This is a genomic window from Shewanella sp. FeAMO, assembly GCF_053653955.1.
The window spans coordinates 4829298-4922500 of sequence record NZ_CM132201.1 but is presented as its reverse complement, the minus strand read 5'-3'; the positions used below and the strand labels follow the sequence as shown (position 1 = coordinate 4922500).

Here is a 93203-nt window from a genome sequence, read left to right as displayed (position 1 = left end):
TCTAGCCATGGGCAGGTTGAAGGTTGAGTAACATCAACTGGAGGACCGAACCGACTAATGTTGAAAAATTAGCGGATGACTTGTGGCTGGGGGTGAAAGGCCAATCAAACCGGGAGATATCTGGTTCTCCTCGAAAGCTATTTAGGTAGCGCCTCGGACGAACACCTTTGGGGGTAGAGCACTGTTAAGGCTAGGGGGTCATCCCGACTTACCAACCCTTTGCAAACTCCGAATACCAAAGAGTGCTATCCGGGAGACAGACGGCGGGTGCTAACGTCCGTCGTCAAAAGGGAAACAACCCAGACCGTCAGCTAAGGTCCCAAAGTAATTGCTAAGTGGGAAACGATGTGGGAAGGCTTAGACAGCTAGGATGTTGGCTTAGAAGCAGCCATCATTTAAAGAAAGCGTAATAGCTCACTAGTCGAGTCGGCCTGCGCGGAAGATGTAACGGGGCTAAGCAATTCACCGAAGCTACGGGTACTGATGCTTGCATCAGTGCGGTAGAGGAGCGTTCTGTAAGCCGTTGAAGGCGAAGGGGTAACCCACGCTGGAGGTATCAGAAGTGCGAATGCTGACATGAGTAACGATAAAGGGGGTGAAAAACCCCCTCGCCGAAAGACCAAGGGTTCCTGTCCAACGTTAATCGGGGCAGGGTGAGTCGACCCCTAAGGCGAGGCTGAAAGGCGTAGTCGATGGGAAACGGGTTAATATTCCCGTACTTCTGCTAACTGCGATGGAGAGACGGAGAAGGCTAGGCCGGCGCGGCGTTGGTTGTCCGCGTTTAAGGTAGTAGGTGGTGTGCTTAGGCAAATCCGGGCACACATACACTGAGAGCTGACGACGAGTCCCTACGGGGATGAAGTGGTTGATGCCATGCTTCCAGGAAAATCTTCTAAGCTTCAGGTTAGCAGGAATCGTACCCCAAACCGACACAGGTGGTCGGGTAGAGAATACCAAGGCGCTTGAGAGAACTCGGCTGAAGGAACTAGGCAAAATGGTACCGTAACTTCGGGAGAAGGTACGCTCCTGTTGGTGATGAGACTTGCTCTCTGAGCTGACGGGAGTCGCAGATACCAGGTGGCTGCAACTGTTTATCAAAAACACAGCACTGTGCAAAATCGCAAGATGACGTATACGGTGTGACGCCTGCCCGGTGCCGGAAGGTTAATTGATTGGGTTATCTTCGGAGAAGCTCATGATCGAAGCCCCGGTAAACGGCGGCCGTAACTATAACGGTCCTAAGGTAGCGAAATTCCTTGTCGGGTAAGTTCCGACCTGCACGAATGGCGTAATGATGGCCACGCTGTCTCCAGCCGAGACTCAGTGAAGTTGAAATTGCGGTGAAGATGCCGTATACCCGCGGCTAGACGGAAAGACCCCGTGAACCTTTACTATAGCTTGGCACTGAACATTGACCCTACATGTGTAGGATAGGTGGGAGACTATGAAGATGAGACGCCAGTCTTGTTGGAGTCAACCTTGAAATACCACCCTTGTAGTGTTGATGTTCTAACCTGGGCCCCTAATCGGGGTTAGGGACAGTGCCTGGTGGGTAGTTTGACTGGGGCGGTCTCCTCCCAAAGAGTAACGGAGGAGCACGAAGGTTGGCTAAGTACGGTCGGACATCGTACGGTTAGTGTAATGGCATAAGCCAGCTTAACTGCGAGACAGACACGTCGAGCAGGTGCGAAAGCAGGTCATAGTGATCCGGTGGTTCTGAATGGAAGGGCCATCGCTCAACGGATAAAAGGTACTCCGGGGATAACAGGCTGATACCGCCCAAGAGTTCATATCGACGGCGGTGTTTGGCACCTCGATGTCGGCTCATCACATCCTGGGGCTGAAGTCGGTCCCAAGGGTATGGCTGTTCGCCATTTAAAGTGGTACGCGAGCTGGGTTCAGAACGTCGTGAGACAGTTCGGTCCCTATCTGCCGTGGGCGTTGGATGATTGAGGGGAGCTGCTCCTAGTACGAGAGGACCGGAGTGGACGAACCGCTGGTGTTCGGGTTGTCATGCCAATGGCATTGCCCGGTAGCTACGTTCGGAATCGATAACCGCTGAAAGCATCTAAGCGGGAAGCGAGCCCCAAGATGAGTCATCCCTAGGGCCTGGAGCCCTCTGAAGAGCCGTTCGAGACCAGGACGTTGATAGGCAGGGTGTGTAAGCGTTGCGAGGCGTTGAGCTAACCTGTACTAATGACTCGAGAGGCTTAACCATACAACCCAGATGGGTTTTACGGACTTGAAGAAGTCGATACTTGATTGAAGTTTGAACTCAGGCTCTGAAAAGAGCACAGCCAAGAATACCGGTCGCTTAGCTCAGCCGGGAGAGCACCTCCCTTACAAGGAGGGGGTCACTGGTTCGATCCCAGTAGCGACCACCATATTTCAAAGCAACAGCTTTCTGAATTTAGGAATGAATTTATCAAATACATCCTTGTATTTGACCATAGCGGGCCGCGCTAAAGCGCGTTTAAAATTTGTTCCGTACAATTTTATGTCTGGTGACAATAGCATTGTGGTCCCACCTGATCCCATCCCGAACTCAGAAGTGAAACGCAATCGCGCCGATGGTAGTGTGGGGTCTCCCCATGTGAGAGTAGGTCATCGCCAGACGCCTAATAAAACGATGGATCCCCAGCACTTTGTGTTGGGGATTTTTCGTTTTAATTGCATTTTGAAATGTCCACTCTCACATGGGGAAGATAAAGAGTCCGAACGCAGTGAGGCACAATCCCATGTGGAGTAGGGTGAGGTTGTCGCGTTTATCAAACTCAGTTTGATGCGACAGACGAACGCGGAGAGCTTGCTCGAAGCTGGCCATCGCCAGACGCCTAACAAACGACTATGGCGTCAATCCTTTATTTTGGGCGATGTTTTGGTCCCACATGATGCCATCTCGAAGCATAGAGTTTAGGATGACCACCATCTTGCGAACGCAGGCAATAATCGCCACTTTCTTTGGTTTTCCAGCTTCGAGTAATCGAGCGTAAGTGTCCTTGAAAACAGGATTACATTGCATGGCTGACATCATGGCCATGTACAAAACGGTTCTCACCTGTGCGCGGCCTCCTTGGATGACTCGTTTCCCTTTGTAGCGTCCGCTTTCACGTGTAATAGGGGCGACGCCGATGAGTGAAGCCGCTTGCTTGTTGGTAATGTAGCCTAACTCAGGCACATTGCTGATGATAGACGCAGCGGCGATATTGCCGATACCAGGTACACTTTGTAAGAGGGTATTTTTAGTTTGGTATTCGGGGCAATCTTCGATGAGTTTGACAAGCTTATTTTCAATCTTTGAGACCTGATTTTTTATCGCAGTCAGGATGGGTGTCATTGTCGAATGTAGGTGCTTAGGCAAAATTTGAATACGATTTTTCTCCATGGTCTGCATCGCGAGCAGCTGATTGCGGCGAATTACTAAGTCACTCATTAAACGTATGTTCTTAGCCTTTATGACCGTCAAATCAGGTTTAATGGCTTCACCATAATGGGCGATAAGCTGTGCATCTAAGCGGTCATTTTTGGCTCTACGACCAATAGCACCGGCAAAGCGTTTGATATGAACAGGATTGGCACGAACAATAGGCAACTTGGCCTCGGTACACGCTAACACGAAGGGCATTTCTAGGCGCCCAGTCGCTTCGATAACGATACGCTGTGGGTTGTGTTTTTTGATAGTAGCTAAGGCTTGTTTGATACCCTTTTCGTTGTTTGGCACGGTAAAAAAGACATCGAATGGACGGATGTAAATGTCGAGCTGTGATTTGCCGGTATCAACACCAATATTAATGTTTTGAAGTGCGTTTGTATTCATAATAAGCTAACTCTTGCTTGCGAAATGCGGGTTCGAGACCCAGTCGACTATTCGAGGTTTATGCTTGGAGTCCTATGAGGCGTTCATGTTTGTTATCGGTCTCTCGACAGAGGAGCCAGCATTCAACCGAACTGCCACATAGAAAGCTTTAGTTGCCGCTAAAGCCTGGGTCTCACTTTACCCTTTTGGCTTGGTTATTATCCATACAAACAAAAAAGGTTCATCGCGGATCTCCGGGGAATGCCTCTCTGACTTTCAGAAAGAAGTATTCGGTATCCCGGTAGCCATAGCCCATTCGCTTCAGCAGTTTGATTTTGTTGTTCATCCCTTCCAGTCGGCAGGTGTGCAACGGATGAACCGCTGAAGCAACTATGCCATGAAGATAGTTTTTAAGACGCTGGCCAAATTGGAGTAGTGGCCTGATACCGCTCTCTCTGACTTGTTGCCACCAGAGGTTCCATTGAGCCGTGGCTTCGGCTTCATCTGTGCAGTACCACATCTCCTTGAGTTGCTCCCTGAGCAGGTAAACCGTCATTAAGCTTTTGTTCGACTCCAACAGCTCGTTGAGATACCCCGCCTGTTTGTCTGTCAAATTATCTCTGTTTTTGAGTAAGACCCAACGCCCCCGTTTCACCCGTTTGCGGGCCGGTTTGTCATGCTTGAGTTGATTAGCCTGGTCAACCCTGACTCGGTCGATGACTTCACGGCCATACTTGGCAACAACATGAAACAAGTCGTAGACCACTTTGGCTTGGGGACAGTGCATCTGTACCTCCAGGTCAAAGGCAGTATTCATATCCATAGCAACGGCTTCAATCTGTTGGCAGTACTGACCCAACTTAACGAAAAACGGCCGGATAGCTTCTCTACTGCGGCCTTCACCTATCCAAAGGACTTGATGGGTATCCGCATCGGCCACCACGGTGGCGTAACGATGGCCTTTGAACAGGGCAAACTCGTCCATGACCAGGCGTTTGACACGACTCCAATCAGGCTCTGTGACCTCTCTTGCCAGCCGACGTTTGTCGATAGTCTTGATGGTATGCCAGTGCAGGCCAAGGAGTTGCGAAATATGTTTAATCGGCAAGAGCTTGAGTAGCGCCTCGACATGCTCAATGAGCAGTGTGGTCTGGCGAGCATAGGGCTTTAACCAGCTGATATGCTCCCGAACGATACCGCAATCAGGGCAAAGAATACGGCGGACGGGTAGCCGTAACTGAACCTGAAACGCCAGTATAGTCCGTTCCGATACGCTGCGAAGTGAAGCGTCGTGAACAGCCTTAGCCGGTTTGCCGCAAGCACAGTGGCCGTTATCAATCGGCTTTAGGTGGATGATGAGGGTTTGTTGATTTTGCTCGGTATGGACGGCTTCAAAGCCTTCCCAGAGCGCAATGGGGAAGGTAATATTCGACATTGAGAACGGTTGGGGTTGGTCATTGTTTTTGTTTGGCGACTAAACAATAACTCTCCAACCGTTTTCATTTCCAGTCCACGCTAATCTGCGATGAACCACAGAAAAGCCCTAGCATTCAGCTAGGGCTTTTCTGTTTGTCTCGCTTCCAGCGAGAACGACTTAACATGCAGCCCAAAGCTGCTTACGCAGTGCGGGCCCCTCAGCTCGCAGCCAAGCTGCTTCGCGCTACAGCCATCCATCAAGCTGTGCTTGATGAGCAGATGTCTTTCGCCCCCATGTAAGATGGTGCTGTGGAGATATTGAGAATGGCTTGACTGGTTTGTCTGGTCAGATTTATCCAGTCTCTGGAGCACAGAGATTTCACCCAACCGGTATCCTCAATAAAGGTACTCGTGGCTTCTTTGGGTTTGGAACCTATGGATTTTGCTTAGCCCCACCCCATTCATCCTGCTCGTGATATCTACTACCCCTTATTCAGGCGAAAGCTGCTTTGGATTGTTTGCCCTTAGCATTCCCTGGTTGTTTAAGCTTCCTACCTGCATTACCTGGCAGCGTCTTTGAGCACGAAAACAATTTTGAAGTTAGACTCTTTGCCTGTAAGTTAATTTGCCGTTAGCATTAAGCGTTATGTGTGCCTTCTTGTCATGAGCATCAAGGATTTCATTTGTGAAGATGCCAAGGCCTGCCATGGCCTATGTTGTTCCTTTTTGTGTATTTTTTATTTATCTCTGTCTTGTTGCCGGGGAGTATTTCTATGAGCGTCAATCACTGGAGTCTGAGGCTGCTTCGGTTCAGATAGAACAGCTCAAGAAAGAGCTGTTCAGGATGCAGCATCTTGTTGAGAAGGCTGTAGGTAACCACAATCTGGATAGCGTGGCTGAAGAAATATCTCTGGCGGCAACCGACTTCAATATAATGGTGTATATCCTGCTTGATGACACCAGCCTTATTCGCCACGCCAATCATGTAGTCTGGCGCGACAGCCGGGCTTTGCAGGTTATCGATGGCTATTCTATGGAACTGCAGCGGCAAGTGGTCAACTCAGGTAAACCCTTGATATTTGCCAATCCGGATCGACTATCGATACAAGCCTATTACCCTATTGCAGGAGAAGCACCCGTGGGCTTTGGTGAAAAGGTCGAGCTAATCTACCTGGAATATGATTTGTCACCGGCAATGGCTAAGGTGACAGATGCTCTTAATGTACGGTTTATGCGGGTTTGGGGCTTGGGAGCCTTGTTCGTTTTGGGCTTTATGCTGGTGTTGCACTTTATGCTGATCCGCCCTTTAAGAAGCCTGGTTTGGCAGGCCCGGAAAGGTGAGAGCAGCTCTTTTCATATAGATAGTCCGTGGCTTTTCAGCGAAATACGGGTGCTGCAGGATTATTTACATCAGAGTCAACAGAAGTTGCAGCGAACCCTGAAACAATTGAGAGACAATGAACAACGCTGGTTATTTGCGGTGGAAGGAACCCGCAATGGGATCTGGGATTGGAACATCGCCAGCGGCGAAGTTTTTCTGTCGGACCGCTGGAAAGAGATGATAGGTTATGGCCCTCATGAGCTTGAAGGGCTTTATTCTACTTGGGAAAGTCGACTTCATCCCGATGATAGAGAGGCGGTGCTGTCGTCTCTACAGGCCTACCTCAATGGTGAAACCGAGGCGTTTGAGAGTGTTCACCGTCTGCGCCATAAAGAGGGGCACTATATCTGGGTGCTGGACAGGGGAATGCTGGTTGAATGGGATGAGCAGGGGCGCCCTTGCCGGATTATCGGTACCCATGCTGATGTGTCGGATGATGTACGTAATCAGCAAGCTCTGGCCCATTTAGCCAATCATGATGCATTGACTAACTTGGCTAACCGTCGCGCCTTGATGGACGCCTTGTATGAGCAGCAAAAGCACTGTCACAACAGCTTGCAGTGCGCAGCGCTGTTTCTTATCGACTTGGATAATTTCAAAACCATTAATGACACTCTAGGGCATCACTTGGGAGATCGGCTGTTGATACAGCTGGCCGCTCGTTTCTCGGGCTATTTTACTGCCAATACTTTGGTTGCCAGGTTAGGGGGAGATGAGTTCGTTATCCTGGCAAAAGACCTGACCCAAGACAAAACCACAGCGGCAAGGCGGGCCTTGGCGTTGGCCAGTGAGATCAGGCTGTTGGTTGCCAGACCCTTTAATATCAGTGACAAGCAGCTGCATGTGTCTGCCAGCATTGGTGTCTGCCTGTTCGATGAGCAGGATGATATTGATGCCGAGGAGCTTTTGAAGCGAGCCGATATGGCTATGTTCCAGGCCAAGGAAGGCGGAAGAGATAACTGCATGATCTACAACTCCGAGATGGAGGTTAAGGCTCACCAGAATCTGCTGATCCAGAATGAGTTGCGCTATGCCATCGAGCGGCAACAACTCTCTTTGGTTTATCAGCCAATAGTCGATTCCCAGGGGCAATTGACAGGGGCAGAGGCGTTATTACGCTGGCAACATCCGCAACAGGGGAATATTTCGCCGGCGGACTTCATTCCCATTGCGGAAGGCAGCGGCCTTATCAGTGAGATTGGCCATTGGGTCATTCTTGAAGTTTGTCGCTTCATTCGTGAGCAGCAGGCCAAAGGTATAAAGGTGCCCAAAATTGCCATTAACCTCAGTGCCAGGCAGTTTAACCAGCCTGAGTTTGTGGAGCGCCTGATCGCCTTGTTGAAGGCCCAGGGGATTGCTACGGATGCATTGGAGCTGGAGTTGACTGAGTACGCCCTGTTGACCAACTTGTGCATCATGAATACCCGAATCGATCTGTTGAAGAAGGCTGGGATATCTGTGGCGATAGATGACTTTGGCACAGGTTACAGCTCGTTGAGTTATTTACAGAACCTGCCTCTATCCAGATTGAAGATAGATGCCTCTTTTGTGCAGAAGATAGGCTCGGGGCGTAGTGCGGATGCTATAGTCAGGGCCATAGTCGAAATGGCCCACAGCCTGGAGCTGAAAGTGGTTGCAGAAGGGGTTGAAACGGCTCAGCAAAGAGCCTTTTTGAACCAGCTCGGCTGTGACAGCTTCCAGGGATATCTGTTCAGTCAGCCTCTGTCTGAGACTGAGTTCGCGACTCTGTTGCATGCGCCGAAGCATGAGTTACCGTGTGCTGCGCCAGGAAGTTGAAAATAATACTCAGCACCTGCTCACGTATTGCATCGATTTCAATAAAGAGTTCATGTCTGGCTCCCATGATCTTTTCCAGTATTACCTCTGGGCCAATTGCAGCGATTTGCGCCTGGTTATCGACGATAGTGTCCTGCTCAGCTTGTAGAATGAGGATCGGGACCTTGGACTCCCTGGCTGCTATGATGGTCTTCTCGCAAGCATCCAATGCTTCTATCAACCACTGATTGGTGGGCGAGCCCAGTTGGATCTCAGGACGTTGTCGGCATAAATCCAGTAAGGCCTGATACCGGCTTTCGCTGTGGGTCAATTGATTATCTTTAAACTCGAGTGGACGATAATCATGGCCGGATAACACGTAGTTGGGCTCGGTATGCGGGCCATAACTATTGAGTTTCCCCGCCAACCAACGTACAAAGTTGCGCGGCATTGGCAAACGGATCCCATACATGGGGGCAGAGAAGGCCGCGGCAGTAAATCTCTGGGGATATTGCTGCAAGTACAGAGTCCCTATTGCCCCTCCCATGGAGTGGCCTACCAGAAAATACTGTTCATATTGGTTTGAAACTACTACTTGCTCAACGAAACAGTGCAAGTGATCAACATAGTCCTGAAACTTATCTATGTGCCCTTGGTGAGGATTGGCGGTTAGCCTGCTGGATAGCCCTTGTCCAATATGATCCAAGGCGTAGACACTAAAACCTTGCTGATAGAAGTCATGGATCAGCTCCCGATACTTGAGATAACTCTCAACCCGGCCATTACTGATGACGACGGCCTGTTTCGCCTTTGGGTGGCAAATATAGCCGTAGGCCAGCTCTTTACCGAATCCCACTGCCAGCTTGGCATGGGTGACACCTTGCCAGAAAGTCTCCAATTGAGACTGGGTTGAAGCGGGTTCTGCGTTGCGGGCCTGGGTCGTTACCATCCAATATTTCCTGATCTAAAAAAGCCAGTGCTCAAAGGCACTGGCCGAGTGTATCAGAAACATGGCTTCATTGCTGTGAGGCGATAAAATCGGCTATCTGTTGTTCCAGCACAGACATGGGCACTGAGCCCTGTGCCAAAACTGCATCGTGGAATTGGCGGATGTCGAACTTTTCCCCCAGGGCATCTTCTGCTTGCTTTCGCAGACGTTTGATAGTCAGCTCGCCAATCTTGTAGGCCAGCGCCTGCCCAGGCCAGGAGATATATCTGTCTATCTCTGTGGTGACATTGTGCAGCGACAGAGCCGTATTGCCGGCCATAAAGTCTATTGCCTGCTGACGGCTCCAGCCTTGGGTGTGCATGCCTGTATCGACAACCAAGCGAGCGGCGCGCCACATCTCGTAAGTCAGGCGTCCAAAGTTGCTGTAGGGATCCTGATAAAAACCCCCTTCCAGCCCCAAATATTCACTGTATAGTCCCCATCCCTCGCCAAAGGCCGAGATATAGCTGTAGCGGCGAAAATCGGGCAGTTGCTCCAACTCCTGATTGAGGGAAATCTGCAGGTGGTGACCCGGAACAGCCTCATGCAGGGTGAGTGCTTCCAATTCATAGAGAGGTCGCTTATCCAAGGCATATGTGTTCACCCAATAAAAACCCGCCACAGTCTCCGAGTTGGAGCCGGAATAGCGCCCGGTTGTATATTTGGGGGCAATTTCTGCCGGTACAGGGGCTACGCCATAGGGTTTGCGTGGCAGCTTGCCAAAATAACGTGGCAACATGGCGTCGGCTTTTTTGGCAATATAGGAGGCCTCTTTGAGCAGTTGCTCCGGCGTGTTCACATAAAAGCGTTTGTCGGTGCGCATAAAATGCAGAAACTCGGCAAAGCTGCCTTTAAAACCGGTTTGTTTGATGATCTGTTCCATCTCGGCGCGGATCCGTTTTACTTCACTCAGACCCAGTTGATGGACTTGCTCAGGCGTCATATCCAGAGTGGTGTAGTACTTGACCCTGTTTTCATAAAAGGCCCGACCATTGGGCAGAGCTGATGCGGCAATGCTCTGACGGGCGCCAGGGATATATTCCTCGGTCATAAAGTCGTAGAAGGCTTGATAACTCGGTAACACATGCTGCTCGACACTGACGTACCCGGCATGGCTCAGTTCCTGTTTAAGATTGGCAGAAAAGTGTTCTGGAAACGTCTCAAACGGCTTGAAATAGCTGCTTTGCTGTACTGGTACCATATAGGCCTGAATACTCTGTTCAAACCCTCTCAGCACAGATTGCGGCTGAGTGATGCCCTCGGCAAGCCCTTGGCGCATCCAGTGTATCTGTTGCTGGAAATAGCGCGGCAGAGATCGCAGCTTCTGCAGGTAATGACGGTAATCGGCTTCTGTCTTGAATGGCCCGGAGGCCATAGAAGCAATGTAAGCGTGGAAGCCACTCTCTGAGGTAATCGGCAGGTAATGGGCCTTGAACCTGAAGCTATCCACGCTCTCCTGCAATTGGTATTCGAGAATACTGGCATTGATGGCGGCTTCTTTGCTCAGCTGTTCTTTGGGTATGGCCTTTAGCCGTTGCAAAAGTGCTGAATTGGCCGCAGCATCGGCCGCCAGAGCTTCAGCTGACAAGTCTGCTAACTTACCCGCGGCCGAGCCATCGCCAAACTGGAAGGCCATCTGTGGGCTTTCTGCCAGCCTTTGCTGCCAGGCATCGGCTATTAACTGCTGGAGTTGGCTATCGGCTTGGGATAGTTGCTTGCCTATTTCTGGCGTGTTGGCTTCATGAGTAGGGTGTTGGCAGGCGCCCAAGAGTCCGGTGAGCAATAGGGGTAGCAGGAGTTTTTTCATTTGATTTTGTTCCTTTTTTATCCTTGAGAACGGATTATGCCTCAAGCTTGGTGGCAGCCCCAGCCATTCGAGCTCACCTTTTGGTAACAAAGCCTGTCTGCAGACTAAGAGGTGTTAACAAAAGGCGTGTTACACTTAAGCGTCCCCAGACCAAAAAATAACTAAATTGGCGGGGTAGTTCATACAGGGGTTATTTTTATGATTGATACTTCAATTCCGTTGGTCGATTTACATCGCCATCTGGACGGTAATGTCAGGGTTGAGACCATATGGGAACTGGGTCACCAACATGGCATTGCCTTGCCGGCGGCCTCGCTTGAGGCCTTGGCACCTTATGTACAGATCCAGGGTAAAGAATCCAGCCTGGTGGCTTTCTTGAAAAAGCTGGACTGGATGGTTGCCGTGCTGGCCGATTTGGATGCGGTAAAGCGGGTGACCTATGAAAATGTCGCCGATGCGGCATTGTCCGGGTTGGACTATGCCGAATTAAGGTTCAGCCCTTACTACATGGCAATGAATCACAAGCTGCCGATAGAAGGCGTGGTGGAAGCCGTTGTTGATGGTGTAAAAGCCGGGCTCAAGGACTATCAGGTTAAGATAAAACTGATAGGTATTCTGTCTCGCTCGTTTGGTCAGCAGGCTTGTACTCAGGAGTTGGATGGCTTGCTCGCGCACAGGGAGTCTCTGGTCGCGGTTGATTTGGCCGGTGATGAATTGGGTTTCCCCGGTGAGTTGTTTAACGAGCATTTCAAGCGGGTGCGTGATGCCGGACTTCAGATAACGGCTCACGCCGGAGAAGCCGCCGGTGCCCAAAGCATGTGGCAAGCCATCAAGGAGTTGGGGGCGACTCGCATAGGCCATGGGGTCAATGCTATTCATGATCCCAAATTGATGGAGTATCTGGTGGAACACAAGATAGGTATCGAGTCATGTCCCACCAGTAATCTACATACTTCCACTGTGAGCAGCTATCAAGAGCATCCGCTGCGAACCTTTATGGAAGCCGGTGTGCTGGTTGGCTTGAATACCGATGATCCAGGCGTCAGTGCCATAGATATCAAGCATGAATATCGTGTGGTTAAGCAGGAGATGGGCTTCACCGACGCTGAGTTGGCCAAGCTGCAGCGTAATGGCGTGGAGATGGCCTTCCTCTCAGACAGCGAGCGCCGGGAACTTTACGCCGCTAAAGCATAAAAGTTTGGTTAAGACACAAAAAAAGCCGATGAATGATTCATCGGCTTTTTTATTCTAGTCAGGGTTAAATTACCCGGGAGAACTGTTGCTGACGTGCCTTTTCTCGGAAGTAGACATCGAAACAGATACAGATATTACGGATCAACAGGCGCCCGGTTGGGCTGATGCTGATCTGACGGTTTTCAATGTTAACCAGTTTATCGTCGATAAAGGTTTGCAACAGCTTGAGATCTTCGGCGAAGTACTCTTCAAACTGGATCCCCAGTTGTTGCTCCATCTTGGTCATATCAAGCTCAAAGTGGCAGATAAGCTGTTTGATCACCGCGCGACGGATTTCATCATCACGATTGAGTTTACAGCCTTTCCACAGAGCGTGGCCCTGCTCATCTATGGCTTCATAGTAAGGGCGAATATCTTTCTGGTTCTGCGCATAACAGTCACCAATCTGACTGATGGACGACACCCCTAGTCCAAGGAGGTCACACTCTTCCTGGGTGGTATAGCCCTGGAAGTTACGGTGCAATCGGCCTTCTCTTTGCAGCTTGGCCAGCTCATCATCGGGTTTGGCGAAGTGATCCATGCCTATGTATTGATAGCCGGCGCCGGTCAGGGTCTTAATAGTCTGATGCAGCATGTCCAGCTTCTGTTGTGGGCTGGGCAGGTGCTCATCTTTGATTTTTCGCTGGGCCGCGAAGCGGGCCGGCAGGTGAGCATAGTTGAATACAGACAGACGGTCTGGAGACAGATCCAGAATTCGCTGAATGGTTTCGGCAAAGGTTTCCGGTGTTTGATGAGGCAAGCCGTAAATCAAATCGACATTGGTAGAGACAAAGCCCATCTCTTTGGCCTTTTTGATCAGCGCAAAAATGAAGTCTTCATCCTGTTCACGGTTAACTGCTACCTGAACCTCTTTATTGAAGTCCTGCACCCCAATGGATATACGGTTGAACCCTGCCTCTTTGAGGGCATCCAGCATAGACAGTTCGATTTCTCTAGGGTCGACTTCGATAGAGTATTCACCCTGTTCGGCAAAGTTGAAGTGACTCTTCAATAGTGACGATAACTTGATGATTTGCTCTGGGTTAAGGAAAGTCGGTGTGCCGCCGCCCCAGTGCATCTGAGTCACAGTGTAGTGCTTGAACAGAGGCGCCCGCTTGACGATCTCGGCTGCCAGGTACTCTATGTACTGATCGGCTTTGTGCTGATGCCGGGTGATTACCTTGTTACAGCCGCAGTAGTAGCACAGCTTGGCGCAGAAAGGGATATGGATATACAGAGACAGTTTGTCGCTTTTGCTGCCGGCTATGGCCGACAATAGATCGCCTTCGGTGAATGAGTCGTCAAACTCCAGCGCCGTTGGGTAGGAAGTATAACGGGGACCGCTGTAGTTATATTTCTCGATCATTGATTGATCCCAGCTGATATGAGTGGGCTGCTTCAAGGCGTGTCCTCCGACAGTAAATTAGCAATGAGCGAAGTATGCAGGGTTATAGCTCAAATAACCTTGATCCAGGTTGTAAAAATTACATGTACACAACCGGACGTTAGGGAATATCCATGAAAACGCTTTCGATGTCTGTTGTCTTATTGAGGTTTTGTGCACCGACTCACGCCGGGGAAGGGATTCAGCGGGTGCGATAGCTACTCGGCTGAATAGATAGAGGGTTATTAACCCACTATCTATTCAACTGACATGTTTGGGCCAAGAAGGCCATATGGGCAGAAGGTTTGAAGAGCGTTAGTGTAGAAAGCGCTGCCGACTGCTGAGAAGCAAGCCGGCAGTTGAAACCTTAGTGGGTTGGCTTTAGCTGAAACTCGGAGAGTTTCTTGGCATCGGCCAATATGCCTTGTTCCAGCTCGGCTTCAGACTTCATTCTGGCCAGGTCGAGCCGCATCCGTTCTTGCTTGGGTAACTGAGCCCTGGCCTCCAGAATTGGATGATCCTTGATGCGCTCAAAATGCATAAACACATCCGGGTAATCACCACTGACTCTCTCTGTCAGCGACAGCAGATCGAACAGTTTAACGATTCTGACCACTCCTTCAGACAACTCACAACGCTCTTCTGTCATTGCGGCAGCAATATAGCGAATATCGGCAAGCAGGGATGCCTGTTTAGCTTCCATAACCGCCTTTTGCTCAGCCATCGCTTGTTCTCTGGCTTGAGTTTGTTTCCTCAGACGCAGCAGCAACACTGTGGCATAGGCGCTGAGGCCTATGATGATCAACATGGCTAAGGTGATAAGGATAAACTGCATCCCGGCCTCCGTTAGTTGTCTTGGTATTGTTTCAGAAGCTCAGCACCGGATTCGAATTTCTCCAGCAATTCGTCATCGCTATGACCCTTGCTTGGGGCTTCATCGGCCTGAGCCAAATCGGTAATGCCAAGTTTTTCCATCAACTTCTCTATCTTGGCCAATTGCCGCTCCAGCCATTGCTGGTCATCGGCGGCCAGTTCCCGTCCTTCTTCCAGCTGATCCAGCAGCTTATTCAGGCGCGGATCTTCCTCCAGTTGCAGCAGCAACTGTTCATCGGTCAGTTTGGGTTGTTTGGGCTGTGCAACCCTTTCTTTGACTATATCCAGAGCGACAGGCTTTTTACTGCCAAGGCGGATATCCTGTTTGTCAGAGCCAGCCCGCTTTTGCCCCTTTGGAGCAGCAGGGTTTTGGCGACTGCCCGCCTTATTGCCTGAATCCTGCTTCTTACGGGCCGGAGCGCGCTCAGATTTCTTGGTTCTGGGGGCTAGTTTGGGGTTGTTCTCGCCGACTTTACGGGTCTTTTTACTACGGGACATAATTCTCTCGATAAAAAGTAGTTGGTTGCGTCCGAACCGTGCCGGGTTCAGTCTACAAGCGGCGGTTCTGCATCAAGGTCGCGTGTTATAGCAGATCCTGATGTTTTTTGCATCAAGATGAAGTCCTGCGCTGCAAATATTAGCTTAAATTTACCCTGAGATGCCAAGTAAGCAAAAGTCTGCTGCTGGTAGAAGCTAACATGAGTCGGATTGTTCTTGTAATGCCATTTGGCAAACGCCGTCAAAGATGTCAGTAGCGGAGTGGATATGGCCAGCCAACCCCCTGGTTTCAGCAGCGTTTCGATTAAGCTCCACTCTTTGGCAGGGGTTCTGAAGTGCTCGAACACCCGAAAACAACAGATAAAGTCATATTGGTGGTGTAGTAGCTGGTGGTCTGCCGCAAAAAAGGGATCGAATTGTTGTAAATGGTGACCGGCGTTGCTGATCTGCTGCAGTCCTTCTTCGCTTAGCACCCGGCCGAAGTTGAGACCAAATAGCGGCGCGGGTTGCAAAGATTGAAGTTGTTCCAACAAGGGGTGGATAAAGCGTGCCAACTGCTTTTGCTTTCCTGCCTGGCGGGCTCTGCCGTAACGCTGTTTCTCGGCATCGGGTAACAAATAACTGCTGGAATCTGCAAACAACAGCCGACATTCGGGACAGAGATAAAAACCTCGTTTCTTATCCTGAAAGCTGAGTTCAGCATGATCGTTATGACACAGTGGGCAACGACGCATGGACTAATTAATATCTGCTCAACGGTGGTTAATAAATTATGCCATAAAAAAAGGCGGCAGTATGGCTGCCGCCTTATGATGGTGCTAACTAACACCCTATTCTGATTTCAAGTTTCCTTACTTGCTATGCGACTTTCCCGGTCGATATCCTTCTTTTTTTGACAGCTTTCCCTGCAGCTTTTCTCGTTATCGGTCTTCCAGACACTTTCTTGGGTTTCCTGCAAATAGCGATGGCCAAATTGGCTCATCATTATCCAGTCGTCTTCTGTGACGCCTAACAGACCATCCTTGTCTACTAAGTACCTTCCAGTGATAACAAGCTTCCAGCCAGTGCATCCAAAGCGCGTTGCTTCCTGTGCCAATGTTTGAGTCCTGCAAACATCTTCCTGTTGGAGCAAGTTCCCCTGTTAATTCGTAAGGACAATGCTAAAAAGCGGTTTGGCAAAATCGCCGGTTCCTTACTTTTATTGACCTGGATTTCAAACTGAAATCTCGACTCGTTATTATTATTTGCGAGTGGTCTTAGTAGTCTTATTGTTATTGGATTGCTTTATTCTTATATCTTGAATGTAAATTATACCGAAACCTGAATGTTGTTGGTAAAGTTTTTATACAAACAGATGGGTTTATCTCGGTACGGGCACATTAAACCTAAATCTGTGATCTGTGTCAAGCATTAATATTTTCAGTTTACGTAAACGTAAACTTTATAGCTTAAGAAAAGGGTGAAACGTCACCCCTTTCCAAGCTACAGCAAAAATTACTTCAAGCTGGAGATGTACTTGGCCAGCGCTTCAATGTCTGCATCATTCAGCTTTTTAGCTGTGTCCTGCATCATTCCGTTTAAGTCGTTATGACGGCTCTGATCACGGAACTTATTCAACTGGATCTTGATGTAGTTGGCGTGCTGCCCAGCAACTGCCGGGAAACCGGCCAGTTCGCTGCCTTTGCCTTCAGGACCGTGACAAGCGGAACAAGCGGCTATGCCACGAGACATATCACCACCCTTGAACAGCTTCTCGCCGGCATCAGGAACATCCTTAACTTCAGCAACCTGCAATGTTTGGCTGGCAAAATAAGCTGCAACATCGGCAATATCCTGATCGCTCAAGGCTACCGCCATGCCGCCCATGATAGGATCCATACGGCCATCTTTGCCACCGGTTTGGGCTGCACTACGAAACTCCCGCAGCTGTTTTTGCAGATAGGTTGTGTGCTGACCAGCCAACTTGGGATACATGTCGATCATGCTGTTGCCATCAAGGCCATGGCAGGCAGAGCAGACAATGGCTTTGGTTTTTCCCGCTTCAGCATTACCTTCAGCAATCGCAGGTGAAGATATGGCGGCGACTACAGACAGCGCAAGGGCTAACTTTTTCATGGCGTTCCAACTTCTTTCGTTAAATTATTGTCCTGAGCTTACTAGGGTGACCCGCAAGCGTGGTAAAATACAAATAATGTGATCGGGCTAATATTTTACACGAAAACGTGGAAAAGTAAGCAAGTCTTCAATATTTATGCTATCACCCAGCAAAATTCCGGAGTCAGAAGTGACAGCAACTCGTATCGATTTTCGCAAGACAAAATTCCTTATCAGTGCGCCTGATATTGCCCATTTGGACAAGCACTTACCGGGCGACACCGGCGTGGAAATCGCCTTTGCCGGTCGCTCAAATGCCGGTAAATCAAGCGCTTTGAATGCTTTGACCGAGCAGAAAAACCTTGCAAGAACCAGTAAAACTCCAGGTCGTACTCAACTGATCAACGTGTTTGAGCTCGATGAGCAGCGCCGTTTGGTGGATTTACCCGGCTATGGTTTTGCTCAGGTACCACTGGCCATGAAGCTCAAATGGCAAGAGTCGCTGGGTGAGTATTTACAAAAGCGTGCCTGCCTGAGTGGTGTGGTGGTGCTGATGGATATTCGCCATCCGTTGAAAGACTTGGACTTGCAGATGATTGAATGGGCTGTTGCCAGTGAGATCCCTGTGCTGGCACTGCTGACCAAGGCTGATAAGCTGCCACAGAGTGCCAAGATGAAGACGGTTAATGAGGTACGTAAAGCGCTGGCTGACTTTGGTGATTGGGTCAGAGTCGAGCCTTTCTCATCACTTAAGGGAACCGGGAAACCTAAGGTTCTGGCGATTCTGGATGAGTGGTGCCATCCAGCCTGGTTGGAGCAAGAAGAGAACGAACAAGAGTGATGGACTCAAACTATGCAAACGGCAGCCATATAGGCTGCCGTTTTTGTATCTGCTGTGTGTGCCGGGAGAATTCAGGACAAAAAAAACCGGCGACTCAGTCACCGGTTAAATTAGCTCTTTTGGGGAGAAGCTAAAATTTCAACAAGACTCAAGTACCATCAAACTTGGACTTCGATGGCTCTCAATGGCGGTAGCATAACGCGAACTGAATCAGTTTTAAAGTAATTACTCTAAAAAATATTGCAGACGAAAAAAAGCCCCAGCAAATGATTGCTGGGGCGCCAGAATTTGGCTGATCACTAAAAGTGAAATAAAGGTCTGAAAGATAGAACATCTTAACCTCTGTACCCTACGCCGAGAATAATACTGTATTTATCTCTAATGGGAAAACTGTTTTTTCAAAAAGACGACAATAATGTGGAGTCGATCACAAGAATCGTTGGCTAGAAAAGCGCCTTTTGATCTTTAAATTACAAAAATGAGCTTAAAAAGCAGGCTTTTAGCGCTGGTTTGTCGATTTTTTGCCAAAAATTGTTGTTTTTAGTTCAGGTAGGGTAGCTAATGACGGGAGCAGATGCGGATAATCATAGCCTTGTGTTCAAAACACAAAAAAGCCATCCCGAAGGATGGCTCTTGATGGAATAGATAGATTATCAGTGAGCCTGATCCCAGCTGTCACCCAAGCCGGCTTCGGCCAGCAAAGGTACATCCAGGGTAGCGGCTTCAGCCATGAGTTTGCAGATCTGTTGTTGCAGCTCTTCGGCTTTCGCTTCATTGACTTCAAACACCAATTCATCGTGAACCTGCATGATCATGGTGATTTCCCCCTTGGTATCAGAGGCTATCCAGTCGGCAACTTTGATCATCGCCTTCTTGATGATGTCGGCTGCTGTTCCCTGCATAGGAGCGTTGATTGCAGCCCGTTCTGCGGCTTGACGCCGCATGGCATTGCGATCACGGATTTCCGGCAGATACAGGCGCCGACCAAAGAGTGTGGAGACATAACCTTGCTCGGCAGCGAGTGCCCTGGTCTCTTCCATATACTTGAGCACGCCGGGATAACGCTTGAAGTAGGTATCCATATAGCTTTGTGCTTCAGTGCGGGGAATATCCAGTTGGCGTGCCAAGCCAAAGGCGGACATGCCATAGATAAGACCGAAGTTAACCGCCTTGGCCCGTCGGCGCTGCTCTGGAGTGACAGTTTCAAAAGCCACATCAAAGACTTCAGCCGCCGTTGCTCTGTGAATATCTTTACCCTCGGCGAATGCCGCCAGCAGGCCGGCATCCTGGGACAGGTGAGCCATGATCCTGAGTTCAATCTGTGAGTAGTCGGCGGCCAGAATCTTGCGCCCTGAAGGTGCGATAAAGGCCTGACGAATTCTGCGCCCCTCTTCGGTGCGGATAGGAATATTCTGCAGGTTAGGGTCGCTGGACGACAAGCGGCCGGTGGCAGCGTTGGCTTGATGATAGCTGGTATGCACCCGGCCGGTTTTGCCATTGATCATCAGCGGTAACTTATCTGTATAAGTGCTCTTGAGCTTGGTCAGGCTGCGATGCTCGAGAATGATCTTTGGCAATGGATAATCCAGCGCCAACTCTATCAATACCTCCTCGGCGGTTGATGGCGCGCCTTTTGGAGTTTTCTTGATCACCGGATAACCCAGCTTTTCAAAGAATAGTGCCTGCAGCTGTTTGGGAGAACCCAGATTGAACTTCTCTCCGGCTATCTCATAGGCTTTTTGCTCCAGCGCATCTATCTTTTGTGCCAGCTCATCACTCTGCTGCGACAGTTGCATACTGTCGATCAACACTCCGTCGCGTTCCATCTGTGAGAGCACCTGAATAAGCGGCAACTCAAGTTCGGTGAAAACGTTGGCTAACTCTTGCTCCCGCTCAAGCCTTGGCCACAGGTGTTGATGTAGCCTGAGTGTGATATCGGCATCTTCGGCGGCGTAAGGCGCCGCTGTTTCCAAAGGGATCTGGTTGAATGTCTGCTGCTTGGCGCCTTTACCGGCAATATCTTCGAAGCTGACACATTTGTGCCCCAGATACTTGAGCGCCAGGCCATCCATGTCGTGTCTGGATGCTACAGAATTGAATACATAGGATTCGAGCATGGTATCGAAGGCGACACCGGCCAGTTTGATACCGGCATTGGCCAGAATACTGATGTCATATTTCAGATTTTGACCGACTTTCTTTATCTCGGGATCTTCGAGAATAGGCTTGAGTTTGGCCAATACCCCTTCTCTAGACAGCTGCTCGGGGGCATCCAAGTAATCGTGTCCCAGTGGCAGATAGGCGGCTTCTCCAGCCTTGACGGCAAAGGACAAACCCACCAGTTTGGCGTCCATATAGTTGAGGCTGGTGGTTTCAGTATCTACCGCCATCAGTTCGGCATCGGCCAGCTTTTTCAGCCATTTTTCCAGTGCGGCTTCCGTCAGTATGGTTTCGTATTCTGTCTCTATGGTGACTTGAGATGGAGTTTCTTCCTGAGTCTCTGGCGCTGTTGTGTTGGCCGCCTTGGGGTGCGGCATCTTGTTGTCCAGAACTTCTGCCAACCAACGCTTGAACTCCATCTCGCCGTAAAGCTGTGTCAGTTGGTCTTTATTGGGCTCGGTAATATTGAGTTGATGCCAATCCAGATCCAGCTCGCAATCTGTTTTGATAGTTGCCAGATCGTAGGATAGTTGCAGCATCTCGGCATTGTCGGTGATTTTCTTGGCCATGGTCTTGGCACCACGGAAGCCAAGTTCCGTGACACAATCCGGTTGCTGCAGTAGCTTGGCGACACCACCGGCCCCTGTCAGCATGGCCAACGCGGTTTTCTCACCCACACCAGGCAATCCCGGGATGTTATCGGCCTTGTCGCCCATCAGGGCCAACAGGTCGATGATAAGCTCGGGGCCGACGCCAAATTTACTGGTGACCTCTTCCGGTCCCATTATGGTGTCTGTCATTGTGTTGATCAGGGTGACATTGTCATCCACCAGTTGCGCCATATCCTTATCGCCTGTGCTGATCAGAATAGCACGGCCTTCCTTACTGGCCCTGGAGGCAAGAGTGCCTATCACGTCATCGGCTTCCACCCCGGGAATACAAAGGAGTGGCAGGCCAAGAGCCTCTATGATGGCATGCAGGGGGGCTATCTGACTTCGCAGATCATCAGGCATTGGTGGCCTGTGGGCCTTATACTCGGCGTACATCTCGTTACGAAACGTGGGACCCTTGGCATCAAAAACAACCGCCATCTGTTGTGGCTTGTATTTGCCCAGCAAGCTGCGCAACATATTGACTACGCCGTAAACAGCCCCGGTAGCTTCACCCTTGGAGTTGGTCAGGTGAGGTGGTGCATAGTAGGCCCGATAGAGGTAGGAAGAACCATCCACAAGGACGAGGGGGTTTTCTGCTATTGTTGGCATAGTTTTGTTTCAATCTAAGCTGTCTTAAGTGCTGCTAAGCATGCCATATCAAGGCATTTTCGGCCATGACAAAATCACCCACAGCCTGTGGATAAGTCTGTGAGTGAAAAAATCAACATAGAGAAAGGCGGTAGAGAACAACATAAAGTTGTTTTTATAACTTGTTGATATTTATTTGTTATTTGTTTTTTTGTGAGTCAGGTAAAAGTTTTACTAAATCTTATCGGTTGTGGATTTTTTAAATTCCTTTTCCAGATTCGCACCTTGGTAGCGGTAAAAATCGCCTCTTAGCAAAGACGATGAATTAAGTTAGCATGATTTTTAATCAGATCAACCAGTTTGTAACTGGTTTGTTAAACCCAAATGACATAAGAGGGAATTTTTAATGAAAAAAATCGCAGTTCTTCTCAGTGGTTGCGGTGTCTTCGATGGCAGTGAAATCCATGAGGCGGTGTTGACCCTGCTGTCCCTGTCTCGTTCGGGCGCGGCTTACCAGTGTTTTGCCCCTGATATTCCTCAAATGCATGTGGTCAATCATCTCAAGGGTGAAGTCGTGGAGACTGAGCAGCGCAATGTGTTGGTGGAGGCTGCTCGAATTGCCAGGGGTGATATCAAGGCGACTTCTGAACTGAATGTGGCTGACTTCGACGGCCTGATCATTCCCGGAGGCTTCGGGGCCGCCAAAAACCTCTGTAACTTTGCCGTAAATGGCAGCAATAGTGAGATTGCCGCTCCGGTACGTGAATTTATCAGCCGTTTTATCAGTGCAGACAAGGTGGTGGGTTTTATCTGTATCGCGCCTGTGATGATCCCGAGCCTCTATGGTGAAGGGGCCAGAGGCACCATAGGGACGGACGCAGAAACCGCAGCGGCCTTTGTAGCCATGGGTGGTGAACATCAAAATGCCAAGGTAGATGAAATTGTGGTCGACAGTGAGCGCAAGATAGTCAGCACCCCGGCTTACATGCTGGCAGGTTCCATTGCCGAGGCCAATAGTGGCATTGAAAAGCTGGTGGCCAAGGTGTTGGAGCTGGCCTAAGCCCTGTCCAAGTTACTTTGAACCTATTCAAGAGGGAGCCTGAGCTCCCTCTTTTTAGTGTTGCCGGCTGTGCAGAGTAACTTTGGCGTGTACAAACCTGAGCCTCATGGGATTATTTTTTCCCGCGGTTGTCGAGCCAGCCTTGGGCCAGCCCGACCAAGAGTCCACCCAGATGCGCGCCGTTGGCTATCGAAAGGCCAAACACATCCATAAAGCCAAGTACCAGCCACAACAGCATAAAACCCATCAAGGCCGGTGGCAGACCTATGCCTTTCTCTGGGCTCATACGGCCGCTGACCCAGGTATAACCCACCAGGCCATACACAACCCCGGAAAGACCGCCGAAGTTGGGACCACTGAGATAGAACTGCACTATATTGGGCAATGTACCGGCGACCAACAGCAGAGTCAGTAAAGGAGCAAGACCGATACGGTTTTCTATTTTGCCACCCAAGACCCACCACCAGAGTAGGTTAAAGGTGATATGCAGCGCCGAGAAGTGCAGCAGGCTCGGGGTAAACAGGCGCCAGAATTGGCTGAAACCGGCATCCGAAGTGGCGCCGAAGAAGGCCAGGGCTTCGAATGCCTGATTGCCGTAGCCCAGGTTCATGGCTGCGAAGATAGCTATGCTGACCAGTAGAATGATCAGCGTCAGCGGTCCGGCGCCGGTAATAAATTGACTCAGCAGTTGCAGCGATGGCGCGCCATAGTCAAAGCGGATTCGGTTGTCGCCATGATCCCAAGAGGCCTGCAAGTACTTGGGGTTTAACGGATCTTGGACAAAGTCGAGAAATGCTTTGCGCCCCTTGGCTTGGTCTGTGTTCTCGATAACATGGATGGCCACTCCCTGTTCCAGATGTGTGATGCGACAGGGGATCCCTTCACCCTTGAGGTAGTCTACCAGCGCCTGGGCAGCACGTTCATTGGGGAGGCGGCCGATTTCCATGCCTCAGTCCCTCGGCCAGGCAGCGAAACCGCCATCCAGGCTGTAGACCTCATCGAATCCTTGATGTTGCAGATATTCCGCTGCGCTTTGGCTGCTGATGCCATGATAACAGCAGACAACCAAGGGCTTATCCATATCAGCGTCCCTGAGATAGTCGGCCAGATTATCATTGCCGAGGCGGACGGCACCTGGAATATGGGCAGTCTCAAAACTGGCGGGGTCGCGAATATCGACTATCTGCAACTCGGCATCTTCGGCCATCATTTGCTGGAGTTGAACGACAGAAAGGTGTTGGTAACTGGACATACTTTGCCTGTAAAAGAGGTGGTGCTTGTTAACAGTGTGCATCAGGGCGCTGCATGAGTACAGCGCCCTGTTTGAGGATCAATCCCAGCTGAGAATGACCTTGCCGGATTGACCCGAGCGCATGGCATCGAAGCCCTGCTGGAAGTCATCCACCTTGTAATGGTGGGTGATAATAGGCGCAATATCCAATCCGGACTGGATCAAACTGGCCATCTTGTACCAGGTTTCAAACATTTCCCGGCCATAGATGCCCTTTATCACCAACCCCTTGAAAATGACCTTGCTCCAGTCTATCGCCATATCGCCACCCGGGATCCCCAACATGGCAATTTTGCCACCGTGGTTCATGGTATCCAGCATGGAGTGGAAGGCCGATGGCACACCGGACATTTCCAGGCCGACATCGAAGCCCTCTGTCATGCCGAGCTCACTCATCACATCTTCGAGCTTTTCCTTGGCCACATTGACGGCTCGGGTCGCTCCCAGCTTGCGCGCCAGTTCCAGACGGTATTCGTTGACATCTGTGACAACTACGTGGCGGGCACCGACATGGCGACAAACCGCGGCGGCCATAATGCCTATGGGGCCGGCTCCGGTGATCAGCACATCTTCACCGACGAGATCAAACGACAGCGCAGTGTGTACCGCGTTGCCAAAGGGGTCGAAGATAGCGGCCAGATCGTCGCTGATATCATCGGGGATCTTGAAGGCGTTGAAGGCCGGGATCACCAGATATTCGGCGAAGGCGCCTTCGCGGTTAACTCCCACACCCACTGTGTTACGGCACAAATGAGTGCGGCCACCACGACAATTACGGCAGTGACCACAGGTGATATGACCTTCGCCTGACACTCGGTCACCAATATTAAAGCCACGAACTTCCTGACCCATATCTACCACTTCGCCGACATATTCATGGCCGACAACCATAGGAACCGGGATGGTCTTTTGTGACCACTCATCCCAGTTGTAGATATGCACATCGGTACCACAAATGGCGGTCTTGCGAATCTTGATCAGCAGATCGTTATGGCCCATTTCAGGTTTGGGTGCGTCTACCATCCAGATGCCTTGTTCAGGCTTGAGTTTACTCAGTGCTTTCATCATGTTACTCCATGGGATAGGTATCAGATGATACCCATCTCCTTACCGATTCGGGTGAAGGCTTCGATGGCCTTGTCCAGCTGTTCACGGCTGTGAGCCGCCGACATCTGGGTACGGATACGGGCCTGTCCCTTGGGTACTACCGGGAAGGAGAAGCCGATGACATAGATGTTTTCCTGCAGCAGGCGGTTGGCGAAGTCACTGGCCAACTTGGCATCACCCAGCATGACCGGCACTATGGCGTGATCGGCACCGGCCAGGGTGAATCCGGCTGCAGCCATTTTTTCACGGAAATAACGGCTGTTTTCCCATACCGCTTCGCGCAGTTCCTGGCCCTCTTTGAGCATCTCCAGCACCCGAATCGAAGCGCTGACGATGGAAGGCGCCAGTGAGTTGGAGAATAGGTAAGGGCGTGAACGCTGACGTAACCAATCGACAACTTCTTTGCGGGCCGCGGTGAAGCCGCCGGAAGCGCCACCCAGCGCCTTACCCAGGGTGCCTGTGATGATGTCGATACGCCCCATCACATCGCAATATTCGTGGGTGCCGCGGCCGTTCTGGCCGATAAAGCCAACGGCGTGGGAGTCATCGACCATGACCATAGCGCCGTATTGGTCGGCGAGATCACAGATACCCTTGAGGTTGGCAATAACCCCATCCATGGAAAACACCCCATCTGTCGCTATCAAGATATGGCGGGCACCGGCATCGCGGGCGGCGATCAGTTGGGTTTCCAGGTCGGTCATATCATTGTTGGCGTAGCGGAAACGCTTGGCCTTACACAGGCGGACACCGTCAATGATAGAAGCGTGGTTCAGGGCATCCGACACTATGGCATCTTCCGGGCCCAGTAAGGTTTCAAACAGGCCAGCGTTGGCATCGAAGCAGGAGGAGTAGAGGATGGTATCTTCCATGCCGAGAAACTCGGACAGATTGGCTTCCAGCTGCTTGTGAATGTCCTGGGTTCCGCAAATAAAACGTACCGAGGCCATGCCGAAGCCATGGTCTGCCAACCCGGCCTGCGCCGCCTTGATCAATTCAGGGTGATTGGCCAGCCCCAGGTAGTTGTTGGCGCAAAAGTTGATAACTTCTGCTTCATTGACGCGAATGGCCGGTTGCTGTGGAGAAACTATTACACGTTCGCTCTTGTACAGGCCTTCGGCCTTGACGTCAGCAAGCTGTTGGTTGATCTGATCGTAGAATGAGGTAGATGCCACCTTAAGTCTCCTTGATTGGATTATTCTGTTTATTGGAGTGGTGGCATTTTAACCCTAAAGCCAATGGCTCAACACTCTTTTTTGAGCTGGGTCGGCAGGGATAAATCAGATTAGGGCTAGTGCTTATTTCAGATGAGAAAAACTAGGGAATCCGAGAAGGAGAAAGGCATCTGAATGACAGATGCCAAAGACCAAAGACAGTAGGGTTAGTCTTGCTGGTGGGCTAAAGTTTGGTAGTGCTGCTCCAGACGCTCGAAGGTCGAGGTGGAACTGGGGGTGGCGTAGGATTTAAAGATCATCAGCACCCTGAGCAGGCCTTCATAGAGTGAAGACTTGGTGATATTGGCTATGCTGGATTGGGTCAGCTGATAGCTGATCCAGAAGCTGACTATCATCTTGATAGTATCGGCCAGGCTGGAGATCTTGTCTTGCTCCAGCTGCAGAAAGCCATCCTGACACAACTGTTGCAGTACGTGACTAGAGCGGGTCAACACCTTTTGCTGGGCTTCCAGATAGCGCTTTTTCAAGGCCTCATCGCGGCTGAGGATGTCGGCCAGGTTGGCGTACATAAAGCGAAATTGCCACAGGGTATAAAACATGGCATCGAAATAGCCAATCAATAACTCGACATCGACTTGCCTGTCTTCATAGGGTTGAAACCCCAGGTCCAGATGATTTTCATACTGGTCGAAAATACAACGAATAATGTCTTCCTTGTTGCGGAAGTGGTAATAGAGATTGCCTGGGCTTATTCCCAGATGGGCCGCGATATGATTGGTGGTGATGGAGCGCTCGCCGTGTTCGTTGAAGAGTTCCAGGCTGGCCTGGATGATTTTATCGCGGGTTTTCATCTGAGTCCTAAATGGTTGCGGCATCATCCGCAATCCGGCGAATGGCTCTTGGTTATGCTGCTTCGGGTATTATGCTAGCATTGTGACAATCCATCAGGCAAAACTCAATTATCCCGCCAATGAACCTTAGTCGTTACTCACTCTTGCTGTATCTGTTGTCGCCACTCTTACTGCTGTATCTGGCATTTAGGGCCTTGAAAAGCCCGGATTACCGTGGCCGGTGGGGTGAACGATTCGGCTTGTTCAAGGCCAAACCGACAGACCTGTTGATCCATACTGTTTCCATGGGGGAAACCTTGGCAGCTGTGCCGCTGATCAAGGCATTGATGCAAGCCAACCCTGATCTATCTGTCACGGTAACGACCACCAGTCCCACAGGTTCCCGTGAGGTGAATAAGGCATTTGGTGACACAGTGCAGCATTGTTATCTGCCGTTCGATCTTCCCTGGTGTGTGCGGCGTTTTCTAAACAGGCTCAAGCCTGCAAACCTGATTGTGATGGAAACTGAACTCTGGCCCAACTTACTGCATCAGGCCAAAAAACAGGGTGCCGGCATCATGCTGGCCAATGCCAGGTTGTCGGCCAAGTCGGCCGCCAAATACCAAAAGTGGGCCGGGCTTAGCCTGCCCATGTTGCAACTGCTGGATAAGGTGGCCGTGCAGACTCAAGCCGAGGCCGAACGCTTTATCGCTCTCGGCGTTGCCAGCGACAAGTTGAGTGTGTGCGGCAGCCTTAAGTTCGACCTGCAGCTGGATCAGCACAAGATAACTAAGGCCAGAGGCGAAAGGCAGTTGTGGGGGCGCGCCTCGTCCCCGTCCCCGGTATGGGTTGCCGGCAGTGTTCATCCTGGGGAGTTTGCCGCCATGCTGGAGTGCCATAAACGCTTGCTGGCGCTGTGGCCTGAGGCTTTGTTGATCATGGTACCGAGACACCCGGAGCAGTTCGATAATGCCGCCACGGCAATCAAGCAGGCTGGGTTTGCCTATGTGCGGCGCAGCAGTGGTCATGAGCTAGCTGCCGGGACTCAGGTGCTGCTCGGGGATACCATGGGGGAGTTACTGGGGTTATATGCCTGCGGCGATCTGGCCTTTGTCGGCGGCACCTTGATTACCAATGGCGGGCATAATCCGCTGGAGCCGGCGGCCTTGGGCTTGCCGGTCTTTGTCGGCCCCCATCATTGGGACTTTGCCGAGATAACCTGCATGTTGCAAGATGCCGGGGCCTTGCTGCAAGTTGAGGATGCCGCCTCGCTGGCGAGTGGCATAACGGCACTGTTGCAGGACAGCAACGCGAGACATCGTGCCGCCCAAGCCGGCTTGGAAGTGGTCAGCAGCAACAGAGGAGCACTGCAGAAGCAATTGCGGTTGGCTCAGGCTTTGTTGTCAGCTGAGCCGCGGTAGCCTTCCAGTAGCCACTGCCAGTTATCTTCGTTAAATTGCAGCTCGGGCTGTTTGCGTTTTTCTTTGTTGAAGGAACGCAACAGCCTACTGAGATTGGCCTGTTGCCAACCGTCGGCCGGGGTTCGCAGCTCTCCTCGGTCAAAATCAATCAGATAAAAGCCCTGGTCGCTGCTGAGAATATTCTTGGCGTTGAGATCGGCATGGTAGACACCACGCTGATGGAAACGGCCAATCAAGGCGCCGAGTTGTTGCCACTGAGGGCGCGACATGGCCTGTTTTTGCAGCAGAGCCACCAGATCCTCGGCACCATGAATGCGGCGGATCAGAATGTCGGCCCGATACCAGAGACCGAAGCGTTCCACTTTGGCGGCAATTGGCTCGGGCACAGGTAAACCTTCTTCAAAGAGTTGCTCCAAGAGCGCCAGTTCTGCTACAGCACGGGTCTTGGGGACGCCGGTGAACAGGTAGGCATCTTTGCTGAACTTTTCCATCAGGCCGCCGCGCCAATAGTGGCGCAATACCCACTGCTGTTTCCCATGCTCGACAAACCAGGTGGTGTAACGCCCCTTGGATGAGCCGACAATCGCTTGCTGTTGCCGCCAAAAAGACTCGTCAAACCAGGTTTCATTCAGGGCTTGTGGGGCGGCATGACTCAGCGCCAGGCAACCCTTGGCGGTATTTTTAATCTGCATCGGCTATTTGTTCGTTATAAGCTTGGAACCTGGGTCTATTCTACATTAAGATCTGGGGTTTGCACCCAAGAAGCCGATTCTGTCCATGAGTCTTGACCCAGCGAAAATTCAATCTCTCTGCTTGCTGCGCCTGTCGGCGATTGGTGATGTTTGCCATGCCGTCGCCATGGTGCAGGCGATTCAGCGTCAGTATCCGCAACTGGCCATCACCTGGGTGATAGGTAAGATAGAATATCAACTGCTCAAACACCTGCCCAGGGTGGAGTTTGTGGTGTTCGACAAAGGCCAAGGCTGGAAGAGTTACTTCAATCTGCGGCGGGCGCTCAAGGGGCGTCGTTTCGATGTGCTGTTGCACATGCAGGTGGCGCTGCGGGCTACCATAGCCTCATTGATGATCCCCGCCAAGGTGCGCATAGGGTTTGACCGGGCCAGGGCCAAAGAGGGACAATGGTTGGTGACCAATGAACAGGTGGCTCCGTTGGCCACACCCCATGTATTGGAAGGCTTTATGGGCTTCGCTAAGGCTTTGGGGGTGACAGATCTTCAGCCTAAGTGGAACATTCCTGTGCCCTCCGCCGATACTGAGTTTGCCCGTCGGTTGATCCCTGATGGGGATAAGGCACTGATTATTTGCGCTGCCGCCAGTAAGGCAGAGCGAAATTGGTTGCCAGAACGTTATGCTCAAGTAGCCAATCATGCGCTGGGAAAGGGGTATCGTGTGTTGCTTTGCGGCGGTCCCGCTCCTATGGAGTATCAGCTTGCCGAGGCCATTCTTGAACATGGCGATGCGCGCATCGAAAACCAGGTGGGTAAGACTTCGCTGACGCAGCTTTTGGCGCTTTTGAAACAGGCGAGCATAGTCCTGGCGCCGGATACCGGTCCTGCTCATATGGCTGTAACCCAAGGAACACTGGTGATCGGCCTATACGCCCACTCCAATCCTGGACGCACTGGGCCTTATACCTGTTTGGATAGCGTGGTCAGTGTCTATGATGAGGTAATTGCCTTGCAATATCCAGGTGAGGTTCCCTGGGGTACACGCGCCAAAGGCGCGCATCTGATGGAGATGATCCCGGTGGCTCCTGTAATTGCCCAATTGGATCGTCTGTTGCCAGCAAGCGAAAGCACTTAATCAAGCGATCCACAACAATACTCCGGTCAATAGTAAGGAGCTTCTGATTAATGGTAAGCTTCAGGCTTGATGGGCTCATCTGCTGACAAACATCAGTTGAGTGATGCAATGAGGGAGGATGGGGTTTTTCCATTTTATTTTAGGGATAATGTCGATGTCCGTGGCGCCAAAATTTCTGTTTGTACCTGTCTCCTGTGAAGAGGGAATAGGTGAATATATGCGTTCCACCATAGTGGCCGACGAGATCATGCAGCGTTGGCCCGGAGCACAGATTGAATTTGTGCTTAACAGTCGCGCCCCCTATGCCAAGTATTGCCCCTATCCAACGCATCTGGTTGACGACACTCCCACCAAGCGAGTGAAAGAGGTGAACCAGCTGATCTCAAAGTTAAAGCCTGATTTAGTGGTCTTCGATGCCGCAGGACGTAAGGCACAGCTGAAACATGCTTATCGCAGCGGTGCCAAGGTAGTTTTTATCAGCCAACACAAACGCAAACGTGCTCGTGGCATGAAGCTTGTGCGGGCATTGGTCACTGACAGTCATTGGGTGGTACAGCCTGAGTTTGTGATTGGCGATATTAGTCGTTTCGATCGCTTTAAGTTAAACCTGATTAAGCGGGCCGAGCCCATCTTTACCGGTCCTATCTTCGCTCGACCCGATAAAGTGTTGCAACAGCAGTTGCAGCAAGAATATAGCTTAAATCCCAAGGGCTATCTCCTCTATAGCGCAGGTTCTGGCGGTCATTATGTCGGCGCAACTCTGGCGGCTGAGCGTTTTGCCCAAGTGGCGCAGATCTGTTATCAAAAGATGGGAATACCCAGCGTCATGGTGTTTGGCCCTAATTATCCTAAACCTCTGCCTAGGTTAGAGGGTGTAGTGAGTATAGATCGGCTCTCCAGCGTGGAGTTTATCAACCTGCTTGATGGCGCAGTGGGCGCTGTGCTAAGCGGTGGCGATACCCTGCTGCAGGCGATAGCTCTTAAGGTGCCAACGTTGGCTGTGGCTGTTTCCAAGGATCAACCCAAGCGGATTGATAGCTGTGTGCAGCGGGGCTTAGCCATCAGCAGCGATATCGAGACCGATACCATGTGTACTCAGGTACAGCGCCTGTTGGAACCACAAACTGTAGCGCAGTTAGTTGCCAATATGGATAAAGAGGGGGAGGCCAAGGGGTTGGATATCTGCATAATGGAGATTGCGCGACTATTGGGGCTTGATTATGAGTAGTAAACGGATCGGCTTAGCTATAGACAGCCTCGCCGGTGGCGGTGCAGAGAAGATAGTCTTAACCCTGGCGACTGAACTGAAACGTTTGGGACATGAGCCGCATCTTTTGGTGCTGACCCCTCATTATGATTATGCAGTCCCTGAGGAAATTCCCTTGCATGTCTGCTTCGATGAAGGTGAGCGGCATATCATTGCCTGGTGGCGGTTGGGTCGCTCGGTTGCCAGGGTAAAGCAATGGTTCGATGAACTCGAACAGACTTATGGTGGTTTTGACCTTATTTTGTCTAATTTGGACAAGAGCAATTTATTGCTAACTCGTGCCGGCGTATCACCGCTCTATATTGTGGTGCATAACTCTATTGAAGAGGAGTTGAAGCGTGAGCGTAAACTCGGACTATTAGCTTACCTTGCAATGCTCAGAACCAAGCTGGCACTGAACGGCCAGGCGTTGATCACAGTCTCCAAGGGGATCGCTCAGGAAATTCGCCAGAGCGGGCGAATTTCTCCCCGCAGTATGCGTACTATATATAATCCATTCGATATAGAAGCGATAAGGGCAAAGGCTGCAGAGGAACACCCGGATATTCCCAAGGGGGACTATCTGATCCATGTTGGTCGTGTCGCACGGCAAAAACGTCATGACATACTATTTCAGGCTCTTGCCAAGATGCATAAGCCTTTGCCGCTGGTGCTGCTTTGTAACAATCCCAAGAAGGCGATGAAACTGGCCAGAAAATACGGCGTGGCCGATCGCATCATCTGTCCCGGGTTTCAGGCCAACCCCTTTCCCTGGATAAAGGCGGCGCGCCTATTAGTGCTAAGTTCCGATTATGAAGGCTTTGGTAATGTCCTGGTCGAGGGGTTATTGTGCGGCACACCTGTGATCAGTACCGACTGCCCCCATGGACCTGATGAGATTTTAACGGGTGAATTGGCTAAATATCTGGTGCCAAGACGGGATAGTAAGGCTTTAAGTCAGAAGTTGGAGCAAGCCTTGGAGTATTATCCGCCTTTTGCCGACAGTCAGATCCTTACGCAGGTGACTATCGACAAAATTGTTGCCGATTATCTGAGCCTCTGTGAGTCCTCTTAAGGGTTATGGAATAGAACTTTCACTACTTGTAGCCTACTTACTTAAGTTCTTGCTTGTTTAATCGTTTTACAAGCCCTGATATTACAGCCTCGTTGTTGGTGGGCTAAATATAAAGCATTAATAAATAATGCTTTATAAAGTTTTCCCTGCCTAGATTTATGTTCAACATATGCTCAATTGTTGATTAAAGGCTGAAATTTTTCTGTTTCACCATAGAAGTTTAGGATTTGCTTTTCCACTGCATTTGCGACTTGGTGTGGGGCAATAGAGCTTGCTTTACCTGTACCTTCAAGGATGATGCTATCCCCCAGTGGTTGCCAGAGCTTAAAGTCGCTGGCCATTAGAGTTACTTGAGGCTTAGACATACATACAGCGAGATGAGCAGTAGCTGTATCTACGCTTATAATTAGATCGCAAAGACCTATGATAGCAGGAAGCTCAAAGAAATTATTCAGTGCAGTAAAAGTCGTGATCTGTTTTGGATTTAAATCTCTATCTGCTCTTATCTCTGCAGTGACAGATTCAAGCTTATCTGGCGGTGTGTTGACTATGAATACCAGGTTGGCATATTTTGAATTCAGCAGCTGGATCAGTTGTTTCACTTGAGGCCAAGGGTAGTCTTTTTTCGTCGCCGTTGAGAGATGATTGATAAAAATAATGAGTTTATTTGAGTCACCCTGTGTGAGTGAGGTTATCACGGGTTGGACACTAGATTGATATTCTGGACTAATATTAATATCGAGTTGTTTGTTGCCGTTAATGAGATCTTTGGTATCTAATCCTAGAAATTGATTAAAGCAATGACCATAGAACTCTGTAACATGTGAGCTTTTTTTAGCTATATCACGGTAGTTGAGAATACCATCGAGTTTGCCAGCATGGATTTTACTGCTAAATAGATTTCTTAGGGTGTAGTTCATGGTGGCGACAACTACGGCTGTCGATGAGATTTGACGTGCAATCTTTGCAAATTGTTCGCTACGATTCTTCCCTACGAAAATGATGATATCGTAGTTTTTTTCTCGAGCGGCTTGGATTGCTGCTTGACGTTGATTCAAATTGCTCACTATGGGATAGACGTCGTCGAAATCCCCTATTGCATTTATCCATTCCGATAGAATTTTGTTGCGGCCTTTGGCCCAATCGTGGGGCTTACTGCGACAGTCATCAAACCAGATATCGATACTAAGATGAGGGTATTTTGCTTTAAAGGCGCGTAACCAAACACCTTGGTAGACAAAGTCACCAATGGCCAAGTGTGTCATGTACAAGACACGTTTAGCTTTCAGTATGCTTGAATGTTCAATTATGACAGACACAAGAATCTCTATTTTAGATAGTTGGTAAACTGTGTGAATTTTTTGTCAAGCTTAGGCGTTGCAAAAAGCCGCGCCAGGGCACGTTGCCAGTTAAGATATAGCTTGGTTAATTTACGTTGCTTCATCTTTTCAAGCCCCCCATGAGGGTTGATGTCCGATAGGCCCGTCAGATCGACTGAAACGCAGTATGGGATGAGTCCAAAAGGATAAATACCTAGCGTCCACCAGGATTTTAGGTGCCCATCAACTGGCTGTACCACATAAGGCATGTTTTTGATAAGTGCTTTCGCTCCTTTTTTACTCACTACCTGTGCTACAGCGCTAATTGGAAACTTATGATAGCTAATAAATTTGTGCTTATGGTAAGTATAAGCATTCCTAATATTACTCTGGCCACCTTTGCGGAGTGGATAAAGCTTAATGAAATCCCATTCTTTTGTGGGTAGGTTTCGCATTAAGTCGACCACTTCGGAGAAATTGTCTTCTAGGTAGATGTCATCCTCAAGGATGAAGGCAAAATCCAAGTCATCATCGATAATTTTTTGCCATGCTTTTTTGTGGCTAAGACTGCAACCGACCTCTCCTTTACTTAGCGCCCTGTAATAGTTTTTTTGCACTAATTTGGCAGGAGAAACCTGTTCAATTTCTTCATCTGTTAGTAGGTTGCCATCAACACCTTCTATGCGTTCGAAGGGGACTCCAACACGATTGAGTTGCTCGGAAATACGGGCCATCCGCTCAGTAGAGCGGGCTAGATTGATAACGAAAACCTTATACTTCATCATGAGTTTTAGCTATTTCCTTAAATGGTGACGAAGGCTTTAGCCAAGGCACTGATGATCGTTCTCGGTAGCTTATAACGCTTATGTGCTTTGTCGATAAACAAGTCCCAGCCGTCACTTTTTATTTCTTTTAAAATGTCAGCATCTATTTGGTTAGCAAATATGTCGCAGAAGTCGTTTACAAATCTGACTTCACGTTTTAAAGAAGAGTTAGTATAGCCTCTACCAGCATAATGGATGAAGCTGGCTTGTTTATAATTTTCTGCCCCTAAAACATCCATGCGGTTAAACCGTGAAGATATGCTTTTATTTTTGAGCTTATCACGTTGTATCAGGTAATTTACATAAGTTTGTTCATAGTACTTTATGTGATTACAAAGTTTCTGAAGATCAGATAATGAGGCAATATCAAATACCGGACATTGGCGTGAAATTAGCATGCAGCCTAGGTTATAGTAGACAGGGCGTCCATTTTCTTTTGGCCAGTCTTTTATTTCACCCATGATCGCAGAGATTTTGTCTATCACAGGTTGACGTTCTAGCAACTGTCCTTCATTAAATAGATAAATAGTATCTAGTTCATTATAAACTTCAAAAATGTTGTCAGCATCTGGAGTAATAATGATATCGGCATCCAGGTACAGTACCCTATCGTATTTTTTCAATAACTCCTTGATATATAACTTCTCTGTCCATGCAGGGCTGGCGGTATGTTTTGGATTTGTGATGGTGATTGGGTAATGGAGCTCCTTTGAAACGATAAGATCAGCACCGACTTTTTCGGCATATCTTTCGAAACTGAGTAACGCGGCACGGTACATGGGATTTTCATCACCAATAGCAAGCGTAAAAATAGCTGTTTTCAATTGATTGTCTTTCATTACAAATGGGCTCCTCAAGGCTTAATTACTGACCGATAAAGTGTTGCGCGGCCAGCCAGTCCAGATACTCGGGTACTCCTTGCTCGACTGTTTTAAAGGCCTGAGTATATCCAGCAGCCCTAAGCCGAGTGAGATCCGCCTGGGTATAGCTTTGATAGGCGCCTTTGAGCTTATCCGGGAAAGGAATATATTCGATTTCCCCCTTACCGTGATAAGCGATCACCGCATTGGCCACATCGTTGAAGCTCTGTGCTTGACCCGTACCACAGTTGTACACCCCTGAGACACTCGGATTTTGCCATAGCCAGAGGTTGACCTTGACTACATCTTCGACATACACGAAGTCTCTCAGTTGTTTACCATCTTCGAAGCCGTCGTGGCCCTGAAATAGGCGGCAGATGCCATTCGCCTTGATCTGATTGTTGAAGTGGAAGGCTACGCTAGCCATGCCGCCCTTATGTTGTTCTCTTGGTCCATAAACGTTGAAGTAACGTAGTCCGGCCACTTGAGTCGTGAAGCTATGTTGCCTGACATATTGATCGAAGAGGAACTTGGAGTAGGCATAGACGTTGAGCGGCTTTTCCAGCTCCCGCTGCTCGACAAACTTATCGCTGCCGCCGTAAACAGAGGCCGAAGATGCATAGATAAACTGGCTGCCGGTACGCTCACAAAAGTGGAGCAGGGTTTTGGAATACTCGTAGTTGTTAGCCATCATAAACTTGCCGTCCCACTCTGTGGTCGACGAACAGGCGCCTTGATGGAAGATCACTTCAACCTTGTTATCGAATTGTCCTTGGGTTATCTGTTCGATGAAGTCTGCTTTATCCAGATAATCGGCGATTTCACAGTCGGCGAGATTAAACATCTTGGTGCCGTCGGTCAGGTCATCTACGGCAATAATATCACTACGTCCTAAGTTATTGAGCGCTTTAACTAAGTTGCTTCCAATAAAGCCTGCGGCACCTGTGACTACTATCATAAGTATTTTCCAATTTTCGTGTGACTCATATCAATTTTGAGTCGCTAAATGTTATAAATCCGAGGTGAGTGGTTGGGGCTCACCATAAAAGGTATCTAGAAACTGTGCAATTTCCTGTGCCGCAGCGTCAAAATCGATTAGTGCCATATTTCGGCCAGTTTTTTTGCCTATCGGTGGAGTAAAGGCTAGACGCTTGTGGCTCTGGGTCAAAGTTTGCCAGCGAATCTTGGGCGCTGAACGCCTCCCAGCGTAAAACCCTACAGTTGGCACATCATGAAGCCCTGCGATATGTAAAGGGCCTGTTGAACCTGCGATAAACATGTCGGCAGCGACCAGTGATTCGGCAAAGTCGGCAAGGCCGGCTAAAGGTTTAGCCATTACCACTTTGACTCCATTAGCTTGTAAATCTTTATTGATTATTTGCGCTAATGCTTCTTCGTCACCGTTGAAGGTGAGTACAAACTTACAGTCGATTTTAGTATTGGCGTTTATCTGTGTTAATAGGTAGGCAAAGTCCTTTGGGGCGAGCGCACCGGATGACCCGCCTGTACCCGGATGAGCAAAGATTAACTTTTCACCTGCAGAATGTTCGTAATAGGCTTGCCATTTGTCTCGCACGGCTTGCTTATCCCAATATTGTTTGGGAAGTGCTGGGATACTGTATCCAAAGTGATTAAGGAAGTGCTCTACCAGTAGGCAAGCTCCACGCCAACAGGGCTCTCCCTTACGATACTGAACGTTGGCTCTATGTTTATAGAGATATTGGTACCAGTTATGCTTAGGAGCGAGTTTATAGGCAACATCTATGTGACGTAAGATTTTGTAGATACGGTATTCGGATTGAGAGATGAGAATTGCGTCATATTGCCTGGCGGTGATGGCTTCGCCAATCTCTTCGTCATTGCCGTTATCGACAATGACATGGTCAACATAAGGGCATACTTCAGCAAATGGCTTTACGGCTGGAGAGACAAACATTTCAATACTGGCTTGCGGTAAAGCATGCCTGAGTAAATACAGTGCAGGCCACATGAGGACAAAGTCGCCAATTTTATCGTGTTTGATGACCAATACTCTTTTTAACATATGAAAAAATCAACTCATTGTAAAAACTTAAGTGGTCCATTGATGTCTACATCCTCGCGAACATCAATGGATCACTCACGAAAAAAGGCGTGTCAGTATACCAATTTAAACTCCATAGATCTGTGTTTTCGTCTTTCATAATCAGGTTTCGTCTGAAAGATTTGCATGGGTCGCTAAATGCCTTGAACTCAGACTCTCCTGGGTACAACCGTTGTTAAGGATTAACCACACCGATTCGATGTCAATGGTTCAATCCTGGGAGAGAACTCGGTAAACTAGGCGCGATTACACCATCAACTTAGGGCAGAGAGTCATGTACACGAAAGCCATCTATCCCGGAACATTCGACCCTGTCACCAATGGGCATACGGATCTTATCCAACGTGCCGCTGCGCTATTTTCTCACTTGGTGATAGGTGTGGCGGCCAGTCCATCGAAGCAGCCTTGTTTTACTCTGGAAGAAAGGGTCGCCATGCTCAACAAGGTGACCTCACATCTGGACAATGTCGAGGTGGTTGGCTTTACCGGGCTACTGGTGGACTTTGCCAAAGAACAGAGTGCCAATGTGTTGGTTCGTGGGCTGCGCGCTGTGTCTGATTTCGAATATGAGTTCCAACTGGCCAATATGAATCGTCGGCTCCACCCTGAACTGGAGAGTGTCTTTTTGACTCCGGCAGAAGAAAACTCTTTTATTTCATCGACCTTGGTCAAGGAAGTCGCGCTGCACGGGGGCGATGTCAGTCAATTTGTTCATCCGGATGTTGCCAAGGCCTTGGTTACCCGAATCAAAAAGCAAGGAAGTTAATTTCAATGAGAAGTTTTTTGTACAAAAGCTTGGTACTGGGCATTGGCCTGGGAATGAGTACTATGAGTCAAGCGGCGCCTTGGGTTGATAGTTCTGACATTTATTTAAGAGCCGATATACAAGCGCTGGCCGATGCCGGGGTAATCACGGTTCCGGTCAATACCTATCCCTTGATGTGGGCAGGTATCGGTGCCGACTTGGCCAAAGTTGAGCCGGCCACCCTGACCCCGGCGTTGACCGACGCCTTTTCCAGGGTGAATTTTTACTATCGTCAGGCGATAGACAGTCGCGGTAATGCGGCCATCAAGGCAACGGCGGCAACCGATGCTGCCAGGTTTCAACATTTTGGTTCTGACTATCGTGAGGAGGGACAACTGAGTGCCTCCTATGAATATGTCGGAGAACGTTTTGCCTTCAAGGTTGCAGGAACCGGGGCATATGATGCTCAGGATGATGAGAACGCCCGTCTGGATGATTCCTACATGGCTGTGGTACTGGGCAATTGGATAGTGACCGCAGGCACTGTGCAGCAGTGGTGGGGCCCAGGGTTTGATTCGGCCTTGCATAAATCAAATAATGCCAGGCCCATGCCGTCTGTGATGCTCAGTCGCAACAATGCCGCTGGCTTTGAAACCCCTTGGTTATCCTGGATTGGCCCCTGGACCTTGACTACCGGCATCAGCTGGATGAACGACGACAGGGCCATTGAAGATACCCTGCTGTGGAATATGCGCGGCAGTGTCAGACCCTTCAAACAGTTGGAAATAGGCCTTTCCTGGACCACGCAATTTTGTGGTGAAGGCCAGGATTGTGATCTTAGTTCGTTCTGGGATGCTATTTCAGGGGGGACCGAGTGTGCCGATGGAGAAGCTAGCTGCGACCCTTCTATGAATTCCAAGGTGGGCAACCAGATGGCGGGCTTCGATATTCGTTATGCCGACACTCTGTTTAACGTGCCTTTCGGCCTTTATCTGGAGCGCACCTGTGAAGACTCCAGCGGTTCGGCGCCATGGCAGATTGCCGACTGTGCCATGCTGGTGGGTGCTGATACCCGCTTCAACCTGGCGCAGCAACAATATAAGCTGTTCTTCGAGTATACGGATACAATGGTAGCCTGTGGCAGCGACCCTAATGTGTTTAACTGTTTCTATGAACATAGCACTTACCTGAGTGGTTCACGTTACTATCAACGTTCTTTGGGCTCCACCTATGACAGCGATGCCAAGGTTTATGTGTTGGGCTTGGTGGGGCAATTTGCCGACAGCCACGGCATCAACGCTTACCTGCGCTATGCTCAACTCAATAAAGACGGCAAGTCTCCTGCTCATGGTTGGGCACCTCAGCCTGCCAAGGAAGACCTATTGATGTTGGAGCTCAGCTATCGAATGCCCTTGCTGAAGGGAATGATGACTTTTGGGGGAACCGCTTCCCGTTCGGAATTCGATACTGATAACGATACCGATGCCAGCCTATTTGGCAGTTACGAATACAGATTCTGAGCAATAACACCTTCCCCAAGCCGGCTTAGCCGGCTTTTTTTATGCCTGTAATCGGAATGTTATCAATGTTGGTTTTGATGGTTGCGTAAAAAGCAGCGTTGACATAATTTAGCCTTAAGAAACGACTTCTATGCTGCAGTTCAAGCCTATGTTTCATAGGCTTGAACTGTTTTTAGGTCAGTATCCCGGGAGCTTATTTTTGATTTCAGTCGTAATACCCGCCAAAGACGAAGCCGGCAATATAGGCCCTCTCATTAACGAAATCTGTCAGGCCTTGGCAAGTACAATTCCATTTGAAATTCTGGTTGTGGATGATGGCAGCAGCGATAACACTGCTGAAGAAGTGTTACAAACCGCAGAGCAAAATGGCTGTGATGCCAGAGTTATCCGTCATAAACGCAGTACAGGCCAGAGCACGGCTATCTGCACGGGAGTGCGCGAGGCCAAGGGGGAATATATAGTGACCCTGGACGCCGATGGGCAGAATGATCCTGCCGATATCCCCGCTATGATCCGGCTTATCCCGCAAATGAGCAGTGCTGATTTTTGTATCGCAGGTTATCGAAAACACCGTAAAGACACAGCTTGGAAACGCTTTCAATCCCGTTTTGCCAACCGGGTACGCGATGCTTTGTTGCACGATGGCGTTCCGGATACCGGCTGTGGCCTTAAACTGTTTCCACGAGCCAGTTTTCTGAAACTTCCCTATTTCAACCATATGCACAGGTATATTCCGGCGCTTATCCGCCGCATGGGGGGAGATGTGCGCATTTCCGTGGTTAATCACAGAGACAGACAAGCCGGTATTTCAAAATATACTGCCTGGAATCGACTCTGGGTGGGAATCGTCGACATCTTGGGGGTGATGTGGTTGATCCGCCGGGCCAAAATTGCCGAGATAGACAGCATTGAACACAGCCGCCGGGATTAAGTTGAAGCGTTTGCTAAAGACACTGTTGTTGCTCTCTGTCTTGCTTGGGCTGATGTTGGCCGTTCAGGCAGGCTGGTTTGAGCATCTCACCGACAGTAATTGGGTTGCCAACTATATTCAGCGCCAAGGGAGTGGTGGACTGGCGTTACTGTTTGCTGTGGGCACCCTGTTTACCGCAGTGGGCGGCCCGAGACAGATCATTGCCTTTGTCTTCGGTTTTGCTCTGGGGGGGGCTGTTGGCGCCCTGTTTTCTACTTTTGCCGCCTTGGCGGGTTGCCTTCTCAGCTTTTACTGCGCCCGCTTGACGGTACGCGAATTCTTGCAAAAACGTTTTGGTATACGGCTGCAACGTTTTGAACGGATGATCATCCATCGCACCTGGCTCAAAGTATTAATGATCAGGCTGTTACCTGTGGGCAGTAACCTGTTGACTAATCTTTTCGCCGGGGCAACCCGGGTTCCTGTCGGCGGTTTTTTGCTTGGCAGTTTCATTGGTTATTTACCGCAGATGCTGATCTTTGCCTATGCCGGGGCCGGTTTGGGTTTGTCTGATCAGTATCAACTTGGCATCAGTCTGGTGCTCTTGCTGCTTTCCAGCTTTATAGGAACTTACCTTTACCGTAATCGCCTGAGTCGTCAGGTGGATGATTTGGTCACAGATAAACAGGAGCTTTGATGAATTGGCTGCGTAGCTACTTTGACAGTGATAGTTACACCAGGGTGTTTTGGGCATTGTTCTGGCTGACCCTGTTTATTATGTTGCTGGGAATTGGATTCCGCTCTCCCTGGCCTGCTGACGAACCCAGATTTGTCGAAGTCGCCAGAGAAATGGTCAGTAGCGGTCAGTGGTTGTTTCCCAGTCGCGGCGGCGAATTTTATCCTGATAAACCGCCGGTTTTCATGTGGGCCATAGCACTTTGCTACGCCTTGATTGGTGATCTCAAGCTGGCTTTCTTGCTGCCCAATGCTCTGTGTGGTTTGTTGACAGTGATGCTGGTCTACGATCTGGGCGCCAGACTTTGGAATGTTCGCACCGGGCGCAATGCCGCTCTGCTGCTGCTATTGGTGCCGCAATTTTTGATGCAGGCCAAGAATGCCCAGATAGATGCCATGGTGATGTGCTGGGTTACTTTAGGGTGTTATGGTCTATTGCGCCATTTCCTCAAAGGGCCGAGTTGGGGCTGGTATTTCGCCGCCTGGGGCTTTATGGGGTTGGGGGTTATCACCAAGGGGGTTGGCTTTCTGCCTCTGCTGTTGCTGTTGCCGTTGGCATTTTACAGCTGGCAACGAGGCTTATGGCGAGAGAGCTGGCGCTGGCGGGCGCTATTGGGGCCGGTTGTTATGCTAGCCGTAATTGTGCTCTGGTTGGTTCCCATGATACTGACGGTTCAAGCATCCGCGAGCCCGGAGCACCTGGCTTACATGAACAATATTCTGTTTAAGCAGACGGGTGAGCGTTACGTTAATGCCTGGGATCATATCAAGCCTTGGTATTTCTTTGTTTTCAGTGTCATTCCCTGGCTCTGGTTCCCACTGCCTTTATTGGCATTGGCTTACGGAAAGCGACTCTGGGCAGCTATTAAGGCAGATCCAGGCATTGCCGTCTTGCTGTTATGGGTCTTGTTGGTGGTGGTATTTTTCAGTATCAGCCCCGGCAAGCGCAACCTCTATATTTTGCCGGCACTGCCTATGGCCGCGCTGGCCATTGCGGCTGCACTGCAGAAGGCACACTTGTGTCTGTGGTTTGAGCGCTTGGTTTCCGCCTTGCTGTGGTTGTTGGGGGGCTTGCTGCTGACTTTAGGCGTGCTGGCATTGCTGCACCATCCCAAATTGCTCGAGAGGTTGGCGGACTATACCGATGATCTCACAGGTATCGGCTATCTGTTTATGGTGCTCGGTTCCTCCTGGCTAATTTTGATTTGGTGGTTAAGGAAGCAGCCTTCGCTGTTCAGGGCTGGCGCTGTAACTATCCTGGGATGGCTTCTGGTCAGTACCTGGGGCTATCTTTTACTCGATGAAATACGTACTCCCAAGGCCTTGATGCAGCATACTGCCGAGGTGATAGGTGAGGAAGCCGAGCTTGGGCTGATCCGCTTCAAGGAGCAGTTTATTCTGTTTTCTCCCATAAGTATTACCCATTTTAGCTATTTGGCATCCACCGCCGAGCAGGAGCGCCGGGCCTGGCAGTGGCTGCAACAAGGTAAACAACGTTATCTCCTGGTTCCTGGGTGGGTAACCCTTGAATGCTTTGATTTGAGTAAGGGTCAGAACATGGGCTCGGCTCACAGGCAAGATTGGTATTTGCTGGCGGCATCGGCGAGTTTACCCGAGTGTCAGGCACCCAAGACCATGGTCAGTTACTACACGCCGCATCCGGGACAGTGGATGCGGGAATAGTCTTGAGTCAGCGCGTTTGGCACAGGCTGCAAAACACTGTGGTGCGCTGTCCCAGGCGTATTTCGGATAACATATGGCCACATTGGGTACAGGTTTCCCCACCGCGGCCATAGACGTGCAGCTTCTGGGCAAAGTAACCCGGTTTACCTTCGGCATTGGTGAAATCTTTCAGTGTGGTGCCGCCCTGTTTGATGGCCTGAGCCAGGATCAGCTTTATCTCGGCGACCAGCACTGTCAGCCGCTCTTTATCTACTTTACCGGCCTCGGCCTGCGGGTGGATCCCGGCGGCAAACAGGGCTTCGTTGGCATAGATATTACCGACACCCACCACAATGGCATTGTCCATCAGACAAAGTTTTATCGCCTTCTTTTTGCTCTTGAGTGCCGCTCGCAGTTGCTCGACATTGAAGGCATCCGTTAAAGGTTCGGGGCCCAGTTTGGCCAGCAGCGGATGTGCCGTTTCCGGCAACTCGCACCAGAGCCAGGCACCGAATCTGCGCGGATCGTTGAACCTCAGCACCCGGCCGTTTTCCAGCTCCAGATCTATATGATCGTGTTTCTCCGCCGGTGTGCTACGGGGCAAAATCCGCAGGCTGCCGGACATCCCCAGATGCACTATGCAGGTACCTGCATCTGTATCCAGCAGTAGGTATTTGGCGCGGCGGCGCACGGCTCTGATGGTCTGTCCTATGATATTGCGGGCCGTTTCGGGTACCGGCCAACGCAGTGAAGGATTACGAACGATAAGGTTACTGACAGTTTGATCAACAAGATACGGCGCAACCCCGAGGCGGGTCACTTCCACTTCCGGCAATTCTGGCATAAGGCTTTCTGCTCTATCAGCTTGTGGATACACTCAGCAGAGGTATAACACCACTTCTGAGGCTAGGGGGAATAAGATACCAGTTCCCGGCGGCAGATTTAAGCAGTCCCTGATGGGGGTAGAACAGCCAAAGTTGTGGCTCGGCAGCGCCGCTGACTTTCAACAGCAACTCTCGTGGCCGCTCATCTTGGGTGAGTTCAGGCTTACTGGCTAATGGTGATACCCGAATACTGAGCCAGGCTTGACTCCAGTCGGCGCAATTGAGCACCTTGGGATCACACTGCCATTGGCCATTGGCGGCCTGTGCCAACCAGATCCCGCCCAGTTGCAACTGCTGCAGTTCAGTATTGTTGTCAAACAGCTCGCGGGTATCGGGTACCGAGTTCATGCGTTTATCCAGCAAGGTCAGTACCGACACCATCAGAATGGAGGCCAGAATAATGATGTTATTCCACTGTTTGCGGGTCAGTGCCATGGGCAAGAATGTTTGGTTGAGGTCGAATCGCCAGTGTAGCACGGTGGCAGGTATCAGCCACCTGTGCTGTTCATAAACCTCAAGATCTGCACCTGATTGGGATCATCGAAGTGATGCTCTTTGGGCTTGCGCTGAATTGCCTCGAAGATAGCCTGCTTCAATACGTCTATATCACCAGGATGGCTGCGGATGATCTGCTTCAGATCCAGCGAGTGTTCATTTCCCAGGCACAGCAGCAAGCGGCCTTCGGCCGTGACTCTGACCCGGTTGCACTCATGGCAAAAGTTATGGCTGTGGGGTGAAATAAAACCTATATGGATAGGGCTGTCGGCCATGCTGTAGTAACGTGCCGGGCCGCCGGTACGCTTGGATGACAGGCTCAGTGGCCAGCGTTGATTGATAATTTCCCTGACATCACTGCTGCTCATGTGTCTTGGCAGAGAACGCTCTTCCATCACGCCCAGAGGCATCTCTTCGATAAAGGCGATGTCCAGCTGCTTTTTACGGCAATATTCCAGCAGATCGATGATTTCGTTTTCGTTGCGTCCCTTGAGGATCACGGCGTTGATCTTGATCCTGTCAAAGCCGGCTGCTTTGGCGACATCTATGCCCTTGAGCACCCGCTCCAGTTTGCCGTTACGGGTCAGGGTGGTGAAGAGTTCGCTCTTTAGAGTATCCAGGCTGATATTAAGGCGGTTCAAGCCGGCGGCTTTCAGCGCCGGAGCCAGCTTGGCCAGCCTGGAGCCGTTGCTGGTCATGGAAAGATCCTTCAGCCCGGGTAGCGCCGCCAGCTGCGCCACCAAGCGGTCGCAATCGCTGCGTACCAAGGGTTCGCCGCCGGTGAGGCGTACCTTGCTGACACCAAGCTCGGTAAAGGCGCGGCCGATAAAGGCCAGCTCCTCCAGACTCAATACCTGTTCCCGCTCCAGAAAACAGGGATCTTCACTCATGCAATAGATGCAGCGAAAATCACACCTGTCGGTAATAGAGAGGCGCAGATACTCTATTTTGCGGCCAAAGCCGTCACTCAGGCTGTTCAAGGGCAGGCTCAGAGCAGGTCTGCAAACGGGTGTACATAGACGGTTTCACCCGCCTCTATGCGTTCATCTGCCTCGCCGATAATCACCAAACAGTTGGCCTTGACCATGGAGCTGAGCATGCCTGAGCCCTGGGCACCGGTCGTACGTACGTGTAATTGGCCGTCATCTCCCAGGGTCATGATGCCGCGGCTGAATTCGGTGCGGCCGCTGCGGCTGCGCATGGCTTCATCGGCAATCGCCGGCAATAGTCTTGGTTGCCAGCTTGGTTCACCGGCCAGTTTACGCAATGCCGGTTGAACAAACATCAGGAAAGAGACCATCACGGCTACAGGGTTGCCGGGCAAGCCGAAGAACAATGTTTGGTCTATCTTACCGAACGCCAATGGGCGTCCCGGGCGCATATTGATGCGCCAGAAGTTGATTTCCCCCAGCTTGGCCAGCACTGTCTTGATATAGTCGGCATTGCCGACAGACACCCCGCCCGAGCTGATGATCACATCGGCCTGAGTCGCCGCCTGGCTCAATGTTTGGCTCAGAACCGCTTCCGAGTCTTCGATGATCCCCAAGTCCAGCACTTCACAGCCCAGACGTTTGGCCATCGCCTTGATGGTATAGCGGTTGGAGTCGTAGATGCAGTTGGCCTTGAGCTCAGTGCCGGGTTGGCTGACTTCATCGCCGGTGGAGAATACGGCAATTCTGGGGCGGCGCTTGAGGGGCATCTCAAACAGTCCCAGCGAAGCCAGCAGGCCTTGCTCGGCAGCGCCCAAACGAGTGCCACTGCCCAGGGCAACGGCGCCTTGGGCTATATCTTCACCCGCCAGACGAACGTGCTGGCCGCGGTAGATCTTGCCACTGAAGCTGACCTTGCCATCGGTTTCGGTGGCAAGCTCTCTGGGTTGAATGGTATCTGCACCCAGAGGAACCGGCGCACCTGTCATAATTCGTACCGCTTCACCCGGCTGCAGCTGGCCAGAATATTGATGACCGGCCAGCACTTCTCCTTTCAGTTCAAAGGATTGTGACATGTTGTCTTGAAACGCGAAGGCGTAACCATCCATTGCCGAGTTGGTCTGCTGCGGTACGTTCACCGGTGATATGGCGTCCTGGGCCAGAATACGATTGTCGGCTTCATCGAGCGTCAACAGCTCTGTCTCTGTGACGGGTTTGACTTGCTCCAGAATATGGTCGATGCCCTGACGTACCGACAGATTCCGTTCACTGCCGAGCTCACAGGCGCTCAAGGGCAGGGCTCTTGCTGAAGAGGGCTTGGATTCGGGGCGATAATCGCGAACATACTGCTGCACAAAGTCAGCAATTTGCGCCACATTGTTGAGATCCAGGCGGCGGATCTCTCCCGGCAGCTTGGTTTCATCACAGCAGGCAATTGCGAGGATATTGGGATCCTCGGTATGGATAAAGGGTTTGCCATGGGCGGCTCGGTGTAATTCAATTTTGGGCAGCGCCAGTTTCTTGAAGCCTTCCACCAACACCAGATCGGCCTTGTCCTGTTCCAACTGGCCGAGTAGATGCAGCAGGTCCGGATCTCTGTCCAGCGGATCTTCCGTCATCAAGGCCCAACGCACATGGGAGGCCACCAACATCTGTCTGGCGCCGGCCTTGCGCATTTCATAGCTATCTTTGCCCGGCTCATCAATATCAAAGTTGTGATGAGCGTGTTTGATCACTGCCAGTCTCAAACCACGACGATTCAGCTCAGGGATCAACTGCTTCAACAGTGTGGTCTTGCCTGTGCCGCTGTAGGCACAGAAGCCCAACACGGGAATGGACAGGGGATTGGTAAAGACAGTGCTCATAAAAACCTCTTAAGCTTGGGATATTTCCGCCGCGAGTTGTTGTTTTTGTTCGTTGGTATTGACGTTAATAAAGGCGCTGGGTTGATCGGCGAATGATTCAACCACTACCGGGTGTTCACTGTACCAGAGATCGATACGGCGCCTGCCGGAATCGAGAAAGGCCTGCATCGAATCCCTCACCGTCGGTTTGAGCAGCATAACCACCGGCTGCTCCCGCTCGCCGTCGGATGCCACGGCGAGATCCGCCTCTGACGCCTGCAGCTTTTGCGCCATACGCTCGACCAGGTCTTTGGGCAGCAAAGGGCAGTCGCAGGGCACCACCAACAGCAGATCGGCATCTGTCTTGTCCAGGGCGCTGATCATTCCCGCCAACGGCCCGGGATAACCCTGTTCCAGGTCGGCAATGACAGGAAAACCGAACTCAGCATAACGTGTTTGATTGCGGTTGGCGTTGATCAGGATCTGATTCACCTGAGGTTTTACCCTGTCGATAACATGGGCAATCATGGGGCGCCCCAGCAGGTCCACCAGGCCTTTGTCTTCTCCGCCCATACGCCTGGCCATGCCTCCGGCGAGTATCACCGCATCAATGCGCTGCGACATAGTTGTTCTCCTGCAGTTCTTCCGTGGCCAGAGTCAAATTGGCTGAGGTTGTCAGTTGTTGTGATTCGATATGCCAATGTTGATGACAAAGTGCCGTTAGTTCTGAGTGCTGGTGGCTACTGATAAGCAGTCCGGTACCTTGTTGCTTTAATTCGGCAATCATAGCAAAAACGGTTTGCTGCGATGCCCTGTCCATATTGGATATGGGTTCATCGAGCATGAGTAACTTGGGTTTCAACAGCCAGGCTCTGGCCAGTGCCAGCCGTTGCCGTTCACCGCCGGACAGAGTTGAGGCGTTGGTCTTGAGCAGTTGCCCCAACTGGGCATGTTCTATCGCGCTTTGCATCCTAGTGTGCTGTTCGGTCTTATCCAGGCTGCTGTATTTCTGCGCCAGTTGCAGATTGTAGCTGACATTGCCTTCAAACAGGTACGGGTGTTGATGCAGGTAAATAGCCTTGCCGAGCAAGGTATCGCGTCGCCACCAGGGCGCAGGCGGAAATCCTTGGGTATAGATGGTACCGGCACTGGGTTTGAGTAAACCGGCCAGCAGCTTCATCAGAGTGGTTTTGCCGCAGCCATTGTCACCTTGCAGATAGATGACCTCACCCTGGCAAAACTCCAGTTGCCGGGTGCGAAATAACAGGCGTTCACCAAAACGCATCTCAAGATCTTGGGCTATCAGCTTTATCATCAAGCGTCCTAATGACTTCTGGGGTTGGCCCTGCCACGCAGAGTACCCAGAGCAAAATTCAGTATCAGTGCCAGCACCAGTAGCACCAAGCCAAGGGCTATCGCCTGGGCAAAGTCGCCTTTACTGGTTTCCAGTGAAATCGCGGTGGGAATGTTACGGGTGACATGGGCTATGTTGCCACCAACCATCATGGAACAGCCGACTTCAGTAATGATACGGGAAAACGCGGCGATAATCGCCAGTAACAGAGGTACTCTCAGCTCGCGGCAAACCACCCAGATGGCCGAGGTCCAACTGGCGCCCAGAGTGCGGCTGGTTTCCCAGGCGCGGCGGTCGACACTGGTGAAGGCGGCATGGCTCATGGCTATCAGTACCGGGGCACAGATCATCATCTGCCCGAGGATCATCCCCTTCTGGGTAAAGAGCCAGCGAAGATCACCCAGAGCACCGTTACGGGTCAGCAGTAAATAGGCCAACAGGCCTACCACCACAGTGGGAATGGATTGCAGGGTCTGTACCAGATTGGTCACCAGCCAGCGGCCGGGGAATTGCACAAACGCCAGGGCGAACCCCAGTATCATGGACGGCAGCAAGGTGATCAGCAGCGCCGCGAAAGATACCGAGAAAGAGACGGAGATAATAGACCAGACTTCGGGGTCTCTGGAAAACAGCAGGCCTAGGGCCTGCTGTATAAGGGCTAACCAGCCTTCACTCATTTGCCGTAAGTTGCCTTGAACAGTTGTTCGCCTTGAACTTTATAGCTGTTGATCATGCTTTGTGCTTCTTTGCTAATCAACCAATCACTGAAGGCACGTGCACCTTTGTGATTCAGATCAGGGTATTTGGCAGGGTTGATCAGGATAACCTGGTAAGGGTTGGCCAAAGTGGCACCGCCGTCGAAGTCGATGCCCAGGTCCAGTTTGGCTTTGTAAGCCACGAAAGTACCACGGTCAGACAGGGTGTAACCTTGCAGTTCGTTGGCCATCAGCAGGGTTTTGCCCATACCTTGACCTACAGAAGTGTAACCTTTGAAGTCTGGAGTCACGTTGGCGGCTTTCCAGATGATCAGCTCTTTCTTGTGAGTACCTGAGTCATCACCACGGGATACGAAAGGTACACCTGACTTGGCGATTTTGGCGAAGGCTTCTTCGGCATTTTTGCTGTCACGGGCCTTGGCTGGGTCGTTCTTGGGGCCAAGGATAACAAAGTCGTTTTCCATGATGCCGCGAGGCTCAACACCGAAACCGTCGGCGACGAACTTGGCTTCTGCGCCAGGAGCGTGAGTCATCACCAGATCCACATCACCCTGAGAACCCAGTTTCAGAGCCTTACCTGTACCTGTGGCAATCACTTGTACCTTATAGCCTGATTCAGATTCAAATTTTGGCAGCAGGTAACCCAGCAGACCTGAGTTTTCAGTACTGGTGGTAGTGGCCAGCTTGATGGTTTCCTGAGCGGAAGCCGGGGCAGAGATCATCAGGCCTGCCGCAATGGCAAGACCCAGCAGTTGTTTCAAGTTCAACATTATTGCTCCTTGGCGTGATTTTAATAAGTGGGCCTAACCCATAAGCCTGCGGGCCACGGCCTTGTACTCGCACCCATTAAAGCAATTTGGGTGCCAAAAACGAATGTTTGCTATAAACCGATATTGAGGGATCCAATATGTGAACTGGATCCCAAGCTTGGTAAATAAGTATCAGACAAATTGTCCCAACCGGCTTTTTCTCTGGTTCATAGTGACCAATTTTTACCGTATCAATGATAGAATCTATTTCAATTGAGTCAAAATGTCCTGAAGCCGACAATATGAGCCAGATAGAAAAGCCACTTAAGTCTAAGCCAATGCCTTCTGCCGTGTCCGTGTTGATTGTCGACGACGAGCCCGGTATGCGCAGTTTCCTCAACAAAGCGCTGGCAAAGAAATTTGCCCTGGTAGAAACCGCCGCCAGCATAGAAGAAGCCGAACAATTGCGCAGCCGTTGTCACTTCGATCTGCTGATAGTGGATATACGTCTGCCTGGCCGCTCAGGTATTGAGTGGCGTGAGGCGCTGGATGATCAGGAGCGGCGCTCCGACATCATCTTTATGACTGGCTATGCCGATATGGAAGTGGCGATTCAGGCACTCAGGGCCGGCGCTTCCGACTTCATCATGAAGCCTTTCCATCTGGAGCAGATGATGAAGGCGGTCGACCGCTGCATCGAGCGGCGCTTGCTGAAGCGGGAAAACCTGATGCTGCGCCGGGAAGTGTCCAGTGGCTATTCCTCCACCATCATAGGCAACAGTGATGCCATGATGGAGGTCAAGCGGGTGATAGAGCGGGTGGCACCGACCAATGCGGTGGTGCTTATCGAAGGTGAGTCCGGCACGGGCAAGGAGCTGGTGGCCAGGCAACTTCACCTGCTCAGTGGTCGTCAGGGTCCCTTTGTGCCTGTTAACTGCGGCGCCATTGCCCCTGAGCTGCTGGAGAGTGAACTCTTTGGTCATACCGCTGGCTCTTTTACCGGTGCCAAAGGCAATCGCGAAGGTCTATTCAGCTTTGCCTCCGGAGGCACCATCTTCCTCGATGAGATTGGGGAGATGCCGCTGAAAATGCAGACGGCCTTGCTGCGGGTGTTGGAGCAAAAGGCGATTCGTCCGGTTGGCAGTGAAAAAGAAGTTAATATTGATGTCCGGGTGATAGCGGCAACCAACCGTAAGCTGGCCGATGAAGTGGAAGCCGGGCATTTCCGCCGCGACCTCTTCTACCGTCTCAATGTACTCGACATAGTGATCCCGCCATTACGGGAAAGACCGGATGATGTGGTGGAATTGACCCATCACTTTACCCGCCAGTTGGCCGCAGAGCTCGGGGTGAAAGAGGTGGTCTGGAGCCATGAGGACCTGCTCAAACTGCAGCAACATCAGTGGCCTGGGAATATTCGCGAATTGCGTAACATGATAGAGCGCTGCATTCTGCTGGGTAAACCACCGGCGGAATACTGGAAAGAACAGCCCAAGGCCGAACTGAATGCCCAGCCTGGCTATCCCCACGACTGGGCGCTCAAGGATGTGGAAAAAGACCATGTCACGGCCGTGGTTGACTCCCACGGCGGCAATAAGTCGGCGGCAGCCAGGGTGCTGGGAGTATCTCGCAAAACACTGGATCGTAAATATAAAGAGTGGTTTGACTGCGAGTCGGAGGTCTGAGCTTGTCACTGTTCAAACGGCTCTTTGGCCTGAGTTGGCAGCAGCTGCAGGCAAAGGTGCGTTATCGCATTCTGATCCTGACTCTGTTGCCTATCTTGCTGACGTTGGTGAGCTTGGTGTTTATCACCATATACTGGAATATCAGCTACACGGGCAAACAGCTGTTTATGAAGGTCAAGGCCGACCTGACAGTGGCCAACAACACGCTGGCCGCGGTGCAGGAGCGTCAGGAAAAGCAGCTGGAACATGTGATGCAGTCTTTCGATTTCCAGACCCATTTTCGTTCGATACTCGAAGGTGAACAGCAGAAGCAGAAAGATCTCAATGCTTTCCTGGATCAACAGCGCAAGGCGTTGGATCTCGATTTTCTGCGTCTGGTCAGAATTGCCGATGCTGCGGCCGATCCTGACTTGCGGCAGATGCTGCCCTTGGTTCAGGGGCAAAGCGCCTATTCAGGGCTGATGGTGCTCTCCTCCTCGCGGCTGGCACGAATCGATCCCGAGTTAGCCGAGCGTGCCAAGATCCCGGTAAAAATGACCTTAAGGGCACAAAATCCCGACAGAGAAGTGGAAGAGCGGGGCATGCTCAGTCGCAGCCTGCTGCCGGTAGCCGATGAAAACGGTAAGGTTGGCTGGTATCTGGATGGCGGGATCCTGTTTAATCGCAATACTCGCATCGTCGACCATATTCGCGATCTGGTCTATGACAAAGGCACACTGCCTGAGCGTTCCATAGGCACTGTGACCATCTTCCTCGACAATATCCGCATCAGCACCAATGTGCCTCTGCATTTCTTCCCCAAAGAGGATGAAAATCGCGGCCGGGCATTGGGCACCCTGGTGTCCGAGGAGGTGCGTCAGCAGGTGTTGGTCAAAGGGCAACTCTGGGTCGATAGAGCCTTTGTTTACAACGACTGGTTTATCTCGGCCTATGCGCCGCTGACTGATATTCGAGGCCAGCGGATAGGCATGATCTATTCCGGGTTTTCCGAGTCGCCTTTTATCCATAACTATCTGCTTAATATCATAGAGTTGGGCACCATTTTGATGTTGGTGTTGCTGGTTTCCGGGCTCTTGGTTTATCGCGGTGCTTACAGTTTGTTGCAGCCGATAGAGCGTATTCACCAAGTGGTTAAGGCGGTGCAGTCCGGGCGCAATCTGCGTATCGGCGAGCTGGGACTGGACAGAGACAATGAGCTGGCCAACCTGGCCGAGCAGTTCGACCGCATGCTCGATTTATTGCAGCGCCGCAATGCGCAAATTCAAGCGGCGGCCGAGCAACTGGAGATGAAGGTTGAGGAACGTACCCGTAGCCTGCAGGAAAAAACCGAAGAGCTGCAGCGCAACGTGCAATTACTGAACGAAACCCGTCAGCAGTTGGTGACCAATGAAAAGCTCACAGCCCTTGGGGAGCTGACCGCTGGGATTGCCCACGAGATCAACAACCCTACCGCCGTAATCCTTGGTAATATGGAACTGCTGCGGGTGGAGCTTGGGGATAACGCCGAGCTGGTCGAAGAGGAGATAGATCTCATCATCCAGCAGGTGGGGCGTATCAGCACTATTATCCGCAGCTTGCTGCAGTACAGCCGTCCCGGCGAGTTCAATGCGCCGCTGGAGATGCATCAAATCACACCTATTATCGAAGAGATGCAGCTGTTGGTACGTCACTCACTGGGTAAGCAGGAAGTGGTGTTGTTGCCTGAGCTGAACGCCAGTTATCCGGTGCAGGTGAATCGTCCGCAACTGCTGCAGGTGCTGATCAATTTGGTGGTCAACGCTGCTCATGCTATGGATGGCAAGGGGCGGATCTGGATCCGCACCTATGACTGGGTGGAACAGGACGAACCTGTGGGGATCAAGATAGAGATTGAAGATGAAGGTTCTGGGATCCCGCAGGAGCAGTTGAGCCGGATATTCGATCCCTTCTATACCACCCGTAAGGATGGTACCGGGCTGGGCTTGTCGCTGAGCTACGGTATTATCAAACGCATAGGCGGCACCATAGAGGTCAGTTCGACTGTGGGTAAGGGGACACTGTTTACTGTCAGTATTTACCATATGGCCAAAGAGGATCAGTCAGGCCCCTATGATGGTTTGCTGTTCGGGTAGGTTCTTGGCTTGGCGTGAAAAAACAAAAAAAGAGCCGGGTAATTAACCCGGCCACAAAGAGTGTGTGAGCAATGTCGTGCTTTGCAAACTCAGGAACACCATAACTCTCAGCGGGTACTGCGGGCCTAAAGCTAAGGATGAGTTTTGGAACGCAAGTTAACGATAATCGTTCTCATTTATGTTTGCAACTATTTTTTGACCTTCGGCGATAAAATTTTCCAGTGCTATTCCTCCTTTCTTGGATGTCCGACCAAAAAATCTACCTAAACTTATTAATTTTAAATTAGTTTAAATCTAAGGTGCAGACCGGTAGTCATTGGTAGTTTTGGGGCTAAATCCAGATGGATACACCTTCCTTAGTGCCTGATTCCCTCAATGTTGGTTTGTAGAGAGGGGCATCAAAATTTAAAAACAGCGGCGAGGGATGAAAATAGTTGGCGGAGAGGAGGAGCATAAAGCTCTGACAATAAGAATCAGCCAAAAAAAAGGGCCGGGTAATTAACCCGGCCTAAAAGAGTGTGTGAGCAATGTCGTGCTTTGCAAACTCAGGAACACCATAACTTCAAGCAAATCTCAGTCGACTAGCGGTTAACTGACTCTCAGTTAAGGATGAGTTTTGGAACGCAGAACAAATGATAATGGTTCTCATTTTCGATTGCAACTGTTTTTTGTCTATATTCAAGACAAATTTATCTCAGGCCTCAGATACGATTGTCCCCGGTGCTACAAGCCAGGATGCGGCTGATGGCGGCCATGCTCCTGCCGCTGCTCTGCTGCCAATGATTGAATACAGCTTGTACCTGGGCCAAGCCGCTCTTTGAGCTGAAGCCTGCGTCCACCAGTTTGTGACTCTTGAGATAGTTTTGAACATCAGCGGTCAACAGGAAGCTGTCTTTACCTATGCCACGCAAAAAATAGGGGCCGGTATTGCCACCCAAGCGTGCACCACGGCGTTTGAGTTCCTGCCACAGTGAGGTGATCTCCTCCACCGGCCAGAGGGCGATATATCGGGCCAGGCTGCCGTGTTCTCTGGCAATATCCTGCACCATGAGCGCGTTATCATAAATGGCCTGGGTCTTTTTCTGGTGGCGAATGAGGCGACTGTCCTCACCTCTGGCCTGCAACTGCTCGGGGGAGAGCATCAACACTTTCATGGGTTCAAAGCCAAAGAAGGCCTCTTCATAGGCCGGCCATTTGTGTTCCACTACTTTCCAGACAAAACCACTCTGAAATACCTGTTTGCTGAGTGCTGACAGTAACTCGGCATCTGTATATTCCAGCAATTCTTCCGTGGAACAGACTCTGGGTAACAGGCTCTCCAGTCGCTCGGCGCCGCCTTTGCGCTCGCAGGCTCTGGCATAGATGGTGGCAAAATCTTCCGGCTTGCTCATGTGCTTTCCCTTTTGATTCAATTACAGCTGCACCAGTGTAATACCAATCGGGATAAAGATGGGAGTGATCAATGATGATTAACAATCACAGTCCCTCCCAGGCAGAGGGAGGGACTGTGGCACGCGATATCGGGTATCAGGATTGAGTGAGGCTCTGTTCAAACAGGGCCTTAAGTGAACGCCCTGGGCGCCCCAGCAGACGTTCCAGATCTGCGCTTTGCTGCTGATATTCACCATCGGCTATCGCCTTGGAGTTGTTGGCAAACGCCTTGGCCATAAAACCGGGGAGGCCGATCCCGAGGAAAATCTGCTCCAGCTCTGCGACTGAAATGTTTTGCAGCCGAATGTTTTTGCCACTCACCTGCGACAGGTATTGTGCCACCTGGGCCTGGTTCAACAGTTCCGGGCCTGTCAGGGTATAGGTTTGCCCAAGATGGCTGCTTACAGGCGATTCCGATGAGAGAATGCCGGCGATGGCCTCTGCCAGATCGGCCTTCCACACAGGGGCAAACAAACCATTTTCACCGGCATTGAGCATGGTTTCTGTTGCCAGAGTGTGCTCCAACCCGGCCAACTGCAATTCGGCATAGGGACCGTTACGTACCAAGGTGTAAGGCACATCTGAGTGAACTATTGCTGCTTCTGTTGCTGCATGGGTGCGGGCAAAGTCGAATGCCGAGTCCAGGGTCGCCAATTGGAAACTGGTATAAACCAATTGTTCGACAGCGGCGGCCTTGGCGGCGCTGAGCACATTCATGTGCTGCTGCAGTCTCTGATCATTGGGTGTATCACCCGAGATCAATAACAGGCGTTTGACGCCCTGCATGGCTTTCGAGAGTGAAGCCGGGTCACTGTAATCGGCAAAGGCTTTCTCTACATCAGCAAACTCGTTCAATTGTTCAGGGTGGCGACTTGCCAATCTCAACTGTTTGGCAGGAACCTTTGCCAATAAGGCTTGGCTGACCAGACGGCCCAATTGGCCGGATGCACCTAAGATAAGGATCATGTTTTTTACTCCAGTAGGTTTATGGCATCAGTGTATCCCCGTGGCAAAAATTGATAATGAGTGCTTTACTTATCACTTTGGTTATTGAAATTAAACAAAGGTGAGAGATGGATGCGGCGCAACTCTATCGTATGTTGGTATTCGCCACTGTAGTGGAACAGGGATCGTTAACGGCGGCCGCAGAAGTGCTGGGAATCAGCCGCTCCATGGTGAGTCAACATTTGAAGAAACTGGAACAGCGTCTTGGCTGCCGTTTATTGCACAGAACCACGCGCAAGATAGGCTTGAGTGAAGATGGTCAGCAGTTCTATCACTATTGTGCCGAGTTGTTGCAGCTGGCCAAGCAAGCCGAGGCCGTGACTCGCCCCAGTGATGAACAGCTACATGGCAGTTTGCGGATCACGGCACCTGTGGGGGTAGGTGAACTGTCACTGCTGCCCTTGATGGGCGAGTTTCACCAGCGCTTCCCCCATATCCGGCTGACACTGTTGCTGGAGGACAATAAGCTCAATCTGCTGGAGCATAAGATAGATATTGCCATTCAGGCCGGCTGGCCGGAAGACTCTGAATTCAAGGCGATAAAATTGGGCGACTTCGAAGAGTATCTGGTTGCTTCGCCCGAGTATCTCAGTCGCCACGGCAAGCCGCTGCATCCGGATAACCTGCATCATCACCAATGGCTGATGCATGCATCGAGTCATTTGCCTCGCAGCTGTACTTTGCACAATAGTCAGGGCGAACAGTTTCGTATTCGGGTTACCCCCTTTATCAGCTGCAACAGTACCAATGCCATCGCGGCTCTGGCTGCTCAGGGGCTTGGCATTGCCACCTTGCCGGATCATCTGTTGCAAAGGCAATTGGACTCGGGAGCGCTGGAACGTCTGTTACCGGATTATCATCTGCGTGAGGGCGGTATCTATGCCATTCACCCTTACCGTGAGGGGATGCCGCCCAGGGTCCGGGTCATGTTGGACTTTCTCAAGCAGAAGTTGGGTCAAACAGAGGGTGGATAATTCCTTGCAGCACTCATGGTAACTGTTCACGCCTTCCCTAAGCGGTAGCCAGCAACTAAAGTTAAAGTTGGTAACCATGGGGATCCCTGTCTATGGAGCTTTACTACCATCCATTGTCGCGTTATTCGCAAAAGGTGCTGCTGGCACTTTATGAAAAGCAGGCAAACTTCTTTCCCCGGGTAACGGATCTGCAGGATCCATTGGAGCGCCAACACTATCTGCATTTCTATCCATCCGGTAAGCTGCCACTCTTGGTGTGTCAGGACGGCAGCCTGTTGCCTGAATCCAGTATTATCATAGAGTATCTGGACAATAAAATGGACGCCGGCACCCGGCTGTTGCCCAAGGAGCCCGAGCTCAATCTGCAAGTGCGTCTCTATGACAGAATTGCCGATAACGACCTCAACAACAGTCTCTATCAATTGGAGCAGCAATATAGCTTACCGGAAGAGCAGCAACTTCCTCTGGTGCAGCGTCAAATTGAAAACCGTCTCAGACTTTGCCTGCGGGCGTTGGACTTACGCCTGGTTGAGCATCATTGGCTTTGCGGAGATGGGTTCACTTTGGCCGATTGTGCCTTAATCCCTTGTCTTGGTTATCTGCAGCGCAGTTTCAACTTACTGGACTACCAGCATTTGGGGCGCTACTGGCTGCAGGCGCAATTGCGGGGTTCCTGGATGTTGGTGCAGGATGAAGTGACTCTGGCTCAGGAGGAGGCCAGCAGTGGGCTCAGGCCCATCCCCTGAGCAAGAATTCAGCTGTTGCGGGCCTTTTTGAGATCCAGGAACGACTTCCACTTGATGATCTCTGCCGGTAACTCGGGCGTGGTTTCATCGAACCCGGCTTCCGTCAACAGGTTTTCCGTGGGTACCGGCTTACGTTTGCAGACGAACAAACCTCTGACATGCACTATGGCATGCAGGCCTCTGTCCGACAGGAAACGCTGCTCTATGTAGAAATACTTTTCATCCCAGCCAACCACGCGAGAGGCAATTTCAAACTGCTGTAATGGCCTGATATCCCTTACATAGGTGAACTCGGCAGCATTGACTATCGGCATCCATTTCAGTTTTAGAAAGCGCTTCAGCAAGCCCATTTCGGCCATCATATAAGTGCGGGCCAGATCCATAAATGCCGGGTAGCGGGAGTTGGTCAGGTGTAGGTTGATGTCACAGTCACTCGGTAAAGCCCGATAACGGATGCGGCTGGTGCCGAGAAAACCGATATCGTTTGCCCGGCGCACTCGCCAGAGCAGCAGCCAAAACAGGCGAAAGTAGAGGTTCATCAAAGGGTCCAAGAGTTGAGAGGAATTAAAGGCTATCAAAGGTCATACCAGACGGCAAGCGAGAACTGGCTCACAAAAAAGGCGCCCGCAGGCGCCTAATCAATTGCTTCTGCCTCAGGCTTGGATCCCTGAGTGACGCAGCAGTGCGTCTATGCTGGGCTCGCGGCCACGGAAGCGGGTAAATAGCACCATAGGCTCTTCACTGCCGCCCATCTCAAGTATGTTGTGCAGGAAGTCGCGTCCTGTGCTCTCGTTGAAAATACCTTCCTCCTCGAAGCGTGAGAAGGCATCGGCAGACAACACTTCGGCCCACTTGTAGCTGTAGTAGCCGGCGGCATAACCTCCGGCAAAGATATGGGCGAAACCGTTCTGGAAGCGGTTGAATTCAGGCGGTGTGACCACGGCCACCTGGCGTCGAACCTCATCCAACATCTGTTGAATATGGGCGCCCTTGGCCGGATCAAACTCCTGATGCAGGCGGAAGTCGAACAGAGAAAACTCCAGTTGCCGCAGCATCATCATGCCGGACTGGAAGTTCTTGGCGGCCAGCATCTTGTCCAGCATCGCCTTGGGCAGCGGCTCCCCGGTCTGATAATGGCCGGAGATCTCCGCCAGCGCCTCTTCGGCCCAGCACCAGTTCTCCATAAACTGGCTTGGCAGCTCCACGGCATCCCAAGGTACGCCGTTGATGCCGGAAACCCCGCCGACATCGATGCGGGTCAGCATATGGTGAATACCATGACCAAATTCGTGGAACAGGGTAGTGACTTCGTCATGGGTAAACAGCGCCGGCTTGTCACCCACAGGGCGATTGAAGTTACAGGTGAGGTAGGCTACCGGCTTTTGCAGGCCTGTGGCCGTCATCCGCCGGGTTCGGCAATCATTCATCCAGGCACCGCCCCGCTTGCCTTCTCGGGCATAGAGGTCCAGATAGAAGCTGCCTCTGTGTTCGCCCTCGGCATCCAGGATGTGGAAAAAGCGCACATCTTTATGCCACTTGTCGAAATCCTGCTGCTCTTTGACCTCCATACCGAACAAGCGCTTGATGGTGTAGAACAGGCCGCTGAGCACCTTGTCTTCGGGGAAGAAGGGACGTAGCTCTTCCTGAGATATCTCATACTTGTGCTGCTTGAGCTTTTCGCCGTAGTAACCCAGATCCCAGGCCGCCAACTCGGTTACACCATAATGCTCCTTGGCAAACTCCTTGAGTTCGGCCAGCTCGGCCTTGGCCTGAGATTTGGAGCGCAGTGCCAGCTCATTGAGGAAGGCGATAACCTGCTCGGGCGATTGCGCCATCTTGGTGGCCAGGGACTTATCGGCATAGGTATCAAAGCCCAGTAACTGTGCCAACTCATGGCGTAGGCTCAGGATCTCGTCCATCAGCGGGCCATTGTCGAACTCACCGGCATTGGGGCCTTGATCCGAAGCGCGGGTAACAAAGGCGCGGTAGCACTCTTCACGCAGACTGCGGTTGTCGCTGTAGGTCATGACCGGCAGATAGGATGGAAAATCCAGGGTGAATAGCCAACCTTGCTGCTCTTTGGCCTCGGCCATCGCCTTGGCGGCGGCAATGGCAGACTCTGGCAGACCGGCCAATTCGGCTTCATCGGTAACCAGTTTGCTCCAGGCATGTGTGGCATCCAGCAGTTGGTTGGAATAGGTGCTGCTGAGTTCGGACAGGCGCTTTACAATCTCTCCATAGCGAGCTTTTTGTTCATCATTGAGGCCTATTCCCGACAGTTCGAAGTCTCTCAGGCTATGTTCTATCACAGTCTGTTGTGCCTGGCTGAGCAGGGCAAATTCCGCCGATGCCTTGAGCTCTTTATAGGCCTGATACAGGCCCTGATGTTGGCCGACAAAGGTGCTGTACTCAGACAACAATGGCAGGCAGGCATCGTGCGCGGCGCGCCACTCTTCATTGCTGAGTACAGAATTCATATGGGAAATCGGCGACCAGATCTGGCTCAACTCATCGTCCACCTGCTCCAGAGGGGCCACCAGGTTTTCCCAAGTGTAGGGGCCTCCGGCGGCCAGCACGGCTTCTATCTTATCGCGGCATTTGGCTATGGCCTGTTCGACCGCCGGTTGAATGTGCTCGGCCTTGATACTGGAAAAGGGCGGCAGCTCCTGTGCTGTCAGCAGCGGATTGGTCATTGTCTGTCCTCTCTTTGGGCGTGGGCCATAGGGCCTGCATTGGATGCCTGGTCTTGCCGCCATGGCGGCGAATATTCAGGGGCGTGGCTAATAGATAAGGGTTCCGCTGTGATTTATCAAGGTGATAAAAGCGATTGGTGCCATGGCTGTGGCATAGATGTGAAACATAGCAGTGAAACATAGCCGCCAAACTCGGCAGTGAAATACCCGTGGGTCACGAGTCACTGCTGCCGAGGAAGAGAGCCTACCGTCAATGCACAAAAAAATCATAAATGATAACTGGATCTAAAACACGATTCGTTATCATTTACATAATGGGGTGGTGGAATAAAATAAACTTTACTTTGTAAGTTTGGTACGTTTTATGCGCTATCCGCTCTTGTTGCTGACACTCCTGTGCTGCAATCCATTATTGGCCGATGAGGCCGCCGAAACCCAACTCATGCTGGGGTGGGACAGCCGCTATATTTCCGAGGGGCGTGACAACTTGTCTGCGGGCGGGATTGCCTGGAGTGGCATTCACCATAGCCGTGATGGCCTGGGGGCCTTCGTGTTGTTTGGCCGAGCCGACAGTGTGAACTACGCCGAGCTCAATGCCGGGGTGGAATACTGTTTCAACCCACTCGAATCAGTGGAAGCCGGTGTCGGCATGCAGCGACTGGAGTTTTACGGTGATGAGCGCACCCATGACAATGAGGTGTACGCCTATCTCGCCTATCAGGGGCTGAGCTGGCTGACACCATCGATTAACTATACCTATGCTACTGAAGCCTCTGGTTATTTTGTTGAGTTGAGCCTGCACAGCCATTGGCAAGTGAACGAGCAACTGACTCTTACCCCCTATGTGACCCAGGGATTCGACTTTGGCTATGCCAGCCAGACCCATGATGGCCCCAATCATCTGCAGTTTGGTGTAGAGGCATGCTACTCATTAACCTCTTCTTTGGTGGCTTCCTTGCATTTGAGTCACAGCATAGCGGAGGATGATATCAAGCAGCAGGCGCAAGAGGAGGATTGGCATGGTGACCTGGATCAGTCTTATGCCGGCTTGCATCTGGAGTGGCAGTTTTAAACTGGCTAACATTCACCGCAGCTTCTAGACTCTGATGTGAAGACAAACAGCGTCGAAGGATCGATGCGGGAGTACAGGGAATGTTAACCTACAGAATCGGCGGGCTTTGCTGCCTGCTCCTTTGGTTTGGAGTCACCCCATTGGCTGAATCCCAGGCCGAATCAAGCTCAGACCTGAATCCAGACCTGAAGCTAGTGTCGAGTTCAGAGCCCTCAATAGATAAGCAACTCAGCAACCCGGACAAAGAGCCTGGTTCGCTCCCTCTGGGGTTAGTGCTCGACAGCGAGGGCAATCCTATTGCCATTCCACAGCAGTTTGAAGCCGCACTTGAATATGAGTCTGCGCCCTTGCCTAAGGCCTCGCGCGACAGTAAACCAACGAAATCCAGAAAAAAGAAGGCATCCAAGCCTCGCCGCCAAGTCGCCGATGATCCCAGTTGTCGCTGGTTGGATAAGCGAATGACAGAGCTGGAGCGGCGCCTCAGGCAGAAAGATTCCCACACTGCCAGATTTTTGCAGGCTGAACTCGGCGAGCATCAACAGCAGTTTCGTTGCCTCAAGTGCTCGGGTTCAGGGCCTGAGACCCAGGATTATTCGCGCTGCACCTTGTATCACTGAAATTTTTACCGGCAGACTCTGGTCTGGTCACTTGATCTGAATCCCCCTACAATGGCTCACAAGTATCCCGCCAGACGGGAGGTCGCCCTGTTGGGCGAAAGAATCTGTATCAATCGACGGAGATAAACATGGCACAACATTTTGACTATATCTGCCTGGGTGCGGGCAGCGGTGGTATTGCGTCAGCCAACAGGGCCGCCATGCGTGGCGCCAAGGTGTTGCTGATTGAAGCCAAACACCTGGGTGGTACCTGCGTCAACGTCGGCTGTGTGCCCAAGAAGGTCATGTGGTATGGCGCCCAAGTGGCCGAAGCCATGCATCTCTATGCCAAAGATTATGGTTTTGATGTCAGCGTCAACCAGTTTGACTGGAACACCCTGGTGGCCAGTCGTGAAGCCTATATCGAACGGATCCATGGCTCCTATGAGCGCGGTCTGGCCAACAACAAGGTCACTGTGGTTAACGGCTATGGCCGCTTTGTTGATAACCACACCATTGAGGTCGACGGCGAACACTACAGTGCCGAGCATATTCTGATCGCGACCGGTGGCGCGCCCAGCATTCCCGACATTCCCGGGGCAGAACATGGCATAGACTCGGACGGTTTCTTTGCCCTGCGTGAACAGCCCAAGCGGGTAGCTGTCGTGGGTGCCGGTTATATCGCGGTGGAAATTGCCGGTGTATTGCATGCCCTGGGCAGTGAAACCCATCTGTTTGTACGCAAACATGCGCCGCTGCGTAACTTTGACCCCATGCTCTATGAAACACTGATGGAGTCCATGGCCAGCGAAGGGCCTTCGCTGCATACCCAGAGCATTCCCAAGGAAGTGCGTAAAAATGCCGATGGCAGCCTGACTCTGGTGCTGGAAAACGCTGACGAGTACACAGTGGACTGCCTGATCTGGGCCATAGGTCGGGCACCGGCCACAGGCAATATCGGCCTTGAAAATACCGATGTGCAGTTGGATCCCAAGGGATATGTGATAACCGATGCCCAGCAAAACACCAGCGCCAAAGGGGTTTACTGTGTCGGTGACATCATGGCGGGCGGAGTAGAGCTGACACCGGTTGCCGTCAAGGCGGGTCGCTTGCTGTCAGAGCGTCTCTTTGGCGCCATGCCGGATGCCAAGATGGACTATGACTGCATCCCGACTGTGGTCTTCAGCCACCCGCCAATTGGCACCATGGGGCTGACAGAGCCTGAGGCCAAAGAGCGCTTCGGTGAGGATCTGGTGAAGGTCTACACTTCATCCTTTACCTCCATGTACACTGCGGTTACTGCGCACCGTCAGGCTTGTAAGATGAAGCTGGTTTGTGCCGGCGCCGATGAAAAAGTCGTCGGGATCCATGGTATCGGCTTTGGCATGGATGAAATCCTTCAGGGCTTTGGCGTTGCCATCAAGATGGGCGCCACCAAGGCTGACTTTGATGCCGTAGTCGCTATCCATCCAACGGGCGCAGAAGAGTTTGTTACTATGCGTTAAGCTGTGACTCGTTGAGTCAAGCTTGTAAAAAAGCGCCCAAGGGCGCTTTTTTGTTGTCTGCGGCGGCTTCAATGTCATTGCCGAGGCGCCATTTTACTCAAGGCTAAAGGCTTTCCGCTTGTGTCGGTGCTTTCGAGTCCTGAGGTTCCAGGCAAGCCAGTAATTGCTGTTGGGCTTCATCGCGCTGCGATTTATCTATCATGCCATAAAGAATTCTCAGTTCATGACTGACCCCTTGCTCGTCTCTAACCTTGAACGTCAACTTGCTGCTGTCCTGATAACCCAGGGTGATTTTATCTAAGGGTAACAAGTAAAACTGTTTGCCACTGGAGTCGGGTGAGAAGGAGATCCCTTCATTGACTATGGCAAACAGGTAGCCGGATTTTTTGATCTGGTATTTGATCATGGCGAATAAAGCGGCGAAAGCCATAAAGCCCCCTACCGCCGACCCGAAGCCCATCATGAGTACGCCTATAGCCATCATGATTGCTGTGCCCCCGGTAATATCGGCATATTTAAACACTGTATGATGCTGCTTCACCTTCTCAGGGTCGCTCTTTTGCAGGTTACGGAAGCGATAACGCTTCATATCGTTCCCCAGGCCATCGAGGAAAAATATACTCCAGGGAATAAAGGGAAGGCTGGCAATGATTGCCATGGTCAGCGTCAGTTTTTGATAACGACGGAAAGTAAACAAACAGAGGCACAGTACGATAAAGGCACTCAGGAAGAGTAGCTGCAGCTTTTCAGCGCCGCTTTGGCTCATTCCCATTTCTCGAATAAGCACTTCATCTATTATCACGGGAGTTAGGCAGAGAAAGAGTAGCGTGACAGCTAACCCGATCCAGGTTGTGGTTGAAATCCATTTCATGGTTATTTCCTTTGTTAAGCCATCTTGGCTTGAGGTTTCTACAGTAGGTTGAACAGCTTCTCCACAATAAGCCAGAAATCCGCCTTTGCCTATCGCCTTTTGGGTGGGAATTACCTCAGACGCTTTTGAGGTTAAGGGGTGCGCAGGGGGCAATCTGCCTCATATCTTGTGACAGTTTTCTGCTTGGCCGCCAAGCGGTGAAATGAGATAGACTCGAAGATCAAACGCCTGAAACCCCATAAATAAGATCAAGGAAATTTGCATGTTCAAGCCCAATGCCATCGCGCTGTTTACCGCCGCGGCCCTGCTCGGCGGCCTGGCCGCTTGCCAGTCTCAAGATACAGCTTCAACCAAGGTGCCGTCTGTGGCTTCCAGTCAGGGAGAGGCCAATATAGGCATCAGTCTGGCGGCCATGGATACCAGTATTAAACCAGGAGATGACTTCTACAATTACGCCAATGGTCAATGGATGCGGGATACCAAGATACCTGCCGACCGAGCCTCCACTGGGTCTTTTCTGGTGGCTTTTGAATCGACCGAGCAGCACAAGGCCGAATTGATTGCTGAGCTGGTGGCCAAGCCCTATGCTGTCGGTAGTGATGAAGCGCGAATTGCCGATTTTTATCTGGCCTATACCAATACTGATGCCATCGAAAAAGCTGGCCTGCAGCCATTGGCGAATTACCAAAAGCAGATAGCAGCCCTGAAAACCAAACAGGCGCTATCGGCGGCCTTGGGAGCCAGTTTACGGGCCGATGTTGACCCGCTCAATGCCACCGACTATCACACTGAGAATCTGCTGGGGGTATTTGTCACCCAAGGGCTGGCGACTCCGGGAGAGGTATTGCCCTATCTGTTGCAGGGCGGGCTGGGATTGCCGGAGCGGGAATACTATCTGTCGGGCGATCCCAAGATGCAGCAACTGCGGCAGGCTTATCGCCACTATGTCGAGACCTTGTTGCAAACCGCCGGCATAGACAATGCCGGTGAACGGGCCGAGCGAATATTCGCGCTGGAGCTGAAAATAGCCGCCGCCCACGTCAGCCGTGAAGACAGTGAAGACTTTGCCAAATCATCCGCAGTTTGGAGCCGGGCTGACTTTGACACCAAGGCCCCGGGTATCGACTGGCAGGCATTCTTTGAGGCCGCGCAACTTGGCCAGCAGCCACGCTTTGCCGCTTATCATGGCCCCGCCATCCGCGCACTCTCGGCCTTGGTAGCTTCCGAGCCGCTGGCGAGTTGGCAAGATTGGTTGCTGTTCCACCAGATCAATAGCCACACAGATGTCTTGCCTTCGGCGCTGGATCAGGCGCACTTTGCCTTCTATGGCACGACCTTGTCAGGCACGCCTATGCAACGTAGCCGCGATAAGCGCGCCTTGGAGGCGTTGGATAATTATCTGGGAGATGCTGTTGGCCGCGCCTATGTGAGCCGTTATTTCCCGGCGTCGGCCAAGGCCAAGGTCAGCGAGTTGGTGGATAACATAGTCGATGCCTTCCATGGCCGGGTTGAGGCGATTGATTGGCTGGCACCGGCCACCAAACAGGAAGCTCTGGCCAAGGTCGATACTCTGGTGGTGAGTGTGGGCTATCCGGATAATTGGCGTGATTACAGCCATTATCAGGTGGGGCAGAGTGCTTATGCCAATGCCGTGGCCGGTGAACAGGCCGAATACGCTCATCAATTGGCCAAAATAGGCAAGCCCCAAGATAAAGGGGAATGGTGGATGAACGCCCAGATAGTCAATGCGGTAAACCTGCCGGTGCAAAATGCGCTCAACTTCCCGGCCGGGATACTGCAACCGCCGTTTTTTGATGCCACGGCCGACGATGCCTATAACTATGGTGCCATAGGGGCGGTCATCGGCCATGAGATCAGCCACAGCTTTGATAATAATGGTGCGGCTTTCGATTCCAGCGGCGCTATGCGCAATTGGTGGACTCAGGCGGACTTTGAGCATTTCGCCGCCCAAGGGGATGCCCTGGCCAAGCAGTTCGACAAATATGCGCCTTTCCCCGACTTGCATGTCAACGGCAAACTGACTCTGGGGGAGAATATCGCTGATGTAGCCGGATTGGCTGCCGCTTACGATGCTTACCGGGCGTCACTCAAGGGCAAAGAGGCGCCCGTTATTGCCGGTTTTAGCGGTGATCAACGTTTCTTTATCGGTTATGCCCAAACTTGGGCAACCAAGATGCGAGATCAGGCCATGCGCCAACGTATTGCCACCGATGGCCATGCTCCCGGCAACTACCGGGCCCTGACTGTGCGCAATCTGGATGCCTGGTATAGCGCCTTCGATGTAAAACCCACAGATGCGCTCTATCTGGCGCCAGAGGACAGAGTCAGGATCTGGTAAGCCTACCGATAAGAAGACCGCCATCAGGCGGTCTTCTTACATCCTGGCGGATCGCTTAAGCCCAATCCTGCGCTAATCCAAACTCAGAAAAAGAACTCCAGACCAAGAAAGACACCGTCTACCTGATTTCTGTCCAACATATAACGACGGTAATCGGCTCTGATCGCCCACTGTTCGGAGAGTTGATATTGGCCACCCAGACCCCAGTAGAAGTCGACGCCAGAGTCGTCATAACGCAACTCTTGCTGTTGCCACTGGCTGCTGAAGTCGCTCTCCCAGACAAATATCCCGCCGTTGAGGCTGAAAGACCAGTCGAGATATCGCCAAAAGCGGTATTCGGCTCCGGCAGTTACCCCGGAGGCCAGTTGCGGCCCAAGGTTGGCAAGTGATTGCTGCAAGGCCTGTGGGTCGAGAGTGCTGCCGGCCAGCATGAGTGAGGTTTCGCCCAAATCAAGATAGCCAAACTGCAGCGCCCAGGCATCACTAGCCTGGTAGTTCAGCGCCACAGACCAGGCGAAATCATCTTTGCCCAACTCCGTCAGTTTGATCTCTGCCGGTAAGGCCTGGTTGATATCCGACTCCGAGAGGCGGGCATGGCTGTAACCCAAGTTGAGGTTCACAGACCAGCGCGCCTGGGCATTGAAACTGACCCCAATTGCCAGTAGCAGCAACAGCGGCAGGCTTGCCAAACGCAGGCTTAAGCGCCTGAATCCCGCCATCACCAGCATTAGTGCCAAGGCCCAAGGGGCGACGGCCCCGCCGGAAGAGCGGTTTTCCACCACAACCTCTTGATAGGCCGTGACCGTCACCACTACCTGAGCGGTTGCCGAGGCGCCGTTGCCATCACTGACACTGAAGCTGATGATGTCTGTGCCCGCAAAGCCGGTCTTAGGTTGATAGCTCAGCGTCTGTGATGTTGTGATGCTAACGCTACCGGATTGAGCCACAGCGCTTTCCAGTGTCAGGCTGTCGCCATCCGGGTCACTGGCAGTGCTCAATACATCCAGCTCTATCGCCGTCCTGTCGTCCGTGCTGGCGCTGCTGTCATTCACCACTGGAGCCCTGTTGTAAAAGACAACCAGTTCGGCATGGCTCATTGCCGTACCACCCATGCCGTCGCTGACGGTATAACTCAGCTGTGCGTTGCCGATAAAGTCTTCCGGCGGCGTGTACATCAGGCTGAGCTTGTCGTCACTGACACTGATCTCACCGATAGAGACACTGGCCTGCACCAGATAGAGGCTGTCGTTATCGGCATCATTATCGTTGGCCAGTACGTCCAGCAGATGTTGCTGATTCCATGGCAAACTAAAGCTGTCAGCCTGGGCTATGGGGGCTTGGTTGGCTGACAGCTTCACGGCAACGCCGCCCGGGTCGACTATGGTGCCATTAGCTTGGCCGTCACCGTCGTTGGGGCCACCATCCTGAATAAGCAGTTGCACACACCAATGACCTTCAGTAAGGCCACTCTGCCAGCTGGCATCACCCATTGGTGGACAATATCCGGGTTCTCCCGCGCTGCTAAATATCTGGTTGTTGGCATCTGTTACAAACTCCTGCCAGCCGGAAGCGACATATTTACGGTATTGAGCTTGTGCCGGTATCGCCTGAACTTGCGGGATCACTATGCTGACACTGCCGCCATACTCGCTGCCCTCGAGTTCGAAGTCGAATAAACCTCCGACAATTTTCCCTTCACTGTCATCTGGCAACATTGAGCCATCTTCCAGCTCAATACCGTTATCCAGCCGCTGTAGACTTAGCAGCCCCTTACGGGAGCAGATGCCGGGTTGCGCCTCGGCCAGGTAGCTATTGGGGCGGCTGAGCTGTTCGGGGATTACATTACAAGGGTGATCGCCCTGCAGATAGGCCGGAATACCATTGCCGTCCGGATCGCCATAGCCTTCGGCACTATCCGGTAAACGGTTGTTGTTGGCGTCTGTTTCCCCAAGAGCCGGTAGCTGTGCCAGCAGCAATAGCTTGAGACTCTTGCTGCTTCCCAGTTGGGGGGAACCATCGTCCATGGCGTTCAATGTCAGAGTCATAATCCCTGGAGCCAGCGTTGCGGGGTCAAAGGTGAACTCGTTTGCAGAGGTCGAGAGGTTTGTCATAGCTGGCTCGCTGGACCAACTGAGGCTGATATTGTCTGCCGGGTTGGGGTCAGCGACTTCTGCCGTTACCGTTACCAAGCCATCCGAGCTGCTGACACTGGAGCGCATTTCACCCTGTTGACTGGCGCTCAAGCTGAGGTTGGGCGCCAGATTATTGTTACTGATGCGTATTTCAGTAGCGGCGTTGTGTCCGGGGTTTTGGCCGTCGTCCAGGGTGATTGTCAGCGATTTTTGTTGCCCGGTGGTCAAGTCGGCAAAAACATTGAACTCCAGGCTGGTGGACATTCCCTGATTCAAGAGCAGGCTTCCGCTTGCGAGATCATGGTCTTGACCCGCAATCGCATCGCCGCTGACACTGTAGCGGATTTCCATCGGATACTCGGGGACCGAGCCGTTGAGCAAAACCGGCACCTGCACCCGAGTGAAGTTGGCGACAGTTTTCGAGGCTCCCAGGTTAATCCTGGGGTACACGGTAACCAACTGCGAAGCTGTGGCACTTACCCCCTTACCATCTGTGGTTTTCCAGTAAGCCAAATGTTGGCCGGGAGCAAAAAACGGGAAGCCGTTCAACAAGGATACCGGAATGGGGTTGTCATCGCTGTCGATGGCGCCGACCCGACCCAAGTTTACCCGGGTAAACAGACCTGTGGCGTTGGCTGTGACATCGGCCGGGATATTGATGACGGGGGCTTCTGGATTACTGCCTTCTATGCTGAAGCTCACCTTGGCACTGACATAAAACTCTCCGTCCGTGATGCTGTAGCTGAGTCGCACCTGACCATTGAAGCTTTCCGGCACTGTCAGTTGCAGCTTATCTCCCAGTACAGTAGCAGTGCCCAGGCTGGTGCTGATATCCACAATCGTCAGTGGATCGTCATCTGGGTCACTGTCGTTGGCCAGTACATCGAGTAAATAGATATTTTCCTGGCTGAAGGCCTGGGTTATCCGGTCGTGGTTGGCCTGTGGCGCTTGATTGACAGCCTTTACTTCCACACTAAAGGGCGCCAAATCTGTACTGAGCGCACCATCTGACACTCGGATAATGATGTTGTTACTAACGCCTACATGCTCTCGCAGTGGAGTACCACTGAGCTCGCCGCTTGCCGTGTTGAAACTGGCCCAGGCCGGTTTGTTGCTGATGCTGAACGTCAGAGGATCTTGATCCGGATCTGTGGCCGTGGGGATAAAGCTGTAATAGCTATCCTGATCTACGCTGCCGGCTGGAGTACCTGAAATACTGGGGGCCTTGTTATCCGGCTCCGGGGTTACAGTATTGGAGGGGCTTGAGGCCGGGCCTATGCCTGCGATGTTGCTGGCGCTGACGGTAAAACTGTAGCCGGTGCCGTTGCTCAGACCGCTAACTGTCAGCGGTGAGGCGGTGCCGCTAGCGGTGAAACCACCCGGGGTTGAGGTGACTGTGTAACTGCTGATCGCCGCGCCGCCGGTACTTGCCGGGGCGCTGAAGCTGACCGTGGCGCTGGCATCGGCCGCGACAGCGCTGACAGACATCGGCGCGCCGGGCACCACAGCATTGACTGTAAAGCTCTGTGTCACAGTAGGCGCCGCATTGTAGCCGCTGTCCCCGGCTTGGTCGGCGTTAATGCTGCAACTGCCGGCGCTGATAAAGCTGAGAGTGCCGGTAGTTGTGATGGTACAGACTCCAGTGGTACTGGAGCTGAACACAGGCGCCAGCCCTGAACTGGCGGTGGCCGTAAGGGTTGGCGCGCTGCCAAAACTCTGCGCCCCCGGGTTGTTGAAGCTGATGCTCTGGTTCGCCTTGGGGGTCACAGTATTGGAGGGGCTCGAGGCCGGGCCCGTGCCTGCTGTGTTGCTGGCGCTGACAGTAAAGCTGTAGTCGGTGCCATTGCTCAGGCCGCTAACTGTCAGTGGCGATCCGGCGCCGCTGGCGGTGAGGCCTCCCGGGCTTGAGGTGACTGTGTAACTGCTGATCGCCGCGCCGCCGGTACTTGCCGGGGCGCTGAAACTGACCGTGGCGCTGGCATCAGAGGCAACAGCGTTGACCGACGTAGGCGCGCCGGGCACCACGGCATTGACCGTAAAGCTCTGGGTCACGGTTGGCGCCGCATTGTAGCTGCTGTCTCCGGCTTGGTCGGCATCAATACTGCAAATGCCAGTAGTGACAAAGGCTAATGTACCAGTGGATGTGATGGTACAGACCCCAGTGGTCGTGGAGCTGAACACAGGTGTTAGCCCTGAGCTGGTGGTGGCGGTAAGGATTGGCGTGGTGCCAAAGTCCTGCGCCCCCGGGTTGCTGAAGCTGATGCTCTGGTTGGCCTTGGGGGTCACAGTATTGGAGGGGCTTGAAGCCGGGCCCGTACCCGCTGTGTTGCTGGCGCTGACAATAAAGCTATAGTCGGTGCCATTGCTCAGGCCGCTAACTGTCAGTGGCGAACCGGCGCCGCTGGCGGTGAGGCCGCCCGGGCTTGAGGTGACGGTATAGCCGCTGATCGCCGCGCCGCCGGTACTTGCCGGGGCACTGAAACTGACTGTGGCGCTGGCATCAGAGGCAACGGCGTTGACCGATGTGGGCGCTCCGGGCACCACGGCATTGACCGTAAAGCTCTGGGTCTCTGTGGGCGCCGCATTGTAGCTGCCGTCTCCGGCTTGGTCGGCATCGATACTGCAATTACCCGTGGTGACAAAGGTTAAGGTGCCGGAGGCCGTGATGGTACAGACCCCAGTGGTCGTGGAGCTGAACACAGGCGTCAGCCCTGAGCTGGCGGTGGCCGCAAGGGTTGGCGTGGTGCCAAAGTCCTGCGCCCCCGGGTTGTTGAAGCTGATGGTCTGGTTTGCCTTTGGGACTACCGAGTTGGATGGTGCGGATGGTGAGCTTGTACCCACGGCATTGATGGCCTGCACAGTAAAGGTATAACTCGTGCCGTTGGTCAGGCCTGCAACCCCTATCGGCGAGTTGGCGCCACTGGCGGTGATCCCGCCTGGAGATGAAGTCACTTGGTATGAGGTAATCGCAGAACCACCATCATTTGCCGGCGCCGAGAAGTTGACCACGGCTTGGCCATCCAAGGCAGATGCCGTGCCTATGATGGGGGCGCCGGGAACAGTCGGGACGGCAACAGTATGAACATCGCCAGAGGTGTAGGCTGCCGGCCCACTGTTGGCCTGAGCATCGCTGATGTTGGTTGCTGCTTTCAGATCCAGGCGCAGCGAACCGTTACCGCTGATATTGTTGATAGTTACAGTAACGCTGGTGCCTGAGCTGGCGGATACCGACGCAATATTGCCTGCGGCAGAGCCAGTGTTGGTCAGGTTAAAGTCGTCGGTCGAGATATTATTGGCCAATTCATTGAAACTAACTGTGTAACTGATGCTGGTTGCGGTATCTGCGGGTGAGCCATCGATAGTCATGCCGGTCACTTCCGGAGCAAGGTCATCCACGACTGTGATGCTAAAGGCTTTTTCAAATGTGGCATTGCCTGAATCTGTCGTCTGCACCCGGATGCTATAACTACCGCCAACCAAGGTGGAGGCATTGTTGGCCCTGAGGGAATCACCACTGAGATTGAAGCTGCTATTGTTGGTGTCACCACTACCGGCAATCAAGGCATAACTGAAACTGTCACCAACATCGGCATCCGTGGTTGTCAGGGTGCCCACCACAGCATTGCTGCCGCCGCTTTGGCTGACTGAGTTGTTGGAAAGCGAGATATCTGTTGGGCTTTGATTACCGCTGAAGGCGCCAGTGACACCCAATGTAACACCACTGCTGCTTCCCTGGAGTATGGAACCATTGGTTTGGCTGTCATTGACAACTGTGCCGCTGGTTTCATTGAGTTTCCAGTAGCCAATCAAGCCGGTTTCATTGCCCGCCAGCTCGAGCTGGCGGTTATTTTGAATTTCGGTTTGAGTCCGCGCCGTGCTCCAAAGGCGGATGTCATCTATTTTGCCGGTAAAGTTGTTTACCGAACCATGATTTTGAAGACCGGCGACCAGGTTGTTGACGTTTGCCGCTTGATAATCCGGCACTGTGTTGTTGCCACCCATGTCGGCAACACCAATACCTGTGGCTTGGCCATCCAGATAAAAATCCCACTGGCCGTTGTTGAAGACAAAAGCAAAGTGATACCAGACATTGGTTGAAATAGTGATTGGATTACTTTGGGTCAAAGAGCTGAAGTCGCCGCTCAGATCAACCGTCATTGTATTGTTATATATGATAAAACCACCGGCATCGAGTGAGCCGGTAATATCCATCAGATTGATGATGCCTGAGGTGCTGGAAAAATTGGCCCACATTTCCAGGGTAAAGGTGCTGTCATTGGCGAGTGCTGAGGCGGCATTGGTGAGGGTAACCGCATCACCGTCGGAGAATTCGTAAGCTGTGTTGGACAATAGCGTATTAAATCCTCTCACGTCACCGGAAAACAATGTCCTGGCTGCAATGGCCGAGGATGTGGAGTATTCGAGTTGCCAATCACCGCCAAGACGCTTGTTGCCTGTGGCGTTGGTTGAGGCCAATACGGGCCGGGCTAAAATCGAGGCCAGATTATCGACAAAGGCTTGGCCCTTTGGATCCTGAGCCAAGTTGCAGGCGTACAGATAGAGGGGGGCACCCGGTAGTAGCAGTTGATCCAACTGGGTGGCCAGTTCCCGCGGCGCCAACTTGTGGCCTGCCAACAGTATTTCGCCGCTTTTACCGTGAGTGATCAAGTGTAAACCCGAGTACTTCTTGTCTTGGGCTATCAAGGCGTTGAGTTCGGTCAGTTCGGTAATGGGTCTAGAGGTGAGGGCCGTGGTAGATGCCTGTTCCAGCAAGGTTTGATATTGAGAGATTGTGGCATCGACCAAGATGAGCTCAGCCTTTGTCCCTGGTTCTGTGACGCTCTTTGCTTGTACAAATGGCAACAGCAACAATGTCACCAGGCTTAATATCCGTATTAAAGAGTTCATGGTTTTGGCAGCCCTGAATAGTCCGGTGTTAGCTTGAGCAATTCAACGGCAGCAGGAAAGCACACTTCCAACTGCCGTTGATTGTGATGCTTTATGTTCTGGGAGGGTAAATGCCTTGTAAGGCAATGATGAAGTTCACCACGGTTAACGGCTGGCGCAAGTCGACAGTGTCACTGTTGCCCGTTGTGTTTGTGTTGCCATCCAAGCTGACTGGTGACGGTTGCATACTGGTGTTCGCCGTGGTGCTGTATGCTTCCAGCGCATTGAGACCGCTGGCAATCTTTGCCGGTACCGTATTGGGACCAGGCTCATCAGTGGTGCCGCTGCCGGTGGATGCCAGTGGGCTGACACTGGCATTGATCTGGTTTGAGTCAATGGCGTGGTTATGGGCGGGCAACTGGGCTGTTGTCAGATTGGTATCCTCGGCTCCAAGCATCTGCCCTTGGTTGTATAAACTGGTGCCTGGACTCTGGCCAAAGCTGACGGGTACCCGGCCGCGAAGATCCGGCAGCTTAAAAGTGCTTACTCCATCACCGCCATACATAGTGCCCAATAAAGAGAATAAAGCCGTATTACTGGCAATGCTTATTGTCTGTCCGTCGCACAGTGCCCAACCTGGCGGAGCATAGTTGAAGCCCACCATACGAATTTCGCCGATAAAGTTGTCTGCCATGATATTCACTCCTTGAAAATGAAGGCTTGGCTTGAGCAAGCCCTCTTGATGATGTCCATTTACCTAGAGGTGTCGCTGCGAGGCAGTGACAGGTCTCCATAAACACTGGTACACAAGTCTGGAAATAACAAGTTGGTTACTGGATTTTAACTTTGATTGGGTGGTTGGCAGAGAATTGCGGAGGGAGGTAAGTTGTATCTTTGCAGGCCAGCAGCTGGTACTTAGTGGCAGTGCCAGTACATCAATTCGTGAGTCTCGGTAACATCCTGGGTAACAAAGCCTTTGTTCAAGTACAGTTTTTTCGCTTGCGGATTGTCCCTGGCGACCATCAGGGATACCGCCAGTTGCTTTAGCTGGGCCAGAGATTGAATGGCGTTCAGCAATTCGCTGCCCAGGCCTTGTCCCCGATACTCAGGTAACAAAGCCATATCCAGAATATGCAGTGCTTCAGTACCCGTGTTTAGGGTGAGTATTCCTGCCGCTTGCTCTTGCACCCGGAGTATTTGGGTAATGGCATTGGGATAGTGATTCTGGAACCAGGCTTGTTGCAGCTGAAACTGTTGTAACAACAGCACCTGAGCCATCTCCTCGGGTAGGCCCAGATGCAGAAAATAACTGCGGCAGGAGTTGAAGACTTTTTGGATAAAAGCTGTGTCTGCGGCCGTGGCCATTGAGGCCGACAATTGGGACTGAGGTGTGAATTCAAGCATCATAGAGTGCCCATCCTTGAGCCAAAAGATTGATTACCAGGGGATCGCGGGGGTAACAGGCGTTTACCCCGGTAGCCGGGCACGGCTGCGAAGCGGGGATCTTCGGCCAGCCATTGCGCTTGAGCCGCGGTAATTTCAGCCTTGCAGTGACCAACAAAATTCCACCAGATGGTGATGGCTTCTCCCAGCGGCGTACCGCCAAGCAGTAAAATCCGACTTTCGGGCGCCAATTCCAGACTAACCTCGGTGCGATTCAATCCAAGATAGGCCAAAGTGTCTTGGGCAAAGGGCTCACCATCAACTTGCATGCAGCCTTCGAGTGGCATCAGGCCATACTCGAAATTGGGATCCAAAGGCAGACTCAATAAGGCGGAATCATGGCTCAAGAGATCCAAACCTATGATGGGAGAGAAATGTACTGCCGGAGACTTGCGCTGTAACCACTGACCTATCAGCAGGGTGAAGTCGACCCCGGCTTCGGTCCAACGAGGCAAGTCGGCATAGTGATCGAATCTGGGCTGGGTATCTTTGTGGGCTTCGGGAAGGGCAATCCAGAGCTGGGCCGCATGTAACTCAGTATGCCCCGGCTGCGCTTCTTCGGTATGGGCAATGCCGTGGCCGGCGGTCATCAGGTTGACTTGTCCAGGGCGGATAAGTTGCTGACTTCCCAAGCTGTCGCGGTGCAGTATTTCGCCGGCCAGCATCCAGGTGAAGGTTTGCAAACCTATGTGCGGATGGGGGCCTACATCCATCAAGGGGCCTGAAGATGCCGGGCCAATATGGTCGAGAAAGCACCAAGGGCCTATCAGGCGCCTGGCTTTCTGGGGAATGGCCCTGGCAACCGGAATGCCGCCGACATCATCGAAACGCGGTTCCAGCTTCTGGATCCGTTGTCGGCCATCCTTACTGGAATATTCCCTCGAGCCGGCGTAAAACGGCGGTATTTGCCTGTCACTCATATAGCCTCCTTTGCGATAACCCGCTTCAGTTAGACTCGGGCATTTACTCGATTTTTGCAAATATCGGCGGCTTATTGCACATTAGGGGTTCTTCAATGGCATCTGAGTTGGAACGAGCATGCAGCTGTGGCAGATATTGGCGACATTCCTGTTGTTGGGCGCCCTGAGTGGCTGTTCCGGTCGTCCCGATCCTGTTTCCGCTCCGGCTACTGTGGCTAAGCCCCAAGACGGCACAGAGTCCGAAGCCAAGCGCTCTGAGCAAGCGCCCCTGTCACAGCAGCGGCTGCTGACGATGCAGCGAGAATGGCATGGGGTTCCCTATCGTTTGGGAGGCATGAGCAAGCGAGGTGTCGACTGTTCGGGCTTTGTCAGCCTGACTTACCGGCGTTTGAGCGAAATCATCCTGCCGCGCACCGTGGATGAACAGCGCAAGCTGGGGTTTGCGGTCAAGAAAAGTCAGCTCAAGGTCGGCGATCTCCTGTTCTTCAAGACTGGCTGGAGTAGCCGCCATGTGGGGATCTACGTAGGCAACAATGAGTTTATGCATGCCTCTACCAGTCAGGGGGTGATGATCTCATCGCTGGATAACAGCTACTGGAAGCAAAAGTATTGGCAGGCCAGGCGTCTGCTCTAGTGTCGGGAGAAGGGAGATGGATAGCCTGTTACTCGCCAAAATAGCTACCGCCATCATAGCCGTGGTGGGCCTGTCGCTGGTGGCTGAGCGGGTCAGCCCCAGAGTGGCTGGTATTTTGTCCGGCTATCCACTGGGTACAGCTATCGCGCTGTTTTTTATCGGCATTGAATTGGGTGAGCCCTTTGCCGCGGCCAGTGCCACCGCCGCCTTGTCCGGTTTTATCGCTTCGTTGCTGCTGATTTGTGGTTATGCCCTGGGTATTCGTCTCGGTGGCGAGCGGCCACTGCCTTTGGTGGCACTGCTGGGGTCAGGGCTGGGATTGCTGGCCTTTGGCCTCAGTGGCTATCTTCTGAGTCTGTTGAATCTTAATCTCCTCGGCGGAAGCCTGGCGCTGCTGCTGGCGATAGTGCTTGTGGGCTTGGTGCTTGCCAAAATACCGGACGCTACAGTAGCCAAGCCCGTTCGACTCAGCCCGCTGGTATTGCTGCTTAGGGCTGCGGCGGCCGCCATGATAGTGCTGTTGGTCACGGCAGCGGCCAAACTGTTGACGCCGGCTCAGGCCGGTATTCTGGCCGCTTTCCCCATTACGCTTTATCCTTTTCTGTTGATCATTCATCTGGCCTATGGCGCGCCGCAGGCGCAAACCATTATCAAGCATTATCCCAGAGGCCTGGGGTCGCTCATGTGTTATGTGATTGCGGTGAGCTGGCTCTATCCGCTGCTCGGCATTGCCTGGGGAACTGTGCTGGCGTTTGTGGTGGCAACCCTGTATCTGTTGGCGTTGAGCGCCTGGCACCGCTTGAGAACCAAGCCTCTTGAGACTCCTGCCCCCGAGACGACAAAATGCTCCCGCTGATGGGGGCTAATTGTGGTATGTTAGGCGCCACTGCAACACAAGCATTTTTGCCAAGGGGAACAGCATGGCCAAAGCCAAAATCGGGATAGTAACCGTCAGTGACCGTGCCAGCGCCGGAGTCTATGAAGACATTTCCGGTAAGGCGATCATAGAGACTCTCAATGCTTATCTCACCAGTGAGTGGGAAAGTGTTTATGAAGTGATCCCGGACGAGAGGGAGGTGATTGAAGCCACCCTCAAGCGGATGGCCGATGAAGACGGCTGTTGTCTGGTGGTGACCACAGGGGGCACAGGGCCGGCCAAGCGCGATGTTACGCCCGAGGCGACCGAAGCCGTGTGCGACCGTATGATGCCTGGCTTTGGCGAGCTGATGCGCGCCGAGTCGCTCAAGTTTGTTCCGACAGCGATTCTGTCACGGCAAACCGCCGGGCTGAGAGACGACACCCTGATAGTCAACTTGCCGGGTAAGCCCAAGTCGATTCGTGAGTGCCTGGATGCGGTATTCCCGGCGATTCCTTACTGCATCGATTTGATGGAAGGCCCCTTCCTAGAATGCGATGAGACAGTGATCAAGCCGTTTCGTCCCAAGGCGAAATAAGCCAACCCGGTTTTTATCCTGCCGATACCCTTGCGTTTCGGGGTTTCGGGGTTTCGGCAATCGAAAGGCAAGCCAACATTGAATCTCGGCTTGCCTTTTCTTTTGCGGACTTGGGGTTTGGATCAGAGGCCAAACACCACCTTTTCGCTCTTGAGGGAGCGCTCCAGCCCCAGCACCAGGGCGGCGGCTATGGCCAACGTCAGCAAGCTGGATACCAACAGCTGCAGCAGCGGCAACTCCTTACCCTTGATAAAAGCCATCAGCGCCTGTTGCTGCCCTGAGACCGGCAACCACTGCAAGGTGTCCGGCGCTATGTCGTAACTGGCGGTCATTGCCAGGGCCAAGGGCACGAACAGCACTATGGTCAGATAGGACTGGGCTTCCTTGAAGGTCTTGGCCAGGAAGGACACAAACAGTTGCATGCTGGCGGCCAGCAGGGCGACCGGCAAGCCTATCAACAGCATCAGGGCAATAAACTCGGCGCTGATGCTGATGCTGAAGCCGAGCTCCTGCCAAGGCACCATGGGATAGGCAAACTTGGAGATCAGCAAAATCAGGATCAAGCCCAACATGGCAAACACAGTTACCGCCAGCAGCTTGGAGATCACCAATTGCCTCGGGGTGACAGGGTGACTCAGCAGCAGCGCCAATGAGTTGCGTTCACGTTCGCCGGCACTGGTATCTATCGCCAGATTCATCCCGGAAATAAATACCGAGTAGATCATGGTGAAGATGGCGATTCCGAGGATCATTCCGCCCTTGGAGTCGGGCGTGGCCTGATCCTGCAATTGCACCTTAATCGGCTGCATTATCCTGGGATCTATACCGCGGGCCAGTAGGCGCAGGCTGCCCATTTCGGAGGAATAACCCTGCAGCGCCCGCTCCAGACGGCGAATCGATTTCTGCAGCTTTTCATCCGAGTTGTCGGCTATCAGGATCACCTCGGCCCTTTCGCCTTTGGCCATCTGCGTCCGGTATTGCTCGCTTATCTGCAGTATCAGAGCGCCTGCCTGCTCGCTGCTGTCCTGATTGATCCCCTTCTGACCGAGATAGCGCACCAGATCCGGCGCCTGTTCGGCGTTGTCTATGCGAATTTGCAGGTCATCCGGGCTGGAGAGCTGACCAATCAGCACCACAAACAGACCGCACATGATCAGCGGCGTGCCTATGGCATAGTAGAGACCGGCCATTACAGAACGCTTGTCGCGGGCGGCATCCAGCAGTTCCTTGCGAACCAGTGTCAAGAGTCGACTCATCATGCGGCTATCCCCTCATCCGTGCCTATCAATTGTATAAAGGCATCTTCCAATGACTCCTTACCGGTTTGACGGCATAGATCGGCCGGGCTGCCAACGGCCACCACGCGTCCCTGGGTCATGACAATCACCTTGTCACAGAGGGCGGCGACCTCCTGCATCACATGGCTGGAGAACAACACACAGTGGCCCTGGCGTTTGAGATCCAACAGCAGCTCCCGCAGTACCCGGGTGCTCATCACATCCAGCCCGCGGGTGGGTTCGTCGAGAATAATATTGGTAGGTTGATGCACTATGGCCTGAGCCAGTGCCGTCTTCATCCGCTGCCCCTGGGAAAAGCCCTTGCAGTGGCGGTCGGCAATATCGTCCATTTTGAGTTTGCCGAGCACATCGGCAGTCGCCTGCTTGGCGGCCTTACTCGGCATGCCGCTGAGTTCGGCGAAGAAACGAATATATTCCCTCGGGCTCAGGCGTTCATAGAGGCCGAAGGGATCCGGAAACAGCCCAAGTTGCTGCTTGGCCGCCAGCGGATTGCGGCCGACATCTATACCGTCGACTTCGGCTATGCCTTCGTCCGGTTTCAGCAGGCCAAACACAGTGCGCAGGCAGGTAGTCTTGCCGGCGCCATTGGGGCCGAGCAGGCCGGTAATCATGCCATCTTCGGCGCTGAAACTCAGGCCATCCAGGGCTTGAACCTTGCCGATGCGCTTACTCAGATTGGTCACCTTGATCATTTTGTTCCTCCTGGAATGGCTTCCACTGTGCTGGCGTTGAGATAGAAACTGCGACGCACATCTTTGTTGAGACACTCGCCATCCAACTTGTCCGGCGCCGTGCCCTTGACCAGCTCGGCGATCAGCTCATTGGCGCAGGACTGGGCGGCGACACCATGGGTGGCATAGGGGGAGATCAAGTGTCTGGCGTTGCTCAACTGGGCCATGGCCAGTTCGCCCCAGGAAGGCGGCGTGGCGGGGTCCTTGGCTCCGGAAAGCAGCAGGGTGGGGATATCGCTGGTTATCGGCTCGGCAAAGGTGGCCGCCGCGGCCGGGACATTCCAGATAGGGCAGCTTCTGTCCAGGCTACTGAGCATCTCTTTGCCTATGACGCTGGCCTCGGCCTGTTGGCGCTCGGCGGCGGTCAATCTGGGCCAGTCTTCACCGCAAACCACGGCGGCGTGCATGCCCATGGCGATACCTGTGCTATCGACACTGAGAGCCATTAATCCCAGCAGGGGTTGGTATTCCTCCATGGCCGCCCGGTGGATGGCGTAGGGCAGCAGAGCTCTGACCGAGGGGCTGTAGAGCGCCATTCTCAGGCTGCCGAGCAACTTGCTACGGGTCAGGGTCAGCATGGCGATATCGCCGGTTACCGGATGAGGCACCTTCTTCATCACCGCATGTTGCCCCAGGCGCTCGGCCAGCTGGTTCAGTTCCTGACGCAGCTGCGGGTAGGTTTGAGCGCACAAAGCGTCCTGCTCACAATCGCTCAGCAGCAGATCCTGGGCCCGGCCAATGGCGGCGCCTATGGCCAGCACACTCTGCTGCATAGGCACGACGCCATCCAGGGTCATTGTCTTGAGTGCCTCGGGATAGTGGCGCATATAGAGCTGAGCCATGCGGCTGCCGTAGGAGATGCCATAAAGGTGCAGCTTCTGATAACCCAGATGTTGGCGAACCGCTTCGAAGTCGTGCAATGCCTGCTCGCTGCCGTATTGGCTGATGTCGGCATCCAACTTACTCAGGCAGTTACGGGTTTCCTGTTCGACATCGAGTGCTTCGTCGTTATAGGCCAGGGTTTGTTCCAGATCCAACGCCGCACACTCAAGGGCGTTGGACTGGCCGGTACCGCGCTGATCTATCAGCAATATGTCCCGGTTTTGACGGACTTTGCTTAAGATCAGGTCGAAGGTGGCGGCATTTTCGATGGCCGACTGTCCCGGCCCGCCGGCGATGGCCAGTACGGCTTCATTAGGGGCGGTATTCTTGATTGCCGGCAAGACGGCATAGTGGATTGCCAACTGGCGGCCTTCGGGCTTTTGCGGATCCTCCGCGACTCGAATCGTGCCGCAACGCAGACGTTCAGACAGACCATCGACATAACAGCCCGTGCTTTCGGAAGCTGTCTGTGCCTGACTCAGCGGCGTCCAACAAAGCCCCAGAGCCAACAGCAGCATGCTGGTTACGGCAAGCCTGTGGTGCCGGCCAAAGTTCCTTTGCTTCATGCTTGTGTTCCTTTTTGGCATTCCTGCCGGAGTGTGTTAGTTTTATTGGTGTATCAATGTATTAATACAGTGTTTCAAGGCTAATGTTAGAACTATTGCATGTCAACCCCGGCAGCGGCGAACCCATCTACCGTCAATTGAGCGAGCAGATTATCCATCTGATCGTCGGCGGCCAGCTGCCCGAGGAAACCGTATTGCCCTCGGTGCGGCAGATGGCTGAGCATCTGGCTGTAAACCCCATGACAGTTTCCAGGGCGGTGAAACAGTTGGTGGAGCAGGGATGGCTGGAGCGGCGACGCGGCCAGGCAACCCGGGTAGCCCAGCGCCGGGCCCATCAGAATTTGTCGGCCGAGGCCATTATAATGCCGCAGCTTGAAGACTTGTTGGCAACGGCGCAGCAATTGGGGTTGTCGCAACAGGGGCTGCAACAGTTGATAGTCAAACATTGGCCCCGAACCAAGGAATAACAGGGAACAAGTATGAAGCAGCTGGCCGGTTATTGCATTTCGCCAAGATTGGACTGTGAGTCTTAGGGAAGGTGCGAATAAGTCCTCGTGGTCTTCTCTTTTGTAGAGAGTGGCTTGCACAGCAATTGGCGTTCAAGGCACCTTCCTTAGCTGCGGTGGCGCGGGTCAGGCTGCTCTTTACCAAGGGCGTTGTTTCATCTTGGCCGCAATAGATTATGGCGTACAGAAGTACTGGAACCCTGATATAACAACTGGTCTGATCTCTATGAGTGGAGCGTGATACTGTACGGAATTAGAGCAAAAGCTCTTATGTTTGCCTGAGCCTTGGGGTAGAATCTCAAAAGCGGAACAGCTGTAAGCTAAAAAGGTAAACCGAGTTATGTCTCTAGAGCAGTACAGAATCACCCATCTCTTGCGTCAGCAGCTTAAAGCGCGCGCAGAGCATATCGCCCTGGAAGGCTTCGAAATGGCTGCGCCTTGGGATAAGGTCAGCTGGAATGAATTTAACCGTATCAGTGCTGCCATTGCCGGAACTCTGATTGCCAACGGCTTTGAGGTTCAGGATCGCGCCGTGATCTTGTCCCACAACTGCCCGCAATGGACCTGTGTCGATGTCGGTGTGATCCGCGCCCGAGGTGTTGTGGTGCCGGTTTACCCTACCTCCACCCTGGAGCAAGCTGCTTATATCATCAATGATGCCGGTGCCAAGCTATTGTTTGTGGACAACAAAGCTCAGTATGAACTGGCTTGTGAGTTGGAGTCCTTGTGCCCGACACTGAATTGCGTGGTGGTGTTTGACAAGCAAGTCACCCTCAAGCAGCCCCATCATCAACACCTGGACACCCTGCTTGAGCAGACAGTGCCCGAAGACGCTCGTACTGAGCTGGCCGCCAGGGAACAGAGCGCCACTCTGGATGATCTGCTGACTCTTATCTATACCTCAGGTACGACCGGCGATCCAAAGGGGGTGATGCTGGATCAGCGTAACTTCGCCTCGGCCATGCGCCAGCATCAACAGAAGATCCCTTTCAGCAGTGACCAGGTGTCACTGGTTTTCCTGCCCCTGAGCCATGTTTACGAGCGGGGTTGGAGCTTCTATGTGCTCAGTCGTGGTGGTCGTAACGTTTATCTTGCGGACACTCAAAGAGTCAAAGAAGCCATCGCCGCCGTGCGTCCTCACACCCTGTGTGTGGTACCCAGATTCCTGGAGAAGGTATACAGCGCGGTGCAGGACAAAGTTGCCCGAGCCGGAAATGGTCGCCGCAAGTTATTTGCCTGGGCATTGTCAGTGGGCGAGCGCCAGTTTGAGGTGATGCAGGGCCGGGCCAAACCCAGTGCCTGGTTGTCGTTGCAATGGCGCCTGGCCGACAAGTTGGTTTACGGCAAACTCAGAGCCGCTCTCGGTGGTCGCCTGCAGCTGATGCCCTGTGGCGGCGCGGCTTTGGATGCCAAAGTGAGTGCGTTCTTTGCGGCCATTAACCTGCCGGTACTCTGTGGTTACGGTATGACAGAAACCACGGCAACCGTTACCTGCAATACATTGGACAACAGGGTTACAGGTTCCAACGGCCGCTGTATGCCTGAGGTGGAAGTTCGTCTCGGGGCCGAGAATGAGATTTTGGTTCGCGGTGATACCGTGATGCGCGGTTACTTCAACCGTCCCAAGGATACTGCCGAGGCCTTCGAAGATGGCTGGCTCAGGACTGGTGATGCCGGCTACCTGGATGAACAGGGCAACCTGTTTATCACCGACAGGATCAAAGAGCTGATGAAGACCTCCAACGGCAAGTACATTGCGCCGCAGCGGGTTGAAGGCAAGGTGGGTTGCTGTCCCTTTATCGAACAGGTGGCGGTGGTTGCCGATGCCCGTAACTATGTGACTGCGCTAATCGTTCCTGCCTTTGAAGCCCTGGAAGCCTGGGCCAAACAAAAGGGACTCAGTTATGAATCCCCGCTGGAGTTGATACGTCACAGTCATGTGGTGGAGCATTTTGAAGAAAGGCTCAAACACCTGCAACAGGAGCTGGCGGGTTTTGAACAGATCAAGAAGTTTACCCTGCTGCCGGAAGCCTTCTCTATGGAGGCGGGTTTGATTACCCCGACTCTCAAGCTCAGACGCAAGATGATCTATCACAAATATTCCCGCGAAATTAACGCCATGTATGGTGGTTAATTCTGAAAAAGGCTGCCTGGGCAGCCTTTTTTAATAGCATGATTCCTTTAGATTTAATACCGGCTGTTGTAGTATTGGCCCCCAATCTTGGCCGGGTTGCCAAGGTCATTTCTCAAGGAAGCAGTATATGGAACGACTATTCCAACCGGGCTTGCTCACAGGCTTATTTCTCCTTATTTTTTCCCCGCTTTCTTCAGCCTCTGAATTGGCTCACGGTCCGCTGACACTACCGGCAGGAGACAATGAGCAGTTGTCTTTCTACCGTGATTCCGAGCAGCTGCTGGCCCAGATAAAGGGCGACAATGACAGTGAAACACTGGACAGCTTCCCGGCAGCGACTCAGGTTGTCGCCGTCTTTTATCAGGATCTCGATGGTGATGAGCAGCGCGAAGTCCTGGTGATGCTCAAGAGCGACTCAGAACTTTCCATCAGGGGATATGGTCGGGACTACAGCAATTGGCAGTGGCTGCAGCGCCTGCAGCCCAGGCTTGACCGGCTGGCTCCTTCCCTCAAACACTTCACCGTGGCCGAAGTGCGTAAACAGTTGAAGCGCTGGCCGCCGCAACAATATTTGATGACTTACGATATTGACGCCACTGATGACGCCAACATCAGGGCCTTGCTGCAAGGTGCCCTGGAGAGTGACGGGCAGCTCTTGGGTTACCGGGATGAAGAGGGGCGGGCGGTGAAGCGCGCCGAGCAGGCGTACTCCTATCGGCTCAAGTATCCCGTCAGTATTAAAGAGGGACAGACAGCATTCTTCCTGACAGCCAGCTTCGAGCGGCTCAGCTTTGGTATTGGTGAAGCTGAAGGATTTATGGTGACCGAAGTGGCTTACCAGCGCGATGATATCGAGGGGGAGGCCGGTCGCAGTGGCCCGCTGCTGGGGTTTACTCCTACCGGTGGCACCTGGGGCGGTGTGACACTGAGTGCCTATTACCAGGGCGGTAAGTTGCATGGTAGTTGGGCCAGCTATAGCCCACGAAATGGCCGTATCAACGCCGCCGGTGACTATAAAAATGGCTTGCAGCAGGGCGAGTGGATAGAGGCTGACTTCGATGGTCGTTTTTGGCGGGGGCAGTACGTCGACGGTAAGCAACAGGGCCTGTGGAAGCTGGAATCCGACTATGACGAAACCTTGTCGCTGGGGTTTGCGAACTACAAAGATGGCTTATTGCATGGTGAATACGAGGAGCTTCTGGCCGATTTTGGCAGTGACGCCGAACCCACACCCACAAAAATCTGGCTCAAAGGCGTGTACCTTGACAACAAACGTCATGGCCCCTGGATTGAAGATGGCAACCGGGTGACTTATGACCACGGCTTGAAAGATGGCCTCTGGGTTGAGATGGATGGCGAATCTGAGCTGCGGACCCATTACCATCAAGGCAAGAAACAGGGACTGCGGCAGCGACTGGGTCGCAGCGGCAAACTGCTGCTGGAAGAAAATTATCTTGCCGATCAGCTTGATGGCCAGAGTCGTTACTTCTATGCCAGTGGCCAGCTGAAAAAGCTGGCGCAGTTCAAGCAGGGTAAGCAAGATGGCCAGCAGCTGTATTTCCATGAAAATGGTCAACTGAGCAGTTTGTATGATTATCAGGCGTACCAAGATAAAGAGGGTCGTTGGTATGAGATCCTTCAGGGACGGGTTCTTAGATACAGTGAGCAGGGGCAACTGCTGGAGGTGCAGCAGTATCGTGATGCTCGCGCCGAAGGCCGCTGGTATCGCTTCGATAAACAGGGGCAACTGGAGCGCCTGCAAAACTTCAGTCAAGGGCTGGATCAGGGAATGCAGGCCAGCTTCAGCCCTCATGGGATCTCCTCTTTTCGGACCGTAGAAAAAGGGATATCCATAGGCGATGGCTATCGTTTTCACCGCAACGGCCAGTTGCAGGAGATCAACTTCTATTGCGATTATGACGGCGCGGCAACCAGCAATAACCTGTGCGGTTGGCAACACAGCTTCTATGAAGATGGTCAGGATGCTTGCTTCAGACGCCTCAGCTACGGTTATGAACAGGAATATATCTGCTATGACCGTGAGGGACGGCTGCTCAAGAGCCAGGAGCTAACGGCGGCCAACAAGATGGTTGAACGCCGTTACATCAATGGCAAGCTCCATAAGGAGGAGCCGAGGATCTCTGTATACAACCGGATGATCAATGGCGAACAGGTTTACAACTTCAATGGTGCCCGTTTCGATGGCGTGGTCATAGGCATCTATCACGATGGCCGCTATGAAACCCTGTATCGGGACGGCAAGAAAATTTGCGGCAAACAGTTTGACCCTCAAGGTAAGCTGAAGGCCGGCAAAGACAAGTGCGAGTTTTAATCAACAATAATAACAATAGGATACCCTATGGAAGCGTTAAGCCTGGATATTCAACCCAGATTCAATGAAACCGATGGCCTGGGCCATATCAATAACACTGTGCTGCCCGTGTGGTTTGAAGCCGCCAGAGAGCCTGTGTTCGAAATCTTCAACCCAGGTCTGGATCTGACCAACTGGAACCTGATAGTGGCCGGATTCACCATCGCCTTTAAGGCGCCCACCTATTACGGTAAGACAGTCAGAGTATTGACCTCGGTCAGCCGCATAGGCAACAGCTCGTTCGAAGTATTGCAGCAGAGTTGGCAGGGAGAGCTGCTGACCGCCGAAGCCAAGACCACCCTGGTGCACTACGACTACAGCTGTGAGCAGAGTCGACCTATTCCGGATGAGATCCGTCAGCATCTGCAGCCTTTGCTGCGGGAGTGAACCAGCACTTTTCGAGCTCAGCCACTATTGCCATTAGGCCAGCGTCTTCTACGCTGGCTTATTCTGGCTGCGGTATTGGTGAGGTGTCTGGTCAAAGAGTTCTTTGAAGGCACAAGTAAGGCAGGGTCGGACTGATACCCCGGATGAGATCAGCCAGCGTCTGCTGCCTTTGCTGCGGGAGTGAGTCGGCGTTTTCCAAGTACAGATTAAGCCAGCGTCTTCTACGTTGGCCTATTCTGGCTACGGTATTGGTGAGGTGTCTGGTCAAAGAGTCCTTTGAAGGCACAGATAAAGGCAGAATCGGACTGATAGCCCGCCTGAAATGCCACCTGTTGCACTGTTTCACCTTGCTCCAACTGCGTCAGCGAACTCAACAAACGTAGGTGCTGGCGCCAGAGTGGATAGCTGCAACCCAGTTCCCGGGCAAACAGCCGGGAAAGAGTGCGCTCGGATGCGCCCACCCGCTCGGCCCATTGGGCCAGAGTCATTTCCAATGCCGGCCTGGCAACTTGTTCATCAAAAATCCGCAGCAGACGTTTGTCTTTTGGCAGCAGTAACCCCAAACGATAGGGCGCCGCCTGGATCACCTCATCCTTGAGAACCGCCAATAACCTCAACCTTGCGTCTGAGGCTTGCGGGCTGGGTGCTTGTGTCAGATGCAGCAGCAATTCCCTGAGAAAGGGAGATACTGCAAAGGGTTTGGCCTGAGTGGGAAAGCCCTGGCTATATGAGGGATCCAGGTAGAGACCAATGAACTGGGTATCCACCAGGACTCTGGACTCATGTTCCTGGGTTGCCGGAATAAACAGGGCGCCGTTATGGGGCAGTATAAAGCGGGTATCCCTGACCTGAGTCTGTAACAGGCCGCTTGCCGGAAACACCAACTGATGCCAGTTGTGGCAGTGCCAGCTATCGACATGCCCTCTGGGCATCCACAGCACTTTGCTGAGCACCCGGGCGTCGGGATAAGCCGCTATCAGCCCGTTGGCATCGAACCGTGCTTCTGAAGCTAGGGTATCTGTTGGGGAAATAGCTTGGCGGTTTGGCAATGTTATCTGTCTTTGTGTCGATATCTATCGGTCTGCTGTCAAGGCTAACATGACGGCCAATTGAACAACAAACGCGGGAGCGACAGGTGAAGGTACATTTTATTCAACATGAGTCTTTCGAAGGGCCAGGGGTTTTGGCGAACTGGTGTCGCGCGCGCGGCTATGAAGCCAGCTATACCCGCCTCTGGCTTGGTGAATCCTTGCCGCAGAGCCTCCAAGGCGTAGGTTTATTGGTTGTGCTCGGAGGCCCACAGTCACCGGCAACCGGCATTGCCGAGTGCCACTATTTTGATGCCCGGGCGGAACAGGCCTTGATAGCCAGAGCCATTGCCGGGCAGGTGGCTGTGTTGGGTATCTGTTTGGGAGCACAGCTGATTGGCGAGGTGCTCGGTGCTCCTTTCGAACCCAGCCCAGAGGTTGAGATAGGCTTCTTTTCCGTGACCTTGACCGCGGCCGGCAGGGCGCATCCAGGCCTGGAAAGCTTCGGCGACAGTGTCATACTGGGGCATTGGCACCATGATATGCCTGGGCTGACGGCCGATAGCAAGGTGTTGGCATTTAGTGAGGTATGTCCGAGGCAGATAGTGGAATATGGTGCCAGAGTGTACGGCTTTCAGTGCCATCTGGAATTTGACGCCGAGGCGATAGAGGCGCTTATCAGTCACGGTGCCGCCGAGTTTAGTCAGCCCCGTCCTTGGGTGCAGCCACCTGATGTACTGCGCCAGGCCGAGACTCAGGAGATGAATGTCTTGTTGTGGCAATTTCTGGACTGGCTGGTGCGCTGAAGCGGGCAGCATAGACAGCCTAAAAGGCGTGCCCATGCTGCCTGGCGTCTATGTGGCCCATAGCCTATGTAGTCCGCCAACCCCCTTGCCTCACCCAAATCGGCGGCGCTTAGGCAAGCTCTGCCATGGCGTCTCTTACCCGGCGGGAGTCATCTTTGGCCAGTGCCGAGAGCAACTCGGCCGCGTCGGGATAGTCGCCTTCCAGGCAATCGATCAGCTCGATTTTCTCATTGACAGTCAACTGAGTAACAAGGGGCGTCAGAGTGCCGTTTCTCAGTTGAGCGACTAGCCAGTCACAGGGAGCTTCATATTCCCCCTTGCCGAGGCAAAAACGCAGCAGTTTCATCGGCTCAAGCCGCAGCGGCTCCAAGGTTTGCAGCAGCCAGCTCAGCGCGGCTTCCTGCAGCTCATCGCTGTCCTGGTATCTCCTGTCTATGTATCGTGCCGCTGGCCAGTCACCGCGCTGCACCTTGTCGGCCATAAAGGCCCGCAATAGCTGCTCATCGAACAGTTCAAATCCCAATTGGTAGCCAAGCAGGAGCTGCAGCAGTCGCTGCCGGGTTGGGGTGGGAAGCAGCCACTGGAACTGCTTGAGATCATAACGCTCGAAGGATGAGTAGATACTCAGCTCATCAAGGGCGAACAGGCGTTGCAGGCAGGCTTGCATGGCTGCCAGCGGCAATTCACCACTCAGGTATGCTTGCAGTCGAGCATTGACCAAGGCAACCCTGGCATCGACTGAGTACAGGGCCTTGAATGCCGCCAAGATCTCCTCGGCGCTGACACTCTCGTCAAACAGCAGCACCTCGCCCGGAACACCTTGGGGCAAGCCCTCCGGCGGTATCGCTTGGGTCAGCAATAATGCCTGCAACTCTTCACCCTGACGCCGAAGCAGGCTGACATTGAGCCAGTCCCACCTGTCATCTTGGGCCTGCTCGCAAACCACAAGTTGTGGCGCGGCAACCACAGGCTGCTTTATGCCCCGCTCCAGCAACTGGCAGCGGCCATCAAAGTCTTGAGCCAGTACCCGCTGCCAACTCTTGAGGTTGTCACGAATAAAATACTCGAGGCAGAGTGACCATTCCCGCTGCAGCTCGGGGTGTTGGATAAAGCCTTGTCCGGGGTATTGCAGCTCCAGCAGTTCGAAGGCATTGAGCTTCTCTCTATCCGGCAGTCGTCTCAGTGCCTGCAGCAGTGAATCTGCCTGGCTCGATGAGGCCTGGGCCAACTGGCTCAGCTGCGCTAGCGCGCGCAGGGTGTTGGCGCCATCGGCATTGCTCAGCGACAGTTGGAAGTCAAACACTGTCAGCAGGGCTTCACTGACGCCGAGTGATCGCATGCTGCTGACAAAGCCCTGGCGCTCGGTATCAGAGTCAAACTCAGGGTCGAAATTATCGTCACTGTAAGGCATGGCGGCATAATGCAAGAGCTTGAGTGGCGCCAGTTCCAGAAGCCATTGCCACAGGCGCTGGGCCAGTATGAGAGCCGGTGCTTGCGGCTCATTTGGCTGAGTTGAGGAGTGAGTGAAAGCGTGCTGCGAGGCCAGCAGAAAATAGCACAGCATGGCACCGCGGCGAAAACCGTCTTGTTTGTCGAACAATAGGTATTTGGGCTGGAAGTCACTGATGGGCTCCAGGGTCAATTGGCGGCCAACATCATCACGCCCTCTTCGATAGAGCTGGTCTTGTGCCAGCTGCAGCGCCTCAAGCTCACAAAGAGAGGGTTCGGGCCGACAGATAAACGCCTTGAGAGGCTTGGCATCGTCTGCGGCCTGATTGAGTACTTGCCCGGCAAGCAGTTCCCAAGGACTATTAGCGTTTAATCTCTCGCTCAGCGCCCGGCTGATGGCGTCATGGCACCCGGCCAGACAGTCCTGTTGCCAAAGGAAGGCCAGCAAAACATAGTGGCCGAGCTCCATCTGGCTCAGTGGCCAGTTATCCGGGTTGGCAAGCTGCCGGTGTTGCCGGAACAAGGCCAGGGTCTTGTTCAACAAGGGGCGGTTGTAGACCTGGCGCTTGTCGTTCCATTGCTGCAACAGTTTAACCAGTTGCGCCTCAAGCAGCGCCTGCTCACTCGTGTCGCTGAGGTTGCCGTAGCGCTGCAGATATTGGACATCATCGAGCAGCCCTTCATCGTCGACCAGGTTTTCGCGGATCTCTTCCAGTTCGGGTTTGCCAAGCCAAGCGAACCAGATATCCAGCAGGCGTAAATACTGCTGTTGCCTTTGCTGCAGACTCTTTGATGGCAAAATATCGGCAAAAGCTTCGACATCTTCTTGATCACCATGGAGCAGTTCATAACGGCTATCGCTGAGAATACTGCTCAGCTCTTCGGCAATATGCCGATTGGATTCTGCCGTAATGCAGTAGTCGATTATGTAGTGATAGAGCCCCAGGGCTTTGGCCTTACAGGCGGGAACTAATGCTATTGGTTGCTGAGCCGCCAGCGCCTGGGATTGGCTGCCATCATGCAGATATTGCCACAGTGCCGCGCCTTGGGGTTGCGCCAGTGCCAATGGCTTTAACAGACGCAGCAGTCTGCCCGGCCGCTCATCGTCCTCATCCTGATAGCTGTCGTCTTGTTCATCTGCGTCGGTTTCGGCGCTCCCGGTTATGCCGCATCTGTAACAGGCCAGGGCGCCACCGGCCTGGCTCTCTATGGCGGCGCGCAGGTCGCTTATCTCCTCTTCGAGATTGGCGCAGATAAACTGGCTTTCAAGCAGGGTATCCAGCCCCTCGTCCTGTTCAACTTCAAACCAGGCAAACTCAAGCGGGTACATGCTGACAAAGAAATGCAGCACGGCATCGACTCTGCCGAGTGGGCGGTCTTCGGCGGCGAGCAGTTTGGGGCTATTAAGTAAACGCTCGCTCAACAGCTGTTTGAACAGAGGATATTGCTGTGGATTTTGCTTGAGGAAGTCGGCCAGTGGCTGATGACTCTGAATGCCGGTTTCGCCGCTGTAGAAGAAGCCCTGGCGCAGATGGTCACTGTCGCACCAGACAAAGGCCCGCAGCATATTCGGGCTCCAGCCATTGAGCTCGAGCAGCCGTGTCATATATTGCTCATAGCCATTGCTGTAGACATTGTCCCAGGCGGGGATAAGAAAGCGTGCCAATAGCCAGGCCAGTTCGGGTGTGCGCCGGGCCAGCAGAAACAGGGCCTCGACCCCGAAAATGCGGCTGTCGTCCAGCCACATGCGCTGCAGATCATTGTGCCTGCGGGCGAAGGCTATCATGGCCTCTGCGGTGGCCAGCAGTTCGGGTGCCAGGCGAGGGTGTTGCATGGCAATGGCGAACAGCAAGGGTTCAGAGAGGTAGCGGTCACACTCGTCGCTGATGAGTGGCGGCAGCATGAACCCTTCGCCATCCGGCCCCAGGCTCAGGGCTTCCTGCAGCAGAGCGCGCAGTGCTGAATCTTGCAGGTCATCGATTTGCAGGCGGCGGTTACCGCTGTCGGTCACTGCGACAAATTCGATATCGAACATGCCCTGGCGCAGAATAGTACCTTGCTGCAGTTGTTGCCGGTATTGCGCCAGTGCCAGGCTGATGGAGAGAGGATCCCGGGGATCCAGCGGGATAAGGGTGTGCTTTTTAAATGACTGCATCTTCCTGACTCAGTAACTGCGAAGGCCAAAGGCCTTTAAACGAGGCGGGATGATAACAAAAGTTGTTGTGGATGCGGCTACGCAAGCGTGAAAACCTGCGCTGAGTCACCGCTGTTTGCCGAATATTAACGGGTGGCGGCCAAGGCCTGACGTTCTGTTTGCTTTTGCTGTTTATAGTCCAGTGCTTCTTGGGGAACCGGACTGACTTTGCCGGTTTCCAGCCACT

General features: G+C 52.5%; 74 protein-coding genes, 1 tRNA gene and 2 rRNA genes (2 of these 77 cut by a window edge). 32 read left to right on the top strand and 45 right to left on the bottom strand.

The window, feature by feature from the left end:
- The 3 genes from ACWAU4_RS22055 to rrf all read left to right on the top strand — a co-directional run.
- Positions 1-2218, top strand: a 23S ribosomal RNA gene (locus tag ACWAU4_RS22055); it begins 675 nt to the left of the window's first position.
- A gap of 90 nt (positions 2219-2308) precedes the next feature.
- A tRNA-Val gene (locus tag ACWAU4_RS22050) sits at positions 2309-2384 on the top strand.
- Between the two features lie 116 nt (positions 2385-2500).
- Positions 2501-2616 (top strand): 5S ribosomal RNA (gene rrf / locus ACWAU4_RS22045).
- A 229-nt stretch (positions 2617-2845) separates the two neighbouring features.
- Here rrf and ACWAU4_RS22040 read toward each other — a convergent pair.
- Entirely contained in the window at positions 2846-3817 is a 972-nt protein-coding gene (locus tag ACWAU4_RS22040; RefSeq protein ID WP_208125326.1) for an IS110 family RNA-guided transposase, read from the bottom strand.
- A gap of 220 nt (positions 3818-4037) precedes the next feature.
- Positions 4038-5231: an ISL3 family transposase gene (locus ACWAU4_RS22035; protein WP_208125318.1), complete on the bottom strand. Its 1194-nt coding sequence runs from the start codon at positions 5229-5231 to the stop codon at positions 4038-4040.
- A gap of 672 nt (positions 5232-5903) precedes the next feature.
- Here ACWAU4_RS22035 and ACWAU4_RS22030 point away from each other — a divergent pair.
- Positions 5904-8390, top strand: coding sequence for a putative bifunctional diguanylate cyclase/phosphodiesterase (locus ACWAU4_RS22030; RefSeq protein ID WP_044736044.1), 2487 nt, complete (start codon positions 5904-5906; stop codon positions 8388-8390).
- On the opposite strand, the gene ACWAU4_RS22025 is transcribed toward ACWAU4_RS22030, so the two are convergent.
- Complete coding sequence (locus tag ACWAU4_RS22025) at positions 8305-9318, bottom strand: alpha/beta fold hydrolase (RefSeq protein WP_208125325.1); 1014 nt, start codon at positions 9316-9318, stop codon at positions 8305-8307. The two genes, ACWAU4_RS22030 and ACWAU4_RS22025, sit on opposite strands and share 86 nt — an antisense overlap.
- 67 nt (positions 9319-9385) lie before the next feature.
- Entirely contained in the window at positions 9386-11164 is a 1779-nt protein-coding gene (locus ACWAU4_RS22020; protein WP_208125324.1) for a DUF885 domain-containing protein, read from the bottom strand.
- A gap of 198 nt (positions 11165-11362) precedes the next feature.
- Between ACWAU4_RS22020 and add the strand changes: the two genes are divergently transcribed.
- A complete protein-coding gene (gene add / locus ACWAU4_RS22015) occupies positions 11363-12358 on the top strand; it encodes an adenosine deaminase (protein WP_208125323.1) in 996 nt (331 codons plus the stop codon).
- A 64-nt stretch (positions 12359-12422) separates the two neighbouring features.
- On the opposite strand, the gene hemN is transcribed toward add, so the two are convergent.
- The 6 genes from hemN to ACWAU4_RS21985 all read right to left on the bottom strand — a co-directional run bounded on the left by hemN (position 12423) and on the right by ACWAU4_RS21985 (position 17267).
- The gene (hemN, locus tag ACWAU4_RS22010; RefSeq protein WP_264920604.1) at positions 12423-13799 is read right to left on the bottom strand and encodes an oxygen-independent coproporphyrinogen III oxidase; all 1377 of its coding nucleotides are present in this window, start codon (positions 13797-13799) and stop codon (positions 12423-12425) included.
- A 349-nt stretch (positions 13800-14148) separates the two neighbouring features.
- Positions 14149-14616, bottom strand: a complete 468-nt coding sequence (locus tag ACWAU4_RS22005) for a DUF2489 domain-containing protein (protein WP_025009062.1) — start codon at positions 14614-14616, stop codon at positions 14149-14151.
- An 11-nt stretch (positions 14617-14627) separates the two neighbouring features.
- Complete coding sequence (gene yihI, locus ACWAU4_RS22000; protein ID WP_447078925.1) at positions 14628-15152, bottom strand: Der GTPase-activating protein YihI; 525 nt, start codon at positions 15150-15152, stop codon at positions 14628-14630.
- A 47-nt stretch (positions 15153-15199) separates the two neighbouring features.
- The gene (locus ACWAU4_RS21995; protein WP_071238779.1) at positions 15200-15886 is read right to left on the bottom strand and encodes a methyltransferase domain-containing protein; all 687 of its coding nucleotides are present in this window, start codon (positions 15884-15886) and stop codon (positions 15200-15202) included.
- Between the two features lie 107 nt (positions 15887-15993).
- Positions 15994-16248: a hypothetical protein gene (locus ACWAU4_RS21990; RefSeq protein ID WP_025009065.1), complete on the bottom strand. Its 255-nt coding sequence runs from the start codon at positions 16246-16248 to the stop codon at positions 15994-15996.
- Between the two features lie 398 nt (positions 16249-16646).
- Positions 16647-17267, bottom strand: coding sequence for a c-type cytochrome (locus ACWAU4_RS21985; RefSeq protein ID WP_025009066.1), 621 nt, complete (start codon positions 17265-17267; stop codon positions 16647-16649).
- A gap of 169 nt (positions 17268-17436) precedes the next feature.
- Between ACWAU4_RS21985 and yihA the strand changes: the two genes are divergently transcribed.
- A complete protein-coding gene (gene yihA, locus ACWAU4_RS21980; RefSeq protein WP_025009067.1) occupies positions 17437-18087 on the top strand; it encodes a ribosome biogenesis GTP-binding protein YihA/YsxC in 651 nt (216 codons plus the stop codon).
- A gap of 653 nt (positions 18088-18740) precedes the next feature.
- On the opposite strand, the gene polA is transcribed toward yihA, so the two are convergent.
- Positions 18741-21509: a DNA polymerase I gene (gene polA / locus ACWAU4_RS21975; RefSeq protein WP_208137678.1), complete on the bottom strand. Its 2769-nt coding sequence runs from the start codon at positions 21507-21509 to the stop codon at positions 18741-18743.
- Between the two features lie 385 nt (positions 21510-21894).
- Here polA and elbB point away from each other — a divergent pair, with 385 nt between their 5' ends.
- Entirely contained in the window at positions 21895-22548 is a 654-nt protein-coding gene (elbB, locus tag ACWAU4_RS21970) for an isoprenoid biosynthesis glyoxalase ElbB (RefSeq protein ID WP_025009069.1), read from the top strand.
- Between the two features lie 112 nt (positions 22549-22660).
- On the opposite strand, the gene glpG is transcribed toward elbB, so the two are convergent.
- From glpG to ACWAU4_RS21945, 5 genes are all read right to left on the bottom strand, one after another.
- Entirely contained in the window at positions 22661-23494 is an 834-nt protein-coding gene (gene glpG, locus ACWAU4_RS21965) for a rhomboid family intramembrane serine protease GlpG (protein WP_071238781.1), read from the bottom strand.
- A 3-nt stretch (positions 23495-23497) separates the two neighbouring features.
- Positions 23498-23800 carry a thiosulfate sulfurtransferase GlpE gene (glpE, locus tag ACWAU4_RS21960; protein WP_025888989.1) on the bottom strand — a complete coding sequence of 101 codons (303 nt, stop codon included), beginning with the start codon at positions 23798-23800 and terminating at the stop codon, positions 23498-23500.
- Between the two features lie 78 nt (positions 23801-23878).
- Entirely contained in the window at positions 23879-24904 is a 1026-nt protein-coding gene (gene tdh, locus ACWAU4_RS21955) for an L-threonine 3-dehydrogenase (RefSeq protein ID WP_025888990.1), read from the bottom strand.
- A 23-nt stretch (positions 24905-24927) separates the two neighbouring features.
- Complete coding sequence (locus tag ACWAU4_RS21950) at positions 24928-26121, bottom strand: glycine C-acetyltransferase (RefSeq protein ID WP_025888991.1); 1194 nt, start codon at positions 26119-26121, stop codon at positions 24928-24930.
- A gap of 206 nt (positions 26122-26327) precedes the next feature.
- Complete coding sequence (locus ACWAU4_RS21945) at positions 26328-26972, bottom strand: TetR/AcrR family transcriptional regulator (protein WP_454290390.1); 645 nt, start codon at positions 26970-26972, stop codon at positions 26328-26330.
- A gap of 119 nt (positions 26973-27091) precedes the next feature.
- Here ACWAU4_RS21945 and waaA point away from each other — a divergent pair, with 119 nt between their 5' ends.
- Complete coding sequence (gene waaA / locus ACWAU4_RS21940; protein WP_101053268.1) at positions 27092-28372, top strand: lipid IV(A) 3-deoxy-D-manno-octulosonic acid transferase; 1281 nt, start codon at positions 27092-27094, stop codon at positions 28370-28372.
- Here waaA and ACWAU4_RS21935 read toward each other — a convergent pair.
- Positions 28342-29064: a 3-deoxy-D-manno-octulosonic acid kinase gene (locus tag ACWAU4_RS21935; protein WP_454290389.1), complete on the bottom strand. Its 723-nt coding sequence runs from the start codon at positions 29062-29064 to the stop codon at positions 28342-28344. The two genes, waaA and ACWAU4_RS21935, sit on opposite strands and share 31 nt — an antisense overlap.
- 85 nt (positions 29065-29149) lie before the next feature.
- Here ACWAU4_RS21935 and ACWAU4_RS21930 point away from each other — a divergent pair, with 85 nt between their 5' ends.
- The 3 genes from ACWAU4_RS21930 to ACWAU4_RS21920 all read left to right on the top strand — a co-directional run bounded on the left by ACWAU4_RS21930 (position 29150) and on the right by ACWAU4_RS21920 (position 32517).
- Positions 29150-30196 carry a glycosyltransferase family 9 protein gene (locus tag ACWAU4_RS21930; protein ID WP_412486203.1) on the top strand — a complete coding sequence of 349 codons (1047 nt, stop codon included), beginning with the start codon at positions 29150-29152 and terminating at the stop codon, positions 30194-30196.
- A 154-nt stretch (positions 30197-30350) separates the two neighbouring features.
- A complete protein-coding gene (locus tag ACWAU4_RS21925) occupies positions 30351-31424 on the top strand; it encodes a glycosyltransferase family 9 protein (RefSeq protein WP_229839740.1) in 1074 nt (357 codons plus the stop codon).
- Entirely contained in the window at positions 31417-32517 is a 1101-nt protein-coding gene (locus ACWAU4_RS21920; protein WP_101053260.1) for a glycosyltransferase, read from the top strand. The genes ACWAU4_RS21925 and ACWAU4_RS21920 overlap by 8 nt, the downstream gene beginning before the upstream one ends.
- 173 nt (positions 32518-32690) lie before the next feature.
- Here ACWAU4_RS21920 and ACWAU4_RS21915 read toward each other — a convergent pair whose 3' ends face one another.
- Genes ACWAU4_RS21915 through ACWAU4_RS21895 form a run of 5 tightly spaced genes read right to left on the bottom strand, consistent with a single transcriptional unit; the run spans position 32691 to position 37564 of the window.
- Positions 32691-33836, bottom strand: coding sequence for a glycosyltransferase family 9 protein (locus tag ACWAU4_RS21915; protein ID WP_101053258.1), 1146 nt, complete (start codon positions 33834-33836; stop codon positions 32691-32693).
- An 8-nt stretch (positions 33837-33844) separates the two neighbouring features.
- Positions 33845-34621 (bottom strand): glycosyltransferase family 25 protein, encoded by a 777-nt coding sequence (locus tag ACWAU4_RS21910; RefSeq protein WP_101053256.1) that lies wholly within the window; start codon positions 34619-34621, stop codon positions 33845-33847.
- A 17-nt stretch (positions 34622-34638) separates the two neighbouring features.
- A complete protein-coding gene (locus ACWAU4_RS21905) occupies positions 34639-35499 on the bottom strand; it encodes a glycosyltransferase (protein ID WP_226565416.1) in 861 nt (286 codons plus the stop codon).
- 25 nt (positions 35500-35524) lie between these two features.
- Complete coding sequence (rfaD, locus tag ACWAU4_RS21900) at positions 35525-36478, bottom strand: ADP-glyceromanno-heptose 6-epimerase (protein ID WP_101053254.1); 954 nt, start codon at positions 36476-36478, stop codon at positions 35525-35527.
- A gap of 51 nt (positions 36479-36529) precedes the next feature.
- On the bottom strand, positions 36530-37564 hold the full coding sequence (locus ACWAU4_RS21895) for a glycosyltransferase family 9 protein (RefSeq protein WP_101053252.1): 1035 nt from the start codon (positions 37562-37564) through the stop codon (positions 36530-36532).
- 313 nt (positions 37565-37877) lie between these two features.
- On the opposite strand from ACWAU4_RS21895, the gene coaD reads away from it, so the two are divergent.
- The 5 genes from coaD to ACWAU4_RS21870 all read left to right on the top strand — a co-directional run bounded on the left by coaD (position 37878) and on the right by ACWAU4_RS21870 (position 43196).
- Positions 37878-38369, top strand: coding sequence for a pantetheine-phosphate adenylyltransferase (gene coaD, locus ACWAU4_RS21890; RefSeq protein ID WP_101053250.1), 492 nt, complete (start codon positions 37878-37880; stop codon positions 38367-38369).
- Between the two features lie 5 nt (positions 38370-38374).
- The gene (locus ACWAU4_RS21885) at positions 38375-39868 is read left to right on the top strand and encodes a capsule assembly Wzi family protein (protein WP_101053248.1); all 1494 of its coding nucleotides are present in this window, start codon (positions 38375-38377) and stop codon (positions 39866-39868) included.
- A gap of 199 nt (positions 39869-40067) precedes the next feature.
- Positions 40068-40799 (top strand): glycosyltransferase family 2 protein, encoded by a 732-nt coding sequence (locus ACWAU4_RS21880; protein ID WP_117200940.1) that lies wholly within the window; start codon positions 40068-40070, stop codon positions 40797-40799.
- Position 40800: 1 nt separating this feature from the next.
- Complete coding sequence (locus ACWAU4_RS21875) at positions 40801-41475, top strand: TVP38/TMEM64 family protein (protein ID WP_208143359.1); 675 nt, start codon at positions 40801-40803, stop codon at positions 41473-41475.
- The gene (locus tag ACWAU4_RS21870; protein ID WP_412486204.1) at positions 41475-43196 is read left to right on the top strand and encodes an ArnT family glycosyltransferase; all 1722 of its coding nucleotides are present in this window, start codon (positions 41475-41477) and stop codon (positions 43194-43196) included. Before ACWAU4_RS21875 ends, ACWAU4_RS21870 begins: the two co-directional genes overlap by 1 nt.
- A gap of 7 nt (positions 43197-43203) precedes the next feature.
- On the opposite strand, the gene mutM is transcribed toward ACWAU4_RS21870, so the two are convergent.
- Genes mutM through ACWAU4_RS21830 form a run of 8 tightly spaced genes read right to left on the bottom strand, consistent with a single transcriptional unit; the run spans position 43204 to position 50167 of the window.
- The gene (mutM, locus tag ACWAU4_RS21865) at positions 43204-44019 is read right to left on the bottom strand and encodes a bifunctional DNA-formamidopyrimidine glycosylase/DNA-(apurinic or apyrimidinic site) lyase (RefSeq protein ID WP_345851632.1); all 816 of its coding nucleotides are present in this window, start codon (positions 44017-44019) and stop codon (positions 43204-43206) included.
- Between the two features lie 16 nt (positions 44020-44035).
- The gene (locus ACWAU4_RS21860) at positions 44036-44494 is read right to left on the bottom strand and encodes a hypothetical protein (protein WP_454290388.1); all 459 of its coding nucleotides are present in this window, start codon (positions 44492-44494) and stop codon (positions 44036-44038) included.
- A gap of 53 nt (positions 44495-44547) precedes the next feature.
- Positions 44548-45534, bottom strand: coding sequence for a GTP 3',8-cyclase MoaA (gene moaA / locus ACWAU4_RS21855; protein ID WP_144164600.1), 987 nt, complete (start codon positions 45532-45534; stop codon positions 44548-44550).
- A gap of 8 nt (positions 45535-45542) precedes the next feature.
- Positions 45543-47348, bottom strand: a complete 1806-nt coding sequence (locus ACWAU4_RS21850) for a bifunctional molybdopterin-guanine dinucleotide biosynthesis adaptor protein MobB/molybdopterin molybdotransferase MoeA (RefSeq protein ID WP_107352592.1) — start codon at positions 47346-47348, stop codon at positions 45543-45545.
- 9 nt (positions 47349-47357) lie between these two features.
- Positions 47358-47951: a molybdenum cofactor guanylyltransferase MobA gene (mobA, locus tag ACWAU4_RS21845; protein WP_025009084.1), complete on the bottom strand. Its 594-nt coding sequence runs from the start codon at positions 47949-47951 to the stop codon at positions 47358-47360.
- Entirely contained in the window at positions 47935-48642 is a 708-nt protein-coding gene (locus ACWAU4_RS21840; RefSeq protein ID WP_107006324.1) for an ABC transporter ATP-binding protein, read from the bottom strand. The genes mobA and ACWAU4_RS21840 overlap by 17 nt, the downstream gene beginning before the upstream one ends.
- A gap of 8 nt (positions 48643-48650) precedes the next feature.
- Positions 48651-49358: an ABC transporter permease gene (locus tag ACWAU4_RS21835; protein WP_025009085.1), complete on the bottom strand. Its 708-nt coding sequence runs from the start codon at positions 49356-49358 to the stop codon at positions 48651-48653.
- Positions 49355-50167 (bottom strand): ABC transporter substrate-binding protein, encoded by an 813-nt coding sequence (locus tag ACWAU4_RS21830; protein ID WP_045283803.1) that lies wholly within the window; start codon positions 50165-50167, stop codon positions 49355-49357. Before ACWAU4_RS21830 ends, ACWAU4_RS21835 begins: the two co-directional genes overlap by 4 nt.
- 281 nt (positions 50168-50448) lie before the next feature.
- Between ACWAU4_RS21830 and ACWAU4_RS21825 the strand changes: the two genes are divergently transcribed.
- Both ACWAU4_RS21825 and ACWAU4_RS21820 read left to right on the top strand, forming a co-directional pair.
- Entirely contained in the window at positions 50449-51831 is a 1383-nt protein-coding gene (locus ACWAU4_RS21825; protein ID WP_025009087.1) for a sigma-54-dependent transcriptional regulator, read from the top strand.
- Positions 51832-51833: 2 nt separating this feature from the next.
- Positions 51834-53942, top strand: a complete 2109-nt coding sequence (locus ACWAU4_RS21820) for a sensor histidine kinase (RefSeq protein ID WP_028780388.1) — start codon at positions 51834-51836, stop codon at positions 53940-53942.
- A gap of 701 nt (positions 53943-54643) precedes the next feature.
- Here the strand turns inward: ACWAU4_RS21820 and ACWAU4_RS21815 are convergent.
- Positions 54644-55333 (bottom strand): DNA-3-methyladenine glycosylase I, encoded by a 690-nt coding sequence (locus ACWAU4_RS21815; protein ID WP_025889011.1) that lies wholly within the window; start codon positions 55331-55333, stop codon positions 54644-54646.
- 136 nt (positions 55334-55469) lie between these two features.
- Positions 55470-56339, bottom strand: a complete 870-nt coding sequence (locus ACWAU4_RS21810) for an NAD(P)H-binding protein (protein WP_208125311.1) — start codon at positions 56337-56339, stop codon at positions 55470-55472.
- 107 nt (positions 56340-56446) lie between these two features.
- Between ACWAU4_RS21810 and ACWAU4_RS21805 the strand changes: the two genes are divergently transcribed.
- Together ACWAU4_RS21805 and ACWAU4_RS21800 are read left to right on the top strand one after the other, a co-directional pair.
- A complete protein-coding gene (locus ACWAU4_RS21805) occupies positions 56447-57352 on the top strand; it encodes a LysR family transcriptional regulator (RefSeq protein WP_144224126.1) in 906 nt (301 codons plus the stop codon).
- A 92-nt stretch (positions 57353-57444) separates the two neighbouring features.
- Complete coding sequence (locus tag ACWAU4_RS21800) at positions 57445-58098, top strand: glutathione S-transferase family protein (RefSeq protein WP_025009091.1); 654 nt, start codon at positions 57445-57447, stop codon at positions 58096-58098.
- Positions 58099-58106: 8 nt separating this feature from the next.
- Here ACWAU4_RS21800 and ACWAU4_RS21795 read toward each other — a convergent pair whose 3' ends face one another.
- The gene (locus ACWAU4_RS21795; protein WP_025009092.1) at positions 58107-58637 is read right to left on the bottom strand and encodes a thioesterase family protein; all 531 of its coding nucleotides are present in this window, start codon (positions 58635-58637) and stop codon (positions 58107-58109) included.
- A gap of 114 nt (positions 58638-58751) precedes the next feature.
- Positions 58752-60791, bottom strand: coding sequence for an oligopeptidase A (gene prlC, locus ACWAU4_RS21790; RefSeq protein ID WP_208125310.1), 2040 nt, complete (start codon positions 60789-60791; stop codon positions 58752-58754).
- 364 nt (positions 60792-61155) lie between these two features.
- Between prlC and ACWAU4_RS21785 the strand changes: the two genes are divergently transcribed.
- From ACWAU4_RS21785 to gorA, 3 genes are all read left to right on the top strand, one after another.
- Positions 61156-61863 carry a hypothetical protein gene (locus tag ACWAU4_RS21785; protein ID WP_208125309.1) on the top strand — a complete coding sequence of 236 codons (708 nt, stop codon included), beginning with the start codon at positions 61156-61158 and terminating at the stop codon, positions 61861-61863.
- 80 nt (positions 61864-61943) lie between these two features.
- Positions 61944-62480: a hypothetical protein gene (locus ACWAU4_RS21780; protein WP_208125308.1), complete on the top strand. Its 537-nt coding sequence runs from the start codon at positions 61944-61946 to the stop codon at positions 62478-62480.
- Between the two features lie 128 nt (positions 62481-62608).
- Positions 62609-63964, top strand: coding sequence for a glutathione-disulfide reductase (gorA, locus tag ACWAU4_RS21775; RefSeq protein WP_208148044.1), 1356 nt, complete (start codon positions 62609-62611; stop codon positions 63962-63964).
- Positions 63965-64067: 103 nt separating this feature from the next.
- Here gorA and ACWAU4_RS21770 read toward each other — a convergent pair whose 3' ends face one another.
- Positions 64068-64835: a hypothetical protein gene (locus ACWAU4_RS21770; RefSeq protein ID WP_208125298.1), complete on the bottom strand. Its 768-nt coding sequence runs from the start codon at positions 64833-64835 to the stop codon at positions 64068-64070.
- A 262-nt stretch (positions 64836-65097) separates the two neighbouring features.
- Between ACWAU4_RS21770 and ACWAU4_RS21765 the strand changes: the two genes are divergently transcribed.
- Positions 65098-67194: a M13 family metallopeptidase gene (locus ACWAU4_RS21765; protein WP_208125297.1), complete on the top strand. Its 2097-nt coding sequence runs from the start codon at positions 65098-65100 to the stop codon at positions 67192-67194.
- Positions 67195-67277: 83 nt separating this feature from the next.
- On the opposite strand, the gene ACWAU4_RS21760 is transcribed toward ACWAU4_RS21765, so the two are convergent.
- The 4 genes from ACWAU4_RS21760 to ACWAU4_RS21745 all read right to left on the bottom strand — a co-directional run bounded on the left by ACWAU4_RS21760 (position 67278) and on the right by ACWAU4_RS21745 (position 76576).
- Entirely contained in the window at positions 67278-74234 is a 6957-nt protein-coding gene (locus ACWAU4_RS21760; RefSeq protein ID WP_208125296.1) for an Ig-like domain-containing protein, read from the bottom strand.
- A gap of 91 nt (positions 74235-74325) precedes the next feature.
- Complete coding sequence (locus ACWAU4_RS21755) at positions 74326-74907, bottom strand: phage tail protein (RefSeq protein WP_208125295.1); 582 nt, start codon at positions 74905-74907, stop codon at positions 74326-74328.
- Positions 74908-75128: 221 nt separating this feature from the next.
- Positions 75129-75620, bottom strand: coding sequence for a GNAT family N-acetyltransferase (locus ACWAU4_RS21750; protein ID WP_208123973.1), 492 nt, complete (start codon positions 75618-75620; stop codon positions 75129-75131).
- The gene (locus ACWAU4_RS21745; protein WP_025890132.1) at positions 75617-76576 is read right to left on the bottom strand and encodes a pirin family protein; all 960 of its coding nucleotides are present in this window, start codon (positions 76574-76576) and stop codon (positions 75617-75619) included. Before ACWAU4_RS21745 ends, ACWAU4_RS21750 begins: the two co-directional genes overlap by 4 nt.
- 118 nt (positions 76577-76694) lie before the next feature.
- On the opposite strand from ACWAU4_RS21745, the gene ACWAU4_RS21740 reads away from it, so the two are divergent.
- The 3 genes from ACWAU4_RS21740 to mog all read left to right on the top strand — a co-directional run bounded on the left by ACWAU4_RS21740 (position 76695) and on the right by mog (position 78664).
- Positions 76695-77210, top strand: coding sequence for an NlpC/P60 family protein (locus ACWAU4_RS21740; RefSeq protein WP_208125294.1), 516 nt, complete (start codon positions 76695-76697; stop codon positions 77208-77210).
- A 16-nt stretch (positions 77211-77226) separates the two neighbouring features.
- Positions 77227-78066 carry a hypothetical protein gene (locus ACWAU4_RS21735; RefSeq protein WP_181316374.1) on the top strand — a complete coding sequence of 280 codons (840 nt, stop codon included), beginning with the start codon at positions 77227-77229 and terminating at the stop codon, positions 78064-78066.
- Between the two features lie 64 nt (positions 78067-78130).
- Positions 78131-78664 (top strand): molybdopterin adenylyltransferase, encoded by a 534-nt coding sequence (mog, locus tag ACWAU4_RS21730; RefSeq protein WP_028780400.1) that lies wholly within the window; start codon positions 78131-78133, stop codon positions 78662-78664.
- Positions 78665-78786: 122 nt separating this feature from the next.
- Here mog and ACWAU4_RS21725 read toward each other — a convergent pair whose 3' ends face one another.
- The 3 genes from ACWAU4_RS21725 to ACWAU4_RS21715 are packed head-to-tail and all read right to left on the bottom strand — an operon-like array spanning position 78787 to position 82141.
- Positions 78787-79923 carry an ABC transporter permease gene (locus ACWAU4_RS21725; protein WP_394805932.1) on the bottom strand — a complete coding sequence of 379 codons (1137 nt, stop codon included), beginning with the start codon at positions 79921-79923 and terminating at the stop codon, positions 78787-78789.
- On the bottom strand, positions 79920-80654 hold the full coding sequence (locus ACWAU4_RS21720) for an ABC transporter ATP-binding protein (protein ID WP_028780402.1): 735 nt from the start codon (positions 80652-80654) through the stop codon (positions 79920-79922). The genes ACWAU4_RS21725 and ACWAU4_RS21720 overlap by 4 nt, the downstream gene beginning before the upstream one ends.
- The gene (locus ACWAU4_RS21715; protein WP_420908002.1) at positions 80651-82141 is read right to left on the bottom strand and encodes an alpha/beta hydrolase; all 1491 of its coding nucleotides are present in this window, start codon (positions 82139-82141) and stop codon (positions 80651-80653) included. The genes ACWAU4_RS21720 and ACWAU4_RS21715 overlap by 4 nt, the downstream gene beginning before the upstream one ends.
- Positions 82142-82224: 83 nt before the next feature.
- Here ACWAU4_RS21715 and ACWAU4_RS21710 point away from each other — a divergent pair, with 83 nt between their 5' ends.
- The 4 genes from ACWAU4_RS21710 to ACWAU4_RS21695 all read left to right on the top strand — a co-directional run bounded on the left by ACWAU4_RS21710 (position 82225) and on the right by ACWAU4_RS21695 (position 87539).
- Positions 82225-82608 carry a GntR family transcriptional regulator gene (locus ACWAU4_RS21710; RefSeq protein ID WP_025009112.1) on the top strand — a complete coding sequence of 128 codons (384 nt, stop codon included), beginning with the start codon at positions 82225-82227 and terminating at the stop codon, positions 82606-82608.
- Positions 82609-82987: 379 nt separating this feature from the next.
- The gene (locus ACWAU4_RS21705; protein WP_156018499.1) at positions 82988-84781 is read left to right on the top strand and encodes an AMP-dependent synthetase/ligase; all 1794 of its coding nucleotides are present in this window, start codon (positions 82988-82990) and stop codon (positions 84779-84781) included.
- Between the two features lie 127 nt (positions 84782-84908).
- Positions 84909-87113: a toxin-antitoxin system YwqK family antitoxin gene (locus ACWAU4_RS21700; protein ID WP_454290387.1), complete on the top strand. Its 2205-nt coding sequence runs from the start codon at positions 84909-84911 to the stop codon at positions 87111-87113.
- Between the two features lie 27 nt (positions 87114-87140).
- Entirely contained in the window at positions 87141-87539 is a 399-nt protein-coding gene (locus ACWAU4_RS21695; protein WP_345879476.1) for an acyl-CoA thioesterase, read from the top strand.
- A gap of 221 nt (positions 87540-87760) precedes the next feature.
- On the opposite strand, the gene ACWAU4_RS21690 is transcribed toward ACWAU4_RS21695, so the two are convergent.
- Entirely contained in the window at positions 87761-88588 is an 828-nt protein-coding gene (locus tag ACWAU4_RS21690) for an AraC family transcriptional regulator (RefSeq protein ID WP_454290386.1), read from the bottom strand.
- Positions 88589-88674: 86 nt separating this feature from the next.
- On the opposite strand from ACWAU4_RS21690, the gene ACWAU4_RS21685 reads away from it, so the two are divergent.
- Positions 88675-89373 carry a glutamine amidotransferase-related protein gene (locus tag ACWAU4_RS21685; RefSeq protein ID WP_345879479.1) on the top strand — a complete coding sequence of 233 codons (699 nt, stop codon included), beginning with the start codon at positions 88675-88677 and terminating at the stop codon, positions 89371-89373.
- A 109-nt stretch (positions 89374-89482) separates the two neighbouring features.
- Here ACWAU4_RS21685 and ACWAU4_RS21680 read toward each other — a convergent pair whose 3' ends face one another.
- The gene (locus tag ACWAU4_RS21680) at positions 89483-92977 is read right to left on the bottom strand and encodes a hypothetical protein (protein ID WP_454290385.1); all 3495 of its coding nucleotides are present in this window, start codon (positions 92975-92977) and stop codon (positions 89483-89485) included.
- Positions 92978-93102: 125 nt separating this feature from the next.
- A protein-coding gene (gene pbpG, locus ACWAU4_RS21675) for a D-alanyl-D-alanine endopeptidase (RefSeq protein WP_082050271.1) crosses the window boundary here: on the bottom strand, positions 93103-93203 show its end. 805 nt of this gene lie beyond the right edge of the window; the window shows 101 of its 906 coding nt (coding positions 806-906); its start codon lies beyond the right edge, outside the window; its stop codon occupies positions 93103-93105.

What these genes read in the sequence shown, in the direction of transcription:
- mog (WP_028780400.1), top strand. Translation starts at nt 78,131, where the DNA reads ATGGCCAAAGCCAAAATCGGGATAGTAACCGTCAGTGACCGTGCCAGC.
- ACWAU4_RS21830 (WP_045283803.1), bottom strand. Translation starts at nt 50,167, where the DNA reads ATGTTGAACTTGAAACAACTGCTGGGTCTTGCCATTGCGGCAGGCCTG.
- ACWAU4_RS22030 (WP_044736044.1), top strand. Translation starts at nt 5,904, where the DNA reads ATGCCAAGGCCTGCCATGGCCTATGTTGTTCCTTTTTGTGTATTTTTT.
- ACWAU4_RS22035 (WP_208125318.1), bottom strand. Translation starts at nt 5,231, where the DNA reads ATGTCGAATATTACCTTCCCCATTGCGCTCTGGGAAGGCTTTGAAGCC.
- coaD (WP_101053250.1), top strand. Translation starts at nt 37,878, where the DNA reads ATGTACACGAAAGCCATCTATCCCGGAACATTCGACCCTGTCACCAAT.
- elbB (WP_025009069.1), top strand. Translation starts at nt 21,895, where the DNA reads ATGAAAAAAATCGCAGTTCTTCTCAGTGGTTGCGGTGTCTTCGATGGC.
- ACWAU4_RS21725 (WP_394805932.1), bottom strand. Translation starts at nt 79,923, where the DNA reads ATGATGAGTCGACTCTTGACACTGGTTCGCAAGGAACTGCTGGATGCC.
- ACWAU4_RS21835 (WP_025009085.1), bottom strand. Translation starts at nt 49,358, where the DNA reads ATGAGTGAAGGCTGGTTAGCCCTTATACAGCAGGCCCTAGGCCTGCTG.
- ACWAU4_RS21720 (WP_028780402.1), bottom strand. Translation starts at nt 80,654, where the DNA reads ATGATCAAGGTGACCAATCTGAGTAAGCGCATCGGCAAGGTTCAAGCC.
- ACWAU4_RS21895 (WP_101053252.1), bottom strand. Translation starts at nt 37,564, where the DNA reads ATGTTAAAAAGAGTATTGGTCATCAAACACGATAAAATTGGCGACTTT.
- ACWAU4_RS22025 (WP_208125325.1), bottom strand. Translation starts at nt 9,318, where the DNA reads ATGGTAACGACCCAGGCCCGCAACGCAGAACCCGCTTCAACCCAGTCT.
- ACWAU4_RS21985 (WP_025009066.1), bottom strand. Translation starts at nt 17,267, where the DNA reads ATGAAAAAGTTAGCCCTTGCGCTGTCTGTAGTCGCCGCCATATCTTCA.
- mobA (WP_025009084.1), bottom strand. Translation starts at nt 47,951, where the DNA reads ATGTCGCAGCGCATTGATGCGGTGATACTCGCCGGAGGCATGGCCAGG.
- yihI (WP_447078925.1), bottom strand. Translation starts at nt 15,152, where the DNA reads ATGTCCCGTAGTAAAAAGACCCGTAAAGTCGGCGAGAACAACCCCAAA.
- glpG (WP_071238781.1), bottom strand. Translation starts at nt 23,494, where the DNA reads ATGGAAATCGGCCGCCTCCCCAATGAACGTGCTGCCCAGGCGCTGGTA.
- ACWAU4_RS21735 (WP_181316374.1), top strand. Translation starts at nt 77,227, where the DNA reads ATGGATAGCCTGTTACTCGCCAAAATAGCTACCGCCATCATAGCCGTG.
- ACWAU4_RS21935 (WP_454290389.1), bottom strand. Translation starts at nt 29,064, where the DNA reads ATGCAGATTAAAAATACCGCCAAGGGTTGCCTGGCGCTGAGTCATGCC.
- ACWAU4_RS21785 (WP_208125309.1), top strand. Translation starts at nt 61,156, where the DNA reads ATGCGCTATCCGCTCTTGTTGCTGACACTCCTGTGCTGCAATCCATTA.
- ACWAU4_RS21850 (WP_107352592.1), bottom strand. Translation starts at nt 47,348, where the DNA reads ATGAGCACTGTCTTTACCAATCCCCTGTCCATTCCCGTGTTGGGCTTC.
- ACWAU4_RS21810 (WP_208125311.1), bottom strand. Translation starts at nt 56,339, where the DNA reads ATGATCCTTATCTTAGGTGCATCCGGCCAATTGGGCCGTCTGGTCAGC.
- ACWAU4_RS21770 (WP_208125298.1), bottom strand. Translation starts at nt 64,835, where the DNA reads ATGAAATGGATTTCAACCACAACCTGGATCGGGTTAGCTGTCACGCTA.
- ACWAU4_RS21825 (WP_025009087.1), top strand. Translation starts at nt 50,449, where the DNA reads ATGAGCCAGATAGAAAAGCCACTTAAGTCTAAGCCAATGCCTTCTGCC.
- ACWAU4_RS21805 (WP_144224126.1), top strand. Translation starts at nt 56,447, where the DNA reads ATGGATGCGGCGCAACTCTATCGTATGTTGGTATTCGCCACTGTAGTG.
- add (WP_208125323.1), top strand. Translation starts at nt 11,363, where the DNA reads ATGATTGATACTTCAATTCCGTTGGTCGATTTACATCGCCATCTGGAC.
- ACWAU4_RS22005 (WP_025009062.1), bottom strand. Translation starts at nt 14,616, where the DNA reads ATGCAGTTTATCCTTATCACCTTAGCCATGTTGATCATCATAGGCCTC.
- ACWAU4_RS21860 (WP_454290388.1), bottom strand. Translation starts at nt 44,494, where the DNA reads ATGGCACTGACCCGCAAACAGTGGAATAACATCATTATTCTGGCCTCC.
- gorA (WP_208148044.1), top strand. Translation starts at nt 62,609, where the DNA reads ATGGCACAACATTTTGACTATATCTGCCTGGGTGCGGGCAGCGGTGGT.
- ACWAU4_RS21885 (WP_101053248.1), top strand. Translation starts at nt 38,375, where the DNA reads ATGAGAAGTTTTTTGTACAAAAGCTTGGTACTGGGCATTGGCCTGGGA.
- ACWAU4_RS21750 (WP_208123973.1), bottom strand. Translation starts at nt 75,620, where the DNA reads ATGATGCTTGAATTCACACCTCAGTCCCAATTGTCGGCCTCAATGGCC.
- ACWAU4_RS21925 (WP_229839740.1), top strand. Translation starts at nt 30,351, where the DNA reads ATGTCCGTGGCGCCAAAATTTCTGTTTGTACCTGTCTCCTGTGAAGAG.
- ACWAU4_RS21745 (WP_025890132.1), bottom strand. Translation starts at nt 76,576, where the DNA reads ATGAGTGACAGGCAAATACCGCCGTTTTACGCCGGCTCGAGGGAATAT.
- polA (WP_208137678.1), bottom strand. Translation starts at nt 21,509, where the DNA reads ATGCCAACAATAGCAGAAAACCCCCTCGTCCTTGTGGATGGTTCTTCC.
- ACWAU4_RS21710 (WP_025009112.1), top strand. Translation starts at nt 82,225, where the DNA reads ATGTTAGAACTATTGCATGTCAACCCCGGCAGCGGCGAACCCATCTAC.
- ACWAU4_RS21930 (WP_412486203.1), top strand. Translation starts at nt 29,150, where the DNA reads ATGAGTCTTGACCCAGCGAAAATTCAATCTCTCTGCTTGCTGCGCCTG.
- mutM (WP_345851632.1), bottom strand. Translation starts at nt 44,019, where the DNA reads ATGCCAGAATTGCCGGAAGTGGAAGTGACCCGCCTCGGGGTTGCGCCG.
- ACWAU4_RS21780 (WP_208125308.1), top strand. Translation starts at nt 61,944, where the DNA reads ATGTTAACCTACAGAATCGGCGGGCTTTGCTGCCTGCTCCTTTGGTTT.
- ACWAU4_RS21760 (WP_208125296.1), bottom strand. Translation starts at nt 74,234, where the DNA reads ATGAACTCTTTAATACGGATATTAAGCCTGGTGACATTGTTGCTGTTG.
- ACWAU4_RS21840 (WP_107006324.1), bottom strand. Translation starts at nt 48,642, where the DNA reads ATGATAAAGCTGATAGCCCAAGATCTTGAGATGCGTTTTGGTGAACGC.
- ACWAU4_RS21815 (WP_025889011.1), bottom strand. Translation starts at nt 55,333, where the DNA reads ATGAGCAAGCCGGAAGATTTTGCCACCATCTATGCCAGAGCCTGCGAG.
- ACWAU4_RS21715 (WP_420908002.1), bottom strand. Translation starts at nt 82,141, where the DNA reads ATGAAGCAAAGGAACTTTGGCCGGCACCACAGGCTTGCCGTAACCAGC.
- ACWAU4_RS21995 (WP_071238779.1), bottom strand. Translation starts at nt 15,886, where the DNA reads ATGCGTCGTTGCCCACTGTGTCATAACGATCATGCTGAACTCAGCTTT.
- ACWAU4_RS21695 (WP_345879476.1), top strand. Translation starts at nt 87,141, where the DNA reads ATGGAAGCGTTAAGCCTGGATATTCAACCCAGATTCAATGAAACCGAT.
- ACWAU4_RS21920 (WP_101053260.1), top strand. Translation starts at nt 31,417, where the DNA reads ATGAGTAGTAAACGGATCGGCTTAGCTATAGACAGCCTCGCCGGTGGC.
- rfaD (WP_101053254.1), bottom strand. Translation starts at nt 36,478, where the DNA reads ATGATAGTAGTCACAGGTGCCGCAGGCTTTATTGGAAGCAACTTAGTT.
- ACWAU4_RS22040 (WP_208125326.1), bottom strand. Translation starts at nt 3,817, where the DNA reads ATGAATACAAACGCACTTCAAAACATTAATATTGGTGTTGATACCGGC.
- ACWAU4_RS22020 (WP_208125324.1), bottom strand. Translation starts at nt 11,164, where the DNA reads ATGAAAAAACTCCTGCTACCCCTATTGCTCACCGGACTCTTGGGCGCC.
- ACWAU4_RS21800 (WP_025009091.1), top strand. Translation starts at nt 57,445, where the DNA reads ATGGAGCTTTACTACCATCCATTGTCGCGTTATTCGCAAAAGGTGCTG.
- prlC (WP_208125310.1), bottom strand. Translation starts at nt 60,791, where the DNA reads ATGACCAATCCGCTGCTGACAGCACAGGAGCTGCCGCCCTTTTCCAGT.
- waaA (WP_101053268.1), top strand. Translation starts at nt 27,092, where the DNA reads ATGAACCTTAGTCGTTACTCACTCTTGCTGTATCTGTTGTCGCCACTC.
- ACWAU4_RS21910 (WP_101053256.1), bottom strand. Translation starts at nt 34,621, where the DNA reads ATGATGAAGTATAAGGTTTTCGTTATCAATCTAGCCCGCTCTACTGAG.
- ACWAU4_RS21700 (WP_454290387.1), top strand. Translation starts at nt 84,909, where the DNA reads ATGGAACGACTATTCCAACCGGGCTTGCTCACAGGCTTATTTCTCCTT.
- ACWAU4_RS21755 (WP_208125295.1), bottom strand. Translation starts at nt 74,907, where the DNA reads ATGGCAGACAACTTTATCGGCGAAATTCGTATGGTGGGCTTCAACTAT.
- ACWAU4_RS21680 (WP_454290385.1), bottom strand. Translation starts at nt 92,977, where the DNA reads ATGCAGTCATTTAAAAAGCACACCCTTATCCCGCTGGATCCCCGGGAT.
- glpE (WP_025888989.1), bottom strand. Translation starts at nt 23,800, where the DNA reads ATGTCCAGTTACCAACACCTTTCTGTCGTTCAACTCCAGCAAATGATG.
- ACWAU4_RS21740 (WP_208125294.1), top strand. Translation starts at nt 76,695, where the DNA reads ATGCAGCTGTGGCAGATATTGGCGACATTCCTGTTGTTGGGCGCCCTG.
- ACWAU4_RS21705 (WP_156018499.1), top strand. Translation starts at nt 82,988, where the DNA reads ATGTCTCTAGAGCAGTACAGAATCACCCATCTCTTGCGTCAGCAGCTT.
- ACWAU4_RS21765 (WP_208125297.1), top strand. Translation starts at nt 65,098, where the DNA reads ATGTTCAAGCCCAATGCCATCGCGCTGTTTACCGCCGCGGCCCTGCTC.
- ACWAU4_RS21795 (WP_025009092.1), bottom strand. Translation starts at nt 58,637, where the DNA reads ATGAACCTCTACTTTCGCCTGTTTTGGCTGCTGCTCTGGCGAGTGCGC.
- ACWAU4_RS21945 (WP_454290390.1), bottom strand. Translation starts at nt 26,972, where the DNA reads ATGAAAACCCGCGATAAAATCATCCAGGCCAGCCTGGAACTCTTCAAC.
- ACWAU4_RS21870 (WP_412486204.1), top strand. Translation starts at nt 41,475, where the DNA reads ATGAATTGGCTGCGTAGCTACTTTGACAGTGATAGTTACACCAGGGTG.
- ACWAU4_RS21905 (WP_226565416.1), bottom strand. Translation starts at nt 35,499, where the DNA reads ATGAAAGACAATCAATTGAAAACAGCTATTTTTACGCTTGCTATTGGT.
- tdh (WP_025888990.1), bottom strand. Translation starts at nt 24,904, where the DNA reads ATGAAAGCACTGAGTAAACTCAAGCCTGAACAAGGCATCTGGATGGTA.